Origin of the sequence: Indolivaga capnocytophagoides DSM 22835 (assembly GCF_000426485.1) — a bacterium.
In the GTDB taxonomy this organism is placed as follows: Bacteria; Bacteroidota; Bacteroidia; order Bacteroidales; family Dysgonomonadaceae; genus Dysgonomonas_A; species Dysgonomonas_A capnocytophagoides.
On the sequence record NZ_AUFL01000014.1, the window covers coordinates 57672 to 161466 of the forward strand.

The 103795-nt window shown below is 38.5% G+C and carries 70 protein-coding genes, 1 tRNA gene and 2 pseudogenes (1 of these 73 running past the window's edge); 34 read left to right on the forward strand and 39 right to left on the reverse strand.

The features are described from left to right. The 5 genes from galK to K322_RS0108525 all read right to left on the reverse strand — a co-directional run. On the reverse strand, positions 1-393 hold the 5' portion of the coding sequence (gene galK / locus K322_RS0108500) for a galactokinase (RefSeq protein ID WP_026626503.1). The gene continues 753 nt to the left of window position 1, outside the view; 393 of the gene's 1146 nt are visible here — the first part of the coding sequence; the start codon lies at positions 391-393; its stop codon lies beyond the left edge, outside the window. Between the two features lie 423 nt (positions 394-816). Next, positions 817-3639 carry an FAD-binding and (Fe-S)-binding domain-containing protein gene (locus K322_RS0108510; protein ID WP_026626504.1) on the reverse strand — a complete coding sequence of 941 codons (2823 nt, stop codon included), beginning with the start codon at positions 3637-3639 and terminating at the stop codon, positions 817-819. Positions 3640-3853: 214 nt separating this feature from the next. Beyond that, on the reverse strand, positions 3854-4669 hold the full coding sequence (locus K322_RS0108515) for an SDR family oxidoreductase (protein ID WP_026626505.1): 816 nt from the start codon (positions 4667-4669) through the stop codon (positions 3854-3856). Beyond that, positions 4666-5856, reverse strand: coding sequence for a mannonate dehydratase (gene uxuA, locus K322_RS0108520; protein ID WP_026626506.1), 1191 nt, complete (start codon positions 5854-5856; stop codon positions 4666-4668). The genes K322_RS0108515 and uxuA overlap by 4 nt, the downstream gene beginning before the upstream one ends. Before the next feature lie 764 nt (positions 5857-6620). Further along, positions 6621-10886, reverse strand: a complete 4266-nt coding sequence (locus K322_RS0108525) for a hybrid sensor histidine kinase/response regulator transcription factor (RefSeq protein WP_026626507.1) — start codon at positions 10884-10886, stop codon at positions 6621-6623. Between the two features lie 506 nt (positions 10887-11392). Between K322_RS0108525 and K322_RS0108530 the strand changes: the two genes are divergently transcribed. The 10 genes from K322_RS0108530 (at position 11393) to K322_RS0108580 (ending at position 25273) form a co-directional block, all read left to right on the forward strand. Further along, on the forward strand, positions 11393-12313 hold the full coding sequence (locus K322_RS0108530) for a glycoside hydrolase family 43 protein (RefSeq protein ID WP_087880855.1): 921 nt from the start codon (positions 11393-11395) through the stop codon (positions 12311-12313). Between the two features lie 223 nt (positions 12314-12536). After that, positions 12537-14507 (forward strand): alpha-L-arabinofuranosidase C-terminal domain-containing protein, encoded by a 1971-nt coding sequence (locus K322_RS0108535; RefSeq protein WP_084158546.1) that lies wholly within the window; start codon positions 12537-12539, stop codon positions 14505-14507. Positions 14508-14717: 210 nt separating this feature from the next. Further along, complete coding sequence (locus K322_RS0108540) at positions 14718-16229, forward strand: arabinan endo-1,5-alpha-L-arabinosidase (RefSeq protein ID WP_051290713.1); 1512 nt, start codon at positions 14718-14720, stop codon at positions 16227-16229. 265 nt (positions 16230-16494) lie between these two features. Next, positions 16495-17187: an NUDIX hydrolase gene (locus K322_RS0108545; protein ID WP_026626511.1), complete on the forward strand. Its 693-nt coding sequence runs from the start codon at positions 16495-16497 to the stop codon at positions 17185-17187. A gap of 201 nt (positions 17188-17388) precedes the next feature. Continuing rightward, positions 17389-18072, forward strand: a complete 684-nt coding sequence (locus K322_RS0108555; RefSeq protein ID WP_026626512.1) for an L-ribulose-5-phosphate 4-epimerase — start codon at positions 17389-17391, stop codon at positions 18070-18072. Positions 18073-18123: 51 nt separating this feature from the next. Then, positions 18124-19626, forward strand: coding sequence for an L-arabinose isomerase (gene araA / locus K322_RS0108560; protein WP_026626513.1), 1503 nt, complete (start codon positions 18124-18126; stop codon positions 19624-19626). A 158-nt stretch (positions 19627-19784) separates the two neighbouring features. Continuing rightward, positions 19785-21458 (forward strand): ribulokinase, encoded by a 1674-nt coding sequence (locus K322_RS0108565; RefSeq protein ID WP_026626514.1) that lies wholly within the window; start codon positions 19785-19787, stop codon positions 21456-21458. A gap of 9 nt (positions 21459-21467) precedes the next feature. Beyond that, on the forward strand, positions 21468-23213 hold the full coding sequence (locus tag K322_RS0108570) for a sodium:solute symporter (protein WP_026626515.1): 1746 nt from the start codon (positions 21468-21470) through the stop codon (positions 23211-23213). A 220-nt stretch (positions 23214-23433) separates the two neighbouring features. Continuing rightward, the gene (locus K322_RS0108575) at positions 23434-24591 is read left to right on the forward strand and encodes an aldose epimerase family protein (protein ID WP_026626516.1); all 1158 of its coding nucleotides are present in this window, start codon (positions 23434-23436) and stop codon (positions 24589-24591) included. A gap of 94 nt (positions 24592-24685) precedes the next feature. Then, positions 24686-25273 (forward strand): sugar O-acetyltransferase, encoded by a 588-nt coding sequence (locus tag K322_RS0108580; RefSeq protein ID WP_026626517.1) that lies wholly within the window; start codon positions 24686-24688, stop codon positions 25271-25273. Positions 25274-25314: 41 nt separating this feature from the next. On the opposite strand, the gene K322_RS0108585 is transcribed toward K322_RS0108580, so the two are convergent. The 9 genes and pseudogenes from K322_RS0108585 to K322_RS0108625 form a co-directional block, all read right to left on the reverse strand. Beyond that, positions 25315-27093, reverse strand: a complete 1779-nt coding sequence (locus tag K322_RS0108585) for an aminopeptidase P family protein (protein WP_026626518.1) — start codon at positions 27091-27093, stop codon at positions 25315-25317. Then, entirely contained in the window at positions 27090-29303 is a 2214-nt protein-coding gene (locus K322_RS0108590) for a S9 family peptidase (protein WP_026626519.1), read from the reverse strand. Before K322_RS0108590 ends, K322_RS0108585 begins: the two co-directional genes overlap by 4 nt. A 254-nt stretch (positions 29304-29557) precedes the next feature. Further along, entirely contained in the window at positions 29558-31975 is a 2418-nt protein-coding gene (locus tag K322_RS0108595) for a glycoside hydrolase family 127 protein (protein WP_026626520.1), read from the reverse strand. A 14-nt stretch (positions 31976-31989) separates the two neighbouring features. Next, positions 31990-34083, reverse strand: a complete 2094-nt coding sequence (locus tag K322_RS0108600; RefSeq protein WP_026626521.1) for a family 43 glycosylhydrolase — start codon at positions 34081-34083, stop codon at positions 31990-31992. A gap of 111 nt (positions 34084-34194) precedes the next feature. Continuing rightward, positions 34195-34905 (reverse strand): annotated as a pseudogene (locus K322_RS18990) (hypothetical protein); the annotation flags it as partial. 128 nt (positions 34906-35033) lie between these two features. Further along, positions 35034-37493 (reverse strand): glycoside hydrolase family 127 protein, encoded by a 2460-nt coding sequence (locus K322_RS0108610; RefSeq protein WP_026626522.1) that lies wholly within the window; start codon positions 37491-37493, stop codon positions 35034-35036. A 163-nt stretch (positions 37494-37656) separates the two neighbouring features. Beyond that, positions 37657-39111, reverse strand: coding sequence for a RagB/SusD family nutrient uptake outer membrane protein (locus K322_RS0108615; RefSeq protein ID WP_026626523.1), 1455 nt, complete (start codon positions 39109-39111; stop codon positions 37657-37659). Positions 39112-39153: 42 nt separating this feature from the next. Beyond that, positions 39154-42405 (reverse strand): SusC/RagA family TonB-linked outer membrane protein, encoded by a 3252-nt coding sequence (locus tag K322_RS0108620; RefSeq protein WP_051290714.1) that lies wholly within the window; start codon positions 42403-42405, stop codon positions 39154-39156. Between the two features lie 78 nt (positions 42406-42483). Then, positions 42484-43725 (reverse strand): glycoside hydrolase family 27 protein, encoded by a 1242-nt coding sequence (locus K322_RS0108625; RefSeq protein WP_026626525.1) that lies wholly within the window; start codon positions 43723-43725, stop codon positions 42484-42486. Positions 43726-44397: 672 nt separating this feature from the next. Here K322_RS0108625 and K322_RS0108630 point away from each other — a divergent pair. Beyond that, a complete protein-coding gene (locus K322_RS0108630) occupies positions 44398-48435 on the forward strand; it encodes a hybrid sensor histidine kinase/response regulator transcription factor (protein WP_026626526.1) in 4038 nt (1345 codons plus the stop codon). A gap of 35 nt (positions 48436-48470) precedes the next feature. On the opposite strand, the gene K322_RS0108635 is transcribed toward K322_RS0108630, so the two are convergent. Together K322_RS0108635 and K322_RS0108640 are read right to left on the reverse strand one after the other, a co-directional pair. Continuing rightward, entirely contained in the window at positions 48471-49382 is a 912-nt protein-coding gene (locus tag K322_RS0108635; RefSeq protein ID WP_026626527.1) for a DMT family transporter, read from the reverse strand. A gap of 36 nt (positions 49383-49418) precedes the next feature. Continuing rightward, on the reverse strand, positions 49419-50792 hold the full coding sequence (locus K322_RS0108640) for an aminopeptidase P family protein (RefSeq protein WP_026626528.1): 1374 nt from the start codon (positions 50790-50792) through the stop codon (positions 49419-49421). 360 nt (positions 50793-51152) lie between these two features. On the opposite strand from K322_RS0108640, the gene K322_RS0108645 reads away from it, so the two are divergent. Next, positions 51153-52382: an anaerobic sulfatase-maturation protein gene (locus tag K322_RS0108645; RefSeq protein WP_026626529.1), complete on the forward strand. Its 1230-nt coding sequence runs from the start codon at positions 51153-51155 to the stop codon at positions 52380-52382. Positions 52383-52395: 13 nt separating this feature from the next. On the opposite strand, the gene thiD is transcribed toward K322_RS0108645, so the two are convergent. The 4 genes from thiD to thiM all read right to left on the reverse strand — a co-directional run bounded on the left by thiD (position 52396) and on the right by thiM (position 55531). Continuing rightward, positions 52396-53208 carry a bifunctional hydroxymethylpyrimidine kinase/phosphomethylpyrimidine kinase gene (gene thiD / locus K322_RS0108650; protein WP_026626530.1) on the reverse strand — a complete coding sequence of 271 codons (813 nt, stop codon included), beginning with the start codon at positions 53206-53208 and terminating at the stop codon, positions 52396-52398. Positions 53209-53221: 13 nt separating this feature from the next. After that, positions 53222-53872, reverse strand: coding sequence for a thiaminase II (gene tenA / locus K322_RS0108655; protein WP_026626531.1), 651 nt, complete (start codon positions 53870-53872; stop codon positions 53222-53224). 235 nt (positions 53873-54107) lie between these two features. After that, the gene (thiE, locus tag K322_RS0108660; protein ID WP_026626532.1) at positions 54108-54740 is read right to left on the reverse strand and encodes a thiamine phosphate synthase; all 633 of its coding nucleotides are present in this window, start codon (positions 54738-54740) and stop codon (positions 54108-54110) included. Further along, entirely contained in the window at positions 54737-55531 is a 795-nt protein-coding gene (gene thiM, locus K322_RS0108665) for a hydroxyethylthiazole kinase (protein ID WP_026626533.1), read from the reverse strand. The genes thiE and thiM overlap by 4 nt, the downstream gene beginning before the upstream one ends. Positions 55532-55998: 467 nt before the next feature. Between thiM and K322_RS0108670 the strand changes: the two genes are divergently transcribed. From K322_RS0108670 to K322_RS0108685, 4 genes are all read left to right on the forward strand, one after another. Next, positions 55999-56586 carry a DUF4840 domain-containing protein gene (locus K322_RS0108670; protein ID WP_026626534.1) on the forward strand — a complete coding sequence of 196 codons (588 nt, stop codon included), beginning with the start codon at positions 55999-56001 and terminating at the stop codon, positions 56584-56586. Positions 56587-56745: 159 nt separating this feature from the next. Next, positions 56746-57315, forward strand: coding sequence for an RNA polymerase sigma factor (locus K322_RS0108675; protein WP_026626535.1), 570 nt, complete (start codon positions 56746-56748; stop codon positions 57313-57315). Then, on the forward strand, positions 57312-58583 hold the full coding sequence (locus tag K322_RS20240; protein WP_051290715.1) for an outer membrane beta-barrel protein: 1272 nt from the start codon (positions 57312-57314) through the stop codon (positions 58581-58583). The genes K322_RS0108675 and K322_RS20240 overlap by 4 nt, the downstream gene beginning before the upstream one ends. A gap of 86 nt (positions 58584-58669) precedes the next feature. After that, a complete protein-coding gene (locus tag K322_RS0108685; RefSeq protein WP_026626536.1) occupies positions 58670-60010 on the forward strand; it encodes a DEAD/DEAH box helicase in 1341 nt (446 codons plus the stop codon). Positions 60011-60041: 31 nt separating this feature from the next. On the opposite strand, the gene K322_RS0108690 is transcribed toward K322_RS0108685, so the two are convergent. The 6 genes from K322_RS0108690 to kdpA all read right to left on the reverse strand — a co-directional run bounded on the left by K322_RS0108690 (position 60042) and on the right by kdpA (position 68626). After that, complete coding sequence (locus tag K322_RS0108690; protein ID WP_026626537.1) at positions 60042-61379, reverse strand: sigma-54-dependent transcriptional regulator; 1338 nt, start codon at positions 61377-61379, stop codon at positions 60042-60044. Positions 61380-61407: 28 nt separating this feature from the next. Next, positions 61408-63138, reverse strand: a complete 1731-nt coding sequence (locus tag K322_RS0108695) for an ATP-binding protein (protein ID WP_026626538.1) — start codon at positions 63136-63138, stop codon at positions 61408-61410. Next, positions 63135-64259, reverse strand: coding sequence for a sensor protein KdpD (locus K322_RS0108700; protein WP_026626539.1), 1125 nt, complete (start codon positions 64257-64259; stop codon positions 63135-63137). Before K322_RS0108700 ends, K322_RS0108695 begins: the two co-directional genes overlap by 4 nt. 63 nt (positions 64260-64322) lie before the next feature. Continuing rightward, a complete protein-coding gene (locus K322_RS0108705) occupies positions 64323-64886 on the reverse strand; it encodes a K(+)-transporting ATPase subunit C (protein WP_026626540.1) in 564 nt (187 codons plus the stop codon). 14 nt (positions 64887-64900) lie between these two features. Then, positions 64901-66913, reverse strand: coding sequence for a potassium-transporting ATPase subunit KdpB (gene kdpB / locus K322_RS0108710; RefSeq protein WP_026626541.1), 2013 nt, complete (start codon positions 66911-66913; stop codon positions 64901-64903). Between the two features lie 21 nt (positions 66914-66934). After that, a complete protein-coding gene (gene kdpA / locus K322_RS0108715) occupies positions 66935-68626 on the reverse strand; it encodes a potassium-transporting ATPase subunit KdpA (RefSeq protein ID WP_026626542.1) in 1692 nt (563 codons plus the stop codon). A 555-nt stretch (positions 68627-69181) separates the two neighbouring features. On the opposite strand from kdpA, the gene K322_RS0108720 reads away from it, so the two are divergent. The 8 genes from K322_RS0108720 to K322_RS0108755 all read left to right on the forward strand — a co-directional run bounded on the left by K322_RS0108720 (position 69182) and on the right by K322_RS0108755 (position 78334). Further along, positions 69182-69745, forward strand: a complete 564-nt coding sequence (locus tag K322_RS0108720) for an RNA polymerase sigma-70 factor (RefSeq protein WP_026626543.1) — start codon at positions 69182-69184, stop codon at positions 69743-69745. A 60-nt stretch (positions 69746-69805) separates the two neighbouring features. Further along, a complete protein-coding gene (locus K322_RS0108725; RefSeq protein ID WP_026626544.1) occupies positions 69806-71017 on the forward strand; it encodes a DUF4374 domain-containing protein in 1212 nt (403 codons plus the stop codon). Positions 71018-71107: 90 nt separating this feature from the next. Next, the gene (locus K322_RS0108730; RefSeq protein WP_026626545.1) at positions 71108-71683 is read left to right on the forward strand and encodes a hypothetical protein; all 576 of its coding nucleotides are present in this window, start codon (positions 71108-71110) and stop codon (positions 71681-71683) included. Between the two features lie 14 nt (positions 71684-71697). Beyond that, entirely contained in the window at positions 71698-74061 is a 2364-nt protein-coding gene (locus tag K322_RS0108735; protein WP_084158547.1) for a TonB-dependent receptor, read from the forward strand. A gap of 25 nt (positions 74062-74086) precedes the next feature. Further along, a complete protein-coding gene (locus tag K322_RS0108740) occupies positions 74087-75301 on the forward strand; it encodes a DUF4374 domain-containing protein (protein WP_026626547.1) in 1215 nt (404 codons plus the stop codon). Between the two features lie 79 nt (positions 75302-75380). Next, complete coding sequence (locus K322_RS0108745; RefSeq protein WP_026626548.1) at positions 75381-76535, forward strand: PepSY-associated TM helix domain-containing protein; 1155 nt, start codon at positions 75381-75383, stop codon at positions 76533-76535. A gap of 215 nt (positions 76536-76750) precedes the next feature. Further along, positions 76751-77848, forward strand: a complete 1098-nt coding sequence (locus K322_RS0108750; RefSeq protein ID WP_035331747.1) for an MBL fold metallo-hydrolase — start codon at positions 76751-76753, stop codon at positions 77846-77848. 36 nt (positions 77849-77884) lie between these two features. Further along, positions 77885-78334, forward strand: a complete 450-nt coding sequence (locus tag K322_RS0108755) for a GNAT family N-acetyltransferase (RefSeq protein WP_026626550.1) — start codon at positions 77885-77887, stop codon at positions 78332-78334. A gap of 55 nt (positions 78335-78389) precedes the next feature. Here K322_RS0108755 and K322_RS0108760 read toward each other — a convergent pair whose 3' ends face one another. Next, positions 78390-79334: an AraC family transcriptional regulator gene (locus K322_RS0108760; RefSeq protein ID WP_026626551.1), complete on the reverse strand. Its 945-nt coding sequence runs from the start codon at positions 79332-79334 to the stop codon at positions 78390-78392. Positions 79335-79429: 95 nt separating this feature from the next. Further along, positions 79430-80071, reverse strand: coding sequence for a peroxiredoxin-like family protein (locus K322_RS0108765; protein ID WP_026626552.1), 642 nt, complete (start codon positions 80069-80071; stop codon positions 79430-79432). 187 nt (positions 80072-80258) lie between these two features. Here K322_RS0108765 and K322_RS0108770 point away from each other — a divergent pair, with 187 nt between their 5' ends. Continuing rightward, positions 80259-80582 (forward strand): winged helix-turn-helix transcriptional regulator, encoded by a 324-nt coding sequence (locus K322_RS0108770; protein WP_026626553.1) that lies wholly within the window; start codon positions 80259-80261, stop codon positions 80580-80582. A gap of 256 nt (positions 80583-80838) precedes the next feature. On the opposite strand, the gene K322_RS0108775 is transcribed toward K322_RS0108770, so the two are convergent. From K322_RS0108775 to K322_RS0108810, 8 genes are all read right to left on the reverse strand, one after another. Next, positions 80839-81351, reverse strand: coding sequence for a GNAT family N-acetyltransferase (locus tag K322_RS0108775; RefSeq protein WP_026626554.1), 513 nt, complete (start codon positions 81349-81351; stop codon positions 80839-80841). 228 nt (positions 81352-81579) lie between these two features. Further along, entirely contained in the window at positions 81580-82377 is a 798-nt protein-coding gene (locus K322_RS0108780) for a class I SAM-dependent methyltransferase (RefSeq protein ID WP_026626555.1), read from the reverse strand. A gap of 439 nt (positions 82378-82816) precedes the next feature. Further along, the gene (locus K322_RS0108785) at positions 82817-83086 is read right to left on the reverse strand and encodes a hypothetical protein (RefSeq protein WP_026626556.1); all 270 of its coding nucleotides are present in this window, start codon (positions 83084-83086) and stop codon (positions 82817-82819) included. Between the two features lie 146 nt (positions 83087-83232). Continuing rightward, positions 83233-84459 (reverse strand): clostripain-related cysteine peptidase, encoded by a 1227-nt coding sequence (locus K322_RS0108790; protein ID WP_035331750.1) that lies wholly within the window; start codon positions 84457-84459, stop codon positions 83233-83235. A 20-nt stretch (positions 84460-84479) separates the two neighbouring features. After that, positions 84480-85457, reverse strand: a complete 978-nt coding sequence (locus tag K322_RS0108795; RefSeq protein ID WP_026626558.1) for a hypothetical protein — start codon at positions 85455-85457, stop codon at positions 84480-84482. A 91-nt stretch (positions 85458-85548) separates the two neighbouring features. Continuing rightward, a complete protein-coding gene (locus K322_RS21160; protein ID WP_026626559.1) occupies positions 85549-86862 on the reverse strand; it encodes a hypothetical protein in 1314 nt (437 codons plus the stop codon). Positions 86863-87196: 334 nt separating this feature from the next. Continuing rightward, positions 87197-90379: a TonB-dependent receptor gene (locus K322_RS0108805; RefSeq protein WP_051290716.1), complete on the reverse strand. Its 3183-nt coding sequence runs from the start codon at positions 90377-90379 to the stop codon at positions 87197-87199. A 180-nt stretch (positions 90380-90559) separates the two neighbouring features. Next, positions 90560-91609 carry a FecR family protein gene (locus K322_RS0108810; protein WP_026626561.1) on the reverse strand — a complete coding sequence of 350 codons (1050 nt, stop codon included), beginning with the start codon at positions 91607-91609 and terminating at the stop codon, positions 90560-90562. Between the two features lie 261 nt (positions 91610-91870). Here K322_RS0108810 and K322_RS20245 point away from each other — a divergent pair, with 261 nt between their 5' ends. The 9 genes from K322_RS20245 (at position 91871) to K322_RS21285 (ending at position 101282) form a co-directional block, all read left to right on the forward strand. Beyond that, the gene (locus tag K322_RS20245) at positions 91871-92488 is read left to right on the forward strand and encodes an RNA polymerase sigma factor (protein ID WP_051290717.1); all 618 of its coding nucleotides are present in this window, start codon (positions 91871-91873) and stop codon (positions 92486-92488) included. A gap of 128 nt (positions 92489-92616) precedes the next feature. Beyond that, positions 92617-95307 carry a TonB-dependent receptor gene (locus K322_RS0108820; RefSeq protein WP_026626562.1) on the forward strand — a complete coding sequence of 897 codons (2691 nt, stop codon included), beginning with the start codon at positions 92617-92619 and terminating at the stop codon, positions 95305-95307. Positions 95308-95321: 14 nt separating this feature from the next. Further along, positions 95322-96488 (forward strand): glycerophosphodiester phosphodiesterase family protein, encoded by a 1167-nt coding sequence (locus K322_RS0108825; protein WP_051290718.1) that lies wholly within the window; start codon positions 95322-95324, stop codon positions 96486-96488. A 303-nt stretch (positions 96489-96791) separates the two neighbouring features. Then, positions 96792-97154 (forward strand): DUF1304 domain-containing protein, encoded by a 363-nt coding sequence (locus K322_RS0108830; RefSeq protein ID WP_026626564.1) that lies wholly within the window; start codon positions 96792-96794, stop codon positions 97152-97154. Positions 97155-97256: 102 nt separating this feature from the next. Further along, complete coding sequence (locus tag K322_RS0108835) at positions 97257-97739, forward strand: Crp/Fnr family transcriptional regulator (protein ID WP_221407002.1); 483 nt, start codon at positions 97257-97259, stop codon at positions 97737-97739. Positions 97740-97802: 63 nt separating this feature from the next. Beyond that, positions 97803-98825, forward strand: a complete 1023-nt coding sequence (locus K322_RS0108840; protein WP_221407003.1) for an NAD-dependent epimerase/dehydratase family protein — start codon at positions 97803-97805, stop codon at positions 98823-98825. Positions 98826-98996: 171 nt separating this feature from the next. Further along, positions 98997-99461: a TspO/MBR family protein gene (locus tag K322_RS0108845; protein ID WP_026626567.1), complete on the forward strand. Its 465-nt coding sequence runs from the start codon at positions 98997-98999 to the stop codon at positions 99459-99461. Positions 99462-99577: 116 nt separating this feature from the next. Beyond that, positions 99578-100342 (forward strand): SDR family NAD(P)-dependent oxidoreductase, encoded by a 765-nt coding sequence (locus K322_RS0108850; protein ID WP_026626568.1) that lies wholly within the window; start codon positions 99578-99580, stop codon positions 100340-100342. A 31-nt stretch (positions 100343-100373) separates the two neighbouring features. After that, positions 100374-101282, forward strand: coding sequence for a helix-turn-helix domain-containing protein (locus tag K322_RS21285; RefSeq protein WP_026626569.1), 909 nt, complete (start codon positions 100374-100376; stop codon positions 101280-101282). 250 nt (positions 101283-101532) lie between these two features. Here the strand turns inward: K322_RS21285 and K322_RS0108860 are convergent. From K322_RS0108860 to K322_RS0108875, 3 genes and pseudogenes are all read right to left on the reverse strand, one after another. Further along, positions 101533-101607: transfer RNA gene (locus K322_RS0108860), tRNA-Val, on the reverse strand. Between the two features lie 120 nt (positions 101608-101727). Continuing rightward, positions 101728-103448: pseudogene (locus tag K322_RS20250) on the reverse strand (DNA polymerase III subunit gamma/tau). 146 nt (positions 103449-103594) lie between these two features. Next, positions 103595-103795 (reverse strand): hypothetical protein (locus K322_RS0108875; protein ID WP_026626571.1); only part of this gene is annotated, 201 nt, incomplete at its 5' end.

Below are 103795 nucleotides of genomic sequence, written 5' to 3' on the forward strand. Positions count from 1 at the left end.
AAAACAGCTTTCGAGTGCCGCCGAAGATGACATTCCGGCTCCAAGAGGGACATCTCCCGCAAATACACAATCAAAACCGTGGAGTTTAGCTTCTCGTTTGATCATTTCCTGACAAACTCCGAAAATATATTTAGCCCACTGTTTTACCGGAGGTGTTTTCAAATCAAATTCAGCCATTTCCGAAAGATCCATAGCATAGGCTCGAATTTTATCCGATGTATCATTGGGTTTTATTATGCAGTACATTGCTTTGTCGATAGCTCCCGGTAGAACGAAACCTCCGTTATAGTCGGTATGTTCTCCGATCAGGTTTATTCTACCCGGTGAAGTGTAAACTATACCTTCAGTATTAAATAATGATTGAAATTTTTCGTGAAGGGCTTGTAATTCCATTTTATATGCTTTGTATTATTTAGTAAATAGATAGTTTCCTTCATACAAATATCTAAAATAAAACGGAAGGCATATAGTACTATATAAATCAGAACAGTGCTATAAATAGGTCATCTGCCTGAATTTTTCTATTTTGTGAATCAATAAAGAAGAAAAAACCGGACTGATTAAGAGTAATCAGTCCGGCATTTCCAAAAAGTTCGTAATTTTTTAAGTAACGAAAGCATTGTCTGACTCCTTTCAACATAACAACTGTTTGTGGTTGTTATGTCTTATCAGTCAATAAATAGTTGTGTACTTTAGATGTCTATAATTTATTAATTAACAGAAAGTATTTAATGATGTATATCAGAGAGATAGCTATCTGTTGCTTTTATGCTTGTAAAGTTACCAAAAAGGTCTGCGACCTTAATTGATAAGAGCCTATCGGGTAACTTCATCAATCAGGTAAAATATAGACTTAAAGTTAATGTCGCTGTACTCGCTCATTCCTATTTCGCAAGTACGGCTGGTTGAATATCCTTCAGTACAGTTCACGGGAATCTGTTCGGCCAGATGTCTCTGACCGTGTTTGTTTAATTCGGGGTAAGTAAAACCTCTGTCTCCGGCAAAACCGCAGCAATTACTTTCAACGAAAGCAACCTCTTTCGAGCACATTTTTGCCAGTTTCAGTAAGTTCTGTTCCATACCAATTTTTTTTACGGAACAAACAGGGAATACTGTTACTATATCTCTGGGTGATTTTACATCCAATTTGGGCATAACATATTTAAGCATAAACTCGATAGGATCGTATACTTTCAGATCCTTATTAGTATATGCTTCATGGAATGTATAGAAACAAGGACTCATATCGAATAGGATAGGGTATTTTCCGTTTTCTGAGGCTTTGTATAAGGCGTCTTCGAGTTCCTTCGATTTTCGGGAGCCTTCTTCTTTCAATCCCTTACTGCTGAAAGCCATACCGCAGCACAGATCATTCAGAGCCTCGGGGTAAATAATGGTGAATCCGGCGCGAATCAATAATTCTTCTGTTTTGCGTGTAAGTTCTACTTCGTCTTTTTTGTAACCTTTTGATTTGCCCATTGTCCTATTTATGCACGAAGGGAAATAAACAACCTTGTCGGCTTGTCCTGCATTAGCAATAGAATGTTTGATTTTGTGTGCGCCTTTGGGCATATCTTTATTCCATTTGGGTATAGCATTTCCTGATATCTTACGCATACCTCCGGCTATTCCCCCCATTAAACTATCGCCCAGTACAGTATGCCAGAAGTTAACGAAGTTGAGCCCGATACGTCCCGCTGATGTTACACGATCCATGTGACTTCCGATATAAGCTGCGTTTTTCTTTGCACTGTCGCTTGCTTCGAGATGCCTGTGATCTTTAATGAACTTACCTGTGTCGATTTTTACCGGACATAATAAGCCGCAAAGACCATCTGTGGCGCAGGTTTCATCAGAGAAATATTTTGCGTCTTTCAACATTTGTGTCAAACGGGCAGCATCTTCACCTGTCGATTTTAAACGAACTATTTCTCGGGCAATTACAATCCGTTGGCGTGGAGATAATGTCAGTCCTTCTGCGACACAATTCGGTTCACAGAATCCGCATTCCATGCATTTATCAACCAATTCATTAACCGCAGGCAGCGGTTTCAGGTTTTCGAGGTGTATTTTAGGGTTCTTATTGATAATTACCCCCGGATTAATTAGTTTGTATGGGTCGAAGGTGTCCTTTATACGAATCATTATATTATAGGCGGCTTCACCCCATTCTTGCTCAACAAACGGAGCCATATTTCGTCCGGTTCCGTGTTCTGCTTTCAAAGATCCGTCGTATTTATTAACTACGATATCAGCCAGATCATCCATCAATGTCGCATAGCGTTGTACTTCTTCATCTGTCGTGAAATCCTGTGAAAAAGTAAGGTGGAGGTTACCATCAAGGGCATGGCCGAATAAAACAGCATCTTTATATCCGAGTCTCTTGAATAAGGCTTTTATATCAAGGGCAGCCGGAGCAAGGCTTTCGACAGGAAATGCTACGTCTTCGATAAGGCAGGTTGTACCTGTCCTTCTCAATCCTCCGACTGATGATAGTAGTCCTTTACGAGCTTTCCAGTTGAAATTGTATTCTTTCGGGTCGGATGTGAAAGTATAGGGTTGTATTGTAGGATATGCTTCCACTCCTTTGCGGATAGCAGCTTCCTTGTCAGCCATTTCTTCCTGAGTATTTCCCTGTATTTCTACAAGTAATACACAGGCTGTCTCCGGCATTGTCCGGAAATAATCGGGAGCATCCGGATCGTCTTCGACCGACCTGATAGAGTCACGGTCTAATAGTTCTACTGCCGATACAGGGCTGACCTTTAATGCCGGTACTGCTTCACAGGCTTTCTCAATAGTTTCGAAGATCATTAGGGCACAAGCCTTGAACTTCTCGTCAATCACTGTATGGTAAGTGAGATTTGAGATAAATGCGAGCGTACCTTCAGCACCTACAATGAGGTGTTTGATTATGTCGAATGGATCTTCGTAATCTACTAATGCATTGATGCTATAACCTGTAGTGTTCTTTATCTTAAATTTGCGTTTGATCCTTTCGTACAGAACATCGTCTGCCTTTATATCGTCCCGTAATTTTATGATTTCCTTGATTATCTCAGGATGTTTGTTTGTGAATTCTTGTTTGCTTTGTTCGTCTGCCGTATCCAGAATTGTACCATCATATAGAACAATACGTACATCGGCTATTGTTTTATAAGAATTTTGAGACGTTCCGCAACACATTCCACTTGCATTGTTAGAGGCGATCCCTCCGATCATGGCGGCATTTATAGATGCCGGATCAGGACCGATTTTGCGTCCGTATGGCTGCAAAAATATGTTGGCTCGAGCTCCCGTGATACCCGGTTGAAGTTTTATTTTCAGACCATCGTCCAATATCCAGTAATTTTTCCAATTATGAGTTGCGACTATCAGTACGGAGTCTGTTATCGCTTGTCCTGATAAACTTGTTCCTGCTGCCCGGTATGTAACCGGTATGTTGCGTTTGCCTGTTTCGCGGATTACTTCTACGGCTTCCTTTTCAGAATGGACTTGAACTACCAATTTGGGTATTAGTCGGTAAAAACTGGCATCTGTACCGTATGCTAATAGTTGGAGAGGATTTGTAATGAGACGATTTGGGTCGATAGTTTTAGCCAATTCGTCTCGTAATTGTTGATAGTCTGCTGATAACATGATATATGGTGTTTTAGTTGATCGTTATTGAAAACACTCTGGTGTACGCAAGTTAAAAAACATATTTAAGAAAAAGAAGGAATAAGCAGAGAGATATTCCTTTTAATGTTAAAGAACATCTATTTGTTACTGTGATTACGTTGCGATGAAAAAAAGAGGAGAAAAAAATGACTTTTTCCCCTCCTTAAGGTATCCTTATCTGATAAAATGTAACTTATACACCACTATATACGATAAAGCCTCCATCGACAGCTATGACTGTTCCGGTGATGAAGCTGGCAGCTTTAGAACATAAGAATTGTACTAGTCCGTTTAATTCATCTATGTCTCCGAATCTTTTCATCGGTGTCTGAGCTAGTATCTTCTGGCTTCTTTCTGTTAGAGAACCATCGGGGTTAATTAATACTGCCCTGTTTTGGTCGCCGATGAAGAAGCCGGGAGCAATAGCATTGACCCGTATTCCGTCTCCGTATTTTAGAGCCATTTCGCAGGCAAGCCATTCTGTAAAGTTAGTTATTGCAGCCTTCGCGGCGGAATATCCGGGCACACGGGTTATTGCCGAAAGAGCAGCCATAGACGAAATATTGATAATATTACCTGTCTTCTGTTCAGCCATAACACTGCCGAATATCTGGCATGGGTATACTGTCCCGTTCATGTTCAGGTCGATAACTTTATCCCAGTCTTCCAGCTTCATATCGAAGAATGGCTGATCGGGAGCGAGGGTCGCACCGGGAACATTACCTCCTGCGACATTTACCAATATATCAATTCGTCCGAACTTGTCCAGAATATCTTTCTTACTTTGTTCAAGACTAGTAACATTCATTACATCTGCCTGAATAAAAGTGGCATCTCCTCCCTTAGCCAGAAGCTGAGAGACAAACTTTTCTCCTTTTTCCTTAGAGCGACCTAATACGGCGACTTTAGCACCTTGTTCTGCCAAGTGTTTAGCTATATTTGATCCTAAAACACCATAGCCGCCTGTAACAACAGCTACTTGTCCTTGTATGCTAAATTGTTCGTTCATTCTTTCAGATCTGCATTAATCATTAATTCTTCATCTACGGTCGCTATCACCCCGTCGAGTTGTGCAAGTGCATACATCCGTCCGAGAAATGAATAGCCGGGATTATAGCCTTTATTCTCATCTCCGAGCATAAGTCGTCCGTGGTCTACCCTCATTGGCAGGCTAGGATTAGCTTTTTCGAATATGCGCACCAGATCAATGAGGTGTCCGCGCCCTTTGAGGTGCGGAGCTTCGATAAAGTTTCCGTTCGAAAGGACGTTCGTGCTTCTCATGTGAATAAAATGAGTTCTTGATGCATACTTTTCGGCAAGAGCCGGAACATCATTGTGTATTCCCGCACTGAGTGATCCTGCGCAGAATGTTAAGCCATTACGTGGATGATCCACAGCCTTCAGAAACCACTCTATATCTTCGTCACTTGTAACTATCCGTGGCAATCCCAGTAATTGAAAGGGAGGATCATCCGGATGAACGCATAGGTTTACGTTGTACTTTTCACAAACAGGAATGACCTGTTCTAGGAAATATTTCATGTTTTGACGCAATTGATCTCTGTCGATGCCGTCATATAAAGCGAGTAACTGCTTGAATTTTTCGACCGGATTGAGCTCTCCCTCTTTGATATTACCATTTATAAAACCTTGGGTTTTTACAATGATTGTATCAATCAAAGCTTCTTTTTCGGCTTCAGTTATCATTGCTGCGAGGCTTTCAACCTTTTCCAGTTCTTCTGCTGTATAGGCCTTTTCAGCTCCTTTTCGTTCAAGGATATGACAATCGAAATATGCAAATTTGATCTTATCAAAATACAGCGAAGTGGTTCCATCAGGTGAAGGATAAGATAGATCGGTGCGCACCCAGTCGATGACAGGCATAAAATTATAGCAAACCGTTCTGATACCTGCCTGTCCTAAATTGGCTATGCTGGTTTTGTATTTCTCGATGAGCTCGTCCCTGTCGGCTCCTCCGTATTTGATAGACTCACTTACCGGAAGGCTTTCTACGACAGACCAGTGCAGTCCTGCTTCTTCAATGTACCATTTGAGGTTATTGATCGCTTCCAAAGTCCAGATTTCTCCATTAGGAATGTCGTGTAATGCCGTAACAATGCCTTCAACTCCAATTTGCCTGAGCATAGGGAGGGTTATCTGATCTTTTTTGCCGAACCATCTCCAAGTTTTTTCCATATGCAATTATATTAGATTTATTTTTTATCTGAAAAGCAAAAATAGGAATATAAGTCTATTATTATTCCATTTGATTCTGATTATTTATGTTAAAGATCGAAAACATCCTGCCGGATCTCTAAAAAATACGATTGCCGCGGCTCACGCAACAGACAATCGTATGTAAGTAGAGAATAAATAGAGTGTTATATAAATCAATCAAAAGAACCAATGTTCCGGGATATGTTTTATATCGCCGGAGAAAGTCAATAAATCTGATTGTTTTGAATTGATTCTTCCCATTAGCTGCATATTTTGCAACGTTAAAATTACATATTTAGAAATACTTGAAATGTGTGGAATTCTTTATCTGTTTTATACTATAAAACGCAACTTTTCCATAATAAACTGCTTGTTCAGACAGGTTCTTTTGTTGGTAAATCTATGAGTTGTAGGGTGACAAAACTTAATATGTGAATAACTTATGAGACACACCAACCTTTATAGATTATTTATTGTCTGGAAAATAGATTGAAATGTTTAATTCCTAATATATGCTGTCTTTTTAATCAAAACCAATCCCTTATACATTATCGTTGTTTACGATACAAAAGTACGGATTTATATGAAGATGTAGCAACGTGCTTGAGCCTTCGTCCGATTATTGTTCTTTAATTCTTTATATGGATAATTCTTTTTGTGATATATAATGAGTTGTCTATTAATTGTTTATTCTTTTTAATTCATTGTTTGGTTGATCAGTTTTTTTCTTTGTTTTTTAACTATCATGATTTACTTTTTAACAAAACACTGGGTGATAAACCGAATTGTTTTGTAAAACATCTGGTGAAATATTTAGGGTCATTAAAACCAACTTCGTATGCTATTTCGGCTATGGACAGATTTTTGTTTTCCTGATTTTTAAGCAATATTTCACGAGCCAGATTCAAGCGGTAACTTCTTATAAATTGCCCGGCCGACTGCCCTGCCAGAGTCTGCATCTTTTGGTGCATCAGGCTTTTTGAAACATTCATATCGCGGATAAAATTGCTTACTTCGTAGTCTGGGTTTTTATAGTTCTTTTTTATGATTTCAAGGGCTTTGCTGAGGAATATATCGTCTTTTGATTGCTTTTCGATATTAAGGTCATCTATGTTCATATACAACCCAAAACGGCGTTGATATAATTTTCGGGTTTCCAGAATATTATGGATGCGGGTAAGCAATACATCTTCGTCGAATGGCTTATTGAGATATTCATCGACTCCGATCCTGTAACTTGCGAGACGGGTTTCTTTTGACGTTTTTGCCGTCAGCATCAGGAATGGGATATGTGAAGTGTTAATATCTTCTTTTACTTTCTGCGAAAGTTCCAACCCGTCCATGACAGGCATCATGAGGTCGCTGACAATAAAATCAACGCGTTCTTGTTTCATTAATGATACTGCTTCTTCTCCGTTGCCGGCCTCTACTATCCGGTAATAGTCGGATAATATAGATGATATATAGCTTCTCATATCTATGTTGTCTTCGGCAACCAGTATGGTAAGTCTGTCAGATCCCTGTTGATCCGAATCAACAGTCTCTATACCTGAATGAGTTTCCGTATCTGCGGTTGTCTCCCGTATGATTGTTTCACTATTTGCCTCTTCTGTTTCGAGGGGTAAAAGTATACGGAACGAAGATCCCTTGTTCGGATTATTCTTTGCATAAATAACACCGTCCTGCAATTCTATGATGTTCTTACATAAGTACAGCCCGATGCCCGTTCCGCTCTGTCCCGATACCGTGTAAGACGGTTGATTTTTAGATTGATAAAAACGGTCGAATATTCGGGTTATATCTTTGTCTTCTATTCCCTGCCCATCATCCGAGACCGAGATATACAGCTTTTGTTCTTGCTTCTGGTTGGATATTTTGGTTACATAAATACGGATTATTCCATTTTCGGGAGTGAATTTCAGAGCATTCGACAATAAGTTGGATATTACCTTGAGCATTGCTTCTTCATCGAACATAATACAGGGATTATCAAGTCTGAAATGTTTCAATATCCTGATATTGCGTTCGTAGGCAAAAGCATCAAAAGGAATAATGAGTTCATCCAAAAAAGTAACAAAATTGCCGTTAGTTTGCATTATTCCCATTTGTTCCGATTCTACTTTCCTGAAATCCATTAATTGATTTACCAGAGAGAGTAAATGTCTCGAATTACGTGATACATATTGCAATTGTTCTATAACCCTTGGGTTGGTACTAAGTTTCAGAGCCTTGTCTATAGGCCCCATGATAAGAGTGATAGGGGTACGGAACTCATGTGTGATATTTGTGAAAAAGTTAACCTTATCATTCATGGCCTCCTGTATTTTATCAGACATCTTGATCAATTGTTTCCTTTGATTTAAGATCTTCCCATTCTGTTCGATAAGTATTTCATTCTGGCGTTTCAGTTCCTCTGCCTGATCTACAAGTAAATGTTTTTGATTTTCTAATGCTTTTGTCCGTTCTATCACTTTATGGTGCAGTTCGTCTTTTTGTTTTTTCAGCATGGATATTCTCCATCGGTACAGTCGGAATATTATAAAAGCTAAAGCTAATATCGATAACGATATAAACCAGAATGTTTTATAAAAATAGGGTCGTATTTGTATCGTGAGTTCTGTTATATTTCCGTTATCCGGTTTATTGTCCGGCGATATACTCCGTACCTGTAAACTGTATGTTCCGGGTTGAAGGTTGGTGAAACTGGCAAAACGGCGGTTGCTCGGGACATCCACCCATTTATTGTCGAATCCCACTAAGCGGTACGAATAAGCTACTGTCTGCGGATTGTCATAATCCAGAGCAGAAAACTCCACCGAAAAAGATTTATCATTTTCGTGCAAGCTGATCCGGTCTGTGTAAGAAATGTCTTCATGCAGATATTTACCTGTTTCTGTCCAGACTGTTTTGTTTAAAACCTGAAGTTTAGTAAATACCACTCGTGGAGGTTTGCTGTATGCTGGTTGCTGTCTATTCTGAATCTCGGTCAATCCATTCATACTGCCGAAATATATGGCATGGGTTGACGGAGACTTATAGCTGGCGTTCCAATAGAATTGGAGTTCATTCAGCCCGTCGTTTTTTGTATAATTGACTATACGGTTGTTTTGAGGGTTATAAGAAGATATCCCGTAGCCTGTACTCATCCACATAGTTCCATGCTGATCTTCGAGTATGCCCAAGACCATATTATTTGCTAACCCCTGATTGGTGGTATATAAGCGGTGTTTCCATCTGCCGTCTGTTTTTTCCAATATGCAGAAACCATATCCTTTGCTGCCCAGCCATATTTTTCCGTCTTTATTTTGGTATATGCTTGTGACGTTTTTCAAGAACAGGTCATCCATCATTTTGTCCTGTAGATTGAGGTAGCTTGCGGCGCACCTTACTGTTTGTTTATTCAGCGTGTTGAGGTTTATCATTATCAAGCCGTTTTCTGTACCCGTCCACAGTATATTATTGCTGTCGATAAAGGCTCCCGGCAGGTTCTTCCGGTTTCGTATTTCCTTAGGCAGGGGAGATAGTATCCGTTCTGAACCCAGATCATAGAAACAGATACCTTGCATTGCCCCGATCCATACACCGTTGTTTTTCTTATCGTAATTTAAACTCGAAATATAGGTGAGCTCCATGTTGTTCAATTTCGGTATAATTTGCCTGAAATGAGGTCGTTCTATTGAGGACAGATTGAGTATGTTAAGCCCCTTTCCCCATGTCCCGATCCACAGGTTATTATTTCCGTCTTCTTCCAGAGCACTCACTGTATTGTGGCTGAGAAGCCCTTCTTCGTATGTGTAGTGTCTGAATTCCGATTCGCCTTTTCGTTTCAGATTTAACCCTCCTTCTACCGAACCTACCCACAGATTACCCATATTATCTTCTGTAATTGCATTAACAGGATTAGACGAAATAGAGCTGCGGTCTTTGTCACTATGAATATAATTATGAATGATGAGCCGAGGTAAAGTCATTTTATTGATTCCTCCTGCTTCCGTCCCTATCCATAAAACGTTTCCATCGGATAGCAGGCAATTGATAAAGTCACTGTTTATTGTTTGGGTATTTGTTGTGTGCGAGATCCGCTCGAATCTATCTGTTGACGGATCGTAAAAGTTTAAGCCTCTCAGGGTGCTGATTACAAAAGATCCGTCCTGAGTGACGGCAAAGTCGGTTATCATGTTCTGAGTAAGTGTTTCGGGGTCATATTCCGAATGAAAATACCATTTGGATTCCTGCGTTGCCGCATTGTATTTAAACAGTCCCCTGTCTGTGCCTATCCAGATATGATTTTTGACTTTGATAATGGATGATATTGTACATTCTTTTCCAAAATCGGGAAGTCCCGGAGCCGGATGTAAAAACAAAATACCGTCTTCCGATACAGTGGCATTATAAACGACACCTTGTCTTGCAACCCATACTTCATTGTCGATTTCTACGAGTCCTGTAAAAGTTGTATTGTCTCCCTTGTTTAATCTTTTGTTTAGGGTCAGTACGTCTTTTACTGTACCGGATGTATCGAAACTGATTCTGTAAATCTTATTATCGCCTGTAATCCATACGTTTCCTTTGTTGTCTTTATGAACGGAATGGAGGTCATTTCCCCCGATACGTGATATTTTCTGGTTCTCGGTTATGGCATTGCTCTTTTGCATTGCCTTCAGGTCGATAATATCTAAGCCTAAATCGGATATGATCCATAATCTGTTGAAATTATCTTCACAGGTCTTTCTTACGAAATTACTTTTGAGGGCGACGGGTGAACTGTTTACATCGAGTTTAATAAACTCATATCCGTCATATCTTGATAATCCACCGCCTTGTGTCGAAACCCATAGGAATCCTTTACTGTCTTTATACAGATCATCGATGAAATTGATAGGCAAACCTTCGTCGATCGAAATAGTACTGAATACATATTTTGACAGTGTATTATTAAGTGCATAATGTTTTAGCGGATAAATTATCCAGGAAAGAAAGACGATGAAAAAGACAAAAATACCTTTCATGGCGATTACAGTTAAACAGGCTCTTGGTGACGTTTTTTATTTTATGAATCTACTCTGTTATACAGGTGATTAAAGATGAAAAGGTAACAAAAGTTACGTATGAAATGTATTTTTTTTATGCCATCTTTTTTTTGCTTGGACATCTGATTTGCCCCTGCAATTTGATTTAATGACTGACCTTGTATTCAAATTTAAAAGATCTCATCTTATAGATAAAAATTGATATTATATGACAGCAAATATTCGGTGATATATTTCGGGATCAATAACACAGATCTAAGACCTTTAGTAAAGATATATATTCTTCTCAAAAAAGAAAAACGATAATCTGGCGAGGATACTCAATTTGGCTATATGTTCACCCAAAATGGAAATTTGTCCACCTTTATTTCTTTTGTAGGATCTATTTTTGTCGTTGCTAACTTGCTTAGATACCATAAACTCCGATTATGATAAAATTGATACTCTCTTTTCTTCTTTTAAGTGCGTGTTCTTTTCTCTATAGTATGAGAGGAGCCGTTCAGGATACTACATTTGTTGTAGACGGTAATCCGATCATTAAACATAAATATACCGCCGATCCGGCAGCTTTAGTATATAACGATAAAGTGTATCTGTATGCCGGACACGATGAGTGCCCTGTCCCTGAATACAGGTATGAGATAAATGAATGGCTTGTATTTTCGTCTGATGATATGATTACATGGACAGAACATGCTGTTCCTCTAACACCGAAGGCATTTAGCTGGGCAAAAGGTGAAGCATGGGCTTCTCAAGTAATTGAGCGTAATGGTAAATTTTATTGGTACGTAACAGTCGAACATGGTTCTGTACATGGTAAGTCGATAGGTGTTGCTGTAGCAGATAACCCGTTAGGGCCGTTTGTTGATGCGAGAGGCTCTGCACTTATTGTAAATGACATGACTACCCAATATACTAAAATCTCGTGGGACGATATAGACCCTACGGTGTGGATAGATGATGACGGACAGGCATACCTTATATGGGGAAATACCCAATGTTATTACGCAAAACTGAAAGATAATATGATAGAGCTCGACGGGCCAGTTATGCCTATTCATTTGGATCATTTTACCGAAGCCCCGTGGATACATAAGCGTAATGACTGGTATTATTTATCATACGCCCAGTTCTTCCCCGAAAAGATAGGGTATTCTATGAGCCGCAGTATAAACGGACCTTGGGAATATAAAGGAATTCTGAATGAAATAGCAGGTAATTCTAATACCAATCATCAGTCTATTATCGAATTTAAAGGCGAATGGTATTTTATTTACCACAATGGAGCAGTTGAGCCTCATGGAGGAAGTTTCCGTCGTTCGGTATGTATTGATCGGCTTTATTATAGCAATGACGGAACCTTGAAGAGAGTACAAATGACATCGGAAGGATTAACCGTAAAGTAATCAATTTATACTGATCTTATTTTAGATACTCAAATACTGACTTGTTGATTATGGATTTTTTCTGTTGATGGTAGAGTTATTTAAAAATAAATGTAAAAAACACACTGAATATATTGGCGTGAAAGTTTTAATGCTTATTTTAGAGTCCTTGAAGCATCATGTTGCTAGTTCCTTAAATAGAAAAATCCATTAATATATATTAAAACCAATTATTTAATCAATCATGAAAAATCTCTGTAAAGCATTAAGCATTGCTTGTCTTCTCGGGATAACGCAGGCCGGATACTCTCAACAGTCGCCGTCTTACGATCTGACACTCGATACGAAAAAAGCAGGCACAGCGATTCAATCAACTATGTACGGTTTGTTCTTCGAAGACATAAACTTTGCTGCCGATGGCGGTTTGTATGCTGAGTTAGTGAAGAACCGTTCTTTTGATTTTCCTCAAAGCCTGATGGGATGGTATGCCTTTGGTAAGGTTGAAGTAAAAAATGACAATCCACTATTCGATAAAAATCCGAATTATGTAGTTTTATCCGATCCCGGACATCCTCATAAGCGTACCGGAATAGAGAATGAAGGATTCAGAGGTATGGGATTCAAAAAAAATGAGTCATATCGTTTTACTGTCTGGGCAAAATCTCTTAATACAGTAGAAAATCAAGGCATAAGAATCGATTTACTGGATTCAAAGAATGACATTCTTAATACTCAGAAATTAGTGATAAACTCTTCCGAATGGAAGAAATACGAGATAGTACTTACTCCCAAAGAAACAGACGCAAAAGGACGCCTGCGTATTTTCCTTGATTCTAAAGGATCTGTTGCTTTGGAACATGTTTCGTTGTTTCCGATAGATACATACAAAGGTCGTGAAAACGGACTGAGAAAAGATTTGGCGGAAGCCTTAGCTGATATTCATCCCGGAATTTTTCGTTTCCCCGGAGGATGTATTGTCGAAGGTACAGATCTGGATACCCGTTACAATTGGAAAAATACAGTTGGTGCAGTTGAAAACAGACCAGTGAACGAGAACCGTTGGCATTATACATTCCCTCACCGTTTTTATCCTGATTATTATCAGAGTTACGGACTTGGATTCTATGAATACTTTCTACTTTCTGAAGATATCGGAGCTGAACCCTTGCCTGTTGTTAGCTGCGGATTGTCTTGTCAGTATCAGAATGATAAGGAAGAGTGCCATGTGCCATTGAGCGAATTGGATTCTTATGTACAGGATGCTCTTGATTTGATTGAATTTGCAAACGGTCCTGTTACATCCAAATGGGGTAAGGTGCGTGCTGATATGGGGCATCCTGCTCCGTTCAATATGAAATATATAGGTGTAGGTAACGAGCAATGGGGCGATGAATATGTACAACGTCTTGCTCCTTTTGTGAAGGCAATACGAGCTAAGTATCCGGAAATTAAAATAGTAGGAAGTTCAGGACCTTCGGCTGATGGAAAAGACTTTGATTACCTGTGGCCTGAAATGAAAAAACTAAAAGTGGATTTGGTTGACGAGCATTACTATAAAGATCCTGAGTGGTTCTTGAAAAGTGCCAGTCGTTATGATAATTATGATCGTAAAGGACCTGCTGTATTTGCCGGAGAGTATGCTTGCCATGTTCCAAGCCGGGCTAATAATTTCCAGTCGGCACTGTACGAAGCTGCATTTATGACCGGACTTGAGCGTAATGCTGATATTGTGCACATGTGTACTTATGCTCCATTGTTGGCTCATGTGGATGCATGGCAATGGAGACCCGATATGATCTGGTTTGATAACCTGACTTCGATGAAGACTCCTAACTATTATATTCAGCAGATGTATGCTCAGAATAAAGGAACGAATACCGCTGCCCTGACTAGAAATAATCTTCCGGTATCGGGACAGGATGGTATTTATGCTTCTGCGGTATATGATAAAGACGAAAATTGCTATATCATAAAAGTCGCTAATACGAGCCCAGACTCAAAAGATATCAATGTTACGCTGACCGGATTGAAGAAGAATGCAGTTATTTCGTTAGGTGATTGTGTTGAATTAAAATCTTCAAGCCTTGACGATGTAAATACTTTGGCACAGCCTGCTAATATTACACCGCAAAAAACATCAGCACGTATTGAAGGAAATACCCTGAAAGTATTTGCCAAAGGCTTATCTTTTGCTTTCTATAAAGTAAAACTATAACTACAAGATAATAAGAATTCATATTGATGATTCTTAATCTCTTATAGAAAAGACAATCAGGATAATTAGTTAGTTTATTATCCTGATTGTTCTTCTTTCTGATCACCTCTTATCCGTTCAATTATTTTAGTTCGATCATAAATTACAGATGAGCTTCAAAGCGTATCTTTGACCCTCTTCATCCTCAATCACTTTTAATCTAAACTGCAAATGTTAAACATTTCTTTTAAAACAATTCAGAAGCTGGCATTGCTTGTCTCTACATCTCTGCTGCTGTCGTGCTCTAACAAGGAGCCTGTTTTCCGGATACAGAAAAGTCTCAATCCGTGGGAGGATAATTACAAAGATGTTTCATCCATGCGGGATTATAAAAAGTGGGGAACATACAATGTACATGATCCTTCGGTGAAGAAAATAGGGGATACCTATTATTCCTATTCGACCGATGCCATATACGGAGAGGATAGTGCCGCTATGAAGAATGATAACCTGCCATTTGGCTATATTCAGATTCGCAAGTCTAAAGATTTAGTAAACTGGGAGTTTACCGGATGGGCATTTCCTGAAATTCCGGAAGAAGCGGTTAAATGGGTGAGATTGAATAGTGGAGGAAATGGTGCAACCAATATTTGGGCCCCTTACATTGTTTCATATAACAATAAGTACAGATTATATTATAGTGTTTCGGCTTTTGGCCGTCAGACATCTTATATAGGGCTCGCAGAATCCGGATCTCCCGAAGGGCCTTGGAAACAAGTCGGATGTGTGGTGAAAACAAAAGATGGAGATGTGATGAATGCCATTGATCCGAGCATTGCGGAAGATAATGTTACCGGAAAACAATGGATGGTTTACGGCTCCTATTTTGGAGGTCTGCATTGTGTTGAACTCGAGCCTTCGACAGGATTAACCAAAACAGAATCGGATCAGGGACATCTTATAGCACGACGTTTTGATGGCAAGCGAAACAATATAGAAGCCCCCGAAATTATTTATAATCCGCAGTTTAAGAAATGGTACCTGTTTGTATCTTATGATCCTTTGGTGACAACATATAATGTACGGGCAGGGCGGTCTGATTCTCCCGAAGGTCCATTTGTCGATTTTTTTGGCAAGGATATGAGCGCCGAAGAAGACAATATGCCTATACTTACTTATGCCTATCGGTTTAATAATCATGCGGGATGGGCAGGAGTAGCGCATTGTGCAGTCTTTGATAATCACGAAGGAAAATTTTTCATGGCACATCAGGGGCGTCTCTCTCCCGAAAACTTTATGATGGATTTGCATATCAGGGAGGTATTCTGGACAGAGGATGGTTGGCCGGTTGTTTCACCGCAGAGGTATGCCGGAGATTTTCAGCGTGCTGTGTCAGAGAGAGACCTGCTCGGAAAATGGGAAATACTCTGTATCAGAGATGTCGGGAATTCGGATCTTGACCTGAGAGATGGTCAGGTAAAGCCTGATGACCTGCGCTTGACCGACAATAGAAGGAACACTCCGAAAGAACTAATAATATCTGCGGATAAATCGGTCGGAGGTGAGTTTTCCGGGTCATGGAAATACCGCTCAGTCGGTATTCTAGACCTTGTAATAGAGGGAGAAGAAATATCCGGATTGAGACTCTTTATCGGACACGATTGGGAGAACCACACAAATACGGTCTTGTTCACAGGCATTGATAGGAAAGGACAGTCTGTATGGGGTAAAAAAATACAATAAGTCCCGATCCCTTATTTGTAAAGGGTTTGCGAGGTGTCGGAAGATCAGATAGATAAGTGCTGTTTTGTAGAATTGTAGTGAAATGAACACTAATTAATTAATAATGTTTACTTTTGTGAAAATAATTAGTAGCAGAAGTATCTCATTGCTGATGTTTTAATTAGTATTTTACGCTTAAGTACATAGCATGCACTTGTTGCTTTAAGAGCTTAGGTAAAAAGAAGAAATAGGTTTTACACTTTAACGGGCTATTCGGATAATACACATGACACCATTATTTTATAAAGATCAAGAAAGATTCTATGTATCTGTAGACTGTCTTATATTAGGCTTCAAAAATGATAAACTATACCTGCTGATAACAAAGCGTAAGTTCGAACCGCTAAAGGGACAGGATTCTCTGATGGGAGGTTTTATCAGACCCGATGAGAGTCTTTCGGAAACGGTTACAAGGGTTGTGTATGAATACACCGGTATTCAGGATGTATTTATGGAACAGGTCGGCGCATATGGAGAAGTAGGACGTGATATCGGAGAACGTGTTATCTCACTTGCTTATTATGCACTGATTGATATACAATCGTTTGATGAGCAGCTTTGTAAAGTCCATAATGCACGCTGGCAGGAGCTTGAAACTGTAGGAGAGCTTATATTTGACCATAAGCAGATCCTTCAGGATACAATAGAGCAGTTGAGAAAGAAAGCTGCCGCCGAACCTATCGGCTTTAATTTGCTGCCCGAAAAGTTTACTTTGCCTCAATTGCAGACTTTGTATGAAGCTATTTATCAGACTACATTGGATAAGAGAAATTTCAGGAAAAAGATCCTTGAAATGGAAATACTCGAAAAGCAGGATGATAAAGATAAGTCATCATCAAAGAGAGGTGCTTTCTACTATAAGTTTAATAAAGAAAAATATGATCAGTTACTGAAAAAAGGATATTATTTCTCTTTGTAGCGCTCGGTTCTGATTTGGATCAGGAACAGAAACCCGAAAAGATATTCACCCCGGATAGATATTATTGATAATATGCTGTCCGGGGATGTTTTTTTCTGAAATATGTTATAAAACATGCGAGGTGTAAGTGTTTTATTAAACACTAATCGCTAACATTGCAAGTGTAACAGAAACACTTATTGAAATTTTAATTCAAATAGCATGTTAGAAGCATTAAAAGAAGAAGTTTTCAGAGCTAATCTCGATCTGGTACAGCATGGTTTGGTTATTTTCACTTGGGGAAATGTCAGTGCCATAGACCGTGCATCGGGTTTGGTTGTAATAAAACCTTCCGGCGTATCGTACGATACCATGAAAGCCGAAGATATGGTAGTTGTGGACTTGGACGGAAATGTCGTTGAAGGTAAACTTAAACCATCATCGGACACCGCTACACACGTCGTTCTATATAAAGCATTCCCTAATGTGGGAGGCATTGTTCATACGCATTCTACTTATGCAACATCATGGGCTCAATCCGGATGTGATATTCCGAATATAGGAACTACACATGCCGACTATTTTAAAGATGCTATTCCATGTACCCGTCAGATGACACCGGAAGAAGTTCAGGGAAAATATGAACTGGAAACAGGAAATGTAATCGTCGAACGCTTTAAAGATCTGAATGCCGATTTTACTCCGGGAGTTTTAGTCAATAATCACGGACCTTTTTCGTGGGGAAAGGATGCTCATAACGCGGTACATAATGCCGTAGTATTGGAGCAGGTGGCAAAGATGGCTTTTATTTCATTTAATGTCAATCCTCAATTGAAGATGAATGAAGAACTGATTAAAAAGCATTTCTTCCGCAAACACGGTCCGGATGCTTATTATGGTCAGTAAACACAAAATCGAAGAATATCAATAATATATAAACATAAAAAATATAATACCATGGATTTTAAAGATTTAGAAATTTGGTTTGTAACCGGAGCACAACTTCTTTACGGAGGAGACGCAGTTGTTGCAGTAGATGCACACTCAACCGAAATGGTTAAGGGACTTAACGATTCAGGTAATCTACCTATCAAAGTTGTATATAAAGGAACAGCAAACTCTTCGTCTGAAATATCTGCAATTATGCGTGCAGCCAACGGCGATGTAAAGTGTGCAGGTATCATTACCTGGATGCATACATTCTCTCCTGCAAAAATGTGGATTCACGGATTGAAAGATTTCAAAAAACCATTATTGCACTTACATACACAATATAATAAAGAAATTCCTTGGAATGAAATCGATATGGATTTCATGAACCTGAACCAATCGGCTCATGGCGACCGCGAATTCGGACACATTACCAGCCGTTTGCGTAAACCTCGCAAGGTAGTTGTAGGGTATTGGAATGATAAAGATACTCAAGGCAAAATTGCATCTTGGATGCGTGTTTGCGCAGGATGGGCTGATTCACAGGATATGCTTATCATCCGTTTCGGTGATAATATGAATAATGTTGCTGTAACAGATGGAGATAAGGTAGAAGCTGAAATTCGTTTGGGATACCATGTGGATAATGCACCTATCGCTAGATTAGTACCTTACGTAAATGCAGTGACAGAAGCAGAAATAGATGCTCTGGTTGCGGAATACGAAAAAGTATATGATTTTGCGGCAGACTGTAAAAAAGGAACTGAAAAATATCAGGTAGTACGTGATGCTGCAGCTCAGGAAATAGGTCTTCGCCGTTTCTTGCAGGATAAAGGAGCTAAAGGCTTTACTACAAGCTTCAACGAATTGGAAGGTATGAAACAGTTGATGGGATTTGCTTCTCAACGTTTGATGGCCGAAGGTTATGGGTTCGGAGCTGAAGGAGACTGGAAATCGGCAGCCCTTGTTCGTACTATGTGGGTAATGGGTCAAGGTTTACCCGGTGGACAATCATTCCTTGAAGATTATACATTGAACTTCGATGGCGAAAACAGCACTATTCTTCAATCGCATATGTTGGAAATCAACCCGGATATTACAGGAGTGAAACCTCGTATCGAAGTACATTTCTTAGGAATTGGTGATGCAGGTGTTTGTGCTCGTTTGGTATTCCAAGCTCATAAAGGTACAGGAGTAGCAGCTACAATTGTAGATATGGGTAATCGTTTCCGTATGATTGTAAACGAAGTAGAAGTAGAAGAACCAAAACCACTACCAAAACTTCCTGTAGCATGTGCATTGTGGAAACCTATGCCTAACTTCGAAGTAGGTGCAGGAGCATGGATTCTTGCAGGTGGTACTCACCACTCAAGCTTCTCTTTCTCAGTAACTACAGAAATGTTAGAAGACTATGCCGAAATTGCAGACATCGAGCTGTTGATAATCGATAAAGACACAACTATTCGTGAGTTCCGTAAAGATTTACGTAACAACGAAATATACTACATGCTTAATAAAGCATTACAATAATTCAACAATGGTCGCAGATGGCATTGGGGGGAGATATATGATCCCTCTGGTGCTTCTGTTTTTAAATCACAGATCTTTCCTGTGATACTTTCTATCTTGGTATAAAACCTTGATATTTTCTATAACTTGCTTATTTCAACATTACATATATAAGACAAATGAAATATACGATAGGCCTTGACTATGGATCAGATTCTTGCCGTGCGGTTATTGTTAACGCCGAAACAGGTGAGGAAATAGCTTCATCCGTAAAATACTACAAAAGATGGGTTGCCGGTAAATACTGCGATCCTCAAAATAACCAATACAGACAGCACCCTCTCGACTATGTAGAAGGATTGATCGATTCTGTAAAGGAAGCTTTAAGCAAATCCCCTGCAGGAACTGCCGAAAATGTAATCGGAATGTCTTTCGATACAACAGGTTCTACTCCTGCATTGATCGATAAGGACGGACAAATATTGGCGTTGCGTCCTGAATTTGCAGAAAACCCAAATGCAATGTTTATCTTATGGAAAGACCATACATCGGTAAAAGAAGCAGCCAGAATAAATGAAATAGCCAAAAGATGGCCGATAGATTATACTGCATACGAAGGCGGAATCTATTCAAGTGAGTGGGTGTGGGCAAAAGTTGCACATGTGCTTAAAGAAGATGAGTCTATCCGTGATGCCGCTTATTCGTGGGTTGAGCATTGCGACTGGATGCCTGCTCTTATCACAGGAACAACAAAACCTGCAGATATCGTTCGCAGCCGTTGTTCGGCAGGTCACAAAGCGATGTGGCTTAAAGAGTGGGATGGGCTTCCTACCGAAGACTTCCTTGTGGAGATCGAACCCTTGTTGAAAGGTTTCAGAGATCGGTTATTTAAAGATACTTACACCAGCGATGTGAAAGTTGGAAACCTGACACCCGAATGGGCTGAAAAGCTGGGTTTAACAACCAATGTGGCTGTAGGAGTAGGAGCTTTCGACTGCCATATGGGTGCAGTAGGTGCAGAGATAGGACCTAAAACATTCGTTCGTGTTATCGGTACATCTACTTGCGATATCATGGTTGTGCCCTACGAAGCAATGCATGGCAAACTTATCCCCGGAATCTGTGGACAGGTAGACGGCTCTGTTATTCCCGGAATGATCGGGCTTGAGGCAGGTCAATCTGGCTTTGGAGATATTTATGCTTGGTTTAAGTCTGTTTTGGCTTGGCCAATCGAGAAATTAATAAAAGATTCTACTCTGATCAGTCAGGATGTTAAAGATAAGCTGATCGAAGAAACTTTGGATAAAATGATACCTGCTTTATCGAAAGAAGCAGAGGCTATTCCTGTTTCGGCAAGTTCGGTTCTTGCTGTGGATTGGATGAACGGACGCCGTACTCCTGATGCAAATCAGTTGGTTAAGGGTACTATTACCGGATTGAATCTGGCTAGTTCTGCTCCTAAAATATTCAGAGCTTTAGTAGAAGCTACAGCTTTTGGTTCGAAAGCTATTATAGACCGTTTCCTTGAGAACGGTATCGAAATAGAAAGTGTTATCGGTATCGGAGGTATTTCTCTGAAATCTCCTTTTGTGATGCAGACCTTGGCTGATGTGTTAGGTATGCCTATAAAAGTGGCTAAAGCTGAACAAGCTTGTGCATTCGGTGCAGCCATGTTCGCTTCAGTAGCAGCTGGTCTTCATCCAAATGTTGAAGCTGCACAAAAAGCAATGGGACAAGGTTTCGCTTTCGAATATCAGCCAAATGCCGAAAATCACAAAATATACATGGAGGTATATGATAAATACCTGAAATTAGGCAAATTTACCGAAAAAGAATTATTCAATCTAAATTAATATAATACTATGAATTGGAATTCTCATGAATTTATTTGGCTCGACTGGCTGATTATTGTAGTCGGGATAATTGCTGTAAGCTGGGCAGTATGGCGTTCGGTTCAAAAAGACAAACGTCTGCAACAAGGTGTCAATAGCGAGGATTATCTATTCGGTAAGGGCGAACCATGGTATATTATCGGTGCAGCTATCTTTGCTGCAAATATCGGGTCGGAACACCTTGTGGGACTTGCCGGTACCGGTGCTAAATCGGGAGTCGGTATGGCACACTGGGAGATGCAAGGATGGATGATCTTGATCTTAGGTTGGTTATTTGTTCCGTTCTATCAATTATTGAACAATAAAATGGGCAAAATCATTACAATGCCCGATTTTCTTAAATATCGTTATACTCCAAAAACTGGCTCGTGGTTGTCAATTATCACTCTTATAGCATATGTGCTTACAAAGGTGAGTGTTACAGCATTTACAGGTGGTATTTTTATGGAGAGTCTTCTAGGTCTGCCTTTTTGGTACGGTGCTATCGGCTTGATAGTATTGACTGGTATCTTCACCGTTTTGGGTGGTATGAAGGGAGTCATGACTCTTTCTGCAATTCAAACGCCGATACTTATTATTGGTTCATTCCTTGTGCTTTTCTTAGGATTATCTGCACTTGGAGACGGAAGCATAGGTGCAGGATGGGATGCTATGATTGCTTATTCAAAAACTCTGAATGTAGGGGCTGATGGTGTGGCACATGGTACAAATCACATGTTCCACTTCTCTACGGGAGATCCTATGTATGATGATTATCCCGGTTTCTGGGTATTTATCGGAGCATCTATTATCGGTTTTTGGTATTGGTGTACAGACCAGCATATTGTTCAACGTGTGCTTGGGCAACGTAAAGGAGAATCTAACGAGGTCGTAATGAAACGTGCCCGCAGAGGTACTATCGCTGCAGGTTATTTCAAATTATTACCTGTATTTATGTTCCTTATTCCCGGTATGGTTGCTGCGGCATTGGCTGCACGTCCTGATAGTGGATTCTCATTGGATAATCCCGACACCGCTTTCGGAGCGATGGTGAAATTTGTATTGCCCGCAGGTGTAAAAGGTATTGTAACAATCGGCTTTATATCGGCTTTAGTTGCTTCATTAGCAGCATTCTTTAACTCTTGTGCTACTTTGTTTACTGAAGACTTCTATAAACCGATGTTTAAGGGTCAGAGTGAGGCTAAATATGTTTTGGTAGGTCGTATTGCCACAATGGTTGTTGTAATACTCGGTATTGTATGGATACCTATTATGATGAGCTTAGGCAGCCTTTACGATTATCTGCAAGGTATTCAATCTTTACTTGCTCCAGCGATGGTAGCTGTATTTGCTCTTGGTATATTCTCTAAACGGATTACGCCAAAAGCCGGAGAAGTAGGTATGATAGTAGGTTTCATTATCGGTATGGTACGTTTGGTAACTAATATCTTTACCAATACAGGTAAAGACGTGATGACAGGTTGGTATTGGGAATCTACAGGATGGTTTTGGCAAACAAACTGGCTTATTTTTGAAATTTGGTTACTTGCCTTTATCGTAGTACTGATGATTGTAGTATCACTCTTTACAGCTAAACCAACAGCTCAACAAATTGATGCTATTACTTTCACTGATGACTATAAAAAGCAAATTAAAAATAGTTGGGATAAGTGGGATGTCGTTGCTTCATTAGGAGTAGTTGCCTGCTGTGCTCTCTTCTACTGGTATTTTTGGTAAAATGAGTTTATGAAGGTCACGACCTTACTTGATTACTAGTTATATGAAAAAGTGAGTCGGATAAAGAGATTCGCTTTTTCAAACAAAGTCTTATAGACTTTAAACCTTTCCTTATCTCGAATATTCTCACTGTTGTTTTCATGGTTAAATGACAGTGGGAATTTTCGTTCACTTTGAAAGGACTTTTTTATTGTAGATATAACCTAAATAATAGATAATTATGAAGAAAATACTTTATCTGGGATTAGTTCTGTGCTTGTTTTCTTGTGGAAATAAGCAACAGCAGGCTCCTGTGGCGGAGACTAATAATTCGGGGATAACTTTGATGCCCGATTCTGCTTTTACAACAACTTTAGATGGTAAAGAAATTAAGCTGTATACCCTCGAATCGGGTAATGGCATTACTATGCAGGTATCTAATTTCGGAGGGCGTGTAATCTCTCTGTGGGTGCCCGATAAAGAAGGTAAATACGAAGATATTGTGTTTGGTCACAATAATATAGATGAATATATTCACTATCAGGGAGAACGTTGCTTGGGACCTGTTGTTGGTCGTTATGCAAACCGTATTGCTAAAGGGCAATTCACACTTGATGGCAAGAAGTACCAACTTCCGGTGAATAACAATGGACAGACACTCCACGGAGGACCCGAAGGCTTTGATATGAAAGTATGGAATGTAGACAGTATCAGCAAAAACAGTATAGCTTTATCTTATGTTTCACCTGATGGAGAACAAGGTTTTCCGGGAACGGTTACCGTGAAAATGGTTTATACTTTGACTCCCGATAACGAGTTTAAGATCACTTATCATGCGACAACAGATAAGCCTACTCATGTAAATCTGTCTCATCACTCGTTCTTTAACCTGAAAGGAGGAGCTAATGGCACGATATTAGATCATATATTGACTATCAATGCAAGTGCAATCACTCCTGTTGATAGTGTATTGATACCTACAGGTAAACTGATGAATGTAGAAGGTACTCCTTTCGATTTCAGAAAGCCTACAGCTATCGGAGACAGAATCAATGCTGAAAATGAGCAGTTGAAAAACGGTGGAGGATACGACCATAACTGGGTTGTTGACCGCAAGTCTGATAAAGACATTGAGTTTATAGCAAGCTTATACGAACCTAAGAGCGGACGTGTAATGGAAGTATGGTCTGACCAGCCTGCTATTCAATTCTATAGCGGCAATTTCTTGGATGGTAAAGTTACCGGAAAATACGGCAGAGCCCATAATTACAGAGAAGCTGTAGCTCTGGAAACTCAAAAGTATCCCGATACACCTAATCAGCCTAAATTCCCTTCAACCCGTTTGAATCCGGGCGAAGAGTATACGCAGACTTGTATCTATAAGTTCTTGACTAAATAAGCCTGATAAACAGATATAAATAGAAGAGGGTAGACATGTGTTTGTTTACCCTCTTTTCATAGGATAATACTTATTAGAACAATACCTGAATAAAATGAAGACTGAAAAAGAAAAAATGGCAGCAGGAGAGCATTACGATGCTCATTGCGAAGAAATGGTTGAGGTGCGGAAAAAGATAAAGCCGCTTCTGCATAAACTGAATGTGACGGAGTATCATACCGATAAGTTCAGAGATGTGATGAACGAGCTTTTCCCGAATTCGCATAAGAGCTTTTATGTAGAACCCCCTTTCTTTTGTGATTACGGCGATCTGATATATGCCGGAGAAAAGGTCTTTATCAATATGGGGGCTATTATCCTTGATGGAGGAACCGTAACCATTGGAGATTATACTCTCATAGCTCCGGGTGTGCATATATACACTGCACAGCATCCGCTGGATGCCGAAGAAAGAGCCCAATGGGAAGACTGCAAACCCGTAAAGATTGGTGAACGTTGCTGGATTGGAGGGCATTCCACAATATGTCCGGGTGTAACTATTGGTGATCGTTCTGTAATTGGTGCGGGTTCGGTTGTTGTTAAAGACATTCCTGCCGATTCTTTGGCGGTGGGTAATCCTGCAAGAGTTATTCGCAAGTTGAATAAGAACGATAATCCGAGTGAGTTGATGAATAAGAAGTAAAGAAGATAAGGCAGAGTTTGAATCTGCCTTATCCCTTTTTACTAGATAGGCTGAGTCTTTGCTTTCAGCCATTCTGTTTCAGCATCTTCCAGATAGGGTGATAACTTATTGTATACTTCGGTATGATAGTTATTCAGCCAAGTAACCTCATCGTCTGTAAGCATCTCTTTGATGATAGGAGTTGTGTCTATCGGGCAAAGAGTGATAGTTTCGAATGAATAGAAATCTCCGAACTCTGTCTTTTTATAAAGTTGAGTTCTCATAAGGTTTTCGGTACGTACTCCGTATTTGTTGTCTCGGTATATACCCGGTTCATTGGATGTTATCATTCCTATATAGATATTCACCGGATTTATTTCGGGGCGAATGCTATGAGGGCCTTCATGTACACTCAGATAATGACCTATTCCATGACCTGTGCCATGAAGGAAATTGATACCTTCTTTCCACATCGCTTGACGTGCCAGAATATCTATTTGAGAGCCTCTTGTTCCCTGAGGAAATACAGCAGAAGTCAGCCCGATGTGACCTTTCAGAACCAGGGTGTAATCTCGTTTCATATCATCCGAAACAGCACCTACAGCTACTGTACGGGTTATATCTGTTGTGCCGTCAAGATATTGTGCCCCCGAATCAATCAGAAGTAAACCTACAGCTTTTACACTAAGACAATTGTCTGCTGTCGGATGATAATGATTAAGCGCACCGTTGGCTGCATATCCTGCAATAGTACAGAAGCTCTCTCCTGCAAAGTTCTCTTGTTTACTGCGATATTCAACCAATTTTTTGCCGATATTGTATTCAGTGACCATCCCTTTAGGAACAGCAGCTTCCAGCCATCTGAAAAAATGAACAAGAGCTACTCCGTCACGTACCATTGCCCGCCCGAATCCTTCTGTTTCTACATCATTCTTAATACTCTTCATCAAATCGGCAGGAGACAGCATATCTACTATTCTGCAATGCTTAGGAATAGCATTATACAGACTATAACTGATCTTATTAGAGTCGATACAAACTGAGCCTTTTAGAGTCTGAGCGAAGCTATATATTTCATCATAAGGCTTTACTGTGACTCCTTGTTCTTTGAGATACGTCTGGATAGTATCATCTAATTTATAAGAGTCTATAAATAAGATCGTTTCGGTACGTGATACATAGGCATACGATACAACTACCGGATTGTAAATGACGTCATTTCCTCTCAGATTAAATATCCATGCTATAGTATCGAGGGTACTTACCAGCAAAGAGTCTGCTCCTGTTTTTTCGATAGAGTCAGCAATGCGGGCTATTTTTTCTTTAGCTGATTCTCCAGTATATTTTTCGGGATGGATAAACGCTTTTCCTTTTGGTATGTCAGGACGCTCGGCCCATATCGAGTCGAAAGGGTCTGTGCTGTTTATCAAAGATATACCTTTCGGAGTCAATATTCTGATCAGATCTTGAGCCTCTTTTGCCGCATATACTTTTCCGTCAATTCCTACATTATCTCCATTCGATAATTCATCGATCAGCCAATCAGGAATCAAAGGTGTTTCCGGCAATCTTGCTTTGAATAATTTGATTTCTGATCCGGCTAATTCGCTTTCAGCCTGAAGAAAATAACGGGAATCTGTCCATAAGCCAGCCTTATCCATTGTTATCACAGCTATACCTGCCGATCCTGTAAATCCGCTTATCCACATTCGTGATTCCCAATGTGCGGCGGGATATTCACTCAGATGCGGATCAGTTGTCGGAATTATAAATGCCTGTAAATTATGTTCTTTCATAAATTGCCTCAATAGGGCAATTTTGTTGTTGGGCGGATTATTCATTGTTCGTTCCAGTTTGGAGTAGGTAGTCCTATAAGATTCTTCACAAAGAAATCACGGCGTTTACGTTCTCCGTATGTTTCTCCGAGGGTATGTCTTGCTCCCGGCAGTATAACAAAATCGAATTCTTTATTGCTTTGTTGCAGGGCATTTACTACTTGTAAAGTAGATGAAGGATCAACATTATTGTCCAACTCTCCTAATATCAGCATCAGCTTTCCTTTCAGCAGATGTGCATTTACCACATTCGAGCATTCTTCGTACTCTTTGCCGATAGGATATCCCATCCATTGTTCATTCCACCAGATTTTATCCATTCGGTTGTCGTGGCATCCGCAAGCAGCCACTGCCACTTTATAAAATTCGGGATGGAAAAGTACTGCTCCCATGCTGTTTTGTCCTCCGGCCGAGCCTCCGTAGATGCCAACTCTGGTAATATCCATTTCAGGGTATTTGTCAGCGGCAGATTTCATCCATGCTATGCGGTCGGGAAATCCTGCGTCTTTCAGATTTTTCCAGCATACATCATGAAAAGCTTTCGATCGGTTGGCAGTTCCCATTCCATCTATCATAACCACAATAAATCCGAGTTCAGTTAAATGGCTCGGACGATGAGCCAGAGCAAAAGATTTTGGAACGTGAGAATCATGAGGTCCTGCATAAATATACTCTATCACGGGATATTTCTTATTCGGATCGAAATTATTCGGACGGATTATCATCCCCCAGATATCTGTTTTACCATCACGTCCTTTAGCTGAGAATACTTCGGGCATACGCCATCCGGCAGCTAATGCTTCTTTTATATCAGGTTGGAATATTGTACGGATGATTTTTCCGTCCTTCGCCGATCTTAATACAGTTGTCGGAGGAAGATCGGTACGAGAATAAGTATCCACCATATACGCATAGTCTGAACTGAATGTTACGTTGTGATTCCCATTTTCAGGGGTTAAGGCTTTGATGTTTCCATTGTCTATATTCAGAAGGTAATATTTTTCGAGATAAGGATCTTCTCCCGCATCCATCCCGCATCCTTTAAACAGGATAGTCCGTTTACTTTCATCTACATGTACCACATTTTTAACAACCCACTCTCCCTTAGTCAATTGTTTTTTTACTTTTCCGGTCGGTACGTCGTACAGATAGATATGTCTCCATCCGTCTCGTTCCGATATCCAGAGTAGTTCTTTTTCGTTTTCGAACCAGTGCTCATATACTGCATTGTAATAGATAAACGTGTTACTTTGTTCATTTACAATTGTTCGCAGCTGATCTGATTGAATGTTTCCTCCGTAAATAACGTATTGTTGATGTCCCCGTTTATTGAAATGAAATGAAAAAGACGTACTGCTTTTATCCCATCGGATGTTATTAAGGTCGAATTGAGCATCTACATCAGGAACGTTATATTCAACAGATCGTTTTCCATCAATAAAGAATAGCACCGGTCTTCTTATTGGTAATGCGTCTCCAGGTTTCGGATAGTCATATTCTTCGGTTTTTGGCTGCAGCTGGTCTTTTGGTGAGGATGATATCAGCAGCAATTTTCTGACTTCTGCAGGACGATATTTACAGCAGATAATTTTCTTAGAGTCTGGAGACCAATAAATATTCGATGAGTAATAGTCGTACACCGAGCCATCGGTACTGATCGCTTTCGCTTGTCCTGTTGCGATATTGCGTATCCACAGATTGCCTTCGTTGATATATGCTTCGTTAATGCCATCGGGCGATTTGATTTTTTCTTTGCTGTTTTCTCGATATACACCTCCCCAGTAAGAATCTTCGGGGATTGCAGCTCCTTTTATGATTTTGTAATCAGCCAGGGTACACAGGTATTCTTGTTTATCAATAATAAATGACAGTGTATCGGTTCCTGCGAATCGAATTTTCTGAAATGGCAACTGGTACGCTTTAATCTCTTTATGCAGAAATGTTTCCAGTGAAAGAGCCAGACGTTTTTGATCGAATGCCGGAGTGGGTTCTTGTTTTTTTTCGGCATCGAGCAAGAAAAACTCTTTTCCGTTGGCTGTACGAGCCGAATACCAGAACTTAGGACTGTTTTTGATAGCTTCGATATCAGATAAACCTCGTGACATCGAACTGTATTTCGTATAGAACGAATCGGCTTTCTGATAGAGTTCTTTCATATCTTGCCCTTGTGATAATAGGGGGTATACGGCAAGAAGTGCGATAATTAATCTTTTCATTTATTCTCTGTTTTTGATAAAAGTCTCTGGCTTTATATATATTTCGTACCGAAAAGGTGACAAAGGTTACAATAAAATAACTTTTTTTCCAGTTGTGTCTTTTTGTTTTTGGCGAATATTGATTTGCCTTTACACATTCTTTTGTATAGATAAATTTCTGTATTGAAGAACCAGAAAGTATTTAATGATATACTTTCTGGTTATAAGAATCTCGGGTTGTTTTACTTTCCAAAGAAATAAACAGATCAGCAACCTTATTTTACTTCGAATTCATAAATGCCGATAGATTCTTTTACAGGCAATTGTACTGAAAGGCGTACAAATTTAGCGGAGACAGGCTCAAACTCTATTTGATTTTTCACGTCTTTCTCGCTTTTGTAGCTGCCTTTTGTTTTTACATCCAGCCATTGTCCGTTGGCATCCTGATACTGAACTTTCCACGACAGAGGTATACGGCAGCCTCCCCAAGGTGCATCGTCATACCAATATACAAATGCAGAGGAAAATGTTTCGGGCTTATCGAATTCGTATGTTACCCATTCTTCCGAATTATTTTTTGGCCACAAAGAGTAAAATGGAACATGACGGTCGTTTGAATTATCAGGCCAGTATCCGTCGTTAACACTGCTCAGCGATTTGTTGGGAGCCGAAGATGTTACCTTGGCACTTGTGCAAATAGTAGGTGGGGGTAGGGGACGTGTGCGCTCTTTCGTACGGGGTATCCATACAGCCATTTCTCCTGCACCCCTGTTGGCCCATGCGTAGTAAGGGATAGCTGTCAGATGTTTATTTTCGATTATGACTTCGTTATCATCTCCCCTTCGCGCGCTTTTGGCATCAGCTTCGAGGCGTACTATTCCATTCAATTCGTCCGGTATAAATGATGCTGTTATCGGAACATTATCTTCAAGTACAGCATTAAGAACCTTGTCTTGATTATCAGGCCATTCTAGACAATATACAATGGGACCCCGTTCTAAAGACACCTTTCCTCTGTCGTCTTCTACTTTATCGTTGGCTAAAGTGCGGTGAACATCCATCGGGAAGTCGACCACTATATTATCTCCTTTTTTCCATTTTCTGGAAATTGCGATATATCCGTTTGGCGATACAGTATTATCTGTTTCAACTCCGTTTACCTTTATTTTTACAGTCTCTTTTTTCGGATTCAGATAACTGTATAAATCACTGGGTACGGGCTGATTCTGTACCCATCCCGGTACACGGACAAGTACTTCGAATGTCTCTGCCTTTTTAGGATCAATAGTTATTGATACATTACCATCCCAAGGATAACCAGTCTTTTGGGCTATTTTTATATCGTTCTTATTGAGTTCTATATCCGATTCGCTTTCGATAAATAGATTTACATAGATTTTATTGTCTTTTTTAGCGTATACGTATCCGGGGATAGATGGCATAAAACGGCAAACGTTACTGGGGCAGCAAGCGCAGCCGAACCATTCACTGCGTCCGTGCTGTCCGACCGATTCCAACGGATTGGGATAAAAGAAATGATCACCCGAAAGGCTTATTCCTGAAATCAGACCATTGTAAAGCGTCCGTTCCAATACATCATAGTATTTAGAATCTCCATGAAGAAGGAACAAACGATGGTTCCAGTATACATTGGCGATTGCAGCACATGTTTCGCAATAAGCCGACATATTGGGTAGTTCGTAATTCTTACCGAAGGCCTCTCCATGACCTGTAGCACCGATACCACCTGTGATGTAATATTTTTTAGTCACTACATTGTCCCAGATATTATCTATGGCATGTAAGTAGGCACTGTTTCCGGTCAATGCGGCAACATCTGCCATCCCTGAATACATATAAGCTGCACGTACAGCATGCCCTACAGCTTCATCCTGCTCTATTACAGGTTTATGGGTCTGGCTGTATTCTCCGCTTTCGCCATGACCTCTCAGGTCTAGGAAGTATTTCGCCAGATCAAGGTATTCTTTTTTTCCTGTTACTCGATACATCTTTACAAGACCCATTTCTACAATCTGATGTCCGGGCTCGTAAGCCAATTTTCCGGGACCGAAGTCCTTTACCAGCAAATCTGCATTTTTGATTGCTACATCAAGCAGAGTTCTTTTACCTGTAGCCTGATAATGTGCTACAGCTGCTTCATACAAGTGTCCGCAGTTATAAAGTTCGTGGCTCAGGTCAGGATCTTTTTCCCAGCGTTTTGCTCCTACCCATTCATGGAGTTTTCCTGGTTCGGCAGCTGTTCGTGCGGTAAAAAGGTATCCGTCAGGTTCTTGTGCCTTCTGTATATAATAGATAAGAGTATCCATGCGAGCTTCCAAATCTTTATTCGGATACATTTGTATCGAATACGACATGCCTTCGAGTATTTTGTAAATATCGGTATCGTCAAATGTGAATTGGGTATCGAAATATCCCGGCATAAGACCTCCTGCCTTTTTAAAATTGTCAACACGTCCTGTTATATAACATTGTTTCAGAGCGATGGGTATAGTTACGTCCTGATTGGTTTTTATACGTGGTGCCCAAAATTTATCCGAAAATTTAACCGAAACGAAAGATACCGGCTGTATCGGATAATCTTTCTGGGTCGTTTGCTGCTCGTGATGGGTGTGTGCTGCTGCCGAAATAATGGGCAGTAATGCCAGCAGAAGACATAAGCGAAGCTTTTTCATAAGTATATTGTTTATTAGTTATTATTGATATTCTGATATAATTCCAGCACTTGATTTTCACTTAGTGGTATATCGTACATAGATAAGGAATGCAATGCTCCCCGAAAAGGATGCTCCCCATCGAATTTCATTCCTAATGTCAGCTTTTCGGAACTGCCTACACGAAGATAAATATCTTTACTCTTGACAAGGTGCCCGTTTAGGTATATTTTCTCCAAATATCCGTCAAAAGTCACTACAATGTGGTTCCATGTATTTACGGTCGGGAGCGAAGACAACCCCATATCTTCGTACCAACCGTAATGCATGGTTATACCACTGCGGGGACTTGTCCCATATCCCAGAATTATCTTTGACAGTTCGTTATAAGATTCGTTTACATCTATAATACATTCGTTTTCGTTGGGTGTCGATTGTGCCAATACCCAAGCCGAAAAAGAGTAAGGGGCATTGCCTTTTATGGTAGTCGGCAATCCGAAATCAGATTCAAACTTCTGAGTTCCGTTAAATACGAAAGCCTTTCTCCCTTCAATGTCCTTAATCTGAACGGCTGTTCCTACAGCATTGAAGCCTCGGGATGGTGTTTTCAGATCAGCGATCCGGCCTGCTACTGATCCACTTTGATAATTATCGGCATTTATTTCAAACAGAAGTCCCGAGGGATCAGCAGCAGCAACCGAAGCTTGTTTGTTGAACGGTTGTTCATTTGCCGGAAATGGATCATTCCCTTCCGAGAATACCTTTATATTCCATAAGGCAGGGAATAACCCGTTTCTTTCGTTACCTGTAATAGTTAACCGGATGTATCTGGCTTGAGCATTACCGCGATCAATCATCGGGCTGCCCGCCAATGTGTTGTCTTGTTTATCCGAAAATAATATCCAGTCATGGCCATTGGTTGAAACTTCTATCAGATACTGATAAAAAGATGTCGGATGTTCGAATTGTGTCCATACACGTTTGATTGGTAGATTCTTCCCTAAATCGATTTGTATCCACTCTTTTCCTCTGGAGTTAGCTGCCCTCCAAAGTGTAGCATTATTATTGTCATTGGCATATTCGGGTCTGAAATTCTCGTTGTAATAAGAAGAGGCGGTAATCTTTTTCCCGAAGGCAATATCTTTATACGGATTGCTGTCTTTCTGTAAGTAACCCAGTCCTTTGTGAGTAGGGGTTATTTTTACAATACGACCGTCTTTGTCGAATATGAGTTTATCTATAGCCACCTGACGGAAAAATCCACGTGTCGATTGAGGTATATTGTGCCTGTGATAAACTATATAATAATCATCTCCTTCCTTTAGTATACTGTGATGACCGGGTCCATGTATGGTACTATCCTGTGACGTTTCGAGAATTGGGTTGTTGTCTCCGAATTCAAAAGGTCCCATAGGTCCTACTTTGCTTGTGGCATATTGTACCCGGTAAGTATGGTCGTGACACGATCCTGACGAATAGGTGAAATAATAGATGCCGTTTCGTTTAAACATATAAGGGGCTTCGAAAAACTCTTTAGCCTGAGTATTCGGAATCAAAGTAGTATCGGTAAAAGTTTTCATGTCGGCATTGAGTTTACCTACTCCGCAGCCGTGATTTTTATAGATGCCCCATGTTCCCCAATATAGGTAAGTAGAGCCATCGTCATCGATAAAGCTCTGGGCATCTAGGGTTATTGACATTTTTACATAACGGTCGGGTATCAGAACAGCTTCGTCTGCGCCCAGTATATTAGTCCATGGACCGGTAGGGCTATCCGAAACCGCACAATATATTTTACAAGCCTGACTATAATAGAAGTAATATCGTCCGTCTGTTCCCAGCATGACATCCGGAGCCCAAACCTGATCGGCTGTCGGCCAATTCATAGGAGAGATAGTCCAGTTGACAAAATCCTTCGATTTCCATACCTGCGAAGGCCCTACTCCTAAGCCGGTTCCATCGGTTGTGGCATATATGTAATATGTATCACCAAACTTTCGGACTGTCGGATCGGCAAAATATCCCGGAAGCACAGGGTTACCTGCTCCTGAGGAGTTGTATTTGACTTCTTGTCCCCAAGCCTGTAATGTGAAGATAAAAAGCAATATATGAATATAAATATTTTTCATAGGCTGGCTTATTTTTCAAACGATTTAAGGTCTCAGACCTTTTTATTATCTATCCAAGTATAACACTGATTGATAGTTATGACTTTAAAATGTAACATTAGATACTTACGGTTACTTATTACATATATCCAACTTTATATTTTCAGGAAAATACTGCAACAGAAGATTATAGATATCCGGATCATATTCTTTCAGTTTTTTTGCAGTATTGATAGAATTGTGTACTCCATTAGGCTCGGTCGAATATCTATTGCAGTTGAAAAACGATTGTACAGCTTCTGCAAAATATTCATACTTATTGCTGAGGGCATATGTGTTTTCCCATAATCCTTTTGCCTTTGCTTTTTCCATAAGAGCTTCCAATTCTGTGTCGAAATCGGGTTTTACTCCGATGATACCAACAGTATGTACAATGTGGGCAAACTCGTGTACCATTATACTTTCTCCTTCGTATCTGTCTCCGGGCATGCACATAACGTTTTCTTCGCCGAAGCTTGCGCTGTAGTCATCTTCGGGAGCACCGCCGAAACCTCTTGCCCGTTTGTTCCAGTAGGCAGTACTGTCGGGGGTACATATTTTTGCATATTCGGGCAGATCACAGACTTCTTCCGTTGCACCTATTATCATTACACGACAGCCTTTGGATACCATGTAGTCTTTTACATCCGGACGCTTCGACAGCATTTGTAGAATAACGGTTCGTGTTCGTTCTAATGCTTCATCGCAGACTTTATCGGATGATACAACAGGTAAGCCTTCGGCATTGAGATATTTTTTATAGAAAGGGGCTAATCCCAAAGAATCCGGAACAGTCGATACTTTTTCGGAAGCAGCAGATGCCTGCTGTTCTTTTTTATTCGAACAGCAGACAAAAGCCAACATTGAAATAAGTAATATTGAGTTTAATAAAAGTGGTTTAATCATTTTGTTATATATTTAGAGTCTGATCTTTATGGATTTACTTTCCATTCTATTACACCTCCCGAATATCCTTTACGTCCTACATCTACGACCTGAGGTCCATTTTCTTCCGCTGCTTTTTCGGTTTTAGGTCGTTGAAGTTGTACCACCATTTTCAGTTCGGTTGTAGTTACGGGTTCGAAAGAAACTTTGTTGTATTTATCCAATTCCGTTCCATAGGGAGATGTATTTTTCACTTCTTTCCATGTATTTCCGGTTTTATATAAAAGTTTCCATGATTCGGGGGCTTTATAAATGACATCGTAGTGATCAAATGCGAGCCAATATACTTCTACACTCGAAATCCGCTCGGGCTTTTTGAATTTATAGCCGATAGACTCTTCTGTTCCCGCCTTCAGCCACCAGTAATGGTATGGAGTGTTTATGTCATCGGATGATGTCGGTTCAAACTGATCATTGAAGCCCCATCCGTCTACAGGCATTGCTGCGGATGCTATTGTAGGTTCGGGTTTTACTATTGCGTATTCTTTTGTAGCAGGAGTCCATACTACCATCTGTCCTATACCCCGGTTGTTCCATGTAGAGTATGGAATAGCCTTGAATGTAAGAGGCTTTTCTATTAACTTTCCACTGGCAGAATCTTTTTCTACGGCAAAGGCATTTCCTTCGAGAACTACGACTCCGTTTAACAGGTTCTTTTCGAAGTGAGACTCTATTTTCGAATCACGCGGAATAACTATATCAAAAATATAATCGCGTTTCTGGTCTATACTTTCCAGCGCATACAGTATCGGTCCCTTTTCCATGGCAAGCAAACCTTTGTCGTATCTAACCTGCGGATTTGCTTCTACCCTGCGGACGGGCATGTCCATCGTTAAAGTTACCTTATCTCCTTTTTTCCATTCACGTTCTATAACCCAGTAACCGGCACGTGTATGTTTTTTTGTTTCGCTTCCGTTTACAAGCACTTTTACCTGAGGGTTCGATCCGTCTACATAAGCATATAGATCAGAAGGTACAGGCTTATTCTTAGCCCAACCCGGAATGCGTACCAAGAGTGTGAATTTATCATTTTTATTGGGCGTCACATCTATTTCTACATCTCCATTCCAAGGGTATTGTGTTTTTTGTACTAACTCAACTTCGGTATCTCCTACTTTCAATTTGGAATTCCCTCCCACGAATAAGTTTACATATACGTCTTTTTTGTCGATGGCATATACATATCCCGGAACCGATGCCATAAAACGGGTTACGTTACCGGGGCAGCATGCACATCCGAACCATTGTTGACGGGCATGTCCTCCGGGGGTACCCATCGGGTTATCGTAAAAGAACTTGTCGCCGCTGAGTGATACTCCGGCTATCAGTCCATTGTATAGGGTGCGTTCCAGTACATCTATGTATTTGGAGTCTCCTGTTGCGAGGAACATGCGTTGATTCCAATATACATTGGCGATAGAAGCACATGTTTCACAATAGTTATTGAAGTTATTCAATTCATAATTGGGGCCGAAACCTTCTCCCTGCGGACGGGAACCGATACCTCCGTTCAGATATAGCTTTTTACTTGCCATGTTTTCCCATACACGATTGACTGCATCGAATAGTTTTTTGTCGTGCTGTAATGATGCTACATCCGTCACCCCAGAGAACAGATAACCTGCACGGACGGCATGACCTACGATCTCATCCTGATCTATGATCGGTTTGTGATCCTGGCTATAAGGACTTAGTTTGTGTCCGTCTGTACCTCGCCCGGTTTCGTCTACAAAGTAGCGAGCCATCTTCAGGTATTTCTCATCATCGGTTACATTATACAGTTTAGCCAAAGCCATTTCGATAATTGGGTGACCCGAGGGGACATGTTTCTGACCTTCGTTGGGACCGAAAACCTGACATACTAAGTCTGCATTTTTGATTGCTACATTCAACAATGTTTTTTTTCCGGTAGCTTTGTAATGTGCTACGGCCGCTTCATATAAGTGACCGCTGTTGTACAATTCGTGGCTGTTGATCTTTTCCCAGCGCGAACTTCCCCACCAGCCTGATAAACGGGTACATTTATTGGTTACGCAGGTTGTAAGGTATCCGTCGGGTTCTTGAGCCGCTGCAATTAAGGTTATTACACTATCGAGGTATGCATCCAGTTTGGGGTCGTATTTGACAGCCAAAGAATAAGATGCTCCTTCGATGATCTTATAAGGATCGGTGTCATCGAATGAAAAATCACCTTTGTGTTCGCCTTTGATAAGTCCTCCCGCCAGAGCGAAATTATCGAAACGTCCATTTATTTCGCATTGATGAAATGCCGAGGGAATTGAAACTGTTCGGTTGATTTCCATGCGAGGCAGCCAGAAGTCATCCGTAAAATGAACATCCGTAAAAGGTACTTCCTTTATTTCACCCAATTGTACTTTCGATTTTTCTTCTGTTGCACCACAGCTTATCAAGGTTAAAGTTAATAGGATTGTCGCTAATCTTTTCATCTCTCTGTGTTTATATTAAGGTCTCAGACCTATTGTTACTGACCGTGTGTAACAAGCTTCGGTATTGGAAGCTAACCGTTACTTAATTATTCAGGGTCTATACTTGCTTTTTATTTTGAGCAATGGTAAGAATACTACTCTTACCATTGCATTTGGTTATTATTCATGGAGTAAATACCGGATCCGTTGTAGGATTGGGGTTCTGTACCATATCAGAGTTATTAATGACTTCTTTTTCGGGTATCATCATTATTAACTTATTCGAATTCGCAGGAACGGATACATCATAGTAAAAACCCATTTCTTTAGTTTTAGTTACTGACTTCTGTAATCTCATCACATCGAAGTAATCAAGACCTTCTCCCCACATTTCTTTTCGTCTTTCGAGAAGAATTTCATCTATCAATGCATCTTTTGCAGTCACAGTTGAAACTTTGGCTCCTCTTTCTTTTTGGAGCTTGTTTAGTACTTGCAGGGCAGTTCCTGTATCGTTTTGTCTTGCAGCAGCTTCTGCTTCTACTAAATACATTTCTGCAGCACGCATATCAAACAGATCTCCGTATGGACCAGAATCTTTGAGTTCCCGAAATTTTGTTGATGCATATTTATCGCTGTAGAGGGGATTGACAATCGTTAAATTTCGAGGGTCGTCTTTCATTATTCCTTCCACAAAATGTTTTACAGGAATAAATAATTCGGCCTGCCATGGAGAATTGTTCTGCCCGAAGTCATACCAGCACGCATGAGAATCGTACCACCAATAATCCTGACTAGTTTGTATATACCCAACTACCCATTCTTTATTAACAGTCGAGAATCCGGCTTTATATTCATCCATCGACATCAGCGAATATGATGTTGTTATATAATGGGCGTATTTTTCGGCATTAGCCCAATCGTTCATGGTCAGATAAACATTTGCCAAGAGAAAACGTACAACGTCTATGTTATAATAATCCTTTGTCGGGCGTGTATATTTTGTCAATAAAGTTTCTGCTTCGGTCAAGTCGTCTACAATTTGTTTATATACTTCGGCAACAGTCGCCCGGGCTTTAGGAGTAAGAGTCGGTTCCAGATAGACCGGTACTCCCGGTTTATCTTTAGCAATAATGTAAGTATGCTGATAAAAACGCACCAGATTGAAATAGCATCGAGAGCGTATTGCCAAAGCTTGTCCTTTGATCTCATCCTTAGCATCCAGATCTCCGCTTACATTGTCAATATTTGCTAATACAATATTTGCATTGCTTATTATCTTATACATGGCATTCCACATATTGATAGGGATGGGTTGTGTAGCATCGTAACGTTGCATGCTAAAGGTAGTAAAATACCAGAAATCTCCCACCTGTTCATCATTAATCATAATGTCTATACCTGTAGTTGTGGATAATGCCATAATTCCTTCCGGACTGTACACATTAGGACCATAACCAGCTCCATCTCGCATAAGTCTGTATGTTCCTAATAATTCGGATCTTAATCCGGCGACACTGGTTATGATTTGCGAATCAGACAATGATCCTGTAGGGGATGTATTCAGAAAATCATCGCATCCTGACATAGTCAGTAATGTAGATCCTAACAGGAAAGTGTATAATATATTTCTAATTTTCATTGTATTACTTTTTTTGGTTGAGTAACAAAAAGGCCTGAGACCTTAGAATTGAATATTTAGACCAAAGCTGTAAGTCTTTAAGGCAGGAACACCTGATTCTCCATCTATGACACCTCCTGCCACATTGGTTGCATTGAAGTTTTCGGGGTCTGTTCCATGATTTTTCAATTTGCCGAAAGTCAGCAAATTATCTCCTTTTACATAGAATCTTAAAGAGCCGATACCCAGTTTTTTGACCAGATCACGCGGAATCGAATAACCTAATACTATATTACGCAGTCTGGCAAAGTTGTTTTTGAAGATAAACTTGTCACTGTAACGTGCATATGAGCTGGCATCGAAGCATCGGTAAGTGTATATTTTTGCAACATCTGTAACATCACCCGGTTTCTGCCAGCGGTTATCGAGATAATCGTAAGCTGCGAAATTTTCTCTTAAGACTGTGCTTTCTGCATAGTTATAATCGTATACTACGCCGCCAAGACTGTAATAAAGCATAACTGACAGGTCGAAATCTTTGTAACGGAAGTTATTGGTAATACTGCCATAAACATCCGGCAGAGTAGATCCGGCTTTGATACGTTGTTCTGCTACATTGACTTCGCTGTAATTTTCGGTCTTTTCTTTTCCTGTAATTTTACCGGTTTCATCGAATGTATATTTATACCATCTGTTACGTCCGTTTTCGGGATTGACATCAGCCCATACCGGAGCATACAGATCGTAACGTGATGCCCCCTCTTTCCATTTGAATACACCTACACCTACATTAAACGTTTCTTCTTTAGAAGGCAAACGGGTTATTTCATTCTTGTAGTGAGTTGCATTCAGTCCGATATTCCAATCGAAATCTTTTGTCTTGATAGCATTGTAATTCAGTTCGATCTCCCATCCTGTATTTTTTATGTCTCCGATATTTTCCATAATCGAAGACATTCCCAATGATGGAGCCAGAGGACGGGATAGCAATAAATCTTTCGACTTGCGGCTGAATACTTCGAATGTACCATTCACCTTATTATTAAATATCGAGAAATCAAGGCCTAAATTAGCCTGTACGTTCGTTTCCCATTTGATGTTCTTGTTCGACAATTGGGATTGTACAACTCCGAATTTTCCTCCATAGCTGCTTGTTTCGAATAATCCCAGATAAGGATAATATCCGACATTATCATTTCCTACTTCTCCATAGCTGGCTTTGATTTTTAGATTGTCCAACCACGATTTTGTACTTTTCATAAACGATTCCTCAGTAATACGCCATGATGCCCCTACCGAGTAGAATGTCCCCCAGCGGTTATCGGAAGCGAATCGTGAGGAGCCGTCGGTACGAATGCTGCCTGATATATAATAGCGGTTTTTAAAATCGTAATTAATACGGGAGAAAAAGCTCGCCAGAGCATAATTGTCGGTACCCGACCATGCTGTAGGATCTTCTTCGGCGGTAGATATTTCTGTAAATATCGGAAGGTTTAGACCTTTACGGTATGCCCCGAATCCATTTGTTGTATATTTATAAGCTTCCTGTCCAAGCATTACATTGAGATGGTGGTCGTTACCTAACACTTTGTCATATACCAGAACATTGTTTATGGTATGTGACGTATTACGGTAAGCTGCACGAGTTACAGAACCTTCTGCCGGAATGAGAGTTCCTTCTCGTTCGGGGCTTCTCCAGTTATTATTGTATACATTCTGCAACTGGAAAGAATAGGTTGTTTTTAAAGTCAGTTCGGGAAGAATCGTAAATGTAAGAGCCGAAACGGTCTGAACATTGTCGTTCCAATTTTTGACCCTTTCGTTCAATGCTCCGTAAGGGCTCCATTTTGGCCACCAGGCACGTCCGTTGTTCCATCCTTCATCCAGTACTTTTCCTCCGGTATATTCACTTACTGCGTATTGATTGTTCTTATGATCCCACAGGTATGCTGAATATTCCGACGGATACACTCTGAACACACGTGCCGCAAATCCTCCGTTATAGTTAGTGGATGATGCGAACAGGATGCTGTTATCCATAGAGAACCATTTACTGAGCTTTGATGTTAATGCTGCACGTCCGGTAAAACGTTTGAAGTGGTCGGCAATGAAAATACCCTTGTCATCCAGCATAGAGATAGACATGAAATAGCTGTTCTTATCGCCTAGCGATCCGCTGATATCTACTCCATAATCTTGTTTCAATTTATTAGAAAATGCCTGGTCGAAAAGGTCTTCTTCCCAAAGCCGTTTTGCATCGGGCTTGATCTTACCGTCTAATCCGACAGGATTATCCATGTTCCAACCTGATCGATACTGACGTACAGTGCCGTCATTGAGAGTGACGGGTGAAGTGTTCCAAAATACTTTAGTTACATTATCATAGGCATATTGGCGGGCTTGCTGATCGTTCATACTCATGAAGTCGGTTGCGTCATTATATAACCCTTCGAAAGTAAGTTCGTATTGTTTGGCTGCAGAAACTTTCTTTGGAAATTTTACAGCAAAATCGCTTGTAGCCCAGCTTGCCCTTAGGTTTATGGTTGTTTTTCCTGATTTACCTTTTTTTGTTGTGATGAGTATTACTCCATTTCCTGCTCTTGATCCGTATAACGATGTCGAAGCAGCATCTTTAAGTACTGTGATTGATTCAATATCCGAATAAGAAATTGAATTGAGGGGAATGTCTGACGGCACACCATCTATTACATACAGCGGGCTGCTATTGGCTGTCATAGAACCCAATCCGCGAATTACTACAGTACCATCATCACCGGGGCGTCCCGAATTATTTATAACCTGTACTCCTGCGGATAAACCTTGTAGTCCTTGGGTAATATTGACGGGTTGTAAAGCCTCCAGTTTTTTATCACTGACGATGGACGCAGAACCTGTAAACGATGATTTCTTTTGCGAGCCGTATGCAGTAACAATAACTTCATCAAGTTCTTCCGAGTTATCCGTTAGTTCTATTGTCAGAGTTTTTCGACCATTTAATGCAATATCCTGGCTGACATATCCCACATAAGTGATAGAGAGTGCTGCGTTTGGGTTGGATACAGCAAGGACGAATTTTCCATCAAGATCAGTAGTTGTTCCGGTGGATGTACCTTTTTCTTTAACTGATACTCCGATAAGAGGTTCACCTTGATTATCGGTGATTGTTCCCGACACCGAACTTTTGGTTTGCTGAATCTCTGTGATATGAGCGGCATAGCTGTTTGCTGGGTATGCCAATGACAATAAAGTCATACATGACAGTGCTGTCACATTCAAAAAGACTTTGTCTTTAAATTTCAATTGTTTTCGATTCATTTTTCATTTGATTTAAGGTCACAGACCTATTTATTTATCAGTGAACGAGTAAACAAGTTGAATACATTTTACACTTGCTTACTTATTTAGCCTGTAGAATAGGCTTTCGTGAGGTTCGAGGGTCTTTTTCAGTCTCGTTTGAGTATCACCTTCATTTTGATGAGTCCAAACATTGCGTACGGTTCTGGGAGAGCGTTTCATATAAAGTGCTCCGTTTTCGAGGTCACTGTCATAGACGGTATCCATGTTCCAGTCATAGTCCAGGTCAATTTTGAAATTATTACGGTTAATAAATAAGAATGCTGCATCGCCGCCTGACAACGGCTTTACGAGAATATCTATGCCATTCAGATGCAGGTATCTGAATGCTGAGCGTCCCAGCTTATCCTGATTGATCGCTATGGCTTCTTTGTTGGTTAATAATTCTTTTGTGAATGAGTCCATTTCTCTCAAGTCGTTTCCTGCCATTAGAGGTGCAGCCATTATACACCAGATAGCAAAGTGAGATTTGTACTCGGTTTGAGTTTGTCCGCCATTTCCGATTTCGAGCATTTCGAGATCGTTCCAATGTCCCGGTCCTGAATGTTTATCTATCGTCATGGCCTTGTCTAATATTTGCAGAACGCCGACTCCGCCCCAGTTGAACTGGCAGTCGAAACAATCGCGGATATCGGCTGTTATCCGCCAAAGATGTCCGATGCCTTTACCCCACTCCCAAGGTTTGTTTTCTCCCCACTCACAAATGCTGAATACAATAGGGCGTCCAGATGCTTTCAGTGCATCGCTCATTGTTTTATAAGCCGATTTGGCATCCTGATCTTCGTTATAGCACCAATCGTATTTAAGATAATCTACTCCCCATTCGGCGTACTGGCGCGCATCCTGAAACTGATATCCTCTGCTGCCCGGTCTCCCCTGACAGGTAAGGCTGCCTGCGCATGAGTATATTCCGAATTTTAAACCTAAACTGTGAATGTAATCTGCTACCGGTTTCATTCCATTCGGAAAATGTTCGGGATCTACTATTATATTTCCGTTTTTGTCTCGTCCGGTTTGCCAGCAGTCATCAATAACTACATATTCATAACCTGCGCTTTTCATACCAGATGATACCATGGCATCTGCCATTTCTTTTATAAGTTTTTCGCTTACCCGGCATCCGAATTTATTCCAGCTGTTCCATCCCATGGGTGGAGTTTGTGCTAATTGGTCGAAAGTATTTTCGCCAGATTTGTCTTTGGTTCCGAATTCTTGTTGACAATACCCCGACAGGGTAATCAAAAATAAACTTGTTGTTAATAATATTTCTTTTAATTTCATAGGATACAGGTTATAAAGTTTTTTAAGGGAGTAGGAGTATAATTCTTATTTCACAAAATTCGTTAAATAGAAGGCTTTCCTTATACTAAAAAACTCCAAAATGATACAACTTTTCTCTAATATTCAGTCGGTTATAATTTATGTTATAATATTGTATTGTGGTGGTTAATAAATAATTAAGTTTTAAATCATAGGATTGTATTATTCTTTTGGAGTATTTTGCGATAGATTACAGAATCATAAAAAATTGCGATATTTAGGATTATAGATCCTTTTGTAGAAAAGAAAACAACCATTTATTCTTTTTATCTATGCAGAAAAGACGGGCAGCCTCTCTTGTTTATAAGGTATTCTTCCAACAATTGGAAAAATTCGGTAATGAAAAAATCAGCCAATAAAGGAAAAGGTTTACAAAAGTGAGTAACCTTTGTCACCTTTTTGAAATAGCTCCAAACCCTTGAAATGGCTTGTTTAGGCGGTAGTAAAATTCTCCTTAAGGAGCAGAGGAGTGAAAAGTAACAATAGAAAGATGTGCAATTTTGAGGTTATTTTTGTTACTTTTTTGAGAATAAGTAACAGAAAGTATTTAAAGATGTATTTGTAAGTGGTAATATGTTGTACATATAAAGTGGATAAATAGGTCTGAGATATTAAATTAGAAATCCGGATATTATGAAAAAATATATATGGCTATCTTTTGTAACTTATTTTCTGAATATAGTTTTCGGACTGTCAATTTATGCTATTGACCTCAATTTTAAGACTTATCTTGTCGAAAACGGATTGTCTTCAAATACTGTGTATTCAGCTTTGCAAGACACAAAAGGTTTTATGTGGTTTGGAACAGAAGACGGGCTCAACCGTTTCAACGGATATGAGTTCAAAACATACCGTAATGTACCCAGGGATACTACATCTCTGATTAATAATTACGTTTACTGTTGCTTCGAAGACAATAGCCGCATTTTATGGGTAGGCACGGAGAGAGGTGTCTGTACCTACAATCCGCAAACCAATAAATTTAAGGCTTTCAAGATGAAGGCGCAGGACGGTACATGTATCAACGACCGCATCCAGAATATTGTGGCTGATGAAAAAGGAAATATCTGGATAGCGTCGTACCGCCAAGGGGTATTTTTGTATAACCGGAAATCGAATAGCTTGAAACGATATTCATTTTCGAAATATACTGATCCTTTACAATCGTCTGATCTCATAACCTATTTATATAAGGATAAGGATAATACTATATGGACATCGGTCAACTCTACGGCATATCAGATTTATCGTCTCGATAAAAACTCAGATCGTTTTATTCCAGCTTTTCCTCATATTGCTCCATCCGAATTGAAAAAATTATCATCATATAGTATAATAGAAGATACATTCGGAACTTTATGGTTTGGTACATGGAATAACGGGTTGTACGAAGTGGATAAGATAAGCGGGATAGTAAACAGTTATCTGAATACGGAAAATGCAGATAAAATTGTACATATACATACTATAACCGAATATGAGCCGGGAAATCTGTTGATCGGTTCTGATGATGGGTTGACTTCTTTTGCTGTTTCGCCCATTATCGGAAATAGAAGAGTGTTTCATTTACAGGAGCCTGATATCTCGAGCCGGTTTATTTATCCGATCTATCAGGATCGGGAAGGCGGGTTGTGGATAGGTACTTATTACGGAGGTATAAATTATGCGGCTCCCAGCCGTAACTATTTTGCAAGTTATACTCATGATCCGAATAAGAATTCGGTATCGGGAAACGTTATCAGTTCTTTTTGTGAGGACGAATCCGGTAATCTTTGGATAGGAACCGACGACGGAGGGTTGAATTACATGGATAAACGTTCGGGGCTGTTTACCTCCTATAGACCGCAGAAAGGAAAAAACAGCATTTCTTTCCATAACATACACGGGCTGTGTTTGGATGAAAATAATCTCTGGATTGGGACATATACCGGAGGATTGAATGTGATGGATGTGACAACAAAACAATTCAGATGTTATAAGAATAACCCCAATGATTCGACCAGCATTGATGTCAATAATATCTTTTCTCTTTACAAGGATTCCCGTAATAATATATGGGTAGGGACTACTCAGGGGATAAATCGCTATAATAGATCTTCTGATAATTTTAACCGCATAAGAAAGCTGTCGGCTGTAACTATCGATATACTTGAATACAACAAAATCTTGTGGTTTGCTACTATCGGAAATGGTTTGCATGTTTATGATCCGGCTACCCGCAGGTGGACAAACTATTTGTTTGAATCAAAAAACAAAAATTCGCTGATTAGTAATGAGGTATTATGTTTATGTACCGATGATAACAATCAACTATGGATTGGAACGAACAGCGGACTTTGTAAGTTTAATCCCCAAGAGAATAACTTCACTAATATTTTACTCACTACACAAAGCAATACGATTTATAAGATTATCAGTGATAAAGAATTCTTGTGGATTACCACAGGCAGAGGGCTGATCCGTTTCGATACCAAGCGTAATCAGTTGCGTACATTCACAAAAAGCGATGGTTTGTTAAGCGATCTCTTTATTCAGAATTCAGGTATTAAAACATCCTCGGGACGTATTTATATCGGTACAGCTAACGGATTCAATGCTTTTTATCCGAAACAAATAATAACCAACAGGTATATTCCTCCGGTGGTATTGACCGACTTTCAGATTTTTAACAAATCGGTGGACAATCCCGAAGAATACATGTCTGTCTCCAAAGACAGTATTATGCAGTTGACTTTGCCTTACAGTAAAAATGTATTCAGTCTCGAATACACCGCACTCAGTTACTTTGCACCCGAAAAAAACGAATATGCCTTTATGCTTGAAGGTTTTGATAAGGAATGGAACTATGTAGGTAATCAGAGACGGACAACGTATACTAATTTATCGCCCGGAGAATATACATTCCGTGTCAAGGCTTCGAATAATGACGGTATATGGAATGATGCAGGGCTTACACTTAAGATCGTAATTACGCCTCCTTTCTGGAGAACTAATATTGCCATAGTCCTGTATATAGTCATATATATAGTGGCAATGATTATTATCTCGAAATATATAAGGAAAGTGAATGCTAGAAAGGACAAAGCCAAGATGGAAAAAATGCGGGCAGCTCATGAAAAAGAAATACATGATGCTAAAATCAATTTTTTCACAACTATAGCTCATGAGATACGTACACCTGTCAGCCTGATTATAGGTCCTCTCGAAAAGATAATAGAGATATCTGATCAATTTCCAGAGAAGATAAAAAGCGATTTAAACATTATTGACAGGAATAGTCAGAGATTACTTTTTCTTGTAAATCAGCTGCTGGATTTTAGGAAGATGGAGCAGGAATCTGTTCAGATGTCTTATTCGGAATGTAATGTAGATGAGGTACTGTCGAACATTTGTGAACGCTTCCGTCCTTCCCTTGAACAACGCAATATCCGACTGGAGTATCAGAGTGATAATAAAGACTTCAAAGCCGTGACGGATGTGGAGAATCTGACAAAAGCGATCAGCAACTTATTGAATAATGCTGCAAAATTTACACGGGATTACATCGAGCTATCTCTGAATACAAATACTGATAACAATACTTTTTGTATACAGGTTACGGATAATGGGCGTGGTATTCCCGACGAATACCGGCAAAAAATATTTGATCTGTTTTTTCAGGTTCCGGGAAATACTAAATCGGGAACTGGTATCGGTTTGAATTTGGTGAAAAGGATTGTTGATGCTCTTGATGGAACAATAGAAGTGCACAGCATTGAAGATGAAAAGACCATGTTTACGATTGTACTTCCATCAGGGCAATGCAAGGAGGATATAATACAGCGTTTACAGTCGGAAGCAACAGAGCATATCCCTGTGGAACTGAGTGGTAATGATACATGGCGAAATGAATGTCCGGAAAAGTCGGGGAGGGCAGGACGCCTTACAATTTTGGTTGTCGAAGATAATATGGATATTCAGGAGTTTCTGTGGAAAAATCTATCGGATACCTACCGAATATTGCTTGCCGACAATGGAGAAGAAGGAATTAAGGTATTACAAGAAAATGAAGTGAATCTGATAGTGAGCGATATAATGATGCCTAAAATGGACGGAATAGAATTTTGCAGTTATGTCAGAAATAATATTTTGTGGAGCCATATTCCGATCATATTGCTTACTGCAAAAAATAATACCTCTACAAAAGTAGAAGCCATGGAAAGCGGAGCAGATGCTTATGTCGAAAAGCCTTTTTCCATTCGCTTTTTAGCAGCGCAAATCCGTAATCTGTTATCCATCCGTGAGGCATTGCAGAAGAAGTATGCCGAAACTCCGCTTGTTCCCCTAAGCAGCATAGCAGGCAACAAGACTGATAAAGAGTTTCTGTCGAAGGTAAATGATATTATTGAGCACAATATTTCGAATGAGAACTTCTCTATGGATGATCTTGCTGAAGAACTATGTATAAGCAGCTCCGGACTTTTTGCCAAGATTAAAAATATTTCGGGATGTACTCCTAATAAGTTATTATTGCTTGTCCGTCTTAAAAAAGCCGCAGAATTACTGCAGCAAGACAATTTCCGAATAAATGAAGTCTGTTATATGGTTGGGTTTAATAATCCTTCTTATTTTGCCAAATGTTTTCAGAAGCAGTTTGGGGTTTTACCAAAAGATTTTAAGAATAATTCGTGATCTTATATGTGATAAAATATTTATGATTACGTATTTTAAGTGTTGATTGGGCCTCGTTTCCGTTGGAAATATTTTATAATATATTCATTAAAGACAATCCCGAATACAATCAGGAAGAGTCCGATATAAGTCGTTATGTATATGTGTTCGCCTAATACCAGGTGAATAAAGAATAATGAAAGGAAAGGCGATAAATAACACATTTGATTGATCAGTGCAGAGTTATCTGTTTTACGTATTGCCAGACCAAAGAATATGAAGGGAATGCCCATTTCGAATGCTCCGACATACATACTGGATAATACCCCGGGAATTGAATGTAGGTTGACGCCGACAAAAAATGAGGCTATCAGCAGATACATCGACCCGAATAAGAAACTAAGGAATAGTGTAACTGTACTGTCAATATGTTTGTTCATATTATTTACGATCCAGTACGATGCCCAAAGAAAAGCACTCAGTAAAGCAAGCAACAACCCTCCTACCGGAAGTCCCTCTCCTTGTAGTCCTGTACCTCCAAGCGAGATAAACACAACTCCGGTTAAAGAGAGAGCCATTCCTATATACTTGAGCGCAGGTATCTGCTGATGGGCAAAAATGGCCAGCAATACCAATAAGACGATAGGCCAGCAATAATTTATAGGCTGTGCTACTTGCGCCGGCAGCAGATTATAAGCCTTGAATAGTACAAGATAATACGCCACAGGATTAAGTAAGCCGATCAAAGCGAATTTACCCCATTGGCGAGAAGGAAGAGATGATAATAATGCCCATTTCCGTTGAATGGTCATTGTTACAGAGAAAATACATAAAGCTGTGAAACTGGCAATCAAAAGCATCTCGAAATGAGTAAAATTCCGTAATGCTACTTTAAACATCGTTGCAACGGTAGACCAGCTCAATACAGCTATCGCTGCATATAGAATTGCCTTATTAGTGTCTTTCATAAGTTCTGATAAACAATATATAAAGGGGGTGGGCTCTTATCTTAGAGCCTCAACCTCGTCTGTCGTTAAAGGTATTTTTTTACCTAACAGGTGTGAGCCTGTATCGGTGATCAGATAATCTTCTTCGTTGCGGATACCGCCGAAGTCCTTATATGTTTCGAGTTTATCGTAGTTGATAAAATCAGTGAATTTTTTCTCACTGCGCCAGAGATCAATCAGTTCTGGAATAAAGTATACTCCGGGTTCTATGGTTAGAACAAATCCGGGTTCGAGTTTACGTCCCAAACGTAATGACTTCCGACCGAATTGAGCGCTTTTAGGCTCTCCGTTGTAGCCGACCCATACTTCACCCAGATTCTCCATATCATGAACATCAAGTCCCATCATATGACCGAGACCACAAGGAAAAAACATAGCATGAGCTCCTGCATAAACAGCTTCGGCAGGATCACCTTTCATGATTCCTAACGATTTGAGACCTTCGCAGATAACCTGAGCCGATAGTTCATATACCTCTTTAAATGGTATTCCCGGACGTAGAGCCTGTACTGCAGCCAGATGCGATGCTACTTGTATGTCGTAGATCTCTTTTTGGCGGGAAGAAAATTTCTTACCGGCAGGAATTGTCGAAGACATATCTCCGGCATATCCCATGGATGTTTCAGCTCCGGCATCTATCAGCAGCATGTCTCCTTCTTTTATTGTATTGGAATGACTGTGGTTGTGCAAAGTCTGTCCGTTGATTGTTGCTATGGTTGGAAATGACAGCCGTCCTCCTGCTGCTGTAGCTACAGACTCAAGAGCCGCCACTACTTCATATTCCTTCATGCCTATTTGCGCACAACGCATGGCTGTCATGTGCATGTCAGCCGTGATATTACAGGCTTTTTCTATCTCAACGATTTCCTCTGCCGATTTGTATATCCGTTGATTTACCACAGCTCTGATAAAGGGTACAGAGCCTTGTTGCTGGGGTACTTTTAAGTCGAGCCATTCCGAAAACTTTAGCTTATGTTCGGCACGATAGGGAGGAAGATAATGAACGGTTTGTCCTTTGTCCAGAGCTTTTTTCAGATACACCCTGATATCTGCAGAAGGCATGGTCTGGCTTACTCCTATTTTTTCGCTTTTTTCTTTAAGAGTCGGCTGAGTACCCATCCATACTATATGGTCGATAGATAATTCGTCCCCGAAAATAATTTCCTTATCTTCGTCTATATCTATTATTGCAGTTAATCCTGCATATGGCAATCCGAAGTAATATAAGAATGTAGAATCCTGACGAAAGTCATAAGTATTATCTTCATAGTTCATTCCCGATTCTTCATTTCCGAGAAAAAGCAATATTCCGGAGCCAACCGCCTTTTTTAGAGAGACTCTTCGGTTGATATAGGTTTGTTTACTAAACATTTTTAGTCGTTTTTTTATGACACAAAAAGAGATTTGAAATCAAAATCTTAAGTATACAAATTTACACTTATTTGTTGTTGTTTCGGAGATTTGTCCCATTTTAATTTTTATGAATCTATTACTTTCTGTATAGATAAATATTCACACAGTTTATGCCGGATAAATGCGCCTGTTTTCGTTAAATAAAGTAATAACTCGTATTTAATATGTATTTAAAGTTTATAACAGACTATGGCTTCTATACTTACCAAAATAACAAAAAGGGATGAGACCTTGAAGTAAATTTTTAAGTTAACTTTGAGCATATTAAGCTTGCAAAGTTAATAAGTGGGTCTGAGACCTTAAACTAATATTTAAAACATGAGAGTTGCTTCACCATTTTCTCATCCTCTTTACATAATGCTTAAGCCGATTGGAGCTGCATGCAATCTGGCTTGTGACTATTGTTATTACTTGGAAAAATCAAAGCTATATAAAGACAATCCAAAGCAAATAATGAGCGAAAGCCTGTTGGACAAGTTTATCGAAGAGTATATCAATTCTCAAACCATGTCTCAGATACTTTTCACGTGGCATGGAGGAGAAACATTGATGCGCCCTATTTCTTTCTACAAAAAAGCGATGGAGCTGCAGAAGAAATACTCGAAAGGCCGTATAATTGATAACTGTATACAAACCAACGGAACTTTGCTGACCGATGAGTGGTGCCGGTTCTTTAAAGAAAACAACTGGTTGGTAGGTGTTTCTATTGATGGACCAGAAGTATTTCATGACCAATATCGCCGCAATAAGCAAGGACTTCCGTCTTTTGCCAATGTAATGAGAGGTATTGAGTTACTCAATAAGCATAAGGTGGATTGGAATGCTCTGGCCGTAATCAATAATCTCAATGCTGACCATCCGTTGGACTTCTATCGATTCTTCAAAGAGATAGGCTGCCATTACATGCAGTTTACACCGATTGTTGAACGTATCTGCAATCATGATGATGGACGTCATCTGGCATCACTGACCGATAGTACGATGGAGGTTGCCGACTTTTCCGTAACACCCAAACAATGGGGTAACTTTCTATGTTCACTCTTTGATGAGTGGGTGAAGACAGATGTCGGCACATATTATATCCAGCTGTTTGATGCTACTCTTGCGAACTGGATGGGCGTACAGCCCGGAGTTTGTACTTTAGATAAGACTTGTGGACATGCAGGCGTTATGGAATTTAACGGAGATGTCTATTCGTGTGACCATTTTGTGTTTCCTGAATATAAACTGGGAAACATTCAGTCCAACACATTAATTGAAATGCTTTACAGTGAGAAACAACAAAAGTTTGGACACAATAAATTTCATACTCTTCCACTGCAGTGCAGGCAATGCCAATATCTGTTTGCATGCTACGGCGAATGCCCCAAGAATAGATTCTGTAAAACCAATACCGGAGAACATGGTTTGAACTATCTGTGTGAGGGATATTATCAATTTTTCTCTCATGTAGCACCATATATGGATTATATGAAAGATGAATTGAGTAATAACCGTGCTCCAGCAAATATAATGGATGTTTTAAGATCTGATTTATTTGCCCAATAAATTGTCAGAGACTTTAAGTCCAAAAATCGAAAAAATGATGAACCGGACCGTGACCTTTACCTATCTCGTATTCCGATCCGGCTAGAATGGCTTTATTCATATATTCTTTAGCTTTTCTTACGGCATCATTCAGGGGTAAGCCATGAGCCAAAAAAGCTGCTATGGCAGACGAAAAAGTACACCCTGTACCGTGTGTATTTCGGGTGGAGATCCGTTTCGAACGAAGTTTTATGATCTCGTCTGTTTCGGCATTGTAAAAAACATCAATCAATTCGTCCTCGGTCAGATGTCCAGCTTTGAGAAGTACCGATACCGATCGTCCGAAAGAAAGATCCTTAACGACTAAAAGCAAATCTTCCTGACTTTGGATTTTCTTGCTCAGTAATATTTCGGCTTCGGGTATATTGGGTGTTATAATTCTGGCATAAGGTATCAATTCGGTTTTCAGTGTACTAATAGCTTCGTCCTGTAAGAGTTTATCGCCCGATGTGGCAACCATCACCGGATCTAATACAATATTTTTGATATCGTATTTAAGTAATGTTTCTTTTACTGAACGGATAAGTTCAGACGAATGCAACATGCCTATCTTTATGGCATCAGCACCTATATCGTCCAATACCGATTTGATCTGTCCGGCTACAAATGGAACAGGAATAGGATGCACACCTGTTACACCAACAGTATTTTCGTCCACAACCGCCACTATGACCGTTGCTCCGTAACATCCACATGCCGAGAATGTTTTCAGGTCGGCTTGAATACCGGCTCCTCCACTCGGATCACTGCCTGCGATAGATAATGCTCTTTTATATTGTTTCTTCATTTTACTACGGTGTTTATATTTTCCATTGTTCTTCCCTGTATGCACTTTCCCAAAACATCCACTCAAATTTAGAACACATGACAAACGCTCGGGTCATTGCTTCTTGCCCGGCTTTGGTACATTGTCCTGCAATTTCATCACAGATAGATATAGCCTCGGATACCGATCTTTCAAAATCGTCACCGCCATATGTATCTATCCAGCTTTGATATGGATTGTCCCCTTTTATCTGGTTTTCGAGAATATAATCCCCTACCTTCTTATAAATCCAGAAACAAGGTAAAACGGCAGCCAGTGCAACTTCAAGAGGTGCATGTGCTAATTGCTTATGCAGATATGAGGTATATAACAGGCAGCTGGGAGATGCTTCGGTTTTCACGGTTTTTAATTCATGGATAAAAGATTCATGCAGGGCCTGTTCCACACTGATGCTGTCTCCTGCAAATTTGATAAATGCCGAAATATGTTTAGCATTATTCAGTTTCGATGCTATTCCTGTTAATACTTTTCCATACTCAGACAGATATACAGCATCCTGTCTTATGTAGAATATAAATTTATCGCGAGATAATGTTCCGGTCATTAATTCCTGTATAAACGGAAGTTCTAAAATCCGATTATAAACCGGTGTTGCCGAAATCCATGCTTGTTCGCTCCACTTCATATGATTGTATTTATTTAAGTCGTTTTTGTAATATCTTATTTATTAATGTTGTATATGCAAAAGGTAACAAAGGTTATAAAATCAATGAACAGTCAACAGTTATCAATTATTCCTCATTGATTTTCAATTTAGAAAAGGTTACAAAAGTTACATCCTTTATGTTCTTTTTTGCAGGTTTCCCTTTCTTTTATCATCACATTATCATATTTGTACATTATTTCTTTATAGATAAAAATTATCCTCTGCACTCGATCAGTTCCGATAATTCATATGCTGCTGATCGTGGATCATCGGCAGACATAATAGCCGATACCACAGAAATTCCATCAGCACCGCATTTTATAATATCATGGGCATTTGCTCGATTAATACCTCCGATACCTACACTCCGATGTTTCGATATCTGTGTTATCTGGCGAACACCCTCTAAACCTATAGCCTGAGCCGTGTCTGTTTTTGTAGGAGTGCTAAAGACCGGCGATATTCCGATATAGTCCACATCCAGCTTATTGGCATCTATTGCATCCTGTATATTTTCTACGGATAAACCGATAATCTTATCCTTTCCCAGCAGTTTTCTTGCAATATCATAGGGGATATCTCCCTGCCCGATATGTAAGCCTTCGGCATCGCATGCAAGTGCAATATCCAGCCTGTCGTTTATAATAAGCGGAATATTAAAAGGTTTCAGGCAGTTTTTCAATCTGATAGCCAATTCGTAAAATTCTTTGGATGAACAGGTTTTTTCACGGAGCTGTACCATTGTAACTCCGCCTTTTACGGCTTCTTCTACTATATATTCGAGAGGTCTGTTTAATGATAGTGATCGGTCGGTTACAAGATACAGGCTCAAGTCTAAGTCTTTCATGGTTTAATATTCTTTCTTATGGCTTCTTCATCAAGATTAAATAATGTATCCAGAAAGTTTATTTGTAAACTTCCGTTGCCTTTTGATATTGAGGCTGCAATCTCACCTGTTATACCCATTACGGCCATGCCATGCGCAGCCGCTTCGAGCAGGTTCTTATTTACTGCCGAAAATGCTCCGACAATAGCGGTAGCTGTACATCCCATCCCTGTAACTTTAGCCATCATCGGGTTGCCATTCTTTACTGTTTCTACAGTTGCTCCGTTGGTAGTGTAATCCGTTTCGCCGCTTATCACTACTACTGCATTTGTTTGCAGAGCTAATGCCTTAGCCGAATTGAGAGCCGAATCGGAGGTATTTGTGCTGTCAACGCCTTTGGTCTGTGCCTGTGTATCGAGCAATGCGATAATCTCGGAAGCATTGCCCCGTATAATAGATGGTTTGCATTCTTCGATCAACTGCTTGCATACCTTCGACCGATAGGTTGTAGCTCCGGCTCCAACCGGATCAAAAACAATGGGGGTAGATTTTGTTAATGCTGTTTTTCCTGCTATTAGCATAGCTTCTACCCATGCAGCCTCCAGTGTTCCGATATTTATTACCAAAGAAGAGGCTATGCCTGCCATTTCTTCGACTTCGTCAACAGAGTGAGCCATTACGGGAGATGCCCCTATTGCAAGTAAAGCATTGGCTGTATTATTCATCACCACATAATTGGTTATATTATGTATGAGCGGCGATTGTTTTCTGATGAGATTAAGATCTCGGATAAGGTGTTCGATATTTATCATTCCGGTTTGTTATTAAGGTCTCAGACCTTTTTGTATTATAAATGTATCACTCAATAGTTATTACAAAGAAAGCCGTTTCGTATATACGAAACGGCTTAATAATAATTCTATATGTTACACTGATATAGTCTTCCTTGATTCCGTTTCCCTACGATGTCCATTACAACATATCAGGTTCAAGGGTCTAATCTCAGCTCTTATGACCGGCAGAAGAATCTGCTATCTATAAGAACACCCCTAACAGAGATACAGCAAACTTACGTATAAATAATGAATAATGCTCCCGTATTGTGATGAAATTTTCCTGAGCTCTTTTATTTGTTTGGTTTTAGTGTTTATGTCAATAACCAAGTTGTCCGATAAAAAGATTGAAATTTTTTTCACTTCTCCATGCAAGATTTCCTGATTTTGGGATTTACTATATGAGTACTCACAAAATTCATGTTTAATAATTGAAAAACAAAAAAATGAAAAATCTAAAGAAAATATCAGGGTTATTACTTCTTTTTAGCTGTCTTGCAATTACTTTTGCATCATGTGATGATGACGATGATAATAATACTCCCCTACCTCAGGTAAAGGTTGAAGATGTTATTGGAAACTACTCAGGAAAACTGCTAACAACACAAGGTAAGACTTCTAATGAAGTGACTGCATCTTTCTCCGCAACCAAGGATATTATTACATTTACAGAATTACCTGTAAAGGAAATTGTAACTTCTGTAATAAAGGATGCCACAAAAGCAGAAGCCGCTTTGAAAGAATTGGGAAAAGTTAAATATGAACTTAACTATACTGCTGCGCTTACAAGTGCGAAGACTGCTGTAGAATTGACTTTTGCTCCTAAAGCATTAGAAATTCAATTGCCGGTTGATGGTGCCAAGAAAAAAGTTGTAGTAACTTTCACTGCTAAACAAAAAGGAGTCTATACTACTGCCGGAAAGGATAAAACATTAAAGTTAGAGTTTACAGCAGAAAAAATATCTGTTGATGGCACTAATCTGACTCCACTCGATGCTATCAAATATGAAGCACCATTATCAAAAAAACAATAAGGCGGCAGATTTTTAGCAGCCCTAAATCCGGTCGGTAATCAATCGGATTTAGATCAGAAGAAAGAGTCCCGGGTTATGCCTTTTCAAGAGAAGGTGTAACTTCCGGGTTCTTAATCTGAGGTAACTTACTTAAACAAAGGAATTGTATCTGTTTTATAAATGATACAGGGAGAAGATAAAGAACAAGACCTACTGCAACAAATTCTTCGTGGCGATATAATCGCTATGAAAGAATTATATAACAATTATTCGGGATACCTTACGGCTGTCTGTTCCAGATATATCACTAATAGAGACGATGTAAGAGATGTTTTACAGGAAAGTTTTATTAAAATATTCAGTTCTATCGGTAAATTTGAGTACAGAGGTGACGGTTCTCTGAAAGCTTGGATGAGCCGTATTATCATAAATGAATCATTAAAGTACCTCAGAGAAAATGAAAAGTGGGATATAATCATCCCGACAGACGAACTTCCCGAGATTGTAGAAGAAGACGAGCCCGATTTTGATAACATCCCGACATCGGCGATAATGAACATGATTAGATCGCTTCCGGCGGGATATCGGACTGTTTTTAACCTTTATATCTTTGAAAGGAAAAGTCATAAAGAAATAGCAGCGATACTAAATATTGCTGAGAATTCATCGGCATCACAATTACATAGAGCCAAGATTACGTTGGCAAAGGAAATCGAAAAGTACAGGAAAATTAAAAAAATGGAGTTATGAATAATCACTGGTCAGATAATCTGCGCAAACGGATGGAGGCTCATGAGGAACCTGCTCCCGACGGATTATGGAAAGACATTGAGCAGGCAATGATCAGTAAGCCTGCTTTAGATGTTTTACAGAAGAGAAGATCTCTGTTTTTATGGGTTAGACGCATGGGGGCTTTGGCCGCTGTTGTTTTATTTTGTCTGACAGGATATTTTATTTTCGACAAAATTACGGTGGAAATACCTAAACCCTCACCGGAATTTGTGCAGAAAAATCAGCAATTACCTTCCGATACGGTCGTTGAAGAGGAACAATTTCACAAAGAAACAGAAGCCCTTGTTGAAAGTATTAGTAAGCCTTATAAAAATGTCGAGCGGAAGGAACCTAATGAAGTGACGGAATCTCTCTCAGGCGGAGATACCGGGATAAAGGAAGACTCCCCGAAAGTAAACGAGTCCGAAAAAGAAGTTCCGATTAAAAAGGAATCTAAAAAATCAGCGGAGAATCATTCTAAGATACTCCCTGATAATAAATCTGATTTTGCTTTAAATTCGGATAAAGGAGCTAATGAAACTGCACCATCAAAATGGGAAACAAGCCTTTACGCGTCTAATTTATCTTCGGGATCGGCAAATAAATACAGAGGATATGGTAATTTAGTTTCAACTGAGTTTTGTTCTGATAATGAGGAACCTCCCTCTGTCGGACAAGGTGTATTAGGCGATATTTTCGTTAATAATAAGTCACAGGACGTTTATACCGATGTTAAACATAAGCAGCCAGTTACATTCGGCGTGTCTGTAAGCTATCATTTGAATCAAAAATGGAGCCTTACAAGCGGAGTGACTTATACGATGCTCTCGTCAGATTTAAGGTCGGGTAGCAGCAGTTACTATTATTACAGTAAGCAGACGTTTCATTATGTCGGTATTCCTTTAAATGTGAATTATAATGTCTGGAAAAATAAAAAAATCTCCGTTTATACATCCGGGGGGGCACTTGTTGAGAAGAATGTCTCGGGAAAATTAAAAACTGATTATATTCTGGATAATAGGGTTGAGTCAAGTAAAGAGAAAAATATATCAATAGATGATTTGCAGTGGTCCCTCAATGGCGCAGCGGGTATACAATATAATTTATCTCAAAAGATTGGAATATATACAGAACCGGGAATTAGCTATTATTTTAAAGATAAAAGTGAGTTTGAAACGATTTATAAAGAAAAACCGCTCAATTTCAGGCTTCAATTTGGGTTTCGGCTTTCTTTGGGCGAATTATAATGCTTATTTCGAAACAATCAGCTAAATAAAGACAGTACAGAAAAAAACGAGTAGGGGACTATAAGATAATATCTTACCTTTGTTCTATGAAATCAGAAGATCAGAACAAAAGCATATTATCCAATCTAGCTATTGATAGCCTGAACGAGATGCAGATTGCAGCTCTGGATACGATAGTTAAGAATCCCAATATATTATTATTATCTCCTACCGGTTCAGGGAAAACTCTGGCTTTTCTCTTACCTGTTCTTCATCTGTTAGATGAAGGTATAACAAAAGTACAGTGTCTGATAGTTGTTCCTTCGAGGGAATTGGCTCTTCAGATTGAACAGGTCTGGAAGAAGATGGGAACTAAATTCAAGGTCAATGTTTGCTATGGGGGACACTCTATTGATACCGAGCTGAAAAACTTAAGTAATCCACCTGCTTTGCTTATCGGGACCCCGGGGCGATTGACTGACCATCTGGATAGAAAATCTTTTGATACGGATTTTATTCAGACTTTGGTGTTGGACGAATTCGACAAATCTCTGCAATTAGGCTTTCAGGATGAAATGGAAACAATTATCGGTCGGCTTCCTCATTTACAGAAAAGAGTACTGCTGTCGGCTACATCCGATGTCGAAATTCCGAGCTTTGTGAAGATGGAAGCTCCTGTAATTCTGGATTATATTGAAGAAGAAAAAAACGAATCTCTTTCTGTAAAGCTTGTTTTGTCTCCCGAGAAAGATAAAATAGAGACCTTGTTTAATCTTATCTGTTCTCTTGATTCGGAGCCTGCTCTTATTTTCTGTAACCACAGGGAAGTAACCGAACGTATCAGTGACTTATTGATTCAGAAAGGGATACAAACCGGATATTATCATGGTGGGATGGATCAGGATGACAGGGAAAGAATTCTGGTTCAGTTTCGAAACGGAAGCTTAAACTATCTGGTTACAACCGATTTGGCAGCCAGGGGGCTGGATATCCCCGAAATGAATCACGTAATACATTATCATCTGCCGTCTAAGGAGAGTGAATTTGTCCATCGTAATGGGCGTACGGCTCGTATGCATGCTTCGGGAACCGCATATATTATACAATTCAAAGAAGATAAGATGCCTGACTATGTTTCGGACGATTTAGATGTTTTACAAATCAGCAAAGGAAAGTCATTACCTAACCGTCCCGAATATCAGACAATTTATGTGAGTGGTGGTAAAAAGAATAAACTGAATAAAAGCGATATTGTCGGTTTCTTTTTGCAGAAAGGCAAACTCGATAAATCCGACTTGGGTCTGATCGAAGTAAAAGATTTTATCTCTTTTGCTGCTGTTCGTTCATCTGCAGTAAAAACTCTTTTATCCAATATAAGAGATGAAAAGATGAAGGGTAAGAAATATAAGATAGAAGTGGCACGGAATGTCGTAAAAAAGGATAATTGACAAGATAGAAAGTGCATATATCCTTATTTTATTACAGTTTATATTCCTCTATTTTTCGGTACAAAGTTGCTATCCCGATTTTGAGAATTCTTGCAGCTTCGGCTTTATTCCCCTTTGTGTAATTCATGATTTTTCTGATATGCAGTTTTTCTATATCCGATAATGCCATGGTTATTATAAAATCAGAAGAACTGGTATCGGGATATTGTATATCGAGTGGGAGCGTATCGATTTTTAAAGTATCATCATCTGTCAGAATTACACTGCGTTCTATCACGTTTCTTAATTCTCTTATATTTCCTTTCCATACGTTCTGTTCCAATAGTTTTAAGTAGTCCGTCGAGATGGTCACGATTCTTTTGTTTGATTTAGCAGCAAACAAATGTACAAACTCATTGACAAACAATTTTATATCAGAGACACGTTCTCTTAGAGGAGGTAAATGGATTTGAAATACCGATAAACGATAAAACAAATCCCGTCTGAAATGTTCTATTTCAATCTCTTTCTCTAACGTGCGATTTGTCGCGGCAATAATCCTTACATCAATCTTTTGAGATTTGGTTTCTCCTATTTTCAGAAACTCTTTTGTTTCGAGCACCCTTAATATTTTAGCCTGTAAATCAATCGGCATTTCTCCTATTTCATCCAGAAAGATAGTGCCTTCATGAGCTTCTTCAAAAAGGCCTTTCTTATCTTTCAATGCCCCTGTAAATGATCCTGCTCTGTGTCCGAATAGTTCGCTTTCTAATAGTTCTCTGCTGAAGGCAGAGCAATTGATTGCAACAAAGGGTTTATTCTTTCGAAGGCTGCCGTAATGTATCGATTGGGCAAATACTTCTTTACCCGTTCCTGTTTCTCCGGTTAGTAATACAGTCGCATCTGTTTGTGCCACTTTTCGACCCATTTCTATAGCCGATAGAATAGGTGCGGATTTTCCTATAATATTGTCAAAAGAATATTTCTGCTCTATTTTTTCTTCAAGCCGGTTTACTCGTTTAGATAGCTCAGCCTTTTCCAAAGCTCTGTATACCAACGGTATTATTCGGTTGTTGTCATCTCCTTTTGTAATATAGTCAAAAGCTCCGTTTTTGATAGCCTGAACACCATCCGGTATATTCCCGTATGCCGTCAACAGTATTATTTCGGTCAGAGGTTGTATCCTTTTTATTCGGGGTATCAATTCTACACCGTTGGCATCAGGAAGCTTGACATCACAAATAATAACATCAAAATCATGTTTCTCCAACAATTTCAATCCTGCTGTCGCATCTTCAGCCTGATATACTTCTATCTTTTCCAACTCGATTATGCGAGCCATCAGTTTACGAAGTTTTTCTTCATCGTCTATCAATAATATCTTTTTCATTGTAGATGTTTCTTTAAATTCTGAGATTTTAGCTCTTACTGTACGGTATTATAAAAAAGAATGTACTGCCCATACCCGGAGAACTCTCTACTCCTATCGTTCCTCCTTGTGTTTCGATAAACTCTTTGCTGATAGCTAAGCCCAGCCCTGAACCCGATTTTGAACTTCCGGGAATTTGGAAATAACGATCGAATATTTTTTTTCTGTATCTCAAATCGATTCCTTTACCAAAGTCTTTTACCGAAAACAAAGCTCCTTTGTCATCTTTTTGCAAAGAAACTACAATTTCGCTGTCTTCCATCGAATAACGGATGGCATTAGTCAGGAAATTGATAAGTACCCATGCTGTTTTTTCGGCATCAGCAATAATATCAGGTATATCAGTTTCGACATCAATCTGAAGTTTAATCTTCTTTTGTTCTGCTTGTAACTTTGTTGTATCAATAGCATATCTGACGATGAGTTCCGGATCTGTCGATTGTATATTCAATTGAATATTTCCGGTCTCTACCTGAGACATATTTAATAATTCTCCGGTGATTTGCAGGAGGCGGGTACTGTCTTCCTTTATACCCTCTATAAGTTGTTTTTGCTCATTGTTCAAGATTCCGGTCTCATTGTGCTCTAGCAGTTGTGTACTCATTTTTATCGAAGATATCGGAGTCTTTAACTCGTGTGATATAGTTGCGATAAAGTTTGTCTTAGCTGAATCTAATTCCTTAAAGATGGTGATGTTCTTTAACAGTATTACATAACCAATCAGTTCAGTTTCATTCTCTCCTGTTTTATTGATTTCTATATGGATGATTTCTTTCTCAAAAAAAGACTCTTTCTCATCAGAAAAAATCTTCAACGGTGCTTCATCTTTTTTTGCCGAAGGATTAATCAGATCTACAATAAGTGTACGGATCAGATCATTTGTCACAGCAATATCCTGAACAGGTTTATTTAGTATTTCATTGCGGGATAAGCCTGTTGTTTTCAATGCTTCGTCATTAATAAAAAGAATTACTTTATGTTCATCGAGCCCGATCACCGGATCGTGCATATTATTGATGAGTGTTTCTACCCGCTTCTTCTCTTTGAGTATTTTTTCGAGTCTGCTATTTGAATATTCTTCCAGCTTCTCGGCCATTATATTGAAAGATCTGGCTAAATCTCCGTACTCGTTATGGCTTTCGTAGTTCAGGCGTTGGCGGTAATTCTGATTTGCTATTTCTTTTATACTCTCGGTTAATGCAAGAATAGGATTAGCTACGTTTCCGGGTAGCTTCACAAGCAAAGCAAATGCTATAAGGAAACATAAGCCTCCGGTAATAATAATCCAGATAATAGCATTTTCTGCAGTATTATTTGCGATATGGCTTTTCTGTACAATCGCATTCATATTGAGTTTCATCAGAGCAGCAATATCTTTTCGTATTATAATTTTGAGGCTGTCATTTTCTGTATTAATTTTCAGGTCAGAGAATAGGTTGGATATCTGAAATGTTATGTCTGGTTCTCCTATTTCCGTTTCGTTTTTGAGTTGCTTCTTTAGATTTGTTTCAAAAGTAGAAACAGCCCTCTGATCGGTATTCATTTCATCTAAGGCCAGAAGCATATTGCGTGAGTATTCGAGCGTATTGTAATTCGCCATGAGTATGTTGCCTGTATCTTTTCTCAGATCATTTATATACCAGATACTAACACCTGACAATAACATGATCAGACAGAAAAGCAGTCCAACTCCGAATGTTAACTTGGTTTTTATTTTCATGATAAAATGATTAGGTCTATACCTTCTTTTTTTAATTCCCTTAATATCTTTTTATATGTCGCCATATAGAGCAGCATTCGCCACCGGCTGATGTACGGCATTCCGATGCAGACGGTGGATACGTCTTTTTTTATAGCTTGTTCGATAATGGCTTCCGGTATATTTTTATGTTTTAATTGTATTACTTGTCCTCCTAATTCAACAGCCATCTTGAAACTGTTTATTAATTTCCGTTGGCTGTTTAAGGCTATCTTATCGGCTTCTTCTTTCGGTGTCTGGACGTACAAAACATACCATTCGCCGGTATAGTAGCTGGCCAGGCGTGCTGTTTTGCGGATAATATTATTGGCTTTCTTTCCATTACTACCTATGCAAGCCATAAAGTTTTTATGTAGTCCGGGTTGGGAGGTCAATGTTTCTCTTTCCGCTTTTTTCAATACATGACTAGCTACTTCTTTTAAAGCTAATTCCCTCAAGCGGAGTATGTGTTCCGTTTTGAAGAAGTTAGCCAGTGCTGCTTGTATCTTATCAGACGGATATATTTTACCATCTTTAAGCCGATTTACCAAATCATCGGCAGAGAGGTCGATGTTCACGACTTCATCAGCCATAGCTACCACACGATCAGGAATCCGTTCTGCAACTTCTATCCCTGTAATCTTCTTCACTTCTTCATTCAGACCTTCTATGTGCTGAACGTTTACTGCACTGATTACATTAATACCCGCTTCGAGTATTTCGATAACGTCCTGCCAGCGTTTCTCGTTTTTACTGCCTTCTATGTTGGAGTGTGCCAGCTCGTCAATAATTACGGCTTCGGGGTGCAGGTTTATAACAGCCTGCACATCCAGCTCATCCAGTTCTTTGCCCTTGTAAAAGATTTTCCTTCTCTGAATTACAGGTATGCCTTTCAGAAGAGCCACTGTTTCTCGTCTGTTATGAGTTTCTATATAGCCGATTTTGATGTCTACTCCTCCTTCCAGCAAGATGTGTGCTTCCTGAAGCATTCTGTAGGTTTTACCAACACCGGCAATCATCCCGATATACAGTTTAAATTTCCCTCTTTTTGATTGTTTGATCAAATTGAGAAAATACTCAGCACTTTTTCTGTCATCATTCATTGCTCGAAATTATCAGGTCTGGTTTGGAGGATGGTAAAAATAATAAAGGTATGCATTAAAGTCTTATTTCTTTAAATTATCCAAAGCAATATTTAGTTTTAATATGTTGATCTTTTCAGGGCCGAATAAACCAAGTAAAGGTTTTTCTGTTTGGTTTTCAATTAGTTCAAGTAGTTTGTTTTCGCCTATCTTGCGAATTTTTGCTATACGTTTTACTTGCACTTTAGCAGCCTGTACCGAAAAATCAGGATCGAGCCCACTTCCGCTGGCAGTCACTAAATCGACAGGTATTTCAGCTTTATCCACCTCCGGATTGTGTATAAGAAAAGTATCGATACGTGCCTGCACCTGTGTCAGATATTCTTCATTGGATGGTCCTTTGTTGCTTCCTGCTGACCCCGCTGCATTATAATCGACAGAAGATGGTCTTGACCAGAAATACTTATCGTCTGTAAATAATTGCCCAATATTCGAATAGTACTTTTTGCCATTGTGTTCTATGATCTCTCCTTTTCCTTGATTCGGAGAGAATTGAGCAATTCCCCAAACCGCTATAGGATAGATAACTGCAAAAAATATAATAGTAACAATTGTAAGTCTGATGGCAGGGATAATATGCTGTTTCATTTTTTATATTTTTATCAGATGAATAATGATACAATTATGTCTATCAATTTAATTCCTGCAAATGGAACGAGTATCCCTCCTAATCCGTAGATAAGAAGATTACGTCTTAACAGAGCGGATGCTCCAATCGGTTTATAGGCAACTCCTTTCAAAGCCAAAGGAATTAGGATAGGGATAATGATTGCATTGAAAATGATGGCTGAAAGTATAGCACTTTCGGAACTACTCAATCTCATTATATTGAGTCTTTGTAAAGCCGGAATAGCTGTTATAAATAAAGCCGGAATGATAGCAAAATATTTAGCGACATCGTTAGCAATACTAAATGTGGTAAGTGTACCTCTTGTCATTAACAATTGCTTGCCGATTTCTACCACCTCAATCAGTTTGGTCGGGTCGTTATCCAGATCGACCATATTTCCCGCTTCTTTGGCTGCCTGTGTTCCGCTATTCATCGCTACCCCGACATTGGCTTGAGCGAGAGCAGGAGCATCGTTTGTACCGTCACCCATCATGGCAACCAGCCGTCCTTCATTCTGTTCCTTTTTTATATAGTTCATTTTGTCTTCCGGTTTCGCTTCGGCAATAAAGTCATCAACTCCGGCTTTTTCCGAAATATATTTAGCGGTTAAAGGATTGTCTCCGGTAACCATTACTGTTTTTATACCCATCTTACGCAAGCGTTCAAAGCGTTCCTGTATACCCGGTTTAATAATATCCTGCAATTCAATCGTACCAACAATCTTATTGTTAACCGAGACAACTAAAGGTGTTCCTCCGTTCTCTGAAATTATTTTTACCATATTAGCAACATCTTGAGGATATAGATTACCGTTCTTTTCAGCTAATGCCCGAATAGCATCGGCAGCCCCTTTGCGGATTTGCATATCTCCGACATCTACACCGGAACAACGTGTTTCGGCTGTAAATTCAATAAACTTAAAACGGGATGCAGGCATATCGTAATTTGAAGGATTCACTTGAGCCAATTCTACAATTGATTTACCTTCGGGTGTCTGATCTGCTAATGAGCTGAGAACAGCAACCCTGACAAACTCATCGTTATTTACTCCATCAGCAGGATAAAAGTGAGTTGCTTTACGGTTACCGATTGTAATGGTACCTGTTTTATCTAAAAGCAAAACATCAATATCACCCGCAGTTTCTACAGCTTTACCGCTCTTGGTTATCACATTTGCCCGCAATGCCCTATCCATACCTGCAATACCGATTGCAGACAACAATCCTCCGATAGTGGTAGGAATCAGACACACAAACAGTGAAATAAATGCAGCAATTGTAATAGATACATTCGCATAGTCGGCAAAAGGTTTTAATGTAACGCAGACTATAATAAAGACAAGTGTGAATCCTGCAAGCAAGATCGTTAAAGCGATTTCATTGGGCGTTTTTTGTCGGCTTGCACCTTCTACCAAAGCGATCATTTTATCCAAAAAACTCTCTCCGGGTTGAGTGGTAACCGATACAAAAATTTTATCAGATAAAATTTTTGTTCCTCCTGTAACCGAGCTTTTATCTCCTCCGGCTTCCCTGATAACGGGTGCCGATTCTCCGGTAATGGCACTCTCGTCTATGGTTGCTAACCCTTCTATGATTTCACCATCGGCAGGAATAATATCTCCGGCTTTGCAAATAAACACATCTCCTTTTTTTAATAAAGCAGAAGATACAGTCCTGCCGTCTTGAAGTTTTGCAGGGGTTTCTTCTCTTGTTTTGCGCAAACTGTCTGCTTGAGCTTTTCCGCGAGCTTCTGCTATTGCTTCAGCAAAATTGGCAAATAGCAGAGTAATGAATAGAATGATGAAGACAGTGAAATTATAACCGAAACTACCTTGTCCGTGTGCTCCGGCAAGTGTCCCGATGCTGACAATTAACATTACAAGCGTTCCGATTTCTACAGTAAACATGATTGGATTGCGGAACATTATTCTAGGATTCAGTTTCACAAAAGATTGTTTCAGAGCCTCCTGAATCATCTCTTTTTGAAATAACGATTTATTATTCATATTTTGAGTTTCTTTGATCAATTAATAATAAAGAGAAAAATATTCCGCAATCGGGCCTAAAGCCAATGATGGAAAGAATGATAATGCTGTAACAATAAAGATTACAGCAAAGACCATCAGCCCGAATGTCGGCGTATCCGTTTTTAGTGTACCTTCACTTTCTGGTGTAAATTTTTTCTCGGCCAAAAGTCCGGCAATAGCTACAGGACCTATTATGGGGATGAATCGAGACAGGATTAAAATTATTCCTGTACTGATATTCCACCACTGTTTGTTATCTCCTAGGCCTTCGAATCCACTTCCGTTGTTTGCTGAGGATGAGGTATATTCGTAAAGTATCTCACTGAATCCATGAAAACCAGGGTTATTGAGTGTTTCGGCTGTAAAGTGAGGAAATGCCGTTGCTAACCCCGTGCCGATAAGGATAAAGAAAGGATGTATTAGAGCAATAATCATTGCTATCTTCATTTCTCGCGCTTCTACTTTTTTTCCTAAGAATTCGGGTGTGCGTCCGACCATCAATCCACTGATAAATACAGCGAGAATGATAAATATGAAGAAGTTCAGAATGCCAACACCTGCACCGCCGTAAAAGCTGTTTATCATCATAGCCAATAATTGGTTCATTCCTGATAGGGGCATCGTACTGTCATGCATGGTATTGACCGATCCTGTAGAAATTGCAGTAGTAACAATACTCCAGAAGCCGGAAGCCGCTGCTCCTAAGCGGATTTCTTTGCCCTCCATTGCCCCCAGCGAATTGTCGACACCCATTGCCGAGATCGCCGGATTGCCATTCGTTTCCATTCCGATATTCGGGATGGTAAGTAATAAAAAACCGACTGTCATAACACCGAATATCATCCATGATAATTTTTTGCGTCCAATAAAATAACCGAAAGCAAATATCATTGCCAGAGGAATTATCATCTGAGCAATCATCTCCACCATATTGGTGAAGTAACTGGGATTTTCAAGCGGATGGGCAGAGTTCGTGCCGAAGAAACCTCCCCCGTTTGTCCCTACATGTTTAATGGCTATAAATGCAGCTGCGGGACCTCTGGACACTTCTACGATATTTCCCTGTAGTGCGGTAATACAGTCTTTTCCTTCAAAAGTCATCGGAGTGCCTTGAAACAATAATATAATGGCAACGATAAAAGATACCGGTAAAAGAATGCGGGTACAGGATTTTACAAAGAAATTATAAAAATTTCCCAATTGAGTAGTTGTCTTATCCCTGAATGCCCTGAAGATAATAGCTGCCGCCGCCATACCTGTTCCAGCCGATACAAATTGGAGAAACATCAGCCACATCTGACCGAGATAACTCAAACCTGTTTCTCCTGAATAATGTTGTAAATTACAGTTTACCACAAAAGATATGGTTGTATTAAAAGCCAGATCGGGAGACATGCTTGGGTTATTATCGGGGTTTAGCGGTAAGCTGCCTTGGATCATTAAGATTAACATTCCCAGTAAAAACCAGACAAAGTTAATAGTTAGCAGTGCCACAAGATGTTGTTTCCATGTCATCTCTTTTTTCGGGTCAATACCGCTTGCCTTGTAAAAGAATCTCTCGATCGGATTAAAAACAGGATCTAATAAGGTTTTACTTCCTGCATAAACTTTTGCAATGTATTTTCCAAAAGGAATAGCTAATGCTACCGACAACGCAAACATTGCTATAATACCTAAAATTTCTGTATTCATATTCTTACTGTTTTACCAATTTTATTGAAGATCAGATTAATAAAAAGGGATTTCCCGAGTTATCTTAATCCATTCTTTGTTAAAATTTATCAGGACGTACTAAAACGTAGCAGATATAACTGAATACAGCAATCGCTACAATAAATAATATTGCCATAATTATTATATTTTATATTTTATATTTTATATTTTTTCAAAAAAGTCTATTGACTTATAAAATAAACCGAAGCAGGTCGTACCTGCTATTATTAATATTAGAGTAAGCATATTCTTCTTTTTGAGTTGTACATATAGATTTGTTTTTAATATCTATGTGCTATTTATATGCCAAAATATTATAATAGGGCGTATGTGGTTAGTAATTAGTGTTGTATGGTTTTGTTCCTGTTTTTTCAGCCTATCATTTTGATATATATATTATCAAAATGATAGGCTGAAAAAACAAACTGAGGCCTTTGTTTTTATTAAAACATCACTATAAGTTGGTATCAATAGCTATAATTTTAGTAAGTAATAGGGATTGAAGAGTATTCGTTCAATCCGTAAATTTGCGCCATGTCTGACAAAACAACATTAGCTTTTAATGTCAATAAGATGGATAATAGTTTCATTGAGTTCGAAGCTGTCTATAATCTGTATTGGAAAAAGCTATATTCTATTTGTTATAAGAGTATTGAAGATCCGGATATAGCAAAAGACCTTGTTCAGGATATTTTTATATCGTTGTGGGAAAGACAAGAAGAGTTAATAATCAATGATTCTCTTGAAAGATACCTTGTAAAGGCAGCCAAATTTAAGGTTTTTGAGTATATCAGAAACAAAGTCGGACATGAAACCAAACTGGAAACACTCTCCTATTACCAAACTTTAGAGCAAACAACTTCAAGTCAGGAACTTGTCGAATACAAAGAGTTACAAGAAAGAATCAACTCCGCAATATCGTTACTGCCCGATCATTGTAAGAATGTATTCTTACAGAGCAGGATCGAAGGACTTAAGAATAAAGAAATAGCACAGTCTCTACAGGTCACCGAAAGAACTGTGGAATATCATATAACTAAAGCTTTGGCTCATCTGCGCATCAGATTAAAAGAATATGCACATCTGTTTTTATTCTAAGTTCAGATTTTTCTTGGTTCTTATTTGTAACTTGCAGCTTTCTTTTTTGATACTGTCTGTATGATCAACAAAATATACTATTGTTCTATTCTTTTCTTGAGTTTATTGTACTCCTGTGGCAACGGACAAAAAAATATTAGTGATTCATCTTCGCTATTTGATATTTATGTTCGTTGTGGAGATCCTTATGACGAATATATTGTCAGGGTAAATAGTCTCTCGGAAGGAGAGATTGATCCTTTAAAAGAGGGGACAAAAGTTTCCAAAGAAATTCATTATGGATTAACCGTTCGGAACGACAAATATTACTATTTGAATGAACGAACCCATTTCATAAAAAAATATCAAATACAGAATAATATTTTTGCGGCATCTGATTCTTTACCTGTAACTAAGATAGAATGCCTTGAGAGTATACTCTGGATTTCCAATGATACACTTCTGATGATAGGCTTGAACAAAGACCTTATTCATCCGGCATATGCTTTGGTCGAAACCCGAAACATGTCGCTGATATCGGAAGGTGTTATTGATATTCCGAAGCCCGAAACTATCAGCTGGAGCACAATCGGTTTTTTACAAAGGCGAGATTCGCAATTATTTATGGGATTTTATTCGAAACCCAAGAGTAGTGATAGCACTACTACTGCCAATAAGATGCATATTGCAATTCTGGATTTTCCCGGAATGCGGGTTAATAGAGTAGAAACAATGGATCAATTCGGAAGGACATTGAATGATAATCGCTATCAACCATCATCGGTGCATGACGAAGATGGCAATATTTATTTCTTATCGTCAGGAAGTGACAGGCTTCTTGAATCCGAAGATCAGAATAAAGGGTATCCTTCGGGTATCCTGAGGATAAAAAACGGATCAACTTCTGTCGATCCGGAATATTTCATTAACACTTGTACTGCTGAGACCCAAGGGCATGTGTATGGTATCTGGTATATCGGTCATGGTAAGGCTATTATAAAGTGTGATGTTCCTCAATTAATAAAGAACTGGGACGATTACGATGAGTATGCTTATATATACTACGAAGTTGATTTAAATACTAGATCTTTGTCTAAAATCAATATACCTCTCGATAGAGGTTGGTATCTTGATAATGTTTTGGTCGAAAACGGTTTGGTTTACATCGCCAATAAAGCAGAATCAAACGAAAACTACATTTGGATATATAACCCTGAAAATAAAACCACAACGAAAGGCCTGAAAGTAAATGGCGACTTCCACTATTTTCGCCGAATAAATAAGGTCAAATAATAAATTTCATTTTTTTTTTGAAAAAATATTAATTTCTCATTACGGTACAAAGCTGGTTATGCTACTTGATATTAGTAACGATTAAAAAGTATGAATAAGGAAGATAACATGAATAGAGATTTATTGGAAAAATACTTCCGGAATGAATGTACTTTAGAAGAACGGGAGCATGTCCAGAAATGGCTGAATTCCGATTCGGATAAAGATATTCATACCTTTTCATCTATGACTGAAGAAAAGAAAGTCAAATCCGAAATCTGGACATCTGTATTGCAAAGGATAAAGCAAAACAGATCGGGTTCTATCTCTCGTATCTTCGTTATGAGGACAGCTGTTGCTGCTTGTGCCTCGGTTCTTCTTATTTTACTTTTTGTCAATAAAATTAATTCAGGTAAGGATAGCTTAAACGAAAGTTCTCCCCGAACTCTTCAATTCTGCGAAAAATTGGTGCTTACACCTGATACCGATCAAGAAATAACCTTTGTTTCGAACTGCAAGGCCGGAAACGAAATCTCGCGGACAGTCACATGTAAAAAAGGTGAAACTTATCTTGCTCTAAATTTCAGATTCAGAAATGATAATGAAATTATAGTTGTCAGTCAAAACCAATTTCATGAATTACCCCACGATCTACGAATCAAAGTAATGAGAGAATTAAATAGTTAACAAATAAATTTTCGATGAAATTTTTTAAATTTTGTTTTATGGCTGTCATTCTGATAGCCCCTGCCCTTCATATGTCTGCACAGACCAAATCGGCGACCATTTCGGGAATTATAAAGAACAGGCAAAATCAACCGATTGAGTCAGTTTCGGTATATCTCAAAAGTACGACAAACGGGGTTCTCTCTGATAGCAATGGGGAATATAAGTTATCTGTAGCTCCAGGAAAGCATACTGTGGTTGCATATATACTAGGCTATAAATCAAAAGAACAATCGGTAACTGTAACAGGCAATGAAAATCAGACACTCAACATATCATTAGATGAAGATGAGACATCCTTAAAAGAAGTTTTGATTACCGGAAAAACATCAGCTCAGACTGTGCGTGAAATGCCTTTTTATGTGAATGCAATAGAAACAAAAAAATATACAAACACATCTTCTGATTTAAATCAAATACTAAATAGAATCTCCGGAGTACGTATACGTGAAAGTGGTGGAGTCGGTTCCAACTTTACCTTTTCACTCAACGGTTTTTCGGGAAATCAGATCCGTTTCTTTATCGATGGAGTACCCATGGACAATCTTGGATCATCCTTTCAGATGAATAATATTCCGATAAATCTAGCTGATCGAATTGATGTATACAAAGGCGTGGTACCCATTTCTCTAGGGGCAGATGCTCTAGGTGGCGCAATTAATATAATCACCAACCCCAATCGGGAAAATTATCTGGATGCATCTTACTCTTACGGATCATTTAATACACATAGAACTTCAATCAACTTTGGATATACTACCAAATCGGGATTCACAGTACAATTAAATGCTTTCCAAAACTATTCTGACAATGATTATAAAGTGGATGTAGAAGTTGCTGATTTAGTAACCGGGCTTTACACCCCAATGCGTGTAAAGCGTTTTCATGATACCTACCATAATGAAACGGTTATAGGAAAGGTCGGATTAGTAAACAAATCATTTGCCGATGCTCTATTAGTCGGAATAACTTTAGGGAAAAATAAAGCTGATATACAAACCGGAAACCGTATGTATGATGTATATGGCGGGCGAGAGACCAAAGGGGATATTATTATGCCCAGTATACGATATGCCAAAAAGGATCTTTTCACAAAAGGGCTTGATGTCAGTTTAAACGGAAATTTCAACTTTGGTACCGAACAGACCATTGATACCTTATACCGACAATACAACTGGTTAGGCCAATTTGTATACAAAAATCCAAGCAATCCTAATGCGGTGGGTGGTGAAAATAGCAGAACTCTTTATAAATACCGTAATAATAATGGTCTACTGGTTACAAACTTTAATTATAAGTTGAGTGATCAACACCTGTTTACAGTAAACCATACGCTCAATACATTTAACCGAAAAGGGGAAGATCGACTCAATCCGGATAATCAAGCCAACAAAATGCCCAAGAAATCTGATAAAAATATTATCGGCTTGAGCTATCAATACATATATAATGAGAAATGGACTACGATGCTCTTCTTGAAAGAATATTTTCAGCATAATAAGTCACACAGAGTATACAATGATGAATATTATATACAATCGAATAATATAAATAAATCGGGTTATGGTATAGCTTCAACCTACTTCTTTAATCCTGATTTTCAGATTAAAGCATCGTATGAGAAGAGCTTAAGGCTGCCCGAAAATGATGAGATGTTTGGAGATGAGGTAAATCTTGAGTCTAACTACGACCTTCGACCCGAACATGGTAATAATTTCAATTTGGGAGGAAGTTATAATCTTCACTTAAATCAAGTCCATACTCTGTATTTTGAAACGAATCTCATATATCGTAATACTACCGACTTTATCAGAGCTCAGGTCTCAGTATCGGGAGATCGTGCCAAAAAGAAAATGGTGAATATGGGTAAGGTCGAAACTAAAGGTATAGATGCCGAAATAAGATATTCATACAAGAAAAATTTTGTAATAGGTGCAAACATTACATTTCAGGATATAACAAATCAGAATAAAGCAGACGGTCCCGTTTACCAAGATCGGATACCTAATATTCCTTATTTGTATGGAAATGGAAACGTCTCTTATTTATTGGAAAATATTGGTAAGAAAGGTAATTCTCTTCGATTCGATTATAATCTGTTATATGTTCACGAATACTATTTAAGGTGGCCTAGTCAGGGAATAAGCAGCAGTAAAGCAACAATACCGGAACAAATAGCCCATGATGTCGCAGTCATATACTCGTTTCATAATGAACGTTATAATCTGGCTTTCGAATGCCGAAACCTTACAGATGCCACTCTGTATGATAACTTTAGTTTACAAAAGCCAAGTCGCTTTTTTAGTATAAAATTCCGCTACTTCATATCAAAATTTTAATATTTCACATTAAATAAATAAAATAATGAAACTAAAATCGTTAATACTAAGTTTATTATGCTTAATTGGGTTTGCTGCGTGCGATAGTGACAACAATGATCCTGTTCAGGAAGAAAATTCAAACGGAAATAATAAATACATATTTGTAGCTTATTCTGTAGGATCAGAGGGAGTAGAGTCTGCTCCATATATTATCTCGACCAACTCTCTATCTTCCGGTACCCTTGATTTATCTAAAGGTATTGAAACCGATGCTTACTCGTTTATTGTTCAAAATAATACATTGTTTGCGGCTGTGTATGGATTTGCCGGACAAGGCCCGATCACTCCATACAAACTGAATTCGAAAGGTGCGGTGGAACAAATCGGAAATAAAATCAACGCGGTTACAGCTGCCATTTATGGTACGGTGAATAATAATGAATGGATAGGTGGTGGATTTACAGGAAGCTCTACAAGTCCTAACGCTACATTGTTCAGAGTAGATGCTGTAAATCTTCAATTGGCAGGAACAAACTCTATTGATCTGACTCCGTTAGCTATTGATAACGAATGGCCATCGTGGCATGGTGTATTTCAGGTTGATAACGATAAATTATTTATCCCTTATGTAACCAGTACCGATAATGGAGATTCTAAACATAAAGACAGAGCTAATATTTTAATTGTAAACTATCCTGAACTTACATACAAAAAAGCAATACACGACACACGTACAGGTGAACTTGGGAGCTGGTTTGGTATGCAAGGACTACAACAAATTGAAGATGGGGATGTTTACGCTTGGTCTCCTGCCGCTGGAGTAGATAATCCGTCTGCATTTATCCGTGTAAAAAAAGGTGCTGAAGAGTTTGACCAAAGCTATTTCTTCAATGTAGAAGAAAAATCAGGAGGTTTGAAACTTTCAAGAGCTGAATATTTAGGTGGGTATAAATTTCTTACATCTTTCTTTGTAAGTGATGAACAAGTAGGGCAATGGAATGGTAGAACTAAATTGGCTATTGTAGATGTACAAAATAAATCGATCACATGGGTAACAGGTGTTCCTGAACATGCACAGATGTCATACAAACAAAAAATATATGTGGAAGATGACAAAGCCACTGCTCACTATGTACTAAAAGATGACAATAACAAATTCTTTGTTTATAACATTGATATAGCATCTGCACAAGGTACTAAAGGTTTAGAGATTATTAATGCGGCAGATGTCACAACAATCTCTAAATTGACATATTAATAATACTTTTAGTCTAAAACCTTACAAGCCACTGTAACTCTCAAGCGGATTATAGTGGTTTGTTTTCTATAAACTATGTATGAAATTTAGGAAAATAGCATATCAACTTCATCTCTGGATCGGATTGGTTTCAGGAATTATTGTTTTTATCGTATGTCTTACGGGAGCCATTTGGGCTGTGGGTATAAACGGGTGGATCGGTTCTGCTAATGAAAGCCTGAAAGTTCCTGTCGAAGATTCCCGTTTATTGCTTCCATCCGAGTTATTCGAATTGTCGAAAGACAGTTTAAACGGGTATTCCCCCCAATCGATTTCTTATGGTAAAGGAGAAGCCGTATCCATCCGCTCATACGGAGACGATTACAGTTTGGAAATATCTGTAAATCCATATCATGGAGATATTTTAAAAGTTAAAAACAATAGACAAGATGGAGAATACAAATATACATTCTGGGATTACATGAGATGGGGACACAGGGCTTTGTGGTTGCCATGGGAGGTCGGTCGAGTAATTGTCAATTACGGAACACTTGCATTTGTAATAGTTCTCATTACAGGACTTATTATATGGTTTCCTAAATCAAAAAAAGCAGCGAAAAACAGACTTTGGTTCAATTGGAAAAAGACAACTCCTACAAAGCGAAGAATATTTGATCTGCACAGTGTTCTGGGATTTTATATTTGTTTTATTTTATTAGCGGTTGCCATCACCGGCATGGTCTGGGGACTTGAATGGTGGTCGAAAGGTCTCTATAAAATAACATCCGGAGGAAAAGATCTACCGGAATGGAGAGTAGCCCAATCAGATTCGTTAAATATTAATAACGCAATGACCGTTTACTCAACCGTAGACCGTGTATTCGAAAAACTGGTCAGCGAGAATCCCGAAGCGGAGTATATAAATATAAGTATTCCGGATTCTACAGATAAAGCTTCAGCAGTAGGAGCAACTGTGTATATAAATAAAGATACATATTATAACTCTGATAGATATTCTTTTGATCGTTATTCCCTTGAAGAGATAAAAATAGATGGTCCCTATAATGGAAAATATACAGAAGCTGACTTTGGAGATAAATTCCGTAGAATGAATTATGAAATACATATTGGTGCGATATTCGGAACTCCGGGACGCATTCTGGTTTTTCTTTCAGCATTGTTCGGGGCTTCATTACCTGTATCAGGATTATACATTTATATAAAAATGAGAGCTAAAAAGAAGAGAAAAAGATAAAGAACGATAGAACTCTGAATAAGCATATCGAAAGGGTATTTTCGGTATTCATTGAAGAGTAATATTGTTGAACAGGATAGTTTGTGATGATATTAAAAATAAATTATTAGTCTGAGTCTTGATTATTTGACTTAATATCTTGGCACGTATTTTGTTTTATTATCTTTAAAATAATCTACATGACATCCCAAATAAAAAAGAGACTAAAACGGACGATGATAATTATACTTTCTATATTGGGCATACTTACTATTATTACAGTTATATTCCTGAATCAGGCTAATTTCGGTCGTACGCCCACCGGAGAACGCAAGGAAAGAGTAAATAACTCACCTAACTATCGAGATGGAAAGTTTCAGAATCTGAGTGAAACTCCTCAACTGACAGGAGATAAGGGTTATGCCGCTATAATGTATGATTTTCTTTTTGGTGATTATAAGCGGGTGACACCAATCGGGGAGATTCCTTCTGTAAAAACTGACTTGTTAAATTTAGATCGCACAAAGGATGTACTTGTCTGGTTTGGTCATTCATCTTACTTCATTCAGATAGACGGTAAGCGGATATTAGCCGATCCCGTATTAGATGGAGTGGCTTCTCCAGTATCGTTTCTAAATAAGCCTTTCAAAGGGAGTGATGCGTATAAGACAAAAGATATACCCGACATAGATTATCTGTTTATATCTCATGATCATTGGGATCATCTCGATTATGAGAGTGTAATGGCTCTGAAAGATCGTGTTGGAAAAATAATCTGTGCACTTGGAGTCGGTGAACATTTCGAAAAATGGGGTTTTGATAAGGATAAGATTGTCGAACTGGATTGGAATGAAGAGGCTTCTTTGGGAGAAGGATTTGTAAGCTATTGTTTGCCTGCACGGCACTTCTCGGGTAGGGGATTATCTCCAAATCAATCATTGTGGGCCTCATTCTTACTGCAAACACCTTCAATGAAGATCTATTTGGGAGGAGACAGCGGGTATGATACTCATTTCGAGCGGATAGGAAAACGATTTAGAGGCATAGATTTAGCAATCCTGGAGAATGGTCAATATGGATCGGGGTGGAAATATATACACATGATGCCTGATCAGGTTGTACAGGCAGCTAAAGACTTAAATGCAAAAGCATTATTGCCTGTGCATTCATCGAAATTCAAATTGGCAAACCACCCTTGGGATGAGCCTTTGATACATGTTACCGAGACTGCAGAAAAAGAAAACCAACGCATATTGACACCGATGATCGGAGAAGTGGTTAATCTGAAGGATAGCGTACAGGTTTTCTCTAAGTGGTGGGTCGGAATCGAATAGACTCCTTGTTTTGTAAAATTACTATCTTTGGGATACATGAAGATAATATCTGTACGGGAACATCCTGAATATAAAGACAGGATCATCGTTTTCTTGCAAAAGAGCTGGTCTGAAGTTTTGCCGGAAATATATAGAGATTGTATTGAACATAGCATTGGTTCTCCCAACCCTTTACCGCAATGGTATGTTTTGGAGTCAGAAGGTCTGTTTATTGGCTGTGCCGGGTTGATAACGAATGATTTTATAAGTAGAATGGATCTGTATCCTTGGTTAGCAGCTGTATTTGTCGATGAGCGATTCCGAGGAAATGGATATGCCCATTTGCTTATAGAGAAAGCAAAAGAAGATGCGAAAAAAGCAGGGTTTACGAAGTTGTATTTATCTACCGATCATATAGGCTATTATGAGAAATATGGTTGGAAATACATAGGGAACGGTTATCACCCATGGGAAGAGCAATCGAGAATTTATGAAATAACTTTATAAATAAAAGCTGAACAACACTCTGTTATTCAGCTTTTATTTTATCAGGAACTTATTTTTACAACGGTTTTACCGGAATACATATATCCACAATGAATTTATGCTCAGGGTGTTCGTTGTAATCATTGTGATACAATTCGTAAGTGGAACCTTCTCCCGGTTGATATCCGCTTTCGGTCAGCCATGAGCACATGGTATTCCATGCCAGCTCGAATTCGGTTTCTTTAATTTCGAAATGTCCGATAGCATATTTTCCTGCTGAAACGGTTGATTTTCCAATTTCACCTTCAACCTTTACATCTTTTTCTACAATGATGCTGGCATCCTGACGCACTTTTTCGACACCTGTGACTGCAGGATCATCATGATAAACAGTAACTGTTTTAGTAGAAGAAGTCACAAGACCTCTGGGAACAGCCCATTTAAATAGCTTCTCGTAGGCTTGACCGATCTTATTAAATGCACCCATATGGCGACAATAAATAAGGTTTAGTTCAGGCATTTGTTTGATTTCAATTTTTGTGTCCATAATTATTAATTCATTTAGTTCGACACTGCAAATTTGCTCATTTACCTGCTGTATATTTTTACCTATTTTGCTAATCGGTTTACAATTCTTGCTATATCTGATTCCGTTCTTAATATATATTGCTTTATCAAGCCGGCGAAACTCTTTAGCACTTACTCCGAAAAAAGATTTGAATGCTCTGCTGAAAGATGAGACATTTATAAATCCACACCGGAAAGCAATTTCGCTAATAGTATCTTTAGTGCTATCTTGCAATAGTACCGCTGCTCTTTCGAGCCTGATACGGGATACGAAGTTATTGGGCGTTTCTCCGGTAATGAATGTAAAGATCCGATGGAAATGATAAGGCGAGAATGATGCAATATCGGCCATTACGGATAAATCAATAACTTGACTTATATTTTTACCAATATAATCCATTACCCTGTTGATACGTGCTGTATACTCCTGTCTGCTTAATTCTTTATAATCCATAATGATATAAATTTGTAAATATACAGGATTTTAGAGCATCTGTCTTTGCGAATCTTGCTGATATATAAGTCCCCGTGTTGTCTTTTTTTTCTGTATTATAGATTCTTTATTAATTCTTCGATATCGACTCTGCTCGTGTAATCAGCATCAACAAAGCTATAAGTAATATTGTAATCTTTATCGATGACAAAAACCGCAGGTATGGGAAGTGCATTTTGATTATTGCCATTATGCACGTTTAGGTCAATGCCCAACTGTAAGTAATAAGGTACGACAAAATCTTGTAAATTGAAGGAGATACCAAACTGATTTGCCAGAGTATTATCTTTATCAAATAGAATATCAAATGATAGCTGATTTTTTTCTCTCATATCAGAACTGTATTCTTGTTTTTGGGGTGAAACAGCAATTAATTTAGCTTTCTTATTTTCTATTCGAGAGAGTGCTTCTTGTAATGCCCTTAACTCCAAATTGCAATAAGGGCACCAGTCTCCTCTGAAAAATACCAGAATAATCTTATCGTATTCACCTAATAGATTATCAGAGTTTATAGTCTTTCCTTGGGATGATTTTAAACTAAAAGAACGGGCTTTCATTCCTTTTCTGAAAGAGCGATCCTCTATCCTATCTTTTTTCAAATCGGCAATTGAATCAGCAAAAGCATTCAGTATTTCCTGAGGAAGCTGTGAAGACATTGTTTGATTCAGATTTTCGATTTGTTTTTGTAGATTTGTCATATTCATTTGTTTAAGTAATAGTAAATATTTAATGTTGTATTTTATGAAAACTGACTATTGCTGTTATATTTGAATGGATGATAAATTGGTCTGAGATCATAAAATCGTTTAGCAAAACTCTATATTTTAGTTGAGATGTACAATAACGCATATTTTTATGCGGTAGAGATAAAAAAGTCACTATTTGATGAAAGAAGGTAAAAGAGCCATTGTCGATAAAATATGTCCTCTTGAAATTGCTGTAAATACAATATCCGGAAAATGGAAGATCCCTATTCTCTGGCAAATGAACGAAGGTAAAAAGCGTCCGAGCGAATTTCTTCGGGGCATTGAAAATGTTGACAGACGAGTATTGAATCAGCAGTTAAAAGAAATGGAAGCTGACGGCCTTATTGTTAGAAAATCATTTAACGAGTTACCTCCTCGGGTAGAATACACTTTGACCGAACTTGGAAATAAATTAGTGAAGGTACTTTGGGAACTAAACGAATGGGGTAAGTTGTTGATATAGTTATTGTTTTCTGATTTAACAACGTTATTAGCTTTCATTTACGAATGACTAATGGCTTTTTATGATATTACACAGAATTAGTTATGACTTATTGGCGAGTAAAAGAATCACTTGTTGTGTAAAAGAGGGTAGTTATTGAAAGAGTAAAACCGTAAAACATCTGTCTAATAAAGAGTCTTTTATTCTTAAATCTGGAATAGTCATAACTTAATATGGAGCTGCCGATAAAACAGTTTATGTTCGTTTTAAATTATGTCTATGAAACTCTTAATTTGTAAAAAGGATGATATAGGCCTGTTGGCTCATAAAACTGAATATCTATTTGTCCAAATCCTAGTTTAGCTAATAATTTTTGAGAGGCTTCGTTATTTGGATTGTGTCCTGCATATATATTCTTAGCATGCAGTTCCTCCAATGCATAACGGATGCAATGCAGTGCTGATTCCCCGGCATATCCGTTGCCCCAAAATTCAGGCAGCAGCTGGAATCCTAATTCATAAGAATCTTCTTCTTTGCGAGGTTTTAATCCGCAGCAACCCATGAATTGAGTTGTACTTAATTCGTATAGTTTCCAGTATTGAACATGATGTGTTTTATAATTATTGATTTCTGTTTCTAATCTTACCCTTATTTGTTCTTCATTATAGAACCCATTGGATGAAAGATATTTCATCACTTCCTTGTTTCCCCATAAGGCATAAGCCAGTTCCAAGTCAGTTTCTTTCCATAAAGATAATCCGATCCGATTTGTTTGACAGATAATGTTCATAACCAATATTTAGACGCTATTTTTATTTTCTGCAGATCCTTGTAAATACATAGGATGCTTATCTTTGATAAAGATAGTTATAATAGTTATTTCAGAGAACGATCTGTTTTCCTAATTAAGGACTTATATGCCTTATCTTTTTTATTCCTCACCCGAAAAAAGTGCAGATACTCTTACTCAAAGAATACCTGCACCATTTAAATAGAAGTTAGAATTTTATTCTGTTTGTCAATTATTGAAAGAATTTCTCTCTACTTTTTTTGCGATGAAAAATGTGTAGCCATAGAATTCCTTGTATTTACGGTATAATACTTCTTCATGGCTTTGAGATGCTGCTAGTTCTTCTGCCATTTTATTGCCTGTGTGGCTATTTAGAAATATTTTTGTAGCTGTGAGTTTTGGTGCAAAATAATTCTCTGTCCAACAGGTTTCAGGAAAAACAAAAGTGGCAACAGGAAGATATCCAGCCTTGTGTATCTTAGCTGTCTGATTCGGAATAGTATCTATTTCTGAATAAGCATCCACCCAAAAATCATTGATTTCGGTAGGGCGTTCGTCTGTAAACCACGAACTTTCAGATACAGCAATATAGCCTCCTGTTTTCAAATACTTACGCCACTCTTTGAGTCCTCGTTCGAAGCCGATATTGTAAATGGCACCTTCACTCCAGATAAGGTCTAGAGACTCCTCTTCAAAAGGGAGCTCATTAATCATAGAGGCTACAATTCCTTTTACTCTATTTTGTACACCTAAGTGCTCGGCATTGCGATTAAGGATATCGATAAAGTCGGGGAACAGATCAAGTGCAGTAATTTTTCCATGGACATGTTTGGCGAGTGTCATTGTTTGTCCTCCTGTGCCGCAACCTATATCCGCAATAAGGGATGTCTCGGTCAGATTGTCTATAAAGCTCAAAGCTTTAAGAGTTACATCGGGGCTGCCGGGGCCTTGCCGTTCCATATTTGAAAAAAAATCGCAGATTAAACTAAAATCGAAATCGTGTATTGTTTTATTTTCGTTACTCATTTCATTATTTGTATTTGCATACATGCGAAGACATTACAATGCTTCAGCCATTGTACACAGATTAAAAACTAAATTGTAATAATATAGAAAATACCCTCGAAAAGATTTATCCGAGAGAAAACGAAAGGACAATCTGTACTAGGAATACAGATTGTTTACTACACCAAATCCGATTTAGAGATCTTAGTCATCTTTCAAAGATATGCAAAATATCTTATAGTTGGTGTCAATCGTCTTCATTTGGACAGATATAGCGGGAATAGTTTTGCTCCTGATGGAAATTGATACATAGATAACAAGGTTGGTCTTAACTTTTGTGCCAGTCAAAAGTCATGTGTACATAAACGAGTTGTTGGTGTAATCAGCACAGTATACTTCTACCGTAGGTTACCGATAGAAGTCACTGAGCTTAAAGTTTTGTAAAGATGAAGGAGAGCATTTAGGTGTGTTTTCGAACCTTTCGTATAAATTTGTAGGCATTTAATGAGACATCCTCATAAATACTGTTGTATGCATCCCTTGAAGAAGCAAGTTGCTGTAATAAAAGATCATATTGGTTAAGGCTATCCTCCAGACGGACCAACTCTGTCTCCAGAATTTTACCTTCATCAATAATCTCTTCATTAGAGCTTTTTTGCGATAGCTCTTTCAGTTTTTCCAAGCGTTCAGTCAAAAACTTATGTTTTTGTTTATTTATGCCTACAATCATATCGTTATTTGTGTATTATAATACCATTCATCCAGCCTTGTCAGGTCAGAGAGTCAATCGGATCCAGTCATTATTGTTTTTCTTATATTTTCGTCCACGTTTTTCCCATGTTGATAATGAATATTTACTTTCAAATTAAAGATCGTTCATGGTGCGTACACTTTGCTCCATTCCAACCGGGAGAAATAATATCGGTAATCATTTGTTCCTTCCCATTTCTGCAAAGGAATATATACACTCAAGCCACTGTATTTTGAAGGATTAATTATAAACTTGTTATCTGTACCAACCATAAAAGAGGCAGTGGCTGCTTTGTATAGGACAGTCCGAGAGAGTTGTTCTTCAAAGGAACTGTATTCTTGAGTTGTGCTGTTTTCTTTGATAAAATTCGCAAAATCAAAAAAGATCTGTGGAATATACTTCGTATGATATGTTTGTATACTGTCAGTTGATATATTTCTTATTTCCGGCAACTTCCCCGAAAGAATTCGTTTTGTTTCGGCATACAATCCATCCAGTTCTTTTGTATCTACTAAGGTAATGGTTGCCGATCGAAGGATTTCATATTTCATTTCATTATAGTGCCTGTAAAAAATTGTACAGGCTTCAGTCAATTCTTTTTCACCACCAAACATCAATGGCAGAATTTTGTCATAGGGAGCACCCGAGGCATCATAAGCGGCTGCAAATAAAACTTCAGTCGGTGAAGCCACAAGGTATCTCGACTTGTTACGAAATTCATACAGGCCTTCTATCGTCCCCATTAGGCAAACATCAAACCATATATATTCGGTTGCTCCATCTGGTAAAGCTTTTGCAATGGCATCTACTTCCATATAAGAAATAGAACTATCCTCTATATTGGGATTCTCATCAATGGCTACATATTTCAATCTGATGCTTTCATCCGTTTGTTCTTCTATGTAGGTAGCAGGATACCATCCCATCGAATGAGACCAAATTACTAGTCCGAATCTTTCTGAAGGAATTAATTGCTTTGTTTCCTGAATAACACGTACTAATGTTTCTACATCTGCAGAATTCTCCTCTTCATAGCTTTTCAGGACTGTTTCTGTTCCATCCCGGTTGACTTTGAATAGTTGCGGAGAAGCGTCTTTCCTGTCCAAATACACAACTGCTGTCCCAGCGCTTTTTTTAGCACCTTCTTTTATCTTGCTAATCGTATAATCCACATCATTGTCTAATGAATTATCAGCTGCCAGATAGATTAAAGTAGTGTATGAAACCGGATCAAGAGAGATAAGTTTATCATCATCTGAAGAACATCCTGTCAGAAATAATACTCCAGATAGAAATATTATAAATTTTCGGACTCTGTGCTTAGAATGAATGTATAAAAGATCATTATGCATATGAAATTATATAACGAGAATTACCATTTACTACTTAATGTTTCTATCGGTTTTATAACTATTCCATCCACAAGTATTTGACATGTTACTTTTTTATAATTATTATTTTTAATTAAATCAATCACAGCATCATAGTTGGTTTCTCCATTCACCAAGATATTTCCTGTTGCAAGATCCGTTATAATCTGACATAATCCATTCAATTGTCCCCCGGCATTTGTTACTATATCCCAGTCTATAGTTAAATATGGGGAGAGTTCGCCTACATTCATTTCGATAGAACCTATAGGTGTTAAATTTGTATATTCTAGTATTTCTAGTTTAATTTTCTCAACTCCTGGAAAAACATTTGGTGTATAGAAAAAGCGAACTTTAGTATATTGTTCAGACAGAGGATCTGGTACAGTATCTGCAGGAACATCCAAAAATAACGTTTCGGAAAGTTGTAAAAGATTTATTTTACTTTCTCCTGTCTCTAAAATAGATAATGATTGAGTAAAAATGGGTTCTGTTGTATTTTGTTCATATATTTTCAAAGTGCCATCCAAACCATTCACTTTTTTATAATAATTCAGACCTTTGGTTAATTCTTGTCCGTTTAAAGTTGCCTTGTATTTGTCAGAAATGAATTGGATATTATTTTGAAAAGTAACAAAATCCTCTTCTCTATAAAGTTCAATGTTTTGTCCTGATAACTTAATCAAACGGATTTTTTCGCCAGCTTGACTAATATTATAATCATTGATAGTCAATTCAGCGATATTATTACCTTTCGGAAATATCTTTAATTCTCCTTTCTCGATATTCCTGGAAAACTTGGTATTAGAAATATCCTGTCCGTTAAATTCTGCGATATAGGTAGATCCTAATGGATAAACAATATCTAAGCTTAATTCATAAAATCCTGCTATATCGTCATTAAGTTCATCATTTTTATCACATCCAACAAAAAGTGTCGATATGAAAGTAAGTAACACAAAAAAAGGTATTCTATTCATTATTATTGTAATAACAATAGCTGGATGGTTGTAGCATAAATACTCACCGTCCAGCTACTTTGGTTTATAAATACTTAATAGACATTCGATTTTATTTAATCCAGCTGTCTTGTAACCAGCTCGCTACACGTGCATTTTTGTCAATGGCTCCTTTATACTGCGTATTAGTAAACCACGAGTCTGTATGAGTGTAGTAACTTCCGTCTATTGCTGCCCCTCCGGTAGGTCTCAATGCATTAGAGTTATAATAATCGCCAAATGGGGTATCAAGTATCAGATTATTCCAAGCTCTAGCAAGATTACTTACATCAGGTGTAAATGCATTAAATTCTTGATTTGCAACTGCAGATGAAACTACATTGTTCAATAATATGAACGAATTAGTTGTTTCTTTAAGTATGCCTGAAGGAAATCCATAAAGTATACTATTAACTAATGTAAATTGTGTATTTCTACGGAAATTGGCTGCAGATTTCAAAGAAACACCTGCATTAGTTTTGCCTGTTTCTGTTCCTACAATAGTTAAGTTACTTAGTACAGGACGAGTAAAAGGTTCGGCTCCTGATGAACTTCCATCATTGTCACACTCAATGCCATTAGGATCACTTGAATAGCTTAATGAAGGGTCAATCGTTGAAACTGCAAACTGGATGCGTCCCCGGTAACCAAAGTCGAAGTCAAAAGCGTCATCATCTGTTGCTGTAGAAACCAAATACTTAGCATCTACGGTTCCTCCGAAGAACTCAAATGCATCATCAGCTCCCTGATATGCCTGTAAATGGTCTAATGTAGTTCCGCTGCCAACACCGCCAAAAGTAAATGCGTTTAATTCATTCGCTTCTGAGATTTTTGCTCCAGCATATTCGACACGTACATAACGTAGTGTTCCCGAATTATCATTGGCAGTACCTAGTCCGGCTCCGCCACCTCCATAATACACATCAACTCCTGATGGAACCACTGTTGGGTTAATACCTTCTATTAACTGGTCAGTTCTGTTAAGAGGAGCTTTACCGAGAAGAACAAGTCCACCCCAACCACCTTTCAGCCCGTTCTGTGCTGTCAGGATTACTGGATTTGTAACAGTGCCTATAGCACTAATTTTTGCCCCACGTGTTACAATTAAAGCAGAGGCTAATTCCGGATTAGAATTGTATACTCCTTTTACGGTTGTTCCGGCTTGAATAGTTAATGTGGCAGGAGCCTTTACATAGACTTTACCATTTAGGATATACTCATTAGTATTACTCCATGTAACATCCGAAGTGATAATGGTGTTGTGTGGTATAGTTACTGTTGCTTTTGTTGCTATATTTGCAGGGCCTTCGTCCGAGAATTCGTTAGAACATCCTGTAAACAAAATAGAGACTGCTGTTGCGGTCAAGAAAAAAATAAGCTTTTTCATTTTTTTTTACTTTTAAGTGTTTCTTAATTTCCCCTTTTAATTAACTTCTTCGGTTTTTACTCCCAGCTGAGAGAAGCGGATGTGTTTTCATTTCCGGTGCAAAATGTCCGTAAAACGACCTTCCAGAAAACATTGTTTTGTTGCTTTGCGGAAAACGATGAACATGCCTTATTATGTATTGGTTTTTCCTTTAAGGGTAAAAAACCTCTTATATCTGTCATTGTATATTCCAAGTTTCGGCAATCCTCAAAACAATAATCGATTCTCTCTACATACTTGATAAGTACTTATCTATTCTTATATTGGTGACGTCTCACCAGATGGTCATTCTTTTCTAAAATTTATAACTTGCATTTATTGATATATTTATGCCTTTTTTTATTCGGTTCATAACATAATCCCCTTTATTATAATTCATATCTTTTGTTAGATCGAGATAGGTGGTTCCCGGCTTTCCCGTTTCAGGATTAGGATTTTCTGTAGTATAGTCTACTACACGTGTATTTCGATACACTATAATATCTTGGTTAAAAATGTCTGAGATATTAAACTTTAATTCTAAGCGTTGATCTTTCATCAAACGAGCCGAAAGTTGCAAGTCTAATACATCCCGTGAATTTTCATACTGATCGTATTTGGTCTCTTCTCCGGCATAGACCAATTTGCGTCCATTGCGATTATAGTTGGCAGCAGCACCTATTATACTTCCCTCATAGGCAATTCCCAAATTGAAGGTATAGGGGCTTAATCCCTGTAAGGGCCGGTTACGGTCGAAGTCGGGATTAGAATCTTCTATGTTCGGATTTAATAGTTTTTCCTGATTGTATTTCACATTAGCTTTCATCCAGGTATAGTTTCCCGTGAAATAGAGGTCATGCAATAGCGGAGAAATAAAGACTAATTCTTTTCGCCAGTTAAACTCAAAGCCTCTGGCAGTAGAGTTATCAAGGTTCATACTATACATTTCGAAATTCTGCATATCGCTTAACATTCGCATTACCATCTCCACCGGCTTGATAAATTTTTTCTGGAAATAGCTGACCGAGATTACCTCTCCCGAACGTGGATACCATTCTACTCGTATATCATAATTATTAATACGACTTTGTTCGAGATTCGATCCATTTATTACCCATACACGGTCGTCTACATTATAATAGCTTGATTGAGATAGCTCTCTAAAATCCGGTCGGGCAAGTGTTTTACTGTATGAGAATCTGGCGTTTAATTCGGGAGTAATGCTATAGATAAGAGTTGCTGCCGGTAGCCAATCCGTCTTCTTTATCGTGGTTGTGCTATCTATAATACCACCACCAATTGTTTTTTCCAGCATTTCAGTCGTTACTTCCATATTGTTTCTTTCCATACGTACACCACCTATCAACCGTATTTTTTTTAAGAGGCTAAAATCTCCCATCAAATAACCCGAATGAATGTCCTGTTTGCCTTCGTAATAATCAGCTTTGGTTCCTTGCATTCCAGAAAGTTCATAGATTAAAGGATTACCTCCAAAATGCTCAGATGCATAAAATTCTTCTATTGGCAAAGAATTTATAGAGTTATCTATTTTTCCTTTCATTGCTTTTAAGTATTGTTGTTCAAAATCAGCTCTGCGAAATGCACCTGAATATCCAGTCTTAATACTCTGGCGGTTACCTTCTATGATAAAAGGATATTCGAGATTTGCTCCAATATTCTTTTTAGTTTCATGCAGCTTGCTGTACATGATATGCCCACTCCCTACATTAAAACTATTTCCATAGTCGGTAGCCCATCCCCAGTTAACAAAGCTTGCACCTTCCGGAGACTCTCCGACAATAGAGCCTTGAGCCATGCGGTCGTCAGGATTTGTTCTGGTGATATTGTTATAAGAGGCATTCCATGAAGCGATCAGCTTTCCTCCGAAGAGGTCATGTTTTCCGTCTAGTTGAGTTTGCCAAAGGCTACTTACTAATGGTACACTGTATTGTTCTACAAGTTTATAGTTTTCATAATATTTGTGGATAAACCGTTGCTGGTTGTTATGATTGAACCTATTATTGAATAAGTTTCTCCAGGTAATATTGTGCCCTGATATTCGCCATCCTGCATTTAGTACAGCTCCTATACTTGTGGTTGCTCTGTAACGATATGAACCCTTACCGGATGGACTAAAGATACTGTCGCGAGTAATCATATTCCCTTCAAGAATCTTTTCTGTATTTTCTTCATGTCGATAGGTTAGAGCTGCTACAACACCCAAAGAGTTTTTACCCATATGGATCGGAATCCCGGCTGTGAGACTGTAGCTCTGCAAAGGCATGGCTGTATATTTACCCAAACCATAGGTGTTTTTTTGTCCCGCATTAATGATATTCTGCGCTGTAGCTGATTCATCTCCACCTGAATACCATTTACGTTTGTCGATTTCGCCAAGAAACCAGTCGGAGCCGAAACGTTTACTGCTGTAAAAATCTTTTCCTGTACTGATTGTATTCATTCCTGTTCCAATTCCTAGGTTCAGAAATTTTTCTTCGGGAACCGCCAAAGTATTTACTTCTACCAATCCTCCTGTAAATTCACCCGGCATATCTGGCGTAAAGGTTTTGCTGATAGTCACATTATCCACCAGACTGGAAGGAATAACATCAAAGGCAAAATTACGACGGTTCGGTTCGGTGCTCGGAAGCGAGGCTCCGTTGAGTTGTACATTGTTGTAACGCTCGCTCATACCACGTACTGTTACATATTTACCGTTATCAATGGTAACTCCCGATACACGTTTCAAAACTTGTGCTACATTATTATCGCTGGTTTTCTTTATCATATCGGCACTCACTCCATCGCTTACAACAGCTATATTCTTTTGTCTTGCGTATAAGCCGGAAGCGGACGCCTCACTATATGTTGCAGTTACTACAACCTCCCCGAGTTGGGTTGTAGCTTCCTTGAGTACAACATCCAGCGGAGTTATTTTACTTGATGTTATCTTTACATCTTTTACGAGTAATGTTTCAAAAGACATAAACGCGATCTGTATGTCTGTGACTCCCGAAGGTATATTTGATAATTTGTATTTTCCATCGGCATCGGTAGTTGTTCCGATTGTTGTACCGGGAACGCTGACCGTAGCTCCTGTAATCGGTGATCCCTTTTCATCGAGTACTGTTCCTTGCAAGATTCCCTTTCCCCGGGGGGCAGCTGTATCGTTTACTTCTTTGGACAGTCTTTTGATTACAATAGAGTTATCGGGCATACTCTTGAAGGTAAATCCTGTTGATGCCAGGCTTTTAGATAATAATATGTTGATATTCCGGCTTTCTGAATTTATCGCAGGCACCTGAATATTGCTGAATAATTTGTCGTCATAAATAATGTTTCTACCGCTGTTTGTTGCAATCCACTCTATACGGGATTTTAATGATTCCTCAGGTAGTTGAATTACTTTATTCTGGGCATTAAGCCATGCTGGTAGTGCCATTTCTAATACGAATAGTAATATGTACCCAAAAATCTTTTCTGCTGGAAAATGTTTCATCTGCTATTTTTCTTTTTTTTATAAGTTGCTTTGTATATATTGAGTATTCATCTTGTTTTAAATTCCTGAAAAAAGGACAAGGCTTGAGCTGTTCTTCTTTTCTCAGAAAAACTGTATTTATAAAAATTTATAGACAAAAGGGGATGATGAACTACTCTATCCTTGTTGTGTTAATATGTTTTATTTGTAAATAATAACTTTTTGAGGGTTCTCAAATTTATACTTCACATCATACACTTCAGAAATATTCTGTAAAACATTTTCGATCTGTGCATCTGCCGGATAAGATGCATTGAAATGGTTTTGATTCAGGATTCCTTCTAATATAACCAAATCTACGCCATAAATCTGTCTCACCCTCAGTTTTAACTCATCTACATTAGCTTGTTTAAGAACTAGTTTATTGTGCATCCAGGCGGCGGCATCCTCCCAGTTTCCCAAAGTTTCATTATATTTTCCGGTTTCTGTATTATAAGTAATTTGCTGGTTGGCAATGAGCTTACCGATTGTTTTATTACGGCAAATCACTTCTACTTTACCCGAGCGGACTGATATTTCATTTTTCTTTATTTCTTTATAAGCTTTTATATTGAAGGAAGTGCCTTTTACTATTGTTTCTATATCTCCGGAATGAATAATAAAGGGCTTCTCAGGATTTTTTGCTACATAAAAGAAAGCTTCTCCGTCTTCAATCCATATTTCCCGTTTGTTAACATTGAATTCTTGTTCAATATATAAGATACGACTATTACGGTTTACATGTAATATGGTTCCGTCAGGCAGTGTAACCTGTTTTAGTTCATAATTGTCTGTCTGGCAAAGCAGATCTTTTGAAGTATTGCCCGTTATGGCTTTGTCTTTATGATCAGGAAATTGATTAAGCATATATATTCCTGAAAGAATCGCTATAATCAGAATTGCTGCTACTGCAGCATATTTACTGAAGAATATAAAGCGTACCTGCATTTTCTTCTTTTTATCCGGGTTTGGAATTCCAAGGGCAGCAAATACATTTTCTTTAACCTGTCGGCGTCCTTCTGCCAATAAGTCTTCGTTTCCGCTATAATACTCAGACGTATCCTCCGGATTCCAATCTTCTATTAACTTCTCATTATTCTTATCTAGTTTTCCCTGAGTAAAATGTTCGAATATATGTGAGGTTAGGAGTAGTTTCTTTAAATACTCCAGATGCGATTGCTTCTTTCTATTGTTTACGTTATGCATTTTCATTCATTTTGTGGAGAATATATCCTTTTGTCGGAATTTATATTGCTCTATAAAGATAAACGAGTCGAGTAAGGCTAAATCGGGCAACAAAACTGTTAAGTGATTGTTTCGAATTTGTAACAATGGATTATTTGTTTGTTTTACAGTGTTTTATAGGCGCGTGTTTTTCTGAAAAAATGTTTATTTATAATTTTTAATTTATTAATACTGTCGTAACATATAAGAAATACATTTACTTCCGGAATATACCAAATCATTATGACTATGTCTGATAAAGAATTGTTAGAGGCTATCGCTTTAAAAGATGAGCAAGCTTTTAATACTTTTTATGATAGGTATGAGAAACTGCTCTATAAATGGGCATATAACCGTACCGGGGATATTAATCTGACAAATGAGATCACACAGAATTTTTGGATTAAAGTGTGGTCGGAGCCAGCTTTAATAAAAACCGATGATAAGGATTCTGCCCGTAACTTCTTGTTGCATCATTATACTTATAGGATGATTGACTATTTGAAGTCTTCTTATTTTAAACTGATAGGTGGAGAAACCCGTAAAGACCTAGACGAAATAGATGCAGTTATGCCTTATACACATGTGGAAGAAGAATTTAATTTCAAAGAGGTTAATAATATAATCAACAGTATACTTGAGATGTTACCAGAGATTGATCGGGAAGTAATAACCCTTATCTGGCAAGAAGAATTGTCTATCAAAGAAATTTCCAGATATCTGAAGATAGATGAACGAACTGTCCATTATAAATCTAAAGACGGAATTTCATTTATAAAAAAGAATATAAAAAAGCTATACAATATAAAGGAGCAACAAAATAATGAAAGTAAAGATTCAAACCTGTTTAATGAAATTTCATCCTGATAATAAAACACTCTTAATACATGTGAAAATATTAGCAGAATTGTAATAGTTGAGAGATTCCTCAGTAATTGTATTTATGTTGCTTTGACAAGTATATCAAAGACATATAAATAAATTAAATACTTGTTATGAAGCTTATCAGTTTATTATTTAGCTTACTGCTAATTGTTGGCTTTAATGTAACTCTTAGTGCACAGCAGAACAGAATATCCGGAAATATAACAGACGATAAAGGCGAAGCCTTAGCCGGAGTTAGTGTTGTTGTAAAAGGTTCCCGAATCGGCACTAACAGTGATCAGCAAGGACAATTCAGTTTATCAAATGCAAAGAATCAGAATATCCTTGTATTTTCTTTATTGGGGTATATAACGAAAGAAATGGAAGTCGGTGAAAATATGCGGGTAACTTTGCAAGAAGATACCCGATTACTTAATGAAGTTGTTGTTACTACTCAAAAGAGAAGCCAGAGCAATATTGAAGTTCCGGCTGCCGTAAACGCTTTATCAGGAGAAAGTCTTACAACCTTGAATGTGCGTCAACTAGACGAACTGTCGGAATATATTCCGGGGATGCAGATGCAACTGCAAAGTCCCAATAATCCCGGCTACGTTATTAGAGGTGTAACATCGGACGATGGAGATTCACGTTCTCAACCCCGGGTTTCGGTGTTTCAGGATGGTATATCCATTTCCCGGTCGAGGGGATCTGCCGTTGAATTATTTGATCTCGAACGTATAGAGGTTGTTAAAGGACCTCAAGGAACACTTTTTGGCCGAGGAGCTGAAATTGGAGCATTACATCTGGTAAGACATAAACCTGTAAATACTTTAGGCGCAGAAGTTACTCTTGGATACGGATCGCATAAGGATAAGCTGGTTACAGGATTTGTAAATACTCCCATAGTAAAAGATAAATTATTGAACCGCTTTTCGTTCAATTATAACAATAGAGATGGTTTTATAAAGAATCTTTCAGGAGGTGATCTGAATGGAAAAAATACATGGGCAATCAGAAATTCGACACGCTTATTTGGCGGAGAAAAAACTGTTGCAGACCTTATTCTCGATTATCAGCACGATAATTATCCCGGAACATCTTTCAAGAACGGGCAATATGCTCCAACGGGCGGGAATACAGATCCGAATACAATGGCTGATCTGGAACAAGGCAGAAACTTGTATATAAAAAGAAATGTGGGAGGTGCGGGTCTGTTGATAGATCACACGATTAATTCTAATTGGAAGTTTTCATCTATATCGGGATTCCGAGCTTTCGATTCCGATGAGTCTTTTGATGCCGATGGTACTGCTGCTCCTATTCTTTGGGTCTCGGAAAAAGCTAAGGGTACACAATTGAGTCAGGAATTCCGATTCAACTATGATAATAAAGATAATTTTTCGGGTTTTATCGGGGCAAGTTATTTTTATGAAAATAATTCTCAGGAAGTACCGATGAGAATCAATGAGCAAAGTCTTTATCCTGCTTATATTTCGCCGATATTGAAGAAAATGTTGACAGAACAGTTTGCAGCAACTGGTTTTTTATCGGAAGAGCAGGTTGCGGGTATTGCAAATATGCTGTTTCCATCTATTCCTACATTAACGGATGGTAAGCCTAATTATGTAACTAATATACCTAATATCAGAACTACACTGGAGCAGGTGTTCAGTGCTCAGATGGGTATGCCTCTTAAGTTGGAGCAAATATTTGCAGCTTTGCCTGCCGAAACTCAGAAACAGCTTATCGGAACCATCGATTTATTATCGAACCATCCGATAAATGAGTACCACGAAGAGTCTTCTAAGAATACAGGAGTAAATAATGCTGCTGAGTTTTTTGCCGATGGAACATATAAAATTACACCAAAATTGGGACTCACAGGAGGCATCAGGCTGAGTTATGAAAACCAGAAAGGCTCATACCAAGCAGCAGCTTCGGCACAACCCAGTATATTTGGCCAACTGATGAATGGTTCTCCTAATTTATTGAATCCTGTTTCTGCTGGAAAAATCTCAGCATCGAAAGATTATTTTTCATATGTCGGACGTTTGGCTTTGAATTACATGTTTGATCGTAATAATATTTATGCGAGTGTATCACGCGGAAGACGTCCCGGGGTAGTTAGTATACTACCTTCAGAAACAACATATCTCCAACCTGAAATTATATGGAGCTACGAGACAGGAATAAAAGGTAATGTATTGCAGGGGAAACTTAATTATGACTTTACGATGTTTTATTATGATTGGAATCATTTTCAGACAACTTCATTAAAAACAATAGAAGGCAGTCTTACTCCCCAATATCAAGCCGATGATGCAGGTAAGGCTCATAGCTTCGGAATTGAAACCGGATTGAAATACCGTTTTTTACCTCAGTTAAGTGCATTTGCCAATTATGCGTATATTGATGGTAAATTCAATGAAAAGGATGAAGACGGAAACCCCCAGGAATATGCAGGAAATCGTTTTCGTCTGACTCCCAAGCATACATTTTCTGTAGGTATCGATGCCAATATACCGATGAAAGGAGGAAAAACTATATTCTTTCGTCCGGCATATTCTTATAAATCCAAAGTATATTTCGAAGATGATAATACCGAGTTGCTAAGCCAGAAAGGTTATGGACTGTTTAATTATACAGCCGGAATAGGATTTAAAATGAATAAAATGTATTGTGAAGTCAGTACTTATGGTAAAAATGCTTTTGATAAGAAATATATTATTGATGCCGGAAACAGTGGTAATACAATAGGTATGCCCACATTTGTAGGTGGTAGTCCCAGTCAGTACGGAGTACAGATTAAAGTAGGATTTTAAAAGACAATACAACAATGAAAAAAATATTATTATTTATCGTATTAGCTCTCTCGTGTTCGGGAATCAAAGCTCAAGTTAAAACCAATCTGCAAGATTATGCCGGACGTTATATTTTTCCTGAAGGCAGCCTCACGGAATCGGCAATTATCTCAATCGTAAACGATACAGTTTTGAACATTTCGGCCTCTATCGGCGAATGTAATCTGAGATACTCGAAACAAGATGCTTTTGACTTGCCTCAATATGGTGGTGATATTGTATTTTACCGTAATTCAGCAAATGATGTTCAGGGTTTTAAAATCTCAATACCTATGGCAGGGATAGAAAATCTAGAAGCATATAAAGAAGCAAAAGTTGTTTTTGAAACTCATGGACACAGAGGTAATAGGGGAGGACAACCCGAAAATACGATTGCAGCTATGATAAGTGCCATGGATATTGGAGTGACAACTCTAGAAATGGATTTACAGGTTTCTAAGGATAAAAAGATAGTCGTTTCTCACGATCCATATTTTAATGAAAAGATAACTACAACACCGGAGGGTAAATTCTTATCGGTTGATGATGCACACAGTAGGCTGTTATATACAATGAACTATGACAGTATCAAAAAATATGATGTGGGCTTAAAGTTCAATCCTGACTTTCCTGATCAAAAAAAGATAGCAGCTAATAAACCTTTATTATCAGATCTGCTGCAAGCCACCGAGACTCATTCAAAAGCGATTAAACGCCCAGTTCTTTATAATATTGAGATAAAGTCCGATCCGGCAGGTGATGGTATAAAACATCCGTCAGTAGAGGAATTTACAGATCTGGCGATGTCTGTAATTACTAAAGCAGGAATTAGCTCGCGGACAATTATTCAGTCATTCGATAACAGAGCTTTGCAGGTAATGCATCAAAAATATCCGGATGTAAAGTTGTCTTTATTAATTGAGGAAGATGATAAAAGGTCTGTTGAGCAAATGATAAGGGATTTAGGTTTTGTGCCGGAAGTGATAAGCCCTGCATTTGAACTTGTAACTCAGAATATGATACGATACTGTCATTCAAATAATATACAGGTGATTCCCTGGACTGTAAATAATGAAGATGATATCACACGACTTAAAGATATGGGTGTTGATGGTATTATTTCTGATTATCCTGATCGTTTAGTCAAAAGAGCTAGATCTTAAATTTAATGTATGGGGTAGGTTATTGGGCTATTTGTAAAATATGTTCGAATTTCTTGCTTCAAAGTATAGGGGGCAGTCTTTCTCTCATCTCTATTGCTGTTTTTATAAAGCTTTTATGTTATTCATGATCCATAATCTTTTCTTTTGATCAGATGGATAATACTATCTCTCCCCTGCCTCTTATGTCTATGGATTGGCAGAAACATATCTTTCAACGAATTCATAATAAAACAAGCTATTTTAATCAATCGTTTGAAAAATAAATCTTTACTTCGTATACAAATACTCTTAAATACGAAAAAGGTGGAAATATTATCTAAAATATTAATAGGACTTGTAGCTCTTGAGCATATCTATATCCTTTGGATCGAGATGTTTGCATGGACAACAAAAGGGCGTACGACATTCAAAAGCATACCGGATGAATTATTCGGGAAAACCAAAGGTCTGGCAGCTAATCAAGGGTTGTACAATGGGTTTCTTGCTGCCGGGCTTATCTGGTCACTGCTGATAGAGAATCCCTATTGGAGTCAGAATATAGGATTGTTCTTTCTTTTCTGCGTCGCTATTGCAGGAATCTATGGAGCGATTACTGCTCAAAAATCAATATTTTTCAAACAAGCTTTGCCGGCTCTGATTGCAATTGCAGTCTTATTATTGAAATGATGAAAGTCCATGCATGAACAACTGATAAAAGATATTTCAATTAAGTATAAAATACAAACACAGGATATTGAATTGTGTAAAAAGCTATTTCAACCTATTTTGATGCCTAAGAACAGAATTCTGGAAGAAGAAGGGAAAATTCCTCAACATCTATATTATATCGTATCTGGATTTATGCGCCTGTTTTATTATAATGACAACGGGGATGAGGTCACCATACATATTAACTGTCCTCATGGCTTTTTTACTTCATTTTCAGAATTTACAAACCAAATAAAAGCGTTGGTAAACGTTGAAACAATTACCGAATGTCAGTTACTTCGCATCACTAAACAGGATTATGATACTCTAATGAGAGAAAGCTCTATCTGGAAAGATTACGGAATGTATGTATTGTTAGATTCTATGTCTTATAATGAAGCGCGCTCTAAAGACTTGGCTACTTTAACAGCAGAGCAACGTTATCTTAAACTGATGAACTCTCACCCTGATATTCTTCAAAATGTACCATTACAATACATTGCGTCCTTTCTTGGTATAAAACCTGAAAGTCTCAGTCGCATAAGACGAAGTCTGATTAACTAACAAAAGTCAAGTGTAATTGATTTTTCTATTCTGAATTTTGTGCCATAATTATTAAATATAAAAATGATGACACAGAAGAATTTTGTTTTAGTCACAGGAGCAAACGGACATTTGGGTAACAACTTAGTGCGATTATTAATATCTAAAGGTTATCAGGTAAGGGCATCTGTACGTAATATAAAGAATAGAAAGCCATTTGAGGGTCTTGATTGTGAAGTAGTACAAGCGGACATAACCGATAAATCTTCAATGATTCAGGCTTTACGGGGTGTAGATACATTTTATGCTGTAGGTGCAGTTTTTAAACTATGGGCAAAAAATCCTCAAAAGGAAATCTATGATGTGAATATGGAAGGCTGCAAGGTTATGATAGAAGCAGCCGCAGAAGCAGGAGTTAAACGGATTGTTTATGTCAGTTCGATTGCCGCATTAGATTACACAAAAGGAATTCCTATCAGTGAAGGATCAGGTTATAATCCTGATCGCAGGGATATGTATTATAACTCCAAAAATGATGGCGAAAAGCTAGCGTTTGAACTGGCTAAGAAACATAATATAGAATTGGTTGCCGTATTGCCTTCTGCTATGATAGGTGGCGTTATTACAGATCGTTTGAGTAATTCGAATGAGATATTAAAAGCGATCTTGAATAATAAATTGCCTATTGAAACCAAAATAACCTTGAATTGGATAGATGTGAATGATGTAGCTGAAGGTTGTATTTTAGCAGCAACCAAAGGGCAATCGGGAGAGCGGTATATTCTGGCGAACGAAAAATGTATGACTATCACAGAGTCCATCAAACTGGCAAACGAATTATTCCCCGAACTAAGACTGAAAAAGCCTCTTCCCGTACCTAAATTTGTGTTGTTTGCGTTCGGAGCTTTATTAAGTTTGGCTGCTAAAATATCCGGTAAAGCTCCTGCAATGACGACTAAAGAGGTTAATATGTTTTACGGTCTAGTACAAGATTTTGATATTTCTAAGGCTAGAAGGGAACTTGGCTTTAATCCAAAACCATCCGGGCAGGCATTAAAATCGGCTTTATCGTATATGTGGGAAGAAAGAGAACAGCTGTTGAAATAATCATTTAATAAAAGTTGTCAACGCCTAATCTAAAATCGGTTGAGATTGTTTTATATGATAAAAAGCAAATGATTATCTATCATTTTTTCTGTATTCGAGTTTATAGAACGAGCTGTTGAGGTATCAATCGGTGATAGCCGGTACTAATCATAATAACTAATATTTATCTATATGAGAAAATTTTTAAACATATTACTTCCTGTAATTATCTGTTTTTTAGTTGGATTTACAGCCAGTTATTTTCAATCGGAATCTATACAAACATGGTATCCGACATTGAATAAACCGGAAATAACCCCGCCCAATATAGCTTTTCCAATTGCATGGAGTATAATATACCTATGTATGGGTATTTCTATTGGATTGATATTGAATTCAAAAGATCGCAATAAGAATTTTTTCATTTCATTATTTGCAGTTCAGTTGTTCCTTAATTTTACATGGAGTATTTCATTCTTCTATCTGCAAAACCCTCTTTTGGGTTTTATCAATATTATTTTGTTGGATTTGTTTGTTTTATACTATGCTCTCAAATGTTATCCGGCGCAAAAAGTGAGTGGAATCTTGTTTGTTCCTTATATACTTTGGTTGTCTTTAGCAACATATCTAAATGCTTATATCCTGATATACAATTAAAATCTATTGAAAAGAGATTAATGAATTATTTGATTTTTACCATAAGCTGATTGAATCATACAGTATCGATGGGCTATATACTAATATCTTTGTGTTGTAATTAAAACTATTGAATTATGTCACAACAATCAAAAATCGCATTAGTAACAGGCGGTAGCCGTGGACTAGGAAAAAATATGGCTATAAACATAGCCCGCAAAGGATTGGACGTAGTCCTTACCTATAACAGTAAAAAAGAAAGAGCTTTGGAAACAATAGCAGAGATAGAGCAAATCGGACAAAAAGCTATTGCTCTTGAACTCAATACTGCAGATGTAAAAAGCTTCGATTCTTTTTTCGAATTACTCAAAAAGGAACTGTCAGCCAAATTTGGTACTCAGAAAATAAACTATCTGGTAAATAATGCAGGTATCGGAATTAATACTCCTTTTGCAGAAACAACGGAAGAGGATTTCGACATTCTTTTCAACATCCATTTCAAGGGTGTTTACTTCTTTACTCAAAAAGCATTGAGCATACTCGAAGACGGAGGTGGCATCATTAATATCTCAACAGGACTGGCTCGTTTCTCTCGCCCGGGATATTCCGCTTATGCTTCAATGAAGGGAGCTATTGAGGTATTAACAAGGTATCAGGCAAAAGAACTTGGAGTCAGAGGTATTCGCTCTAATTCTGTTGCTCCTGGTGCTATTGCGACCGATTTTGGAGGAGGCATTGTCAGGGATAACGAGGATGTTAATAAAATCACCGCTGGTACAATTCCATTAGGAAGAGTCGGATTACCGGAGGATATTGGTGGAGTCGTTGCATTTTTATGTACAGATGATGCACGGTGGGTGAATGCTCAACGGATCGAAGTTTCCGGAGGTCAAAATATTTGAAAAGGTAAAGAATATTTAAGTTCGTATTATAATGGAAAAGGCGTTGTCATTAGCGGATTTTTATCGCATTAAATTAGGAATCTTACCGAGTGAAATTATCGGGAAGATAGGTCAGTTCAATGTCTTTTCTTTGGATGATTATGTACATCCGGATCACACAATCCCATATAGTCGTAAGGATTACTATAAGATAAGCCTGATATCCGGTAGTAATACAGTTCATTATGCCGATAAAACGCTGGTTGTAGAAAATAACATGCTTCTGTTTGCAAATCCACAGGTTCCCTATAACTGGGAACCTGTGAGTTTTGACAAGACAGGTGCATTTTGTGTTTTTACTGAAGACTTTTTCAAAGGATATGGCGATTTTAAAGCCTATCCGTTGTTTCAGCCTCATGGAATACCTATATTGGATCTGAATGATGAAGAGTTCAGTCAGGTATGGATAATTTATGATAAAATGTTTGCGGAGATTGCTTCCGATTATATGTATAAATACGATGTCCTTCGCAATCTGGTTATAGAACTTATTCACACCGCTTTGAAGATGCGTCCTGCTATAATACAGCCTGTAGAACATAAAGAATCTTATGCTTCTGACAGAATCTCAGCTTTATTCCTCGAACTTCTGGAGAGACAGTTTCCGATAGAATCCACAATACAAAGTATCCGCCTCCATTCTCCAAGTGATTATGCACAGCAGTTAAATATCCATGTCAATCACCTGAATAAGGTACTGAAAGAAGCCACAGGAAAAACTACAAAGCGATTGATCTCAGAGAGGATTGCCTTGGAAGCAAGAGCCTTGCTGAAGCATACCAACTGGACGATCAATGAGATCGCTTTCTGTTTAGGATTCGAGGATCCTTCACATTTTATTAAGTTCTTCAAGAAGAGTGAGCAGGCTACTCCCAATGTATTTAGAAAAAATGAAGTATGAGTTATAGTCTCTTTTTCTGAGAGATCGAATTTATTGATGCCTGGTTTTTGATAGGGGAGTATCCGGAATGATCTTTCCTGTGAGATTGCCTTTAACTGACAGTCTTGTTCACTTATTTTTCACTCAACTACTGTCTTTCTCTGACTTTTATTGACTTTGGTGAAAAAGAAAAAAGTCTGTTAATCTACTGATTAACAGACTCTATGTCTTTGCTTGGCTTTTGTTGTCTTTCGACCTTTTTGCCATTTCGTGGGCGTTGACGGATTCGAACCGCCGACCCTCTGCTTGTAAGGCAGATGCTCTGAACCAGCTGAGCTAAACGCCCGATCTTTTTTGATCTCTTTTAGAGTAGCATTTCCTCTCAAATGCGATGCAAAGATATGTCTTTTTTTTCTCTCTCCAAATATTATTGTAATTTTTTTTCAAAAAAAATACTTGAAACCCGCTACAGTAGCTCCAAACCGAATTCGTCCTTCAATTTTTTTAAGCTCTCATTTTCTTCCATCATCAGATTGAACTTCTCGAGAGAGGTAAAGCCAAGTTTCTTTTCATTATCTACAGATATACGAACTTTCATTTGGATATGGGTATTCCGCAGATTTTTTCTTAATACAGTCAATATCGTTACAGCATTATCTAATAATCGCTGCTCTTGAACCGGATTATTGACTACAACCTCAAACGCATCTCTGTTAAGCAGCGATGGCAGACAATTGATCATTGTATTCTTTAGATGATGCTCTTCGATTAAAGTTTCCGCATAAGCCTTCCATTCATTCAGCAGTTGGATAGGAGTAAAGGTTTCGGTCATATCCTCGAGAATCTTTACCTCCGTTTTCTCTACAGTCTCGGTTTTCTGGGATAATGCCGAAATGGAAATCCCTAGTCCCGATATTGAAGGTTTTTTCACTGCGGGTTTGACTCTTTCCTGCGGTTGAGTGTTTGACGCAGCTGCGGATGATACAGGTGCAGCAGAATGAGTTTTTACAGCCTGATTCGTTGTCTGATTCTCTTGAGGTTTAGAGAAAATAGGTTCAATTACGGCTTTTTTTTTTCGTCCACAATTTGTGGATTAGCCGAACACTGGCACAAGCGTATCAGCATCAATTCTATCAACAGCTTTTTATTCTTGCTGTTTCTGTAGTTGAGGTCGCATTCATTGACCAGCTCTATGGCTTTGTAAAGGAATTCATTGGTACACCGCTGCGATGTGGAAACATACCGTTCACGGATGGATGCTCCGACTTCAAACAATTCGGCTGTACGGGGATCTCTGCAAACGAGCAGATCCCGAAAGTGGGAAGCAATACCTGTAACAATATTATGCCCGTCAAAACCTTTATTCAGAATATCATTCAATATAAGCAGAGAGTCAAAAACATTGCCTGCCAAGATTGTATCGGTCAGCTTGAAATAATACTCATAATCGAGGACATTCAGATTTTCGATTACGGCTTTGTATGTTACATTACCTCCTGTAAAACTGACTACCTGATCGAAGATAGACAATGCATCACGCATACCTCCGTCGGCTTTCTGAGCCAGAACATTCAGTGCTTCAGGCTCGGCGGTTACGCCTTCCTGAGATGCAACGTATTGAAGATGATCCACCGTATCGGCTATGCTGATACGGCTGAAGTCATAAATCTGGCAACGAGATAATATGGTTGGCAGTATTTTATGCTTTTCGGTTGTGGCGAGAATAAATATAGCATGATGAGGAGGTTCTTCCAATGTTTTAAGGAAGGCATTAAAGGCTGCCGATGACAGCATATGCACCTCATCTATAATATATACCTTGTATTTGCCGATTTGTGGGGGAATACGTACCTGATCGATCAAAGCACGGATGTCGTCCACCGAGTTATTCGACGCGGCATCTAGTTCATGGATATTAAAAGACCGTTGTTCGTTGAATGCAACACACGATTCGCATGAGTTGCAGGCCTCGCCATCTTCAGTCGGGGACATGCAGTTGATGGTTTTGGCAAAAATACGGGCACAGGTTGTTTTTCCTACACCGCGGGGACCGCAGAACAGATAAGCATGAGCCAGCTTATTAGATGCGATAGCGTTTTTGAGTGTAGTTGTCAGAGAACGTTGTCCGACTACCGAACGAAATGTCGACGGGCGGTATTTACGTGCTGAGACTATATAATTATCCATGAATACAATATTTTTTTCTTTTACAAATTTACATTTTTTTTCTGAGAGTCTGTTTAAATTTTATTATTAAGCTTTTTATAAATCCGGTAGGCTTTGATAATTAGAATTTTAAATAAAAAAGGTTACAAAAGTGACAATAAAATGAGTTATGAGACTTCATTTTCGCAGGTCTGCTGTTCCGCTGCTTTTTGTTCTGCTGATTCCCGCAGCCACTTTTGATACTTTCTCTCTCTTTCCTCTTCCCATAATTGGTCTTCCAGCTCTTGCTGTAAAATACGTTCTTCTTCCTTCAGTTGCAAAAGAATTTTTTTCTCTTTATTGTTGATGTCGCTTTCTTTGGATATCGC

What these genes read in the sequence shown, in the direction of transcription:
- K322_RS0108620 (WP_051290714.1), bottom strand. Translation starts at nt 42,405, where the DNA reads ATGAATCGAAAACAATTGAAATTTAAAGACAAAGTCTTTTTGAATGTG.
- K322_RS0108840 (WP_221407003.1), top strand. Translation starts at nt 97,803, where the DNA reads ATGATGACACAGAAGAATTTTGTTTTAGTCACAGGAGCAAACGGACAT.
- K322_RS0108645 (WP_026626529.1), top strand. Translation starts at nt 51,153, where the DNA reads ATGAGAGTTGCTTCACCATTTTCTCATCCTCTTTACATAATGCTTAAG.
- K322_RS0108785 (WP_026626556.1), bottom strand. Translation starts at nt 83,086, where the DNA reads ATGATTGTAGGCATAAATAAACAAAAACATAAGTTTTTGACTGAACGC.
- K322_RS0108805 (WP_051290716.1), bottom strand. Translation starts at nt 90,379, where the DNA reads ATGAAACATTTTCCAGCAGAAAAGATTTTTGGGTACATATTACTATTC.
- K322_RS0108635 (WP_026626527.1), bottom strand. Translation starts at nt 49,382, where the DNA reads ATGAAAGACACTAATAAGGCAATTCTATATGCAGCGATAGCTGTATTG.
- thiM (WP_026626533.1), bottom strand. Translation starts at nt 55,531, where the DNA reads ATGATAAATATCGAACACCTTATCCGAGATCTTAATCTCATCAGAAAA.
- K322_RS0108700 (WP_026626539.1), bottom strand. Translation starts at nt 64,259, where the DNA reads ATGAATGATGACAGAAAAAGTGCTGAGTATTTTCTCAATTTGATCAAA.
- K322_RS0108850 (WP_026626568.1), top strand. Translation starts at nt 99,578, where the DNA reads ATGTCACAACAATCAAAAATCGCATTAGTAACAGGCGGTAGCCGTGGA.
- K322_RS0108705 (WP_026626540.1), bottom strand. Translation starts at nt 64,886, where the DNA reads ATGAAACAGCATATTATCCCTGCCATCAGACTTACAATTGTTACTATT.
- K322_RS0108570 (WP_026626515.1), top strand. Translation starts at nt 21,468, where the DNA reads ATGAATTGGAATTCTCATGAATTTATTTGGCTCGACTGGCTGATTATT.
- K322_RS0108530 (WP_087880855.1), top strand. Translation starts at nt 11,393, where the DNA reads ATGAGAGGAGCCGTTCAGGATACTACATTTGTTGTAGACGGTAATCCG.
- K322_RS0108750 (WP_035331747.1), top strand. Translation starts at nt 76,751, where the DNA reads ATGATAATTATACTTTCTATATTGGGCATACTTACTATTATTACAGTT.
- araA (WP_026626513.1), top strand. Translation starts at nt 18,124, where the DNA reads ATGGATTTTAAAGATTTAGAAATTTGGTTTGTAACCGGAGCACAACTT.
- K322_RS0108670 (WP_026626534.1), top strand. Translation starts at nt 55,999, where the DNA reads ATGAAAAATCTAAAGAAAATATCAGGGTTATTACTTCTTTTTAGCTGT.
- thiE (WP_026626532.1), bottom strand. Translation starts at nt 54,740, where the DNA reads ATGAAAGACTTAGACTTGAGCCTGTATCTTGTAACCGACCGATCACTA.
- K322_RS0108790 (WP_035331750.1), bottom strand. Translation starts at nt 84,459, where the DNA reads ATGCATAATGATCTTTTATACATTCATTCTAAGCACAGAGTCCGAAAA.
- K322_RS0108735 (WP_084158547.1), top strand. Translation starts at nt 71,698, where the DNA reads ATGAAATTTTTTAAATTTTGTTTTATGGCTGTCATTCTGATAGCCCCT.
- K322_RS0108730 (WP_026626545.1), top strand. Translation starts at nt 71,108, where the DNA reads ATGAATAAGGAAGATAACATGAATAGAGATTTATTGGAAAAATACTTC.
- K322_RS0108545 (WP_026626511.1), top strand. Translation starts at nt 16,495, where the DNA reads ATGACACCATTATTTTATAAAGATCAAGAAAGATTCTATGTATCTGTA.
- K322_RS0108580 (WP_026626517.1), top strand. Translation starts at nt 24,686, where the DNA reads ATGAAGACTGAAAAAGAAAAAATGGCAGCAGGAGAGCATTACGATGCT.
- K322_RS0108625 (WP_026626525.1), bottom strand. Translation starts at nt 43,725, where the DNA reads ATGAAATTAAAAGAAATATTATTAACAACAAGTTTATTTTTGATTACC.
- uxuA (WP_026626506.1), bottom strand. Translation starts at nt 5,856, where the DNA reads ATGGAAAAAACTTGGAGATGGTTCGGCAAAAAAGATCAGATAACCCTC.
- K322_RS0108565 (WP_026626514.1), top strand. Translation starts at nt 19,785, where the DNA reads ATGAAATATACGATAGGCCTTGACTATGGATCAGATTCTTGCCGTGCG.
- tenA (WP_026626531.1), bottom strand. Translation starts at nt 53,872, where the DNA reads ATGAAGTGGAGCGAACAAGCATGGATTTCGGCAACACCGGTTTATAAT.
- K322_RS0108535 (WP_084158546.1), top strand. Translation starts at nt 12,537, where the DNA reads ATGAAAAATCTCTGTAAAGCATTAAGCATTGCTTGTCTTCTCGGGATA.
- K322_RS0108770 (WP_026626553.1), top strand. Translation starts at nt 80,259, where the DNA reads ATGAAAGAAGGTAAAAGAGCCATTGTCGATAAAATATGTCCTCTTGAA.
- kdpB (WP_026626541.1), bottom strand. Translation starts at nt 66,913, where the DNA reads ATGAATAATAAATCGTTATTTCAAAAAGAGATGATTCAGGAGGCTCTG.
- K322_RS0108595 (WP_026626520.1), bottom strand. Translation starts at nt 31,975, where the DNA reads ATGAAAAAGCTTCGCTTATGTCTTCTGCTGGCATTACTGCCCATTATT.
- K322_RS0108590 (WP_026626519.1), bottom strand. Translation starts at nt 29,303, where the DNA reads ATGAAAAGATTAATTATCGCACTTCTTGCCGTATACCCCCTATTATCA.
- K322_RS20240 (WP_051290715.1), top strand. Translation starts at nt 57,312, where the DNA reads ATGAATAATCACTGGTCAGATAATCTGCGCAAACGGATGGAGGCTCAT.
- K322_RS0108745 (WP_026626548.1), top strand. Translation starts at nt 75,381, where the DNA reads ATGAAATTTAGGAAAATAGCATATCAACTTCATCTCTGGATCGGATTG.
- K322_RS0108510 (WP_026626504.1), bottom strand. Translation starts at nt 3,639, where the DNA reads ATGTTATCAGCAGACTATCAACAATTACGAGACGAATTGGCTAAAACT.
- K322_RS0108755 (WP_026626550.1), top strand. Translation starts at nt 77,885, where the DNA reads ATGAAGATAATATCTGTACGGGAACATCCTGAATATAAAGACAGGATC.
- K322_RS0108585 (WP_026626518.1), bottom strand. Translation starts at nt 27,093, where the DNA reads ATGAATAATCCGCCCAACAACAAAATTGCCCTATTGAGGCAATTTATG.
- kdpA (WP_026626542.1), bottom strand. Translation starts at nt 68,626, where the DNA reads ATGAATACAGAAATTTTAGGTATTATAGCAATGTTTGCGTTGTCGGTA.
- thiD (WP_026626530.1), bottom strand. Translation starts at nt 53,208, where the DNA reads ATGAAGAAACAATATAAAAGAGCATTATCTATCGCAGGCAGTGATCCG.
- K322_RS0108725 (WP_026626544.1), top strand. Translation starts at nt 69,806, where the DNA reads ATGATCAACAAAATATACTATTGTTCTATTCTTTTCTTGAGTTTATTG.
- K322_RS0108630 (WP_026626526.1), top strand. Translation starts at nt 44,398, where the DNA reads ATGAAAAAATATATATGGCTATCTTTTGTAACTTATTTTCTGAATATA.
- K322_RS0108515 (WP_026626505.1), bottom strand. Translation starts at nt 4,669, where the DNA reads ATGAACGAACAATTTAGCATACAAGGACAAGTAGCTGTTGTTACAGGC.
- K322_RS0108835 (WP_221407002.1), top strand. Translation starts at nt 97,257, where the DNA reads ATGCCTAAGAACAGAATTCTGGAAGAAGAAGGGAAAATTCCTCAACAT.
- K322_RS0108675 (WP_026626535.1), top strand. Translation starts at nt 56,746, where the DNA reads ATGATACAGGGAGAAGATAAAGAACAAGACCTACTGCAACAAATTCTT.
- K322_RS0108615 (WP_026626523.1), bottom strand. Translation starts at nt 39,111, where the DNA reads ATGAAAATTAGAAATATATTATACACTTTCCTGTTAGGATCTACATTA.
- K322_RS0108690 (WP_026626537.1), bottom strand. Translation starts at nt 61,379, where the DNA reads ATGAAAAAGATATTATTGATAGACGATGAAGAAAAACTTCGTAAACTG.
- K322_RS0108610 (WP_026626522.1), bottom strand. Translation starts at nt 37,493, where the DNA reads ATGAAAAGATTAGCGACAATCCTATTAACTTTAACCTTGATAAGCTGT.
- K322_RS0108775 (WP_026626554.1), bottom strand. Translation starts at nt 81,351, where the DNA reads ATGAACATTATCTGTCAAACAAATCGGATCGGATTATCTTTATGGAAA.
- K322_RS0108540 (WP_051290713.1), top strand. Translation starts at nt 14,718, where the DNA reads ATGTTAAACATTTCTTTTAAAACAATTCAGAAGCTGGCATTGCTTGTC.
- K322_RS0108525 (WP_026626507.1), bottom strand. Translation starts at nt 10,886, where the DNA reads ATGAAAGGTATTTTTGTCTTTTTCATCGTCTTTCTTTCCTGGATAATT.
- K322_RS0108825 (WP_051290718.1), top strand. Translation starts at nt 95,322, where the DNA reads ATGAAAAAAATATTATTATTTATCGTATTAGCTCTCTCGTGTTCGGGA.
- K322_RS20245 (WP_051290717.1), top strand. Translation starts at nt 91,871, where the DNA reads ATGTCTGATAAAGAATTGTTAGAGGCTATCGCTTTAAAAGATGAGCAA.
- K322_RS0108780 (WP_026626555.1), bottom strand. Translation starts at nt 82,377, where the DNA reads ATGAGTAACGAAAATAAAACAATACACGATTTCGATTTTAGTTTAATC.
- K322_RS0108760 (WP_026626551.1), bottom strand. Translation starts at nt 79,334, where the DNA reads ATGGATTATAAAGAATTAAGCAGACAGGAGTATACAGCACGTATCAAC.
- K322_RS0108555 (WP_026626512.1), top strand. Translation starts at nt 17,389, where the DNA reads ATGTTAGAAGCATTAAAAGAAGAAGTTTTCAGAGCTAATCTCGATCTG.
- K322_RS0108695 (WP_026626538.1), bottom strand. Translation starts at nt 63,138, where the DNA reads ATGAAAATAAAAACCAAGTTAACATTCGGAGTTGGACTGCTTTTCTGT.
- K322_RS0108845 (WP_026626567.1), top strand. Translation starts at nt 98,997, where the DNA reads ATGAGAAAATTTTTAAACATATTACTTCCTGTAATTATCTGTTTTTTA.
- K322_RS0108575 (WP_026626516.1), top strand. Translation starts at nt 23,434, where the DNA reads ATGAAGAAAATACTTTATCTGGGATTAGTTCTGTGCTTGTTTTCTTGT.
- K322_RS0108765 (WP_026626552.1), bottom strand. Translation starts at nt 80,071, where the DNA reads ATGACAAATCTACAAAAACAAATCGAAAATCTGAATCAAACAATGTCT.
- K322_RS0108740 (WP_026626547.1), top strand. Translation starts at nt 74,087, where the DNA reads ATGAAACTAAAATCGTTAATACTAAGTTTATTATGCTTAATTGGGTTT.
- K322_RS0108600 (WP_026626521.1), bottom strand. Translation starts at nt 34,083, where the DNA reads ATGAAAAATATTTATATTCATATATTGCTTTTTATCTTCACATTACAG.
- K322_RS0108685 (WP_026626536.1), top strand. Translation starts at nt 58,670, where the DNA reads ATGAAATCAGAAGATCAGAACAAAAGCATATTATCCAATCTAGCTATT.
- K322_RS0108720 (WP_026626543.1), top strand. Translation starts at nt 69,182, where the DNA reads ATGTCTGACAAAACAACATTAGCTTTTAATGTCAATAAGATGGATAAT.
- K322_RS0108795 (WP_026626558.1), bottom strand. Translation starts at nt 85,457, where the DNA reads ATGAATAGAATACCTTTTTTTGTGTTACTTACTTTCATATCGACACTT.
- K322_RS0108820 (WP_026626562.1), top strand. Translation starts at nt 92,617, where the DNA reads ATGAAGCTTATCAGTTTATTATTTAGCTTACTGCTAATTGTTGGCTTT.
- K322_RS21285 (WP_026626569.1), top strand. Translation starts at nt 100,374, where the DNA reads ATGGAAAAGGCGTTGTCATTAGCGGATTTTTATCGCATTAAATTAGGA.
- K322_RS21160 (WP_026626559.1), bottom strand. Translation starts at nt 86,862, where the DNA reads ATGAAAAAGCTTATTTTTTTCTTGACCGCAACAGCAGTCTCTATTTTG.
- K322_RS0108640 (WP_026626528.1), bottom strand. Translation starts at nt 50,792, where the DNA reads ATGTTTAGTAAACAAACCTATATCAACCGAAGAGTCTCTCTAAAAAAG.
- K322_RS0108810 (WP_026626561.1), bottom strand. Translation starts at nt 91,609, where the DNA reads ATGAAAATGCATAACGTAAACAATAGAAAGAAGCAATCGCATCTGGAG.